110 protein-coding genes, 1 tRNA gene and 6 pseudogenes (2 of these 117 running past the window's edge) are annotated in these 110217 nt (G+C 64.0%); 77 read left to right on the top strand and 40 right to left on the bottom strand.

Going from position 1 to position 110217, the window contains the following annotated elements; genetic code table 11:
• The 3 genes from AC07OX_RS05425 to AC07OX_RS05415 form a co-directional block, all read left to right on the top strand.
• Positions 1–220: the 3' portion of a MerR family transcriptional regulator gene (locus AC07OX_RS05425; protein WP_354345139.1), read on the top strand. Its footprint begins 239 nt before the window's first position; 220 of the gene's 459 nt are visible here — the last part of the coding sequence; its start codon lies beyond the left edge, outside the window; it ends in the stop codon at positions 218–220.
• 26 nt (positions 221–246) lie between these two features.
• A tRNA-Pro gene (locus tag AC07OX_RS05420) sits at positions 247–323 on the top strand.
• A gap of 194 nt (positions 324–517) precedes the next feature.
• A complete protein-coding gene (locus tag AC07OX_RS05415) occupies positions 518–1768 on the top strand; it encodes a tyrosine-type recombinase/integrase (protein ID WP_495260177.1) in 1251 nt (416 codons plus the stop codon).
• A gap of 80 nt (positions 1769–1848) precedes the next feature.
• Here AC07OX_RS05415 and AC07OX_RS05410 read toward each other — a convergent pair whose 3' ends face one another.
• Entirely contained in the window at positions 1849–2187 is a 339-nt protein-coding gene (locus tag AC07OX_RS05410) for a helix-turn-helix transcriptional regulator (RefSeq protein WP_495260176.1), read from the bottom strand.
• Between the two features lie 262 nt (positions 2188–2449).
• On the opposite strand from AC07OX_RS05410, the pseudogene AC07OX_RS05405 reads away from it, so the two are divergent.
• The 4 genes and pseudogenes from AC07OX_RS05405 to AC07OX_RS05390 all read left to right on the top strand — a co-directional run.
• Positions 2450–2587 (top strand): annotated as a pseudogene (locus tag AC07OX_RS05405) (helix-turn-helix domain-containing protein); the annotation flags it as partial.
• A 156-nt stretch (positions 2588–2743) separates the two neighbouring features.
• Complete coding sequence (locus AC07OX_RS05400) at positions 2744–3082, top strand: hypothetical protein (RefSeq protein WP_495260175.1); 339 nt, start codon at positions 2744–2746, stop codon at positions 3080–3082.
• Between the two features lie 114 nt (positions 3083–3196).
• Positions 3197–3634 carry an Hsp20/alpha crystallin family protein gene (locus AC07OX_RS05395; RefSeq protein ID WP_495260174.1) on the top strand — a complete coding sequence of 146 codons (438 nt, stop codon included), beginning with the start codon at positions 3197–3199 and terminating at the stop codon, positions 3632–3634.
• Between the two features lie 23 nt (positions 3635–3657).
• Positions 3658–4065 (top strand): Hsp20/alpha crystallin family protein, encoded by a 408-nt coding sequence (locus AC07OX_RS05390; protein ID WP_495260173.1) that lies wholly within the window; start codon positions 3658–3660, stop codon positions 4063–4065.
• A gap of 89 nt (positions 4066–4154) precedes the next feature.
• Here the strand turns inward: AC07OX_RS05390 and AC07OX_RS05385 are convergent, their stop codons facing one another.
• Positions 4155–5078: a LysR family transcriptional regulator gene (locus AC07OX_RS05385; RefSeq protein ID WP_495260172.1), complete on the bottom strand. Its 924-nt coding sequence runs from the start codon at positions 5076–5078 to the stop codon at positions 4155–4157.
• A 115-nt stretch (positions 5079–5193) separates the two neighbouring features.
• Between AC07OX_RS05385 and AC07OX_RS05380 the strand changes: the two genes are divergently transcribed.
• From AC07OX_RS05380 to AC07OX_RS05345, 8 genes and pseudogenes are all read left to right on the top strand, one after another.
• On the top strand, positions 5194–5979 hold the full coding sequence (locus tag AC07OX_RS05380) for a 3-oxoacyl-ACP reductase family protein (RefSeq protein ID WP_492699149.1): 786 nt from the start codon (positions 5194–5196) through the stop codon (positions 5977–5979).
• Positions 5980–6011: 32 nt separating this feature from the next.
• Positions 6012–6611 (top strand): NADPH-dependent F420 reductase, encoded by a 600-nt coding sequence (locus tag AC07OX_RS05375; RefSeq protein ID WP_495260171.1) that lies wholly within the window; start codon positions 6012–6014, stop codon positions 6609–6611.
• Positions 6612–6675: 64 nt separating this feature from the next.
• Positions 6676–6999 (top strand): ArsR/SmtB family transcription factor, encoded by a 324-nt coding sequence (locus AC07OX_RS05370; RefSeq protein WP_495260170.1) that lies wholly within the window; start codon positions 6676–6678, stop codon positions 6997–6999.
• Between the two features lie 11 nt (positions 7000–7010).
• A complete protein-coding gene (locus AC07OX_RS05365; RefSeq protein ID WP_495260169.1) occupies positions 7011–7490 on the top strand; it encodes an ArsI/CadI family heavy metal resistance metalloenzyme in 480 nt (159 codons plus the stop codon).
• A 10-nt stretch (positions 7491–7500) separates the two neighbouring features.
• A complete protein-coding gene (gene arsN2 / locus AC07OX_RS05360; RefSeq protein ID WP_495260168.1) occupies positions 7501–8004 on the top strand; it encodes an arsenic resistance N-acetyltransferase ArsN2 in 504 nt (167 codons plus the stop codon).
• The gene (locus AC07OX_RS05355; RefSeq protein WP_447741455.1) at positions 7997–8506 is read left to right on the top strand and encodes an arsenate reductase ArsC; all 510 of its coding nucleotides are present in this window, start codon (positions 7997–7999) and stop codon (positions 8504–8506) included. Before arsN2 ends, AC07OX_RS05355 begins: the two co-directional genes overlap by 8 nt.
• Positions 8503–8991 carry an arsenate reductase ArsC gene (locus tag AC07OX_RS05350; protein ID WP_495260167.1) on the top strand — a complete coding sequence of 163 codons (489 nt, stop codon included), beginning with the start codon at positions 8503–8505 and terminating at the stop codon, positions 8989–8991. The genes AC07OX_RS05355 and AC07OX_RS05350 overlap by 4 nt, the downstream gene beginning before the upstream one ends.
• A 4-nt stretch (positions 8992–8995) precedes the next feature.
• A pseudogene (locus AC07OX_RS05345) lies at positions 8996–9379 on the top strand (arsenic resistance protein); the annotation flags it as partial.
• Positions 9380–10130: 751 nt separating this feature from the next.
• Here AC07OX_RS05345 and AC07OX_RS05340 read toward each other — a convergent pair.
• From AC07OX_RS05340 to AC07OX_RS05290, 11 genes are all read right to left on the bottom strand, one after another.
• Positions 10131–11213, bottom strand: a complete 1083-nt coding sequence (locus AC07OX_RS05340) for an amidohydrolase family protein (RefSeq protein ID WP_495260166.1) — start codon at positions 11211–11213, stop codon at positions 10131–10133.
• Between the two features lie 4 nt (positions 11214–11217).
• Positions 11218–11928 (bottom strand): ABC transporter ATP-binding protein, encoded by a 711-nt coding sequence (locus tag AC07OX_RS05335; protein WP_495260165.1) that lies wholly within the window; start codon positions 11926–11928, stop codon positions 11218–11220.
• Positions 11915–12697 (bottom strand): ABC transporter ATP-binding protein, encoded by a 783-nt coding sequence (locus AC07OX_RS05330; RefSeq protein WP_495260164.1) that lies wholly within the window; start codon positions 12695–12697, stop codon positions 11915–11917. The genes AC07OX_RS05335 and AC07OX_RS05330 overlap by 14 nt, the downstream gene beginning before the upstream one ends.
• Complete coding sequence (locus tag AC07OX_RS05325) at positions 12694–13692, bottom strand: branched-chain amino acid ABC transporter permease (protein WP_495260163.1); 999 nt, start codon at positions 13690–13692, stop codon at positions 12694–12696. Before AC07OX_RS05325 ends, AC07OX_RS05330 begins: the two co-directional genes overlap by 4 nt.
• A 1-nt stretch (position 13693) precedes the next feature.
• A complete protein-coding gene (locus AC07OX_RS05320; protein ID WP_495260162.1) occupies positions 13694–14563 on the bottom strand; it encodes a branched-chain amino acid ABC transporter permease in 870 nt (289 codons plus the stop codon).
• Positions 14564–14606: 43 nt separating this feature from the next.
• Positions 14607–15779, bottom strand: a complete 1173-nt coding sequence (locus AC07OX_RS05315) for an ABC transporter substrate-binding protein (protein ID WP_495260161.1) — start codon at positions 15777–15779, stop codon at positions 14607–14609.
• Between the two features lie 281 nt (positions 15780–16060).
• A complete protein-coding gene (locus AC07OX_RS05310) occupies positions 16061–16972 on the bottom strand; it encodes a LysR family transcriptional regulator (protein WP_495260160.1) in 912 nt (303 codons plus the stop codon).
• 64 nt (positions 16973–17036) lie between these two features.
• Positions 17037–18443: an MmgE/PrpD family protein gene (locus AC07OX_RS05305; protein WP_495260159.1), complete on the bottom strand. Its 1407-nt coding sequence runs from the start codon at positions 18441–18443 to the stop codon at positions 17037–17039.
• Positions 18444–18490: 47 nt separating this feature from the next.
• Positions 18491–18802: a DUF4387 domain-containing protein gene (locus AC07OX_RS05300; protein WP_495260158.1), complete on the bottom strand. Its 312-nt coding sequence runs from the start codon at positions 18800–18802 to the stop codon at positions 18491–18493.
• Positions 18799–20193 carry an acyclic terpene utilization AtuA family protein gene (locus tag AC07OX_RS05295; RefSeq protein ID WP_495260157.1) on the bottom strand — a complete coding sequence of 465 codons (1395 nt, stop codon included), beginning with the start codon at positions 20191–20193 and terminating at the stop codon, positions 18799–18801. The genes AC07OX_RS05300 and AC07OX_RS05295 overlap by 4 nt, the downstream gene beginning before the upstream one ends.
• Complete coding sequence (locus AC07OX_RS05290) at positions 20193–21554, bottom strand: LLM class flavin-dependent oxidoreductase (RefSeq protein WP_495260156.1); 1362 nt, start codon at positions 21552–21554, stop codon at positions 20193–20195. The genes AC07OX_RS05295 and AC07OX_RS05290 overlap by 1 nt, the downstream gene beginning before the upstream one ends.
• Before the next feature lie 258 nt (positions 21555–21812).
• Here AC07OX_RS05290 and ribB point away from each other — a divergent pair, with 258 nt between their 5' ends.
• The 5 genes from ribB to AC07OX_RS05265 all read left to right on the top strand — a co-directional run bounded on the left by ribB (position 21813) and on the right by AC07OX_RS05265 (position 27223).
• Positions 21813–22490, top strand: a complete 678-nt coding sequence (gene ribB / locus AC07OX_RS05285) for a 3,4-dihydroxy-2-butanone-4-phosphate synthase (RefSeq protein WP_495260155.1) — start codon at positions 21813–21815, stop codon at positions 22488–22490.
• Entirely contained in the window at positions 22487–23560 is a 1074-nt protein-coding gene (locus AC07OX_RS05280) for a flavin reductase (RefSeq protein ID WP_495260154.1), read from the top strand. Before ribB ends, AC07OX_RS05280 begins: the two co-directional genes overlap by 4 nt.
• Before the next feature lie 183 nt (positions 23561–23743).
• Entirely contained in the window at positions 23744–25219 is a 1476-nt protein-coding gene (locus tag AC07OX_RS05275) for an aldehyde dehydrogenase (RefSeq protein ID WP_495260153.1), read from the top strand.
• Between the two features lie 28 nt (positions 25220–25247).
• Entirely contained in the window at positions 25248–26276 is a 1029-nt protein-coding gene (locus AC07OX_RS05270; RefSeq protein WP_495260152.1) for a Bug family tripartite tricarboxylate transporter substrate binding protein, read from the top strand.
• 53 nt (positions 26277–26329) lie between these two features.
• A complete protein-coding gene (locus AC07OX_RS05265; protein ID WP_495260151.1) occupies positions 26330–27223 on the top strand; it encodes an NAD(P)-dependent oxidoreductase in 894 nt (297 codons plus the stop codon).
• A gap of 15 nt (positions 27224–27238) precedes the next feature.
• Here the strand turns inward: AC07OX_RS05265 and AC07OX_RS05260 are convergent, their stop codons facing one another.
• On the bottom strand, positions 27239–28159 hold the full coding sequence (locus tag AC07OX_RS05260) for a LysR substrate-binding domain-containing protein (RefSeq protein ID WP_495260150.1): 921 nt from the start codon (positions 28157–28159) through the stop codon (positions 27239–27241).
• Positions 28160–28462: 303 nt separating this feature from the next.
• Here AC07OX_RS05260 and AC07OX_RS05255 point away from each other — a divergent pair, with 303 nt between their 5' ends.
• On the top strand, positions 28463–28624 hold the full coding sequence (locus AC07OX_RS05255; protein WP_495260149.1) for a hypothetical protein: 162 nt from the start codon (positions 28463–28465) through the stop codon (positions 28622–28624).
• A gap of 158 nt (positions 28625–28782) precedes the next feature.
• Here AC07OX_RS05255 and AC07OX_RS05250 read toward each other — a convergent pair whose 3' ends face one another.
• Entirely contained in the window at positions 28783–30021 is a 1239-nt protein-coding gene (locus AC07OX_RS05250) for a hypothetical protein (RefSeq protein ID WP_495260148.1), read from the bottom strand.
• A 264-nt stretch (positions 30022–30285) separates the two neighbouring features.
• On the opposite strand from AC07OX_RS05250, the gene AC07OX_RS05245 reads away from it, so the two are divergent.
• Positions 30286–32187, top strand: a complete 1902-nt coding sequence (locus AC07OX_RS05245) for a hypothetical protein (protein WP_495260147.1) — start codon at positions 30286–30288, stop codon at positions 32185–32187.
• Positions 32188–32424: 237 nt separating this feature from the next.
• Here the strand turns inward: AC07OX_RS05245 and AC07OX_RS05240 are convergent, their stop codons facing one another.
• Positions 32425–33237 (bottom strand): NYN domain-containing protein, encoded by an 813-nt coding sequence (locus AC07OX_RS05240; RefSeq protein WP_495260146.1) that lies wholly within the window; start codon positions 33235–33237, stop codon positions 32425–32427.
• A 544-nt stretch (positions 33238–33781) separates the two neighbouring features.
• Between AC07OX_RS05240 and AC07OX_RS05235 the strand changes: the two genes are divergently transcribed.
• Positions 33782–34609 carry a DUF932 domain-containing protein gene (locus AC07OX_RS05235; protein WP_495260145.1) on the top strand — a complete coding sequence of 276 codons (828 nt, stop codon included), beginning with the start codon at positions 33782–33784 and terminating at the stop codon, positions 34607–34609.
• Positions 34610–34687: 78 nt separating this feature from the next.
• Positions 34688–36697 carry a ParB/RepB/Spo0J family partition protein gene (locus tag AC07OX_RS05230; RefSeq protein WP_495260144.1) on the top strand — a complete coding sequence of 670 codons (2010 nt, stop codon included), beginning with the start codon at positions 34688–34690 and terminating at the stop codon, positions 36695–36697.
• Between the two features lie 105 nt (positions 36698–36802).
• Here AC07OX_RS05230 and AC07OX_RS05225 read toward each other — a convergent pair whose 3' ends face one another.
• Positions 36803–37099 (bottom strand): hypothetical protein, encoded by a 297-nt coding sequence (locus AC07OX_RS05225; protein WP_495260143.1) that lies wholly within the window; start codon positions 37097–37099, stop codon positions 36803–36805.
• A gap of 306 nt (positions 37100–37405) precedes the next feature.
• On the opposite strand from AC07OX_RS05225, the gene AC07OX_RS05220 reads away from it, so the two are divergent.
• Positions 37406–37714 (top strand): DUF736 domain-containing protein, encoded by a 309-nt coding sequence (locus AC07OX_RS05220; protein WP_495260142.1) that lies wholly within the window; start codon positions 37406–37408, stop codon positions 37712–37714.
• 64 nt (positions 37715–37778) lie between these two features.
• Here the strand turns inward: AC07OX_RS05220 and AC07OX_RS05215 are convergent, their stop codons facing one another.
• A complete protein-coding gene (locus tag AC07OX_RS05215; RefSeq protein ID WP_495260141.1) occupies positions 37779–38498 on the bottom strand; it encodes a hypothetical protein in 720 nt (239 codons plus the stop codon).
• A gap of 604 nt (positions 38499–39102) precedes the next feature.
• On the opposite strand from AC07OX_RS05215, the gene AC07OX_RS05210 reads away from it, so the two are divergent.
• Complete coding sequence (locus AC07OX_RS05210) at positions 39103–39444, top strand: DUF2958 domain-containing protein (RefSeq protein ID WP_495260140.1); 342 nt, start codon at positions 39103–39105, stop codon at positions 39442–39444.
• 31 nt (positions 39445–39475) lie between these two features.
• Here AC07OX_RS05210 and AC07OX_RS05205 read toward each other — a convergent pair whose 3' ends face one another.
• Positions 39476–39766 (bottom strand): helix-turn-helix domain-containing protein, encoded by a 291-nt coding sequence (locus AC07OX_RS05205; RefSeq protein ID WP_495260139.1) that lies wholly within the window; start codon positions 39764–39766, stop codon positions 39476–39478.
• A 234-nt stretch (positions 39767–40000) separates the two neighbouring features.
• Between AC07OX_RS05205 and AC07OX_RS05200 the strand changes: the two genes are divergently transcribed.
• The 15 genes and pseudogenes from AC07OX_RS05200 (at position 40001) to AC07OX_RS05130 (ending at position 51822) form a co-directional block, all read left to right on the top strand.
• On the top strand, positions 40001–40342 hold the full coding sequence (locus AC07OX_RS05200) for a DUF2958 domain-containing protein (RefSeq protein WP_495260138.1): 342 nt from the start codon (positions 40001–40003) through the stop codon (positions 40340–40342).
• Between the two features lie 125 nt (positions 40343–40467).
• Positions 40468–40680, top strand: coding sequence for a transcriptional regulator domain-containing protein (locus AC07OX_RS05195; protein ID WP_495260137.1), 213 nt, complete (start codon positions 40468–40470; stop codon positions 40678–40680).
• Positions 40681–40723: 43 nt separating this feature from the next.
• Positions 40724–41266 carry a DUF2285 domain-containing protein gene (locus tag AC07OX_RS05190; protein WP_495260407.1) on the top strand — a complete coding sequence of 181 codons (543 nt, stop codon included), beginning with the start codon at positions 40724–40726 and terminating at the stop codon, positions 41264–41266.
• A 92-nt stretch (positions 41267–41358) separates the two neighbouring features.
• Complete coding sequence (locus tag AC07OX_RS05185; protein WP_495260136.1) at positions 41359–41655, top strand: helix-turn-helix transcriptional regulator; 297 nt, start codon at positions 41359–41361, stop codon at positions 41653–41655.
• Between the two features lie 29 nt (positions 41656–41684).
• A pseudogene (locus AC07OX_RS05180) lies at positions 41685–42509 on the top strand (replication initiator protein A); the annotation flags it as partial.
• A 200-nt stretch (positions 42510–42709) separates the two neighbouring features.
• Positions 42710–43468, top strand: a complete 759-nt coding sequence (gene parA / locus AC07OX_RS05175; RefSeq protein ID WP_495260135.1) for a ParA family partition ATPase — start codon at positions 42710–42712, stop codon at positions 43466–43468.
• Positions 43465–43728 carry a chromosome partitioning protein ParB gene (locus tag AC07OX_RS05170; RefSeq protein ID WP_495260134.1) on the top strand — a complete coding sequence of 88 codons (264 nt, stop codon included), beginning with the start codon at positions 43465–43467 and terminating at the stop codon, positions 43726–43728. The genes parA and AC07OX_RS05170 overlap by 4 nt, the downstream gene beginning before the upstream one ends.
• Entirely contained in the window at positions 43725–44255 is a 531-nt protein-coding gene (locus tag AC07OX_RS05165; RefSeq protein ID WP_495260133.1) for a DUF2840 domain-containing protein, read from the top strand. Before AC07OX_RS05170 ends, AC07OX_RS05165 begins: the two co-directional genes overlap by 4 nt.
• 23 nt (positions 44256–44278) lie before the next feature.
• Entirely contained in the window at positions 44279–44785 is a 507-nt protein-coding gene (locus tag AC07OX_RS05160) for a S26 family signal peptidase (protein WP_495260132.1), read from the top strand.
• Between the two features lie 387 nt (positions 44786–45172).
• The gene (locus AC07OX_RS05155; protein ID WP_495260131.1) at positions 45173–47119 is read left to right on the top strand and encodes a DUF3363 domain-containing protein; all 1947 of its coding nucleotides are present in this window, start codon (positions 45173–45175) and stop codon (positions 47117–47119) included.
• A 594-nt stretch (positions 47120–47713) separates the two neighbouring features.
• A complete protein-coding gene (locus AC07OX_RS05150) occupies positions 47714–48664 on the top strand; it encodes a Bug family tripartite tricarboxylate transporter substrate binding protein (protein ID WP_495260130.1) in 951 nt (316 codons plus the stop codon).
• A gap of 34 nt (positions 48665–48698) precedes the next feature.
• Positions 48699–50000: a porin gene (locus AC07OX_RS05145; RefSeq protein ID WP_495260129.1), complete on the top strand. Its 1302-nt coding sequence runs from the start codon at positions 48699–48701 to the stop codon at positions 49998–50000.
• Positions 50001–50023: 23 nt separating this feature from the next.
• Entirely contained in the window at positions 50024–50941 is a 918-nt protein-coding gene (locus tag AC07OX_RS05140) for an amidohydrolase family protein (RefSeq protein ID WP_495260128.1), read from the top strand.
• Positions 50942–51277: 336 nt separating this feature from the next.
• A pseudogene (locus AC07OX_RS05135) lies at positions 51278–51361 on the top strand (hypothetical protein); the annotation flags it as partial.
• Between the two features lie 245 nt (positions 51362–51606).
• On the top strand, positions 51607–51822 hold the full coding sequence (locus AC07OX_RS05130) for a hypothetical protein (RefSeq protein ID WP_495260127.1): 216 nt from the start codon (positions 51607–51609) through the stop codon (positions 51820–51822).
• Positions 51823–51839: 17 nt separating this feature from the next.
• On the opposite strand, the gene ligK is transcribed toward AC07OX_RS05130, so the two are convergent.
• The 3 genes from ligK to AC07OX_RS05115 are packed head-to-tail and all read right to left on the bottom strand — an operon-like array spanning position 51840 to position 54258.
• On the bottom strand, positions 51840–52523 hold the full coding sequence (gene ligK, locus AC07OX_RS05125; RefSeq protein ID WP_495260126.1) for a 4-carboxy-4-hydroxy-2-oxoadipate aldolase/oxaloacetate decarboxylase: 684 nt from the start codon (positions 52521–52523) through the stop codon (positions 51840–51842).
• 2 nt (positions 52524–52525) lie between these two features.
• Complete coding sequence (locus AC07OX_RS05120; protein WP_495260125.1) at positions 52526–53554, bottom strand: amidohydrolase family protein; 1029 nt, start codon at positions 53552–53554, stop codon at positions 52526–52528.
• Positions 53551–54258, bottom strand: coding sequence for a substrate-binding domain-containing protein (locus AC07OX_RS05115; RefSeq protein WP_495260124.1), 708 nt, complete (start codon positions 54256–54258; stop codon positions 53551–53553). Before AC07OX_RS05115 ends, AC07OX_RS05120 begins: the two co-directional genes overlap by 4 nt.
• A gap of 104 nt (positions 54259–54362) precedes the next feature.
• Between AC07OX_RS05115 and AC07OX_RS05110 the strand changes: the two genes are divergently transcribed.
• On the top strand, positions 54363–55271 hold the full coding sequence (locus AC07OX_RS05110) for a LysR substrate-binding domain-containing protein (RefSeq protein WP_495260123.1): 909 nt from the start codon (positions 54363–54365) through the stop codon (positions 55269–55271).
• 312 nt (positions 55272–55583) lie between these two features.
• Here the strand turns inward: AC07OX_RS05110 and AC07OX_RS05105 are convergent, their stop codons facing one another.
• Positions 55584–56522 (bottom strand): LysR family transcriptional regulator, encoded by a 939-nt coding sequence (locus AC07OX_RS05105; protein ID WP_495260122.1) that lies wholly within the window; start codon positions 56520–56522, stop codon positions 55584–55586.
• Between the two features lie 131 nt (positions 56523–56653).
• Between AC07OX_RS05105 and AC07OX_RS05100 the strand changes: the two genes are divergently transcribed.
• From AC07OX_RS05100 to AC07OX_RS05075, 6 genes are all read left to right on the top strand, one after another.
• A complete protein-coding gene (locus AC07OX_RS05100; protein WP_495260121.1) occupies positions 56654–57646 on the top strand; it encodes an SMP-30/gluconolactonase/LRE family protein in 993 nt (330 codons plus the stop codon).
• Between the two features lie 32 nt (positions 57647–57678).
• The gene (locus AC07OX_RS05095) at positions 57679–58668 is read left to right on the top strand and encodes a TRAP transporter substrate-binding protein (RefSeq protein WP_495260120.1); all 990 of its coding nucleotides are present in this window, start codon (positions 57679–57681) and stop codon (positions 58666–58668) included.
• Positions 58669–58688: 20 nt separating this feature from the next.
• On the top strand, positions 58689–59219 hold the full coding sequence (locus tag AC07OX_RS05090; RefSeq protein WP_495260119.1) for a TRAP transporter small permease: 531 nt from the start codon (positions 58689–58691) through the stop codon (positions 59217–59219).
• Positions 59213–60487 carry a TRAP transporter large permease gene (locus tag AC07OX_RS05085; protein WP_495260118.1) on the top strand — a complete coding sequence of 425 codons (1275 nt, stop codon included), beginning with the start codon at positions 59213–59215 and terminating at the stop codon, positions 60485–60487. The genes AC07OX_RS05090 and AC07OX_RS05085 overlap by 7 nt, the downstream gene beginning before the upstream one ends.
• 72 nt (positions 60488–60559) lie before the next feature.
• Entirely contained in the window at positions 60560–61504 is a 945-nt protein-coding gene (locus AC07OX_RS05080; protein ID WP_495260117.1) for a hydroxymethylglutaryl-CoA lyase-like TIM-barrel protein, read from the top strand.
• A gap of 273 nt (positions 61505–61777) precedes the next feature.
• Positions 61778–62719: a hydroxymethylglutaryl-CoA lyase gene (locus AC07OX_RS05075; protein WP_495260116.1), complete on the top strand. Its 942-nt coding sequence runs from the start codon at positions 61778–61780 to the stop codon at positions 62717–62719.
• Positions 62720–62845: 126 nt separating this feature from the next.
• On the opposite strand, the gene AC07OX_RS05070 is transcribed toward AC07OX_RS05075, so the two are convergent.
• Positions 62846–63286 (bottom strand): helix-turn-helix domain-containing protein, encoded by a 441-nt coding sequence (locus tag AC07OX_RS05070; RefSeq protein ID WP_495260115.1) that lies wholly within the window; start codon positions 63284–63286, stop codon positions 62846–62848.
• A gap of 81 nt (positions 63287–63367) precedes the next feature.
• Positions 63368–64135, bottom strand: a complete 768-nt coding sequence (locus AC07OX_RS05065; RefSeq protein ID WP_495260114.1) for an amidohydrolase family protein — start codon at positions 64133–64135, stop codon at positions 63368–63370.
• Positions 64136–64700: 565 nt separating this feature from the next.
• Here AC07OX_RS05065 and AC07OX_RS05060 point away from each other — a divergent pair.
• From AC07OX_RS05060 to AC07OX_RS05035, 6 genes and pseudogenes are all read left to right on the top strand, one after another.
• Positions 64701–65660 (top strand): Bug family tripartite tricarboxylate transporter substrate binding protein, encoded by a 960-nt coding sequence (locus AC07OX_RS05060; RefSeq protein ID WP_495260113.1) that lies wholly within the window; start codon positions 64701–64703, stop codon positions 65658–65660.
• A gap of 57 nt (positions 65661–65717) precedes the next feature.
• Positions 65718–66020, top strand: coding sequence for a hypothetical protein (locus tag AC07OX_RS05055; RefSeq protein WP_495260112.1), 303 nt, complete (start codon positions 65718–65720; stop codon positions 66018–66020).
• Positions 66017–67246, top strand: coding sequence for a CaiB/BaiF CoA transferase family protein (locus AC07OX_RS05050; RefSeq protein ID WP_495260111.1), 1230 nt, complete (start codon positions 66017–66019; stop codon positions 67244–67246). Before AC07OX_RS05055 ends, AC07OX_RS05050 begins: the two co-directional genes overlap by 4 nt.
• A gap of 9 nt (positions 67247–67255) precedes the next feature.
• The gene (locus AC07OX_RS05045) at positions 67256–68032 is read left to right on the top strand and encodes a hydroxypyruvate isomerase family protein (RefSeq protein WP_495260110.1); all 777 of its coding nucleotides are present in this window, start codon (positions 67256–67258) and stop codon (positions 68030–68032) included.
• Positions 68033–68486: 454 nt separating this feature from the next.
• Complete coding sequence (gene otnK / locus AC07OX_RS05040) at positions 68487–69758, top strand: 3-oxo-tetronate kinase (RefSeq protein WP_495260109.1); 1272 nt, start codon at positions 68487–68489, stop codon at positions 69756–69758.
• A 92-nt stretch (positions 69759–69850) separates the two neighbouring features.
• Positions 69851–70229, top strand: a pseudogene (locus tag AC07OX_RS05035) (hypothetical protein); the annotation flags it as partial.
• Here the strand turns inward: AC07OX_RS05035 and AC07OX_RS05030 are convergent.
• From AC07OX_RS05030 to AC07OX_RS04990, 9 genes are all read right to left on the bottom strand, one after another.
• Positions 70137–71114: a D-2-hydroxyacid dehydrogenase gene (locus AC07OX_RS05030; protein WP_495260108.1), complete on the bottom strand. Its 978-nt coding sequence runs from the start codon at positions 71112–71114 to the stop codon at positions 70137–70139. The pseudogene AC07OX_RS05035 and the gene AC07OX_RS05030 sit on opposite strands and share 93 nt — an antisense overlap.
• Complete coding sequence (locus AC07OX_RS05025; RefSeq protein WP_495260406.1) at positions 71111–72073, bottom strand: Bug family tripartite tricarboxylate transporter substrate binding protein; 963 nt, start codon at positions 72071–72073, stop codon at positions 71111–71113. The genes AC07OX_RS05030 and AC07OX_RS05025 overlap by 4 nt, the downstream gene beginning before the upstream one ends.
• Before the next feature lie 61 nt (positions 72074–72134).
• Positions 72135–73034 (bottom strand): amidohydrolase family protein, encoded by a 900-nt coding sequence (locus AC07OX_RS05020; RefSeq protein WP_495260107.1) that lies wholly within the window; start codon positions 73032–73034, stop codon positions 72135–72137.
• A 15-nt stretch (positions 73035–73049) separates the two neighbouring features.
• A complete protein-coding gene (locus tag AC07OX_RS05015; protein WP_495260106.1) occupies positions 73050–74027 on the bottom strand; it encodes a tripartite tricarboxylate transporter substrate binding protein in 978 nt (325 codons plus the stop codon).
• A gap of 39 nt (positions 74028–74066) precedes the next feature.
• Positions 74067–74855 (bottom strand): class II aldolase/adducin family protein, encoded by a 789-nt coding sequence (locus AC07OX_RS05010; protein WP_495260105.1) that lies wholly within the window; start codon positions 74853–74855, stop codon positions 74067–74069.
• A 29-nt stretch (positions 74856–74884) separates the two neighbouring features.
• Complete coding sequence (gene tcuB, locus AC07OX_RS05005; RefSeq protein WP_495260104.1) at positions 74885–76120, bottom strand: tricarballylate utilization 4Fe-4S protein TcuB; 1236 nt, start codon at positions 76118–76120, stop codon at positions 74885–74887.
• Entirely contained in the window at positions 76104–77531 is a 1428-nt protein-coding gene (gene tcuA / locus AC07OX_RS05000) for an FAD-dependent tricarballylate dehydrogenase TcuA (RefSeq protein ID WP_495260103.1), read from the bottom strand. The genes tcuB and tcuA overlap by 17 nt, the downstream gene beginning before the upstream one ends.
• A gap of 77 nt (positions 77532–77608) precedes the next feature.
• The gene (locus tag AC07OX_RS04995; RefSeq protein WP_495260102.1) at positions 77609–78535 is read right to left on the bottom strand and encodes a LysR family transcriptional regulator; all 927 of its coding nucleotides are present in this window, start codon (positions 78533–78535) and stop codon (positions 77609–77611) included.
• A gap of 369 nt (positions 78536–78904) precedes the next feature.
• Positions 78905–80116, bottom strand: a complete 1212-nt coding sequence (locus tag AC07OX_RS04990) for a citrate/2-methylcitrate synthase (RefSeq protein WP_495260101.1) — start codon at positions 80114–80116, stop codon at positions 78905–78907.
• Between the two features lie 121 nt (positions 80117–80237).
• Between AC07OX_RS04990 and AC07OX_RS04985 the strand changes: the two genes are divergently transcribed.
• The 3 genes from AC07OX_RS04985 (at position 80238) to AC07OX_RS04975 (ending at position 83728) form a co-directional block, all read left to right on the top strand.
• A complete protein-coding gene (locus tag AC07OX_RS04985; protein WP_495260100.1) occupies positions 80238–81701 on the top strand; it encodes a CoA transferase in 1464 nt (487 codons plus the stop codon).
• A gap of 41 nt (positions 81702–81742) precedes the next feature.
• Entirely contained in the window at positions 81743–82663 is a 921-nt protein-coding gene (locus AC07OX_RS04980; protein ID WP_495260099.1) for a LysR family transcriptional regulator, read from the top strand.
• A 183-nt stretch (positions 82664–82846) separates the two neighbouring features.
• Positions 82847–83728 carry a LysR family transcriptional regulator gene (locus AC07OX_RS04975; protein WP_495260098.1) on the top strand — a complete coding sequence of 294 codons (882 nt, stop codon included), beginning with the start codon at positions 82847–82849 and terminating at the stop codon, positions 83726–83728.
• 4 nt (positions 83729–83732) lie between these two features.
• Here the strand turns inward: AC07OX_RS04975 and AC07OX_RS04970 are convergent, their stop codons facing one another.
• The 5 genes from AC07OX_RS04970 to AC07OX_RS04950 all read right to left on the bottom strand — a co-directional run bounded on the left by AC07OX_RS04970 (position 83733) and on the right by AC07OX_RS04950 (position 88683).
• A complete protein-coding gene (locus AC07OX_RS04970; protein WP_495260097.1) occupies positions 83733–84719 on the bottom strand; it encodes a tripartite tricarboxylate transporter substrate binding protein in 987 nt (328 codons plus the stop codon).
• On the bottom strand, positions 84709–85545 hold the full coding sequence (locus AC07OX_RS04965) for an amidohydrolase family protein (RefSeq protein WP_495260096.1): 837 nt from the start codon (positions 85543–85545) through the stop codon (positions 84709–84711). Before AC07OX_RS04965 ends, AC07OX_RS04970 begins: the two co-directional genes overlap by 11 nt.
• A gap of 327 nt (positions 85546–85872) precedes the next feature.
• Positions 85873–86772, bottom strand: a complete 900-nt coding sequence (locus tag AC07OX_RS04960; protein WP_495260095.1) for a LysR substrate-binding domain-containing protein — start codon at positions 86770–86772, stop codon at positions 85873–85875.
• A gap of 3 nt (positions 86773–86775) precedes the next feature.
• On the bottom strand, positions 86776–87759 hold the full coding sequence (locus AC07OX_RS04955) for a tripartite tricarboxylate transporter substrate binding protein (protein ID WP_495260094.1): 984 nt from the start codon (positions 87757–87759) through the stop codon (positions 86776–86778).
• Positions 87760–87798: 39 nt separating this feature from the next.
• Positions 87799–88683, bottom strand: a complete 885-nt coding sequence (locus tag AC07OX_RS04950) for an amidohydrolase family protein (protein ID WP_495260093.1) — start codon at positions 88681–88683, stop codon at positions 87799–87801.
• Positions 88684–88802: 119 nt separating this feature from the next.
• Here AC07OX_RS04950 and AC07OX_RS04945 point away from each other — a divergent pair, with 119 nt between their 5' ends.
• Complete coding sequence (locus AC07OX_RS04945) at positions 88803–89702, top strand: LysR family transcriptional regulator (RefSeq protein ID WP_495260092.1); 900 nt, start codon at positions 88803–88805, stop codon at positions 89700–89702.
• A gap of 253 nt (positions 89703–89955) precedes the next feature.
• Here the strand turns inward: AC07OX_RS04945 and AC07OX_RS04940 are convergent, their stop codons facing one another.
• A complete protein-coding gene (locus tag AC07OX_RS04940) occupies positions 89956–90105 on the bottom strand; it encodes a hypothetical protein (protein WP_495260091.1) in 150 nt (49 codons plus the stop codon).
• Between the two features lie 640 nt (positions 90106–90745).
• Here AC07OX_RS04940 and AC07OX_RS04935 point away from each other — a divergent pair.
• From AC07OX_RS04935 to trbL, 19 genes and pseudogenes are all read left to right on the top strand, one after another.
• A complete protein-coding gene (locus AC07OX_RS04935) occupies positions 90746–92077 on the top strand; it encodes an alpha-hydroxy acid oxidase (RefSeq protein ID WP_495260090.1) in 1332 nt (443 codons plus the stop codon).
• 20 nt (positions 92078–92097) lie between these two features.
• The gene (locus AC07OX_RS04930) at positions 92098–93081 is read left to right on the top strand and encodes a Bug family tripartite tricarboxylate transporter substrate binding protein (protein WP_495260089.1); all 984 of its coding nucleotides are present in this window, start codon (positions 92098–92100) and stop codon (positions 93079–93081) included.
• Between the two features lie 73 nt (positions 93082–93154).
• Positions 93155–93946 (top strand): type 2 periplasmic-binding domain-containing protein, encoded by a 792-nt coding sequence (locus AC07OX_RS04925; protein WP_495260088.1) that lies wholly within the window; start codon positions 93155–93157, stop codon positions 93944–93946.
• 549 nt (positions 93947–94495) lie between these two features.
• A complete protein-coding gene (gene leuD, locus AC07OX_RS04920) occupies positions 94496–95101 on the top strand; it encodes a 3-isopropylmalate dehydratase small subunit (protein ID WP_495260087.1) in 606 nt (201 codons plus the stop codon).
• A 20-nt stretch (positions 95102–95121) separates the two neighbouring features.
• Positions 95122–96243, top strand: coding sequence for a 3-isopropylmalate dehydrogenase (gene leuB, locus AC07OX_RS04915; protein WP_495260086.1), 1122 nt, complete (start codon positions 95122–95124; stop codon positions 96241–96243).
• Between the two features lie 20 nt (positions 96244–96263).
• Positions 96264–97670 carry a 3-isopropylmalate dehydratase large subunit gene (leuC, locus tag AC07OX_RS04910; RefSeq protein WP_495260085.1) on the top strand — a complete coding sequence of 469 codons (1407 nt, stop codon included), beginning with the start codon at positions 96264–96266 and terminating at the stop codon, positions 97668–97670.
• Positions 97671–97748: 78 nt separating this feature from the next.
• Positions 97749–98684 (top strand): Bug family tripartite tricarboxylate transporter substrate binding protein, encoded by a 936-nt coding sequence (locus AC07OX_RS04905; RefSeq protein WP_495260405.1) that lies wholly within the window; start codon positions 97749–97751, stop codon positions 98682–98684.
• Between the two features lie 40 nt (positions 98685–98724).
• A complete protein-coding gene (locus AC07OX_RS04900) occupies positions 98725–99657 on the top strand; it encodes a dihydrodipicolinate synthase family protein (protein WP_495260084.1) in 933 nt (310 codons plus the stop codon).
• 2 nt (positions 99658–99659) lie between these two features.
• The gene (locus AC07OX_RS04895; RefSeq protein WP_495260083.1) at positions 99660–101096 is read left to right on the top strand and encodes an aldehyde dehydrogenase family protein; all 1437 of its coding nucleotides are present in this window, start codon (positions 99660–99662) and stop codon (positions 101094–101096) included.
• Positions 101097–101276: 180 nt separating this feature from the next.
• Positions 101277–102164, top strand: a complete 888-nt coding sequence (locus AC07OX_RS04890) for a LysR family transcriptional regulator (protein WP_495260082.1) — start codon at positions 101277–101279, stop codon at positions 102162–102164.
• Between the two features lie 264 nt (positions 102165–102428).
• Positions 102429–104429, top strand: a complete 2001-nt coding sequence (locus AC07OX_RS04885) for a conjugal transfer protein TraG (RefSeq protein WP_495260081.1) — start codon at positions 102429–102431, stop codon at positions 104427–104429.
• A complete protein-coding gene (locus tag AC07OX_RS04880; RefSeq protein WP_495260080.1) occupies positions 104426–104896 on the top strand; it encodes a CopG family transcriptional regulator in 471 nt (156 codons plus the stop codon). Before AC07OX_RS04885 ends, AC07OX_RS04880 begins: the two co-directional genes overlap by 4 nt.
• On the top strand, positions 104880–105938 hold the full coding sequence (trbB, locus tag AC07OX_RS04875) for a P-type conjugative transfer ATPase TrbB (RefSeq protein ID WP_495260079.1): 1059 nt from the start codon (positions 104880–104882) through the stop codon (positions 105936–105938). Before AC07OX_RS04880 ends, trbB begins: the two co-directional genes overlap by 17 nt.
• Positions 105935–106267 carry a TrbC/VirB2 family type IV secretion system protein gene (locus tag AC07OX_RS04870; protein ID WP_495260078.1) on the top strand — a complete coding sequence of 111 codons (333 nt, stop codon included), beginning with the start codon at positions 105935–105937 and terminating at the stop codon, positions 106265–106267. Before trbB ends, AC07OX_RS04870 begins: the two co-directional genes overlap by 4 nt.
• Positions 106264–106572: a VirB3 family type IV secretion system protein gene (locus AC07OX_RS04865; protein WP_495260077.1), complete on the top strand. Its 309-nt coding sequence runs from the start codon at positions 106264–106266 to the stop codon at positions 106570–106572. The genes AC07OX_RS04870 and AC07OX_RS04865 overlap by 4 nt, the downstream gene beginning before the upstream one ends.
• 18 nt (positions 106573–106590) lie before the next feature.
• Positions 106591–109071 (top strand): conjugal transfer protein TrbE, encoded by a 2481-nt coding sequence (gene trbE / locus AC07OX_RS04860; protein WP_495260076.1) that lies wholly within the window; start codon positions 106591–106593, stop codon positions 109069–109071.
• 11 nt (positions 109072–109082) lie between these two features.
• A complete protein-coding gene (gene trbJ / locus AC07OX_RS04855) occupies positions 109083–109811 on the top strand; it encodes a P-type conjugative transfer protein TrbJ (RefSeq protein ID WP_495260075.1) in 729 nt (242 codons plus the stop codon).
• A 9-nt stretch (positions 109812–109820) separates the two neighbouring features.
• A pseudogene (locus AC07OX_RS04850) lies at positions 109821–110078 on the top strand (EexN family lipoprotein); the annotation flags it as partial.
• 86 nt (positions 110079–110164) lie between these two features.
• Positions 110165–110217 carry the 5' end (the start) of a P-type conjugative transfer protein TrbL gene (gene trbL, locus AC07OX_RS04845; protein ID WP_495260074.1) on the top strand. The gene runs 1324 nt beyond the window's last position, so the window shows 53 of its 1377 coding nt (coding positions 1–53); its start codon is at positions 110165–110167; its stop codon lies beyond the right edge, outside the window.

Genomic DNA, 110217 nt, shown 5'->3' with positions numbered 1-110217 from the left:
GCTGCAGGAACTCACGCAGGGCGAGCGCGACCGCCGCAAGGCGGGCGAAGTACCGCTCGAAGGCCTGGAGGCCATCGAGATCGGCCAGGAGGAATTCGACGCCGCCGTGCACGAGGAACCGAGGCCCTCGGCGGCCGCGCAGACCGTCGATCTGTCGCAGTTGTTGCACCTTCGCCGCGAACTCTTTGAAATTCGTGAGCTCCTGACTGTCGGACACTGAATTTAGCCCGCTATAATCGAGAGCTTCGGTGTGTGGCGCAGCCTGGTAGCGCACTTGCATGGGGTGCAAGGGGTCGAAGGTTCGAATCCTTTCACACCGACCAATAAAACGTCCAAGGGCGTCCGGTTTCATCCACCGGACGCCCTTTTTCATTGGAGAACTGGGCGAATCGCGTCCGGAGGCATACACTGAAATCTGGTGACTGCCAGCGCCAAGGGGGGGTACAAAAGGGGGTACAAACCTCCTGAACCCCCAGGGATGGCAGTTTTGTACCCCCACCCCCCGGGAGGTAGCCCTATGCCATTGACCGATGCCGAGTGCCGGAATGCCAGCTGTCCGCCCGAGCGGAAGCAGGCGCGCTATGCCGATTCAGGTGGCCTCTACCTGGAAGTCTCTGCATCGGGCTCCCGCCGCTGGTTCTGGAAATTCAAGATCGAAGGGGTTGAGAAGAAATTCGCCCTTGGTCCCTATCCCAGCGTGAGCCTCGCTGCGGCACGCAAGGCGCGTGATGCGGCCAAGGCGCAGAAAGCGGCCGGGATCAACCCCATTCAGGCGAGGCAGGTCGTCAAGCTCAAGGCGGCCGTGAACACCGGCGACACCTTTCGGGAGACCGCGCTCGAGTGGTTCGACAAGCACCATACGCGCTGGAGCGGCCACTACGCCACGCGCGAGAAGCGCAACCTGGAAAAGGATCTGTTCCCGTACTTCGCTGCTCGTCGCATCAGCGAAATCGAGGCCATCGAGTTGTTGGCGGCCCTGCGCCGTGTCGAGGAGCGTGGCGCTCTCGACGTGGCTGGCCGCGTGCTTATGACGGCACGCGCGGTGTGGCGCTACGCGGTCGCCACCGCGCGGGCGCCGCGCGACATCACGGCGGATCTCAAGGGGGCGCTCACGCCCCATAAGAAGCGGCACTTCGCGGCGATCACCGATCCGGCCCAGTTGGGGACGCTGATACGCGTCATCCGGGGCTACCAAGGCGGAGCCATCGTGCGTACGGCGCTTCAATTGGCGCCCATGCTTTTTCAACGCCCCAACGAACTTCGAGGGGCGGCCTGGTCCGAGATCGATCTTGATGGGGCGCTCTGGACCGTGCCCGCGGCGCGGATGAAGCGGCGCATCGAAGGCAAGGAGCACGGCGATCCGCACTTGGTGCCTCTGCCCAGACAGGCCGTGGAGCTGCTGCATAAGCTGCACCCCATTACGGGTCACGGTGCGCTTGTCTTCCCGGGCGAGCGCAGCCATGAGAGGTCTATTTCGGACAACACCCTGCGCGCAGCCCTTCTGACCTTGGGTTACGGGCCGACTGTGCAGACAGTTCATGGCTTCCGGGCGACAGCTCGGACCTTGCTGGCTGAAGTGTTGGAAATTGATCCTCTGGTGATCGAGGCCCAGTTGGCGCATGCCGTCAAGGACGCGAACGGGCGCGCCTACAACCGTACCCAGTACCTCAAGCAGCGCACTGCGATGCTTCAGCGGTGGGCGGATTATCTGGACACGCTGGCTACCAGGTCGAGCTCTTCGCCGGTTGAGTTGAAGGCGGCCGCATGAGGGGCTCGTGTCGGGCCATAGCACGGCATTCGGATCTGCTGTAAACGCGCCTCCCGAGCGTGTCGGTCCGGACCATCAGATCAACTCGTGTGCCCGTTCATCCGATCCGCGATCCATGATTGCACGGCGCTCTCCGGCCACGCCGCAGTGCGTTGCCCGGCTTTCACCGACCGTGGAAAGGTGCCCTTGCGCATCTGCTCGTAGATCGCCGACCTGCACAGGCCTGTGAGGCGCGCGACTTCAGGAAGCCTCACAAGTCTGTCTGGTGCGCACTTCATGGTGTGCGCCACAGGCATCGTTGAGTCGGCGCGGAGGAGGGCGAGCGCTTCTTGCAGCAGATGAGCCGCCTGCAGGGTTCGTTGAGCAGCACGGTCAGCGGCGGTTTGCGCGCTCGATTCGACGTAGGTCTGGGCTCGCATGTGGCGTTGCCTTTCGGTTTTCCGCAGTGCGTCCATTGCAGTTGCGGGACATCCATAGGTTGCCAGGTAGGTCTGCTAAGCCCAACCTGCTACAGCGATGCGAGGCGCAGCGCCTGCTCCCCAGCGAAGTCCCCAGGAGCGGCGCTCAGCGCAGGTTCCAGGTAAGGGGCTTTGGCTGATGCGGAACGACCCTGGACTGCCGGAGATAGCAAGCGTGTTGGTTGGGTCAGAGATCGGCGGAATCCAACAGAACGGGAACGCGAAGCGCCGGTTCAGCGCTATCAGGTTGGCGGCACATCGCGCAAAGCTGGGACTATCTGCTGCGATCTATGGGCAACTGGTTGGGGTCCCTGGACAGACGATCTACCACTGGGAACAAGGCAAGGCGCGTCCGCGGGCAACCGGGGCGCCGATTCCGCACATGCAGGGGTAAACATGATGGAACTGGGGCTGGGCGGACGGGCCTGAGTTAGGTAGCGGAACCTCTTGAAATCGAAAGCCGTGACACCTATCTTCTCTCCCGTCGGAAATTGGTCGACCGAAAAGGAGGTATGAAATGACCATGAACTTGCTCAAGCAAATCGCCGGCTCCCGCCTGCCTGTCTCGTTCTATCGCGCTGAGGACATCGACCAGGTCAGGGTGCTCCGGGCCGCAGGGCTCGTGATCGCCCTGGTGCCGTCGCCTTCGGACCCGATCTCCCTGTCGGGTTCCCCCTCAGCGGCCCAGGTGCTGGCCATCACTGCAAAGGGGCGCGAGGAACTCGCGAAATTCAGCTACCCCGAAACGCGACCTCCACGCTGGCGATTGCGCATGCCGCGGATCAAGACCGCCGGGCACGCCCCCTCGCTCGGGCCTCCTACCTCCATTCATCGCGACACGGCCAGACCGCACTAGGTCGCCGCGCCGGGACCGGAGGTAGCCGTCTCGGCCCCCGAATGTGCTTTTCTTTTCTTCAGGGCACTGGGGGATGCCCCGGTGCTCCGTTGGACCATCACGGAGGTTTTCGCCATGTATCGTTCACTTTTTCCTCGCGACATCTTCGCCGAGGTGGATCGCCTGCAGCGCGATGTGCAGCAGGCCTTCGATCTGTCGCCCACCATTCGCGGCTTTGCGCGCAATGGTTTTCCTGCCCTGAACGTGGGCAGTACCTCGCAAGCCCTGGAGATCTATGCCTTCGCACCAGGCGTGGATCCTTCCTTGCTCGAAGTCAATCTGGAGCGCGGGCTGCTGACGATTTCCGGCCAGCGCAAGAGCACTTTGCCCGCAGCAGGAGACAAGGCGACGGTGCATATCAATGAGCGCTTCGAGGGAGCGTTTCGCCGGGTGATGACGCTGCCCGACGACGCGGACCCCGACGCCGTCGAGGCGAAGTTGCGCGATGGCCTTCTGCACATCACGGTGCAACGTCGGGCATCTGCGCAGCCGCGCCGAATCAGCATCCAGTAACGAAGGCACGAAAGGAGACCACCATGAGCAACAACATCCAGACCTCGCGCCAGGTCGCACCGGACGGGATTGCGCAGAAGGAGCACTCCCGTTACAGCGATGCTGCGCTGACGCCGCCCGTTGATGTGATCGAGGATGAAAGCGGGATCACGCTCTATGCTGATTTGCCCGGCGTCAGCCGGGACAAGCTGAATCTGCATGTGGAAGCCGCGACCCTGACAATTGAAGCGGAGTCCGCACTGGCGGTGCCGGACGGTCTGAAGACCAGCCACACCGAAGTGGACCTCGGTCGATTCCGCCGCGTTTTCACCCTCAGCAAGGAGTTGGACACGCAGAACGTGACGGCTGAACTCGTGCAGGGCGTACTGAAACTGCGAATTCCCAAGGCGGCACACGCTCAGCCACGGCGCATCGACATCCAAGTGGCCTAGGCACGCGACCTAGCGGGCGGCAAGGGGCTGGCCCTTGCCGCTCAACTGCTCGAAGCGAGAGTGCACGTGGGCAGGGGATGCGAGCTGGTTCAGACTGCCGAGAAGCGCTCGGCCAGCCTCTCCCGCTCAAAGGCCTCGACCACGAAATCGACGAAGGCGCGCGTCTTGGCCGGCAGCAGCCGCCCTCCGGCGAAGTAGAGCGAGATGGGCCCGCCGTCGGCATACCAGCGCGGCAGCACGCGCATCAGCGCGCCGCTTTCTAGATGTGGCAGCGCATGCGGCATCGCAACCAGTGCGACGCCCAGGCCGAGCAGCGCAGCACGACACAGCGCGTCTGGGTCACTGAGCACGATGCGCGGTTGCAGCTCGACAGGAGCCTGCGCGCCGGCACGGTCCCGCATCATGCGGTCGCGCAGCCGGCCGCTGTGTACCGAGCGCATCACGATGCCGTCGAGTGCTGCGAGATCGGCCGGCTCGCGTGGTGCCTTGCGCCCCGCCATGTAGGTCGGCGATGCCACCGCGACGATGTGCGCACGTGCCAATTCACGCGCCACGACGCCGGGCGTGAGTTCGGTACCGCCGCCAATGGCCGCGTCGTAGCCCTCCGCGATCAGGTCCACGTGCCGGTTGTCGAAATGCCAGTCGGGGCGCACGGCCGGGTGGCGCTGCATGAATGCCGGCAGCAGCGGCACCACATAGTCCACGCCGAAGCCTGGCGCCATGCTCACCTTGAGGACGCCGGCCGGCTGCCCGGCCTCGGTCGAGACGCCCGCAATGGCTGTCTGGATGTCCTCCAATCCGCCCGACACCGACTGCAAGAACCGCTCGCCCGCCTCGGTGAGGGTGAGGCGCCGCGTGCTGCGCTGAAACAGCCGCACGCCGAGGTTGGCCTCAAGCCTCGCCACGTTGCGGCTCACGGCTGCGGGCGTCAGACCCAGCCGGCGCGCCGCCTCGGAGAAGCTGCCCGACTCGGCGCTGCGAACGAAGGATTCGAGATTGGCGAGTGTTTCCATGGCTTCTTATTTTCAAGCATTGCTTGAAAAAGATTCCAACCATTACTGGCTACCGAGAAATGAGTCCCGGGCCGACCATTGCGCCATGTCCAACCCCTTCCACCAAGGAAACACCATGACCTCCTCGTCTTCTTCTTCCGTCTCTTCTCTTTCCACCGCCACGCTGCCGCTGTCCGGCAAGGTGGCTCTCGTGACCGGCGCCTCGCGCGGCATGGGCGCCGGCATCGCCCGCCGGCTGGCCGCCGACGGTGCAGCGGTCGCCATCACCTATGTCGCCTCACCCGAACCGGCGCAAGCCGTGGTCGCCGCCATCGAAGCCGCGGGCGGCAAAGCGCTTGCCATCGCCGCCGATGCCAGCCGGCCCGACGAAGTGCGTGCCGCGGTGGCGCAGGCCGTCGCTACCTTCGGGCGCCTGGACATCCTCGTGAACAACGCCGCCATCGCCATCGGCAAGCCCGTGCAGGACATCGGCCTTGACGACTTCGACCGCATGGTGGACGTCAACCTCAAGGGCCTGTTCGTTGCCACGCAGGAAGCGCTCAAGCACATGAGCGAGGGCGGCCGGGTGGTGAACATCGGCAGCATCAACAGCCAGTACGTGCCTTACGCCGGCGGGGCTCTCTACGTGATGACCAAGGCCGCCGTGGCCGGTCTGACCAAGGCGCTGGCTCGCGACCTCGGCCCGCGTGGCATCACGGTCAACAACGTGATGCCCGGCCCGACCGATACCGACATGAATCCCGCGACCAGCGACTTCGCGCAGCAGGCGCGCACCTACATCGCGCTGGGCCGCTATGCACACGTGGACGAGATCGCCAACGCGGTGGCCTGGCTCGCCAGCCCCGCGGCGAGCTTCGTGACCGGCGCGAGCATCGCGGTTGACGGCGGCTATTCGGCCTGACCCCATCGTTCATCCACACAAGGAGCTTCACCATGAAGATCGGATTCATCGGCGCCGGCAGCATCGGCCTCGCGCTCGCCAAGCAGTTCTCCAACGCCGGCCACGACATCGTGCTGTCGAACAGCCGAGGCCCCGAATCGCTCGCCGACCCGGTACGCAGCACCGGCGGCAAGACCCGCGCCGGCACGCGCGCCGAAGCGGCGCGGGCCGACATGCTCGTTCTCTCGGTGCCCTGGCAGCACTTGGGCAGCGCCACTGCCGGCCTGCCCGCACTGGACGGCCGCATCGTGATCGACACCATGAACCCGGTCGAGATGCCAGGCTTTCGCCTCGCTGAACTCGGCGGCCGCACGTCGAGCCAGGTGGTGGCCGACCACGTGCCGGGTGCGCGCGTGGTGAAGATCGCAAACACGCTACCGCCGCCCCTGCTCGCGGCCGATCCGCGCACGAACGGCGGGCGCCGTGTGCTCTTCATGTCGGGCGACGACACGCAGGCCAAAACGGAGGTGGCGCGGCTCTTCGAATCGCTGGGCTTTGCGGTGGTGGATTTGGGTGAGCTCGCTACGGGCGGCGCGATGCAGCAGTTCCCGGGCGGGCCGCTGCCAGCGTTGAACCTCGTCAAACAAGGGTAGCCAGGCTTCTCGCATATGAGGGAAGAGGGCTTGATTAATTTCAATATTCAATTATTATTGAAATATGGAAGAAAAAGCCGTCATTCAGGCCTTGGCCGCGCTGGCCCAGCCCGTTCGCCTTCAGGTTTTTCGGGCGCTTGTCGTTGCTGGTCCTGCTGGACTCACACCAGGCGTACTGGCGGAGCAGCTTGGCGTGCTGCCGACAAGTCTCTCGTTCCATCTCAAGGAGCTGGCGCATGCCAACCTGGTCAGCCAGGAGCGTGACGGCCGAAACCTGATCTATCGCGCGGTGTTCGAGCAGATGAATGCGCTGCTCGGCTACCTCACGGAGAACTGCTGTCAGGGCGAGGCTTGCCTCGTCGACGGCGCCACTGCCTGCGACTGCTGAAGGAGAAACCCATGAAGCGCTTCCACGTCCACCTGCACGTCGACGACCTCGCCAAGAGCATCGACTTCTATTCAAACCTGTTCGCATCGCCGCCAGCACGCGTCGAGGCCGACTATGCGAAATGGATGCTCGACGATCCGCGCGTCAACTTTGCGATCTCCACGGTCGGGCATGGCAAGGGCATCGACCATCTCGGCATTCAGGCTGACGATGACGCGGAACTGGCTGAGCTGAAAGCGCGCGGTCAGGCAGCCGACCAGACCCTGCTCGACGAGGGTGAGACCGTGTGCTGCTACGCGCGCAGCGAAAAGCACTGGGTCACCGATCCGCAGGGGATCGCATGGGAGCATTTCCAGACCTTGGACGGCGCCGTGCCGGTCTATGGCCAATCCAAGTCCACAGCCAAGGCCGAATCCGCTTGCTGCGCGCCTGGTGCGGCCCGGGGCATCCCGGTCAACGTGTCGGTCAGAGCCACGGGCGCCTGCTGCTGAGGGCTGCGCCATGCCCAAAGCACCTTCCGATTCGCTGGTCAGATCGCTGTTCGTCCGTGCAGAGGCCGCGTCTCTCGCGCCGGTGCAGTCCCTTCTTCGGGATGCCGGCCTTCCCGAAACCGATCTTCGAGAAGAGCACATGGAGGCCTTCTTCGTGAGCCGCGCGGGAGACGAAGGGATTCTTGCCTGTGTCGGTCTGGAACGGTTTGGCGACACCGCCTTGCTTCGTTCTCTTGCGGTTCGCGCTGATGCGCGCGGCCATGGCGTGGGCGATCAGGCCCTAAAGACCATGGAAGCCTTCGCCGCGTCGAAGGGTGTGAATCGCCTCTGCATCCTCACCACCACGGCAGAACCTTTCTTCGAAGCCCGAGGCTTCGAGCGATGCGACCGCACGGCGCTGCCGGCTTCCGTGCAGGCCAGCAGCGAATTCAAGAGCCTGTGCCCGGCCTCGGCCGTGTGCATGTTCAAAGAGATCAAGCCCACTTCCTCTACCGAGAAACATCGTCATGGCTGACAAGACCTACAACGTGCTGTTCATCTGCACTGGAAACTCTGCGCGCTCCATCCTGGCCGAGGGCCTGCTGAACCATCTGGGCGAAGGGCGATTCAAGGCCTACTCAGCTGGTAGCCATCCCACGGGCAAGGTCAACGCCTATGCGTTGCTCACGCTGGAAAAGATGCACCTTCCTAGCACTGGCTATCGTAGTAAGAACTGGGACGAGTTCGCGAAGTCGGATGCACCGGCGATGGATTTCGTTCTGACCGTCTGCGACAAGGCCGCGGGCGAAGTGTGCCCAGTGTGGCCTGGCCAACCGATGACGGCGCATTGGGGCGTAGCCGACCCTGCGGCCTTTGAGGTGTCGGACGAGGCCACCGAGCGTCAGTTCATGGACACGGCCCTCACGCTGAAGCGCCGCATTGAACTGATGCTGGCGTTGCCTCTGGCTCGGCTCGACTCGATGGCCATCCAGCGCGAGATCCGCGACATCGGCAAGGTTCAGAAGGCTGCGCAATGACGCTCAACGTACTCATCCTCTGCACCCACAATTCAGCCCGCAGCGTGCTGGCCGAGGGCATGCTCAACCACTGGGCCCTGAGGCTCGGCAAGGACGTGAAGGCGTTCAGCGCCGGCAGCGCGCCCAGCGGAAAGATCAACCCGTTCGCCATCGACGTGCTGCAGGCCGCCGGCGTGAACACCGAGGGCTTTCGCAGCAAGAGCTGGGACGAGTTCTCGACGCCACCCATGCACGTCGTGATCACGGTGTGCGACAGCGCGGCGCAGGAAACCTGCCCGTACTGGCCTGGCACGCGTGTCAAAGTGCATTGGGGATATCCGGACCCGTCGAATACCGAGGGTGGCGATGCCGCCAAACGGCAGGCCTTCGAGCTCACGCGCCAGGCGATTTCCTATCGCATGCTGCAGCTGCTCGCCCTCGAAAACCCGGAAACGATGAGCGACGCCGAGCTGCAAGAGCGGCTGACGCGCATCTCTGCGAACTGACATCATGAGCGCTGTCATTGAAAGTCCGCGCGTCCGCGCGGCCCCCATGAGCGTGTTCGAGCGCTACCTGACGGTGTGGGTGTTCCTCTGCATCGTCGTTGGTATTGCGCTGGGGCAACTGTTTCCGGCCGCATTCCAGGCGGTGGGCCGTCTCGAAGTCGCCCAGGTCAACATCCCCGTGGGCGTGCTGATCTGGGTGATGATCATCCCGATGCTGTTGCGCGTCGACTTCGCAGCCCTCGCGCAGGTGAAGAACCATTGGCGCGGCATCGGCGTGACGCTGTTCATCAACTGGGCGGTGAAGCCGTTCTCCATGGCCTTCCTCGCCTGGCTCTTCGTGCGCCATGTGTTCGCCGGCTCGCTGCCGGCCGACCAGATCGACAGCTACGCAACACCGCAGCAAGACCGAATCTCGCAACTTCTGGCGCGAAACGGTGAACTGCAACTTCGGTCCCCCGGTGATACAGCTCGACAGCCGGCGCACGACCGAGATCTGGAGCGATGGTCTGGCGGAGTACCGGTGGCAGATCACGGCCGACGTCCCGCACTTCTGGCATCCGGGTCAAGGCTCTGCGAAGACCTGAATACACCGCAGGTGTTCATGTCGTCCATGCCCTCCGCCCGGTTAGCATGCGGCGGGCGCCACCTTTCTGCTTCTTGACCAAGCTTCCTGCTTGGCTACGGCTTGGGCATGGGCGCGGTGAGCACTACGCACATTGCCCCGCGCTTCGATTCAGATATCTCCGATTGGGAACTGCGTCGCAACAGTGTGCTGGCCGTGCACGAGTACGTGTCGGGAAACCTGATCTACGCCAACGCCCATAAGTTCGTGCCTCACACCTTCCATCTGGTGCAAAGGAGTCGATGGTGCTCGCCGCCGACTTGACCAACGGGGCGATTCGGCAGACGGGTGGCCTCGGCGGGTAGAGCCAGTCGGGGTGGCCGCGGAGACGGTGGACAGGGTGAACGGGAAGAAAAAGTGCGCGCGGGTTTAAGGGCTGAGCTCGGGTCCGTTCACGGCACTCTCTAGGCCATACCGGCGTCGATCAGCGCCCCCGATCGGACGATGAGCCGGTGAAATGCATTGCCCAGAGCGCACAGCCGGCGCAGCGGACGCGCGAATGCCGATTTTCCGAGCATCATGGCGCTGTTCCCGAACGTGAAGCTTCCGGCCTTTCGGTCGCGATCTGGTAGAGCTGAACGGCGTTGTCGTGGAAGAGCATTTGTTTCTGGGCCGTGCTCGCACCGGCCGCGACGCGCTTCAGCGCATTCCACACGACCCCGTACCCGGCAGAACTGCGATCGACCGGGAAGTTGCTTTCGAACAGGCAGCGCTGCGCGCCGAACAGCTCGAGCACGGGGTGCATCAGCGGCTTCCACGCCTCGGCCAGCGCTTGCGAGGAGGGCGGCGCGGGGCGATAGGCGAAGTCGAAGCCGAACACGGCCGTGCCCACGCCGCCGAGCTTCATCGACACGTTGGGGCATTCGGCCAAGCGCCGCAGCCAGGGGAGCGCCTCCTGCAGCGCGGCACCGGGGCGGCCTTCGTAGCGCGCCACGCCGAGCAGGCCGCCCAGGTGGTCGACGATCAGCGGGATGTGGGGGAACGCCACTGCGAGGTCGAGCACGTCTTCGAGCTGCGGGTGGTAGATCCACGCATCGAAGCTCAAGCCGTGCCGCGCCAGGCAGGCGTAGCCCGCGCGAAACGCCGGGTCGGCGTACAGCCGCGGCATCGGGCGCGGCAGCACGCCGTGCCGGAACTCGGCGTCGTACGCGCCGCTGTTGCGGATGCCGCGAAAGCGCCCTTCGCCCGCAGCCACCTGCGCGGCCAGCACGTCGTCGACCGCGTCGCCCAGGCGAAGGTCGGCAAAGCCCACGATGGCGGCGGCCACCCGCGTGGCCTGCTGGCGCCGGTTGACCTCGCGCGTGGCCGCCAGCACGGCCGTGGTCTCGCCGACCGGGCGCAGTGCCTGCGGGCCTTCGCCGGTGTACTGCCAGCCGCATTGCACGTACACCGTCGCGCGGATGTCGTGGCCGCGCGCATCGGCCAGCAGGTCCTCGGGCATGTAGCCGCCCCAATGCTCCGAGAAGTGATGGTGCGCATCGATCATCGCCAGGCCGGGATCGAGCGCCTCTTCGCGGCTCGCCGCGAGCCAGGCGGGGTCGGCCTGCCGGTGCGCGATCTGCCGCAGCCCGGTGTTGTGGTTGTCGTCGTCGGTCGGCATCGCGTCAGACCCCCAGGTAGGCTTTGCGGACATACGGGTCGTCGAGCAGCTCCGCGCCCTTGCCTGACTTCACGACCTCGCCGCGTTCCAGCGCGTAGGCGTTGTGAGCGAGCCGCAGGGCCAGCCGCGCGTTCTGCTCGACCAGGATGATCGACATGCCACCGGCGTTGAGCTTGCGGATCGCCTCCGCGATCTCGGCCACCACCTTGGGCGCGATGCCCAGCGACGGCTCGTCCAGCATCAGCAGCTTCGGCCGCGCCATCAACGCGCGCCCGATGGCCACCATCTGCTGTTCGCCGCCCGACAGCGAGCCCGCGAGCTGGTTGCGCCGCTCGTGCACGCGTGGAAACAGCGCGTAGATCTGCGTCAGCGATTCCAGCCGCTCGGCGGCCGACTTGATGGTGTGCGCGCCGACCAGCAGGTTCTCCAGCACGGTCATGCGGCCGAACAGCCGCCGGCCTTCCGGCGACAGCGCGATGCCGCGCTGCACGCGCTGCTCGGGCGACAGCCGGTGGACCTCCTCGCCGTCGAGACGGATCGAGCCGCTGCTCATTGGCACGCTGCCGGCAATGGCCTTGAGCGTGCTGCTCTTGCCGGCGCCGTTGGAGCCGATCAGCGCGACCAGCTCGCCCTTGTTCACGCGGAAGCCGACCGAACGGACCGCCTCCAGCAGACGGTAGTGAACGCCGAGCTTTTCGACTTCAAGCATGGGCATAGTCAGGGGCTCCCAGGTAGGCTTCGACGACGGCGGGGTTGGTGCGGATTTCTTCGGGGCTGCCTTCGGCGATCTTCTCGCCGTGGACCAGCACCACGATGCGCTCGCAGATTTCCATCACGATCGCCATGTGGTGTTCCACCAGCAGCAGCGTGAGGCCGTGCTCCTTCTGCAGCTTGCGCAGCAGCCGCGTGAGCTCGTTGCATTCTTCGTGATTCAGGCCAGCTGCGGGTTCGTCCATGAGCAGCATCGTCGGCTGCGTCGCCAGGCCGATCGCGATGCCGAGCTTCTTCTGCAGGCCGTAGGCCAGCGTGCCGGCGGGCACGTCGCGCCATGCCTGCATGTTCACGATCTCCAGGATGCGGTCGACCTCCGCGTCGACCGCGTGCGGCGCGAGCAGCCCGTGCGTGCGCCGCATCAGGCGCTGCGGCGCCGAGCCCTCGATGCGCGAGAGCAGCGAATGCTCGATGTTCGTCGCCACGGTCTCTTCCGCGAAGGTGGTGGTCGACTGGAACGTGCGCGCCAGCCCCGCTGCGACGATGAGGCTCGGCCGCAGCCCGGTGACGTCGCGGCCGTTCAGCCGCACGCGGCCGTGTGTCGGCGCCAGCGTGCCGCTGATGGTGTTGAATGCGGTGGTCTTGCCCGCGCCGTTCGGGCCGATGAGCCCGACGATCTCGCCGGGGCGCACCTTGAACGACAGGTCCTTCACCGCCGCGAGCCCGCCGAAGTGCTTCGAGAGGCCCTGAACTTCCAGCAGGAATCCGCTCATGGCTTCGCCCTCCGTGCCGTCGCCATGGCCACGATGCCGGCGATGCCGCCGGGCAGAAAGCGCAGGATCAGGATGAGCGCCGCGCCGTAGAAAATGTGCTGCGTCTGCACCGCGCCGCGAAAGAACTCGGGCAGTGGCGTGAGCACCAGCGCACCGACCATCGGGCCGTACAGCGACTTGCGCCCGCCGATCACGAGCATCGTGATGAACGCCACCGAGGCGCCGGTCGCGAACGACTCGGGCGAGATGAAGCCGATGTAGCGTGCGGTCAGCACGCCGCCCAGGCTGGCAAGCACGCTGCCGCCGATGTAGGCCACGATCTGCATGCGCAGCACGCTCAACCCCGTCGATTCGGCCAGTGCGGGGTTGGCCGCCACGGCCGTCATCGCGCGGCCCAGCGGCCGGCTGAACAGCCAGACCATGAAGCCCACCGACGCGATCGCCAGCAACAGCGCTAACGCATAGAAGCGCTCCCGCGAGTCCAAGACAAACCCCCCGAGGCTCAGCGGCGGGATGCCGGCGATGCCGTTGGCGCCGCCGGTGATCGACACCGCGTCCAGCAGCACCAGCCGCACCAGCTCGGCAAAGGCAAAGGTCACGAGCACGAAGTAGACCCCGCGAAGCCGCAGGATCACCCATCCCAGCAGGCCCGCCACCACAGCGCCCACTAGTAACGAGAGGGCAGCCGCGGTGATCGTTCCCAGGCCGAACATCGACGAAAACAGCACCGAGCCGTAGGCGCCCAGCGCCACCGGTGCCGAGTGCCCGAACGACAACTGCCCGCTGCGGTCGATGAGCGAGAGCCCGTTGACGATCACGATGTTGATGCACGAGAGGATGGCCAGGTGCAGCACGAACTGTCCCGCAGCCCAGGGCCATGCCGCGGCCAGCACCGCGGCCACGGCGCCGACCACGGCCAGCTTGCGGCCGTGAGGTAGCTTCCAGGCTGGCGAGGTGCGCGGGGCGGGCGCCCCCGCTGTCAATTGGGTCGTCATGTCAGGCTTCTCCTCGGCCGATCAGGCCCCGCGGGAATGCCAGCATTCCCACCATCACCAACAAGAAAATCAGCATGTCCGCAGTGCTCGTGCTCAGGAACAGCGTCGAATAGCTTTCGAGCAGGCCGAGGCACAGGCCCGCGAGCGCGGCGCCGGGAATGCTGCCCAGGCCGCCGAGGATCACCACCATGAAGGCCTTCAGCAGCGGCGTCTGTCCCATGAAGGGCGACACCGAGAACAGCGGCGCCATCAGCGCCCCGCCGATGGCCGCCAGCCCCACGCCGATGCCGAAGCCCAGCGGGTAGTACAGGCGCGCACGCACGCCCTGGATGGCGGCGGTCTCCGAGTCCTCGACCACCGCGCGCAGGCCACGGCCCGCGCGCGAATGGCGCAGGAACGCGTATAGCAGCAACAGCACCAGCACCGCGAACCCGACCACGTACACGCGCGAGTTCGCCACCGTCACGCCCAGGATGGTGGTGGCGCCCGATGCGATCGACGGCAGCGATACCGGGTCCGGGCCGAAGGCCATCAGGGCGACGTTCTGCAGGATCAGCGCCAGCCCGATGGTCACGATCATTCCGTTCAGCTCGTCCTTGCGGAACGGCTTCAGGATGAACCACTCCAGCAGGCTGCCGACCACGATCGCGGCTACGAAGCTCAAAGCCACGGCTGCCAGGAACGGCAGCGCGAGCTTCGTCGTGAAGAAGTAGGCGGCGAACGCGCCCAGCATGTAGAACTCGCCGTGCGCGAAGTTCACCATGCGCATCACGCCGAACACCAGCGTGAAGCCAACGGCCATGAGCAGGTAGAGCAGCCCGACGATCAGGCCGTTGACCGTCGCCTGCCCGATCAATAGATTCCAGTCCATACCGATCCTTGCGTTGGTTGCGATGCGTGCGTCGTGGCGGCGCTCAGTTGCAGCCTTCGGTGACCGTGCAGCGCGCGCGGATCACCTCGACGCCGTTCTTGATCTCCGCGACATAGAAGGGCACGGCGAGCTGGTGGTCGACACCGTAGTTCGCCTTGCCAGTCCAGCCGAGCTTGCCGAGCACGCCCGCGTAGTCGTTGATCTTCTCGAGCTCGACGCGCACCTTGGCGCTGTCGGTCACCGTGCCGGCGCGGCGCATGGCCTCGAACAGCATGCCCGTGAAGTCGTAGTACGAGGGGCTGAAGCCGTTCGGCGCGCTCTTGTACTTGGCCTTGTAGGCGTCGATGTAGGTGCTGGTCGACTTCAGGTTCGCGTCGATCACCGCGTGCACCATCATTCCTTCTGCAGCCTCCTTGCCTGCCACGGTCAAGAGTTCCGCCGTGGCCGGGCCGCCGGTGCGCACGATGCGTCCCTTGAAGCCCAGTTCACGCGCCTGCTTCGTGATGAGGCCGGCGGTGCCCGGCGCATTGCCGTCGAGTTCGATGGTGTCGATGCCGCGCGCGAGCATGCGCGTGAGCAGCGGCACGAAGTCGACGCGGTCTCGCTCGAAGAATTCCTTGGCCGTCAGTTCGGCGTTGTTCTTCTTGTAGGCTGCTTCCAGGTCGCGTGCGATGACCTGGCCCGACTCGTCGTTGGGGAACAGGCCGCCGGCCTTCTTCACGCCGAGGTTCTTCACCATCCACGCGATCTGCGGCTCGGAGAACTCGTAGGTCGTGACGACCGGTCGGAAGCTGAAGGGCTTGTCGGCCCCCATCGCCTTGTTGGTGAAACCCAGCGTCGAGGTGAGGACCTGGTTCTTCTCCGTGATGGGTTGCACCGCCAGTGTGGGCGCGGAGCCCGTGGGGCCGATGATGAATTTCACCTTGTCCTCAAACACCAGCCGGTTGGCGACCGTGACCGCTTCGCCGGCCTGGTACTTATCGTCGTAGGCCACTACTTCGACGCGGTACTTCTTGCCGCCGACCTCCAGGCCGCCCGCTGTGTTGACCTTGTCGGCCGCGAGTTCCGCGGCGTTCTTCATGGCCTGGCCCCATGCAGCGCCGGGGCCCGACAGCGTCACCAGCGCACCGATCTTCAGCGTTTCCTGGGCTGCGGCCTGCAGCGTCACGGCTGCGAACAGCATCATGCCGAGGGCATTGCGAGTCACTCGATTCATCTTGTCTCCTGTTGAAATGATGTCGCCCGATCGAAGGATTTCGACGACGTTTCGCGCGGTGGAAACATCGCGCCGTGAAGGTCGGCGGGGCATGCGCAATTTTCTGGCGGGGGGTGCTTCGAAGGACAATGACGAATGCGTATGCACTTATTGCAGCGGTGAATAAACGGCCTTCGAAACCGCAGACGCACGCAAGCGCGGTCACGCATTCACGTGACCGTGCTGTAGGTCGCAGGAGAAAGCGCGCGCCCGCAATACGGCGCGACTGCTAGCAGCAGTTGCTAGATGAGCGGTTCGAACTCGCGATGCAGGTGGTCGCGAAAGCTCTGCACCGCCGTCGTGAGTGCCGTGCGGCGTGCCACGATGCTGCCGTAGCTTCGCACCGCGCGGAAGTCTTCGATCTGCACGATCGCGCGCGACTCCCTGGCATTGATCTGCGCCATGGAGCGCGGCAGGAAGGTCACGCAGCTGCCCGTGTCGATCATGCCCATCAGCGTCGGCAGCGTGGATGCGGTCGAGGCCTCGAGCACCGCACCGAAGCGCGCGAACTCGCCGGTCAGCCGTTCGCGCAGGCTGGTGTAGCGCTCGAGAAAGATCAGGCGGTAGGGCAGGATCATTTCCACGACCACGTGCTTTTCCCTGGCCAGCGGATGCTTCGCGGGAACGACCAGCACCACGTCTTCCTCGGCCAGCGGCTGGAACAGCAGATGGTCGTAGTCGCCGTCGACCGCCGTCACGCCGATGTCCGCGGTGCCGTCGCCGATGCTCTTGAGAAGCATCTCGAAGGGCATGTCACGCAGCACCAGCTGCACGTCGGGAAAACGCTCGCTGTACGAATGCATGATGCGCGGCATGAAGGTCGCCGAGATCATCGGTGTGGCTGCGATCACCACGCGGTTGCGCGCCGCCTCCGAGCGGTCGCGGAACTGGTGCAGCACCGCGTACAGGCCCGAGAGGGCTTCTTCGGCGGCGGCGCGCAGCAGGTCGCCGTCGGCCGTGGCCTCGACGCTGCGCGTGGTGCGCTCGATGAGCTTCACGCGCAGCACGTTTTCCAGCCGCTTCACGCGGCTGGACACCGAAGGCTGCGACACGCACAGCCGCTCGGCCGCGCGGCTGAAGCTGCCTTCCTCGAGCACCACGAGGAAGGTCTCCAGTTCAGGCAGGTGAAAACGCAGTTGCGGGTGTCGTTTCAATGGGGAGTTCTCGCGGCGCGCCGGTCGGGGGGCGTCAGCTTATACCAGGCATGCCGGCACCGCATCAGCCGCGCAGTGCCGCGGCAATGGTGCGCACCGGCGTGTCCGGCGTGGCCGACAGCAGCACGTCGAGGATGCCGGCCACCCGCGTGCGGTCGAGGTCGATGCCCGCGGTGCCGCGGAACTTGGCGACGATGTCCTCGCGTGACAACGCGCGCTCGCCGCTGCCCAGGTTCACCGGCACGCGGCGGCTCAGCACCTTGCCCGAGGCGAGGTGCACCGTGACGGCGCCCGAGAAGTACTTCGGGAACTGCGAGTCTTTCTCCTCGATGCATTCGACGCGCTGCGCCATCGCGAGGGTGGCGGGGTCGCGCAGGCTCTCGTCGCTCAGCTCGCCCAGGCCGAATTCACCGCGCAGCAGGCAGGCGGACACGACGAAGTGCGCGCTGAACTTCGCCTCGTAGTCGGAGCGCGGCAAGGCTTTCGCCGCAGCGGGCTCGGCCACGATCGGCATCGTGGCTGCGGGCAGTTCGCACGTGACCTTCAGCACCTGAGCGGGGTCGCCGATCTGCGCGTGCAGCTGCAGCGCGGCTTCAGCGCATCCGTGGATGAAATGGCACACGGGGTAGGGCTTGATGGCCGTGTCCAGAATGGTCCAGCGGCTGCCGAGCCCTTCGGCGATCGAATCGAGGTCGACCTCGCCCGCATGCGCCTGCATGTGCGTTTCGAAGAAGCCGAAACGGCCTTCGTACGGTCGCTGCGGCGAGGCGAAGCCATGGCGCACCATGTATGCCGCCGTGATGCCGGCCAGCGCGCCCCAGCCGGGGTGCATGCGCTTGGTCCAGGCGCCGTCTTCCAGGAACACCTGCACGCCCGAGGCCGTGCTGGCGGCGATGCCCTGCGCATCGATCAACTGCTTCGCATCGAGTTCGAGCAGCTTGCCGGCCACGACAGCGGCGCTGAAGTGGGACAGCAGGCCCGTCGCATGGAAGCCTGCATGGTGAAAGCCACCGTTGACCGACTGGCCGAGTCGGATACAGGTTTCCATGCCGGCCACGTAGGCCGCGATGAGTTCGCCCCAGCGTGCGCCGACCGCCTCGCCGACCGCGAGCGCCGCCGGCAGGCAGGCCACCGTGGGATGCACGATGCTGGCCGGGTGCGTGTCGTCGAAGTCCAGCCCGTGCATGAGGAAGCCGTTGGCCATGGCCGCGTCGCGCGGGGCCAGTCGGCGCGTGCTGCCGATGACGGTGCCGTCGCCCACGCCACCGGCCGCGGCAATGCCTGCCAGGCCGGGCGCCGAGAACGGGAACTGGTGCGAGGCGAAGGCCAGGCCGATGCCGTCGACGATGTGGTGAACCGACTTGGTCCACACGGCCTCGGGCAGGGTGTGCTCGTTCAGGCCGGCGGCAAAGGCGGCCAGCGCCGACGCGATGTTGCCCTGGGGAACGCGGAGGGAAGAAGTTGTTTTCATGCGTGTTGGAAATTGTGATCGCGCGCCTGGTCGTCTGCGTGCCAGGTTTACATCGGAATGTCGATGTCGAGCAGCGGCGCATGCTGCTGCGCACCGTACACGTCGGTATCGCCGACGGCGCCCGACGGAATCCGGCGGGGAAGGGTGGCTTTCCACGCCAGCGCGGGCGGGTACTCGGTGAACAGCACCGCATCAGGGGCCACGCCGTACAGGCCTGCGATCAGCGCCGGCGTGATCACGCCCGAGGCGCGCACGCGCTCGAACAGCGCCGGGTCGTCAAACATGATGTCCAGCGTGATGTGGAACGGGCCTGCGTTCTTGCTCTTGCAGGCCTTGGCAATGTCTTTGAGGCGGGTCATTCGGCTCCTCGCACGTCTTCGTACTCGATCGGGAACATGCACAGCGGATCGTCGATCTCGACCACGTGCTGCAGCATGAATTCGTAGATGGCGCCGCGTTCGATGTCCGACGGCGAGAAGGGGAAGGCCATGTTGCCCTCGCGACACATGCGCCCGGGAAAGTCCGAGTGCAGCAGCGTGACGCGCGCCAGCGACAGCGCCGCGTTGGCGATGTCCTGCGTCTTCGCGACGACCTCGGCGATCAGCGCCAGTTCCACTGGCTGCGCATCGCGCGACGGCTCCCAGCTGCCCATGACGCCGTCGCGGCCGTACACGCGCAGCACGAGCTGGTAGTCGGCGGGCGCAATGCCCAGTGCGCTCACCTTGGTGGCGGTGGAGCCGCGCACGAATTCCAGGAAGCTGTCGATCTGCCCGATCAGCCCCGGGTCGCGCGTGGCGGCCATGGCCATCGCGCTGAAGCCCACGCGCCGCGCGCCTTCGAGCTTGATGGAATACGGCGCGGGCTTCCACGCCATGCCGCTGACGCGCACCACGCGGTCAGTCAGCGCTTCGATCTGGCAGTCGCTCGAATCGACGATGCCGCCGGGTTCGTAGCGGATCACCGGGCTGGCGTTCTCGTGCAGCGCCTGCACCGCCACCGACATCGGCGTGCAGCGCAGCTCCGGGTTGAGCGGCTCGGCCTCGATGAAGTCTTCACCGACGGTGACCAGCAGGCAGTCGTGCTTCTTCGGAATGGCCGCGTTGCAGGCGCATTCGAGCATCTTGCCGGCATACCAGGCCGGTGCCGCGGGCAGGCCGTGGTGCATGGCGAGTGCGACCCACGGCGCCGGGTCGGTGCCGCGCCCGCCGAGGATCACCTGCGCGCCGGCGGCCAACGCCGCGCGGTAGGGCTCGGGGCCCATCATGCCGACGATGCGCTCGGCGCCTTCGATGTCCTCGGGCCGCAGCGCGGGCGCATGGCCGAGCGCGCGCACCTTGCCGGCTTCGAGCTGTTCGAGCAGGAAGTCCTTGTCTTGCTCCGCATGGATCAGCGCCATCTTGAAGCTGAGGCCGTGCTCGCGCGCCACCTCGCGGATGATGTCGGCGCAGGCCTGCAGGTGCGGCTCGCCGCCCGCGCCGCCGCAGGTGCCGACCATCATCGGGATGCCGTTGCGGATGGCGCCGCGCAGCAGCAGCGACAGGTCGCGCTTCATCGCCATGCGCGAGTTGAGCGTCTTGCCCGAGCCCAGGTAGTGCGGGCCGGGGTCGGAGCTGCCGCCGTCGACGCCGATCATGTGCGGCTTGCGCGCCAGCGCGGCCTCCAGCGAGCTCTCGGGAAAGCCGTAGCCGAGGATGCCGCTGGCCGACATCATGCGCACGGTCTTCGGCTGCGTTGCGTGGTTCGCCGCCATCAGGCCACCTTGCGCCAGTCGCCGGCGCCGGGGCGCACGATGCCGAGGTTCTCGCGCAGCGTCGTGCCGGCGTACTCCTTGCGGAACAGGCCGCGCTTCTGCAGTTCCGGCACGACCAGGCGCACGATGTCTTCGTAGGTCCCCGGCACTTCGGTGGCAGACAGCACGAAGCCGTCGCAGGCGCTTTCGAACCATTCCTGCATCTGATCGGCCACCTGGGCACCGGTGCCGACGAAGCAGGGACCGTCGTTGAGCGTGCCGCGCCCCGAGGACTCGACGAAGTCGCGCACCGACGGGTTCTTCTTGCCGCTGACCTGCACCACCTTGTCGCGCAGGCTCTGCCACGACACGGCGGCCAGTTCGGCGTCGGTGAAGGGCTCGTCGTAGGGGCGGCCCGAGAAGTCGATGTTGAGCGTCTCGCCGATCATGGTCAAGCCGTCGATGGGGCGCGACAGGCTGGCGATGAGGTCGCGCTTTTCGCGCGCCGCGCTTTCCGTCTCGGCCACGATGATCTTGAGTTCGGGTGCGATGCGCACCAGCGAAGGGTCGCGGCCGGCACTCGCGATGCCGTCCTTGAGCGCCTTGTACTGCTTGCGGCCGTTCTCCAGCGTCGGGTACTTGGCGAACACCAGTTCGGCCCAGCGCGACGCGAACGCCATGCCGCGCCCGCTCTGGCCGGCCTGCAGGATCACCGGATGGCCCTGCTGCGAACGCGGCACCGACAGCGGGCCGCGCGACTTGAAGAAGCGGCCTTCGTGGTCGAGGCGGCGCACCTTGTCGGGGTCGGCGAACACGCCGCTGGCCTTGTCCCACTGAATGGCGCCGTCCTGCCAGGTGTCCCAGTGGCCCATGACCACTTCCATGAACTCGTCGGCGCGGTCGTAGCGCAGGTCGTGCTCCAGGTGTTCGGAGGCGCCGAAGTTGGCGGCCTCGGAGTCGTTCATCGAGGTGACCACGTTCCACGCGACGCGGCCCTTGGTCATGAGGTCGAGCGTGGCGAACAGCCGCGCCACATGGAACGGCTCGTAGTAGGTGGTGGAGTAGGTGGCGCCCAGGCCCAGCTTCGACGTCGCCATGGCCATGGCCATGAGCACCGAGGTGGGCTCGAGCTTGATCGCCCGCACGCCGTGCGCCACTGTCTCGCGGTGGCTGTTGCCGTAGATGTCGGGCATGGCGAGCCGGTCGTCGAAGAAGGCCATGTCGAACTTGCCTTCTTCGAGGGTGCGGGCAATGCGCTGGTAGTACTCCGGCGACATGCAATCCGTCATGCTCGACGGGTTGCGCCAGGAGCCGGCGTAGTTGGAGCAGTTCTGGGCCTGCATGAATGCAATGAGCGTCATCTGACGTGCGGTGGTGTTCATCGAGCTGCTTTCCTTTGAGCGATGGTTCGTGCCTTTTCGAGCGCGAATCGAGTATTTGTCCGGCCTCTCCGAGCGTCAATTTCTGCGCTCTGATGAACCTATAGGCGGGGCGAATAATTCGAATCGCAGGGCCGCGGCGCACTCATTTCCAGCGCGTATAGATCCATTGATCCTGGCGATTTGTGGTGCACCAACCCCGTTCCTACACTGCCCGCCATGCAGTCGAAAACGGAGTTGCTCATGCAGGAAACATGTGTTTTGAAACGGCCCCTCGGCGCGGACCGGGCCGCCGGATTCGACGCCGTCGAGTCGGCCATCACCGCCATCGGCCGGGGCGAGTTCGTCGTGGTCGTGGACGACGAATCGCGCGAGAACGAGGGCGATCTCATCATTGCGGCGGACGCCGTCACGCCGCAGGCCATCGCATGGATGGTGCGCCACACCAGCGGCCTGCTGTGCGTGGCGCTGCCCGGCCTGCTGCTGGACGACCTGCAGCTGCCGCTGATGGTCGAGAAAAACGGCGAGTCGCACCAGACCGCGTTCACCGTAAGCGTCGACCTGAAGCACGGCATCCGCACCGGCATCTCCGCATCGGACCGTGCGGCCACGTTGCGTGCGCTGTCCGACCCGGCCGCCGAGCCCGGCGACTTCGTGCGGCCCGGCCACGTGTTCCCGCTGCGCGCACGCCCCGGCGGCGTGCTCGAACGGCCCGGCCACACCGAGGCTGCGCACGACCTCGTGCGCCTGGCCGGCCGCCGACCCGGCGGCGTGCTGTGCGAACTGGTCGCCGCCGACGGCGAGATGGCCCGCCGGCCCGAGTTGCTCGGCTTTGCGCGCACGCACGGCCTTCGCATCATCACCATCGCCCAACTCATCGACTACCGCCGCGCGCGTCGTGACGTCGCGGCCCTGTGCCACCGGGAGACCCTTCCATGAACTTCGACAGCAGACAACTCCGGCAGGTGCTCGGCGCCTTCCCCACGGGCGTGACCGTCGTGACCACCATCGACAGCGCCGGCAAACCGTACGGCGTGACGGCCAACTCGTTCAGTTCGGTGTCGCTCGACCCGCCACTGATCCTGTGGAGCCAATCGATGACCTCGAGCAGCCACCCGGCCTTTCGCGACGCGGAGCGCTTCGTCGTCAACATCATGGCGGACGACCAGGTGCACGTGGCCAACCAGTTCGCGAAGTCCGGCGACGACAAGTTCTGCGGCATCGCGGTGCACCCGGGCCTGGGCGGCGTGCCCGTCATCGACGGCAGCGCGGCGCACCTGGAATGCGTCAAGGTGGCGGCCTATCCGGGCGGCGACCACATCGTGTTCATCGGCCGCGTCGAGCACATCGAGCGCGCCCCGCGCGACTCGCTGGCCTTCGGCGATGGGCGCTACAAGGTCACCTTCGCGCACGACCTCGGCGGCCACGTCAGCGGTCCGGAGGGCGCGGCGAGCCTGCCTGCGCTGGAGGCGGTGCGCATGGCCAACGCGGCGCTGCCGCAGATCTGCGAGGAGATCGGGCAGCGCACGCTCGGGCTCGCCGTGTGGGGCAGCCACGGCCCGACCATCGTGCGCTGGGAGCCGTCGCGCCAGCCGGTCAGTCCTTCGCTGCAGACCGGGGTGGTGGTGAGCCTCACGCAGTCGGCCACCGGCCGTGCCTTCGCCGCCTTCATGGACCCGGGCGTGACCGCGTCGGCGGTGGCCCGCGAGCTGGAAACGCGGGCGATGTCCGGCGAGCCCGACGACGGCCGCCTGGCCACGCGCATCGCCGAGGCGCGGGCGCACGGCATCGCGCGCTCGGTCGGCGAGGCGCCGTCGCTGCGTCACCAGGTCATCGTGAACGCGTTCAGCGCGCCGGTGTTCGACGCCAGCGGCCAGATGGTGCTGGCGCTGTCCACCACCTGCCGTGCCGACTTGCTCGCGCCGGACTGGGACGGCCCCGTGCCCACGGCACTGCTGCAGGCCGCGCGCAAGCTGTCGGCCCGGCTGGGGCACGTACCGCCGGGCTGAGCGCCGCGGCGTGCTGTCGCCTTGGTGGCACCAGTGCGCCGAATACGTGAAAGACGTTTTTCATATTGGACCGCGGCCACGCGGTCCCCCTAGAGTTCCGCCCACAACAATGTGGGCATGCAGCCACCCGGGCGGCGCCGAGGGGCCGGCCCGACACCGAGACAACCCGAAGGAGACTTCCTCATGAAGAAACACCGCCTCTACATCGACGGTCGGTATGTTGAACCGACGAGCGGGCGTTCGCTGCCCAGCGTCAACCCCTACACCGGCCAGGTGTGGGCCGAGATCCCCGACGCCGGCGTGGCCGATGTGGAAGCCGCCGTGGCCGCCGCCGGGCGTGCATTCCGCGAGACCTGGCGCAAGACCTCCGGCGTGGCACGTGCCGCGATGATGCTGAAGCTGGCCGGGCTCATCGAGTCGCACGCGCAGCGCATGTCGGTCATCGAGAGCACCGACAACGGCAAAATCGTGCGCGAGACCGAGCCGCAGATGAAGTGGGTAGGGCGCCAGCTGCGCTTCTTCGCGGGCTACGCCGACAAGCTCTTCGGCCAGCACATCCCGCTCGACCAGCGCGACACGCTCGACTACCTGGTGCACGAGCCTTACGGTGTGGTCGCGCTCATCACCGCCTGGAACTCGCCGCTCGCGCTGCTGGCCAACAAGCTCGCGCCGGCGCTGGCCGCGGGCAACTGCGTGGTGGTGAAGCCTTCGGAGCACGCCTCGGTCTCGACGCTGGAGTTCGCGGCGCTGGTGGAGGAGGCGGGCTTTCCGCCCGGCGTTTTCAACGTGATCACGGGCGGCGCAGAGGCCGGCCGCGCGCTCGTCGACGCACCGGGCGTGGCGCGCGTGAGCTTCACCGGAAGCCCCGGCGTGGGCCGCGAGATCGCGGCCGCCGCGGGCCGCCGGCTGGTGCCGGTCACGCTCGAGCTCGGTGGCAAATCGCCGAACATCATCTTCGACGACGCCGACGTGCCCAAGGCCATCGTCGGTGCGCTGGCGGGCATCTTCGGCGCCACGGGCCAGACCTGCGTGGCCGGCTCGCGCCTGCTGGTGCAGCGCGGCGTGTACGACCAGGTGGTGCGAGGCGTGTCGGAGCGCGCGGCAAAGATCCGCATGGGCGACCCCACGCAGCCCGACACCGAGATGGGCACCGTGGCCAACGAGCCGCAGTTCCGCCGCATCCTGCAGGCGATCGAAGGTGCGAAGGACTCCGGCGCCCGGCTGGTGACCGGCGGCGGCCGCGCCGTCGGGGGCAACCTCGACGCCGGCTACTTCGTGCAGCCGACCGTGTTCGCCGACGTGAACAACCGCAGCGAACTGGCGCAGGAAGAAATCTTCGGCCCGGTGCTCGCCATCATTCCCTTCGACACGGAGGAAGAGGCCATCGCCATGGCCAATGACAGCCGCTACGGGCTGGCCGCCGGCATCTGGTCGAGCAACATCTCGCGCGTCATGCGTGTGAGCCGCGAACTGCAGGCCGGCTCGGTCTGGGTAAACACCTACCGCGCGGTGGCGGCGCAGGCGCCGTTCGGGGGCTTCAAGGAGTCGGGCATCGGCCGCGAGCGCGGCGAGGCCGGGCTGCATGAGTACCTGACCACCCGCAACGTGATGATCGACTTCTCGGACGCCGAGCGCGATCCTTTCGCCATCAAGGCCTGACCTCGCGCGCACCAGGAGACACCTCACCATGTCCAAGATTTCATCGAGCCTGCCGGCGCAGGCCAGCTTCCGGCGCCGCACCGTGCTGATGGCGGGCGCCGCGACGGCGGCAGCCAGCCTCACGGGCCTCACCGGCCTGAACCCCGCGCACGCGCAAGCCTACCCGTCGCGCATCATCAAGCTCGTCGTGCCGTTCCCGCCTGGCGGGTCGGTTGATGCTGTGGCGCGCGCGCTGGCGCCGCAGCTGCAGCGCCAGATGGGCCAGGCCATCGTGATCGAGAACCGCCCCGGCGCCAACAGCGTGCTCGGCGCGCAAGAGGTCAAGCGGGCGCCGGCCGACGGCTACACGATCCTGCTCAACGCTTCGCTGCAGGTGGTGAACCCGCTCATCATGAGCACGGCCACCTACGACCCCGAGAAAGACTTCAAGCCGATCACCTACCTCGGCGCCTTGCCGCAACTGGTGATCGTGTCGGCCGACAGCCCGTACCGCACGCTGCAGGACCTCCTGGCCGATGCGCACCAGCGGCCGGGCCGGGTGCAGTGGGCCACCGCGGCCTACGGCGCGGCGGGGCACCTGGCGGCCGAGCTGCTCAAGGTCAGGGCGAAGGCCGACATGCCGATCATTCCGTACAAGGGAGGCGGCCCGGCGCTCAACGACCTGATGGGCATGCACGTCGCGGCCATGATCGAACCCATGGCCTCGGCCTACCCGTTGGTCAAGGGCGGGCGCCTGCGCGCGCTGGCCATCACCACGCCCAAGCGGCTGCCGCTTCTTCCCGACCTGCCCACGGTGGCCGAGAGCGGCTTCCCCGGCTTCGACATGCCGAGCTGGTACGGCCTGTGGGTGCCGGCCGGCACGCCGCAGGACATCGTCGAGCGGCTCAACGCCGAGATCAGGACGGCCATGCAGTCGCCCGCGGTCTCGTCGAAGCTCGCGGCCATTTCCTTCCAGCCCGTGCTGTCGTCGCCGGCGGAGTTCGCGTCGTTCATTGCGCGTGAACTGGCACTGGACAAGGACATCGTGGCCGCCGCAAAGATCAAGCTGGACCAGTGAGTGATGCAGATCGCCGGCACCCCCCACTCATTCAAACAGAAAGAAGCTTTCCAATGACCCCAATCAAGACCATCGGATTCATCGGCCTCGGCGTGATGGGCGAGCACATGTGCGCCAACCTCGTGCGCAAGTCGGGCCTGCCCGTGCGCATCTTCGACCGTTCGCCCGAAGCCATCGCGCGCGTGGCTGACAAGGGCGGCATCGCCGAAGCCTCGGTCGAGGCGGTGGGTGCGGCGTCCGACGTCGTGTTCCTGTCGCTGCCCTCGATCGACCAGGTTGAGCCCGTGTGCGAGAACCTGATGCGCGCCTCGCCCGCGCCGAAGATGATCGTCGACATGAGCACGAGCGACGTAGCGCGCACGCGCGCGCTGGCCGAAAAGCTCGCTGCGGCCGGCATTGCCTTCGTCGATGCACCGGTGGCGCGCACGCGTGAAGCGGCGGTGCAGGGCACGCTGTTCATCACCGTGGGCGGCGCCCCGTCCGACGTGGACGCCGTGCGCCCATTCCTGGCCTGCATGGGCAGCGACGTGCTGCATTGCGGCGTGGTGGGCTGCGGGCAGATCGTGAAGATCCTCAACAACATCACGGTGCTGATGACGGTGAACGCGCTGTCCGAAGTGCTGACCATCGGCCGCCGCGCAGGCGTCGACGGCAAGGCGCTCTTCGACGCGCTCTCGCAGGGCTCGGCCGACAGCTTCGTGCTGCGCAACCACGGCATGAAGTCGCTGGTGCCCGATACCTTCCCCGAGAAGGTGTTCCCGGTCGACTACGCCATCAAGGACGCCGCGCTGGCGCTGTCGCTCGCGCGCGCGGGCGGGTTCGAGCCGCACATCGCCAGCTACGCGCACGAGATGCTGTGCAAGACGCGCGATGCGGGCTTTGCACCCAACTACCACCCGGCTGTGGTGCAACTGATCGACGGCCGCGTGGCCGTGCCGCAGGGCTGAGCGAGACTGGGCGCTTCAGGCGGAGGCGTCGCCCGCCGTCTCGGTGCCGAGCGCCTTGACGAGCGCCGGCACGATCTGCCGCGTGACGGCGAGCGTCAGCTCCGAGGCGTGGCGCTCGCTCCAGATGACTTCGAGCCGGATGCGGCCGACGGCGGCAGGCACGTCCCGAAAGCGCACACCGGGGTAGCTGCTCTCGCAGTACGAGCGCGGCACCAGCGCCACGCCGAAGCCCGCGCTCACCATCTGCATGATGGTCAGCGGGCTGCGCGCGTAGTGCTTCACGTTGGGGCTGAACCCGGCGGCCGAGCAGGCGCCGACGATGGCGTCGAACACGGTCGGCGCGTGGGTGCGGGGCAGCGCCACCATCGGCGCATCCGCGAGGTCGGCCAGTGTGAACTGCGGGTTGTCGGCGTGCGGATGGTCCAGCGGCAGCACCACGGCAAACGACTCGGTGAAGACCTGCTGGCGGCTCACGTTCATGCGCTCGGGCTTGACGTGTGCGATGCCGATGTCGAGCGCGCCCTGCGACACGGCCCGGACCTGGTCGTCCGACTGCATGTCGGTCACCAGCACCTCGACGTTGGGAAACGCTGAGCGCATCAGTTCGGTGAACGTCGGCATTACGCTGAAGAGTGCGGAAGTCGCCACGCCGAGGCGGATGCTGCCGGCGTTGGTCTGGCTGGCTCGCACGGCCGAGTTCACGGCGGAGCGAAACTGGTCGAGCAGCAGCCGGCTTTCGCGCAGGAAGACCGTGCCGGCATCGGTCAGCCGCACGTCGCGGCGATTGCGCACCAGCAGCACCACGCCCATTTCTTCTTCGAGCGACTTGATCTGCTGCGACAGCGGCGGCTGCGAGATGTGCAGCTTCTCGGCCGCCCGGCTGAAGTTGAGCTCTTCGGCCACCATCACGAAGTAGCGAAGTTGCTTGAGGTCCATTGTGGCGTCCGGCGATCGAAAGGGGCGGGCCGCCATGTTACTTCCGTAGGGTGCCGCTTGAAGGCGGTCTGGTCTCGATGCACGTGGGAAACCGTTGCATGTCTCGTGAGGCGAGCGAAAAAAGCGCATGAACGCTCTTGACGAGCCAGTCACCTCCGGCCGCGCCGTCGCGCCGTTTGCAGAGTTCGTACTCGAACTCGTACCACCAAGCTTCCTGATCGGCGATGGGGCAGCCGACGCTCACGATGGGGCTGGTGGGCTTCCACATGGGCGCATGTTGCTGTTTTCGATGTTTAGCTCAAAGTGGACATCGATAGCTTCGATGTCTATGTCGGTGATCGCCGCGAATCAGACACTCGAGACGGCAACTCGGGCGCTCCGGCCGAGCAAGCCGGGCGCGTCATCGTTCCCTATCCGGCCGGCGGCAATTCCGACCCCATCGGCCGCTTCATCGCCGACACCTGAATGGCCGATCGCAATGCGGCCTTGGTGGCCTCCGCGCCCTGGCCCGTGAGGGGGGTCATCTCGATCGGAAGGTGCGCAAGGATTCGGCGGTTTTCGGCCATGTTGGGTTCTGATCGTTTCCGCGAAGGTGTGTGATGTGGGGGTGGAGGGGATGGAATTCATTCCGGCCACCAAGGCGGCCGCTCCGGCTGAGCCGCTTCGACACGCAACGCGTCGGCCAGTTCATGCACGGGGTCCCTGAGGCTGCTTCGCACGAGTGCGATCCATGTACGCAATGCGTCATCCTCAGGCTGATCGCTGGCGATCCCCTCCAGGCACGACAGCACATCCAGGGCACTGTGATAGGCCGCCAGGGATTGGCCGACCGCGACGGCGCGAGGCAGTTGATTCGCCCGCGCCTCCCGGCGCTGCGCATGCACCTGCTCTGCGGCCATCGCGATGTTGTGTGCCCGGGCTGCTTCCCGCTCCTGTTTTCGTCGGATAGCGGCTTCTTCGGCCAGCAACTTGGACCTGAGTGCTTCGGCTTCCGGGAATGCGATCAGGGCGCGCGTGATCTCCGGGAGTTGTTGCTCCAGCTGTTCGCGGCTGCCTGTCCACTGGCGGGCGATGACGTGCCAGTCTCTCTCCAGCTTCAGCTTGTAGCCATTGAGGGCCTTGTACTCATCTCGATGAAAGAGGAAATCCTGGCTCTTGGGGTGAGCAATCTTCTCAACCTGTTCGGAGAAGTTCAGCTTGATGGCGCCGCCCGCGCGCCGGATCTCAACCGTGTTCGATGCGTCTCCCCGGCCAGCGATGACCTGACAGCCTCCGGCGATCAGTCCACGGATGAGCGCTTCATGGAAACGGAGAATCCAGTCAATTTGGGTGAGGGTCGCGGTGATGCGCAGGCAGCCGCTGCCAGAGGTGTACCGGCCCGAGGTCATCCTGTGGCTCGACATGGCGCCGAAGAAGGGCCTGCGCAGCCGCCTGGCTTCTTCCGCCTCCACCGCCAACGTCGCCTCTTCGCGCTGGATGGACTGGAAGAAGCGAGCGGTCTTCGCCACCAGTGGGTGGCAGTGGTCGAGCGAGGGCGGTACATCGATGGGCTGCAGCTCAACGGCGTCCCTGGCCCGGGAAAACGCTTGCTGGACCTGCTGGATCCTCGTGGCGTCGGAGGAACGGGCCGCCGTGGTGTCTTTCTCCGGCAAGTGGACTTCGTGATCGACGTCGGAAGGCGCCAGTGGGGTCTGCATACAGATCTTGCCGGCCGCGAGACGGGTCCAATAGCCGACGGGCGGAACAGGGATGTCGTATCGGCGGCAGAGCTTGGAGAGTCCGACATCGGACAGGCCGAGATTTGGCCCCAGATGGCGAAGCGGTGTCTGCCAGACCAACGCATACAGTTCAGATCGTTTCACGTACATCTCCACCGTCAGATAAAAGGAAGGCTCAGGTCAAGCGCGGCTTGGGTATCTTGAAGTGCTATGCGCCGTGTTCCGCAACAACCTTCATGGCTCCTCCTTCCAAAAGGGATCCTCTGGGCTCGATTAAGAAACTGCGCGTAACCACTGCCGAAAATCCGGGAGGAGGCGGACATTGAGTCCAGGCTCCGCTGCAACTACCCGGCCGCACAGCCCGCGACCGATTCAACTTCGAGGAATTTCGTTTTCAGGTCAGCCTCTATGCAGATACTAAAATTTGTGCGTTCCCTCTTCCCGGCTGCGCCCCATGCGGCCTCTGAGAGCGTCGTCGACGCGTCGCCGGAATCGGTTGGTTCCAGCACCGCGCACGCTCCCCCGGTATCGAGCCTGCCGGGCGTGGATAGTCCAGCTGCGTACTGGCCGGCATCTCTCACGCACCTCGCCCTCGCGCACGACAAGCCGGGAGCCGAGTACGTCACGATCGGTGAGATCTCAGACGCACCCATCGGAGGGTTCGCAGGGTACAAGAAGGTCAGCGCCGCGCTTGTTCCCCTTTCCATGCTGACAGAGGTCCTGCAATCCACCGCGCCCACGGGGCACGAGGTCCAATCGCATGGCCCTTTGCCAATCGTGGGCGATGAAGGGCCGGCGCATCGCGGCGGATTCTGGATCGAGGGAATCGAACGCGAGACCCGATTTGAACCCTTGGTCAACAACTGGCACGGTAGTGACACAGAGGTCGTCATTCCCGACAACAGCCTGTTGATGGTGTTCGGACTTGTGCCTCGGCAGACTGGAGAGTCGGAGTTGTCGTGGGATGATCCTCACGGCCCCGTGTACGACGTGGTGCGTGTGTCTGCGGTATGGGACCATCAACGACCGAAGGAGGAGCGCCCGGGCGCTTTCGTCGAGATCCGGCGTGACTATTTGCTCGAGTATTGCCGCATCAAGCAGGCCGCCGTCGTCGCCTTCTACTATGAGCAACGATGGTCCGACGGCGACGCATTGTTCGACCGTGTGATGGCAGGCCGGGATAACGAAGACTTTCATCTGCCGGGCCGACTGCTCAATCTCCAAGTTCATCGTGATGACGTGGATGGTCGTGGTCGCCAGTTCGCGCAGGTCTGGGGTCGAGGAGTCATCCTGGCTCGAGGTGAGCGCCGCGTGATCGCAGTCGACAAGCCGGCACTGATCTGGCCCGACTACACCGGACCGATGACGATGCAGCGCGCGGGCCGTGAGCACCTGATGGCTTACGTGAGTGACCACGTGCTGCGCGACTACGAGGGCCGCCCGGAATTCCAAATCCATCCGCCATCCGGCGGCGTTTCCTACCGAGGCCAATGGTCGGTAGGCTACTGCCATCGCATAGGTAGAAGTCATATTGCGGTAGAACTCAAGAAACTCTACGAAGGCAGTCCACCTGCCGTCATTGAGCACTGGCACCGATTTTCGGTGCCGCAGGCGACGGCCTACGGCGATCGGGACAGCAGTGGCGGAAGGAACATCGCGGTTCGCGCGCAGGAGCTTGTGGAGGCACATCTCGCGATGACGCGCACGCTGACTCAGCTAGCCGAGCGCCTCGGTCTCAGCTTCCTTCAATCCGAAATCGGCGGCTACGACAGTGCAGACGTCGCGTATCGCGGGTGGTGGCTCATCGAGGGACTCTCGTCGCTTGCCCAAGTGGTGCCATTGAGCATCACGCTCGACGCCTTCCTCGATCGCGCAGTCGATTTGGTGATTCTGTGGGAATCAGTTCAGCAATCGCCGCTGCGAAACATGGTCCTCAAGATGGGCGTCGACAGAAAACAACTGGTCGAACTCAAGAGCATGAAGTTGCTCGGCGCTCTCTGCCAGCTGGCGACTCTCTGCAAGGGCGCCGGCCACCGATGGCCCGAGGATTCCATACACATCGTCGCTGAGTGGAACAAGGATGTACGCATTCCGGCACTACGGCGGTTGTTCGCAGTGAATCAACTCCGGCAGAAGGCTGCGCATCGGACAGGAACTGGCTTTGCCGCCTCACTCGCGACTGATCTGGATGCATTTGGCATCCAAGCTGCGGCGCATGTCGCCGGTTGGGGAGCGGCCGTGGACCGTCTCTACGACGGCTTGATCGAGGACTTCAACGTCATCTCGGCCTTGCTGGCTCCGGGTGAGTGATCACGGGCGCCTGCCATCGCGACGCTCATTGTGGACATCGAACGACCCGGGTGTTGGGACCGGTCTCATTCTGGTCATCCAATGCGGGTTCTTCGGCAGTGCCACTTCGGCGCGCAAAGCATTCTGCGATGCCCATGCACGGGGTCGTCGAGGCCGCTTCGTAGGACGGTGATCTAGGTATGAAGCATTTCCTTTTCGGACTTTTCGCTGACGATACCCGCAGGCGCGCAAGCACTCTCATGCGCGCGGCGCGTCGGTTTCCGCCGCGCCTTCGGCTTTGGGCAGCAGGCTCACCGACCAGTGGCCACCTTGCTCCTGTTGAGAAGCGAGCAGGTCGTAGGTCTTGACCATGTTCAACAGTCCCGAGTGGCCGTAGGTCTGGGGCGAGAAGGCCGGGTCGGTGCGCTTGAGGTACTGGCCCAGGACGCCCAGGCCGACCTTGCCTTCGGACGTGTCGCTGGCGAGCAGCGATACGGCTTCGACGAGGAAGCGTGGCCGGCGCTTCGGCGCCGGCTTGGGCGGTTCCTGCTTAGGCGACTCGGCCTTTGCAGGCTCCGCTTTCGCGGTGGCCTTCGGCGCGGCCTCGACGACCGCTTCCGCTGGTGGCTCGGGACGCGTCCATTCGAAGAATTGGTCGCTGGCATTGCGCAGCGCGTCAGGCGTCTTGGGTTCGCCGACGATGCAGACGGTGGCGCCGCGCTCGCGCAGCTTCCGACACAGGTAGGCGAAGTCGGAATCGCTGGTGACCAGGCAGAAGGTGTCGGCCCGCTGGTCGAAGAGCGCTTCCAGCGCATCGAGCGCCAGGGCGATGTCTGCGGTGTTCTTGCCGGCGGCGTACTGGTACTGCAGGCAGGGTGTGAAGGCCAGGCGCACCAAGGCGTCCTGCCATTTGTTGGCCAGCGTGCTCTGGTTGCCGTAGCCACGGCGCAGCACGACGCGGCCGAACTGCGCCACCATGCGCAGCGCATGTTCGAGGATGTCGGGCGGCACGTTGTCGCAGTCGACCAAGACGGCGACGCGTGTCTCTGTTGTCGTTGGGGTGGTGCTCATCCGGGGTTCCGTGTTGCTGGGTTGAACGGCTCACAACGGTAGCCGATTCCGGGCGTCTCCGGCCTCGCGGACATGGCCGGCCGCGCTGTCGTGCTGCGCATCGAGCCACTTTCGGTGTCTCGCCCCATCCGGGCTTCCATCGTTCCCTCGCTCCGCTCGGCTGACGCCTCCGGCCCGGTTCGTTGATCCGGGCCTGCGCGCTTCGCTTGCGTGGGGTCGGCGCAGAAGGCGGCCGTTGCCTGTCCAGCCATCTTTCCTGACCTCATCACCTTGTGCGCGACCGTAGCCCGCGGCCGGGTGCCGTCAAGGCGCGCCAGGCCGTGTCCTCGGCTGCGCCTGCGGGCCGCACCTACCTGGCGCTTGTCTCCTTGACGGCGCCCCTCCGCGCGCTCCTGACCGTCGCGGGCGATGAACTCAGGAAAGACGGTGGCAACGAGGCCAACCGGGTTCTTCGTGCCGACCCCACCGGAAGACCCGAAGAGGGCTCCGAATCTAGGAATCCGGTGGGGGTTGTTCAACAGCCAACCTTTTCAGGAGAAATGCCATGCAACTCGCTTCCCGTTTCGCGAACAACTCGCCGGTGCTGCGCTCGGAACATCCCTTGTCGAATGACCAGATCAGAACCGTGGCCCCGTCCATCTTTGCAGATGCCCCGCACGGCAGCCGATCGGAGCGCTACAGCTACATCCCCACGGCCACCGTGCTGACCGAACTGAGAGGGGAGGGCTTTGAGCCCTTCATGGTGTGCCAGACCCGCGTGCGGCAGGAAGGGCGGCGCGATTTCACCAAGCACATGATCCGGCTGCGCCACGCCAGCCAGATCAACGGCCGCGAGGCCAACGAAATCATCCTGCTGAATTCCCATGATGGCAGCAGTAGCTACCAGATGCTGGCGGGCATGTTCCGCTTCGTCTGCCAGAACGGACTGGTGTGCGGAGATACCGTGGCCGATGTGCGCGTGCCCCACAAGGGCGATGTGGCGGGCCATGTGATCGAGGGCGCGTATGCCGTGCTGGAAGGCTTCGGGCAAGCCCAAGCCTCGCGCGAATCCATGCAGGCGGTCACGCTGGACGCCGGGGAGTCGGAGGTGTTCGCCCGCGCCGCGCTGACCCTCAAGTACGACGACCCGGACAAGCCCGCGCCGATCACGGAAACGCAAATCCTGATGCCGCGCCGCACCGGCGACGACCGCCGCGACCTGTGGAGCGTGTTCAACCGCACCCAAGAAAACCTCATCAAGGGCGGCCTGCACGCCCGCGCCGCCAACGGTCGCCGCCAGAGCACGCGGCCCGTGCAAGGCATCGACCAGAACCTGCGCCTGAACCGCGCCCTGTGGCTGCTGGCTGATGGCATGCGCCAACTCAAAGCCTGAACCCCAAGCCCGGAGGGGCGCGCAGCCTCTCCATTCGTTCCCCGATCTTTTTCCATCTTTCCCGATAGGAGCTACATCATGAACACCGCTACCTTTGAAGAAACCAACGCCGTCGCAGCCTCGCAGGAACTGCTGCTGATCCCGCTGTCCAAGCTGCGGCCTTCGAGCCGCAACGTGCGCAAGAGTGGCGGCACGTCGATTCCCGAACTGGCCGCGAGCATCGCCCGCGTCGGCCTGCTGCAAAACCTCACCGTGGTGGCCGCGCCCGATGGCGATCACTACGACGTGGTGGCCGGGCGACGGCGTCTGGCCGCGTTGACGCTGCTGGTCAAGCGCCGCAAGCTGGCGAAGGACCACGAGGTGCATTGCCTGCTCGTGCTCGACGACGCGGCTCGCACCGTCAGCCTGACGGAGAACGTGCAGCGCGAGGCCATGTCGCCCATCGAGGAACTGTTCGCCTGGAAGGACCTCGTGGCCGAAGGCCGGCCCGTGGAAGACATCGCCGCCGATTTCGGAGTCACGCCCTTGGTGGTGCAGCGGCGCTTGAAGCTTGCCAACGTCTCGCCCCGGCTGTTGGCGGATTTCGGGGCGCAGGCCGTGACGCTGGAGCAGTTGATGGCGCTGGCCATCACCGACGACCATGTGGCACAAGAGGCGGCGTTCTACGAATCGCCGCAGTGGCAGCGCAGCCCGGAGGCGCTGCGCTGCCACCTGACCAGCGAAGAGATCGATGCCAGCCGCGATGCGGTGGCCCGCTTCGTCGGGCTGGAGGCCTACGAGCAGGCAGGCGGCGGTGTTCGCCGCGACCTGTTCGCGGACGAACAGGACGGCGTCTTCCTGACGGACGGCGCACTGTTGGAAGCGCTGGCGCGGGACAGGCTCGCACCGGTGGCCGAGCAGGTACGGGCCGAAGGCTGGGCATGGGTGGATGTCGCCCTGCGCGCCAAGTCGTCCGACCTGTACCAGTTCCTGCGGGCTCGTCGCGTGCGCCATGAACCCACCAAGACCGAGGCCAAGCGCATCGCCAAGCTGGAAGCCCGGCAATCGACGTTGCAGGCGCGGCTGGACGACGAGAGCGAGGACATGACCGATGAGCAGGCGCAGGCGCTGAACAACGAAATGGACAAACTCGGCAACGAACTGGACGCCATCGAACGCCAGTTGCTCGAATACCCGGCCGACGTGGTGGCGATGGCCGGTGCCGTGGTGTTGCTCGACCCCATGGGCGGCGTGGTGGTGCATCGTGGCCTGCTGCGCGAGGAACAGGCCAAGGCATTGCGAGAGCAGGCGCGGCAGGGGGACGGCGCGGCGGGCAGCGACCCGGATGCGGGTGCCGATGAACCCGCCAATCCCGGCATCTCGGAGAAGCTGGCGAAGCGCCTCAGTGCGCACCGTACGGCGGCATTGCAGGCCGAGGTGGCGCGGCACCCGCACGTCGCGCTGGTGGCCGTGGTGCATCGCCTCGCGTTGCGCGTGATCGTGGACAGCTATGGGGCGGGCGGTTCGCCTGTCGACATCACCGCCACACCACAGGATGGACTCGGGCTGCATGCGCCGGACATGGCGCAGTCGCCCGCTGCCATCGGCATGGGGAAGGTCCGGCAGGCTTGGGCCGAACGCCTGCCCGATGACCCGGATGCGCTGTTCACCGAACTGCTGGCCTTCCCGCAGCAGGAACTGTTGTCGCTGCTGGCGGTGTGCGTGGCCTCCACGGTCAGCGTGCTGGCCTCGCATGAAGAGGAAGTCCCCGCCGTTGCGCTCGCGCAGGCGGTGAACCTCGACATGCACGACTGGTGGACGCCGACCGCTGCAGGCTACTTCGAGCATGTCTCGAAGGCCAAGGTGCTGGAAGCGATGCTGGCGTTCGCGCCCGATCAGGTCAACCGGCTGGGCAAGCTCAAGAAGGCCGACATGGCGAACGAGGCCGAACGGCTTGCGGTGGGAACGGGTTGGCTCCCCATGATGTTCCGAGGGCCGGAGGCGACTGCCGAAACGCAGGCCGCGCCGGAGGACAAGATTGAGACCGGTGCCGAATCCAACGGCGGTGTTGAGGCAGAAGACCACGAGGATATGCACGCTGTCGCGTGAGCATGGAGCCCCAGCCTGCGGGTCGGGGCTCCTTGAATCGGCGCGACGCGCGCGGCAGGTGTGCCGCGCGCGTTTTCACATCCAGCGGCTGCGCCGCCGACATCATCAAAGAGTGACCCCCGCCGCAGGGCGGGCGCGGGGCTGCGACAGGCCTTGCTGTGCTGGGTTCCGAAATGTGGCGCCGTCCCCGACGCTGGCGGGCAGGCCACCGTGAACAACGGAGGTTTCCACCGAAGGCCGTTCGCGATGCTCTCCGATTTCCACGCCACCAATGCCGATCCTGCGTGCCAGCGCGATGCGGCGGAGCGTTTTCCCTTGCGGTCGCTGTTCAGCCAGCTTGGCGTTCGGCAGCGGCCGAATCCATGCCGGGACACTGTCGCCTAGGGCGGTTGCCTGGCTCATGCGTCCCTTGCGAGAACAGGTCCACGCCCACGGCCTTGTATGTGCCGTGAATCCTGGCGCGGGCACGGCGGCGCTGCTCTGCGTTTCGCTTCGCCTCGGGCTCCATCGCCGCAACCGTCCGGCCCGACAAATTTCCCCTCTGCTGCGCAGATTCCTCGCGAGGCAAATTTCTCGTTCCTTCCGGTCCTTCGCTGCGCTGCGGCCCCTGCGCTTCGCTACGGGATGCGGCGCGCCCGGACCCGCGCCGATCGGATCACGCCAAGGCCGCGATGGGCGCGGACCTGGAAACCTCGAAAGGACTTCATCATGAGCACCATTGGCAACTTCACCGCTTCGGGCAACGGCTACACCGGCACGGTTCGCACCCTGACCTTGAACGTCAAGGTCAAGATCGCCACCAGCGAGAAGGCGAGCGAGAACGCCCCGGACTACCGCGTCATCGCGGGCAACGGGCTGGAGATCGGCGCGGCGTGGAAGAAGATCAGCAAGGCGGACCGGCCCTACCTGTCGGTGACGCTGGACGACCCGTCGTTCCCGGCGACCATCTATGCCCGCCTGGTCGAAGGCGAGGACGGCGCGCACAACCTGATCTGGTCGCGCAGCAAGGGCGACTGAGCGTCGCCCTCGGCACCCCGCTGCGGCGGGGTGTTCGACTTGTTTTGCCAGCGCTTTCTGCCAGCTATACCTCGGAACACGGCTCCGTGGTGCACTGAAGATTTCGATCTTTCACGCTGAACTCCAGAGATCGAAATTGTGTTGGGCAGCACAGTGCATCGTTCGGCCCGTGCATCATGAGCTCAACTGCGACTTTCCCATCGTGTATGGAGATGCTGCGGAAATGAAGCCGATCGCCCAAGACATAGGCCTTTCCGAATTGCTTTGCTATTCCTCTGTCGTTGAAGACAGTGACGAGGTAGTAGTAGATGCCGCTACCCCCGTCGGTCGTCTGCAGAATGGCAATCGCATCATTGCTCCCGTCACCATCAAGATCTCCGAATGCATGGTCCGTCAAGTGGACAGCAATTGCTTTTTCGTGATGTCCCTGTTCAAGATCAGGGATGAACTCCCGCTTTCCATCCTGCAAGGTGATGGAGTCGGTCTCGACCCTGTACGTGAGATTTTTCAGCGTCTCCATCGAAAATGGAGGATAGCTCGTGGTAGCGACCGCAGCATTGCTCGTCCTTGGAAAAGCGACGTATGCCCAAGCGGCGATGGCAGCGAGTGCGATCGTCCAGGCTGAGAACACGATGAACATGATGATCCGAAAGGCCTGTTGTTTCGTGAAGTCCGGGAAAATCTTCTTCGCGACAACGTCACGCGCGATGTAGAGAAATGCTCCGATAGCAATTCCAGCCGGTGCGGCGACTTGTGCGACAGACTTTAGAGATTCCAGGTTCATGATTGCTTGCGATGGCCGGCGAGGATTGAGTAGAAAAGAGAGGGTCCGCCATCGAGCTTACCGCCCGCTCCGACTTGGACCATCGAATGAGAAAACTACTTTCTCCTTTTGGAGACGGCTGACGCGATAGCCCATCCTCATTGAGCGCCGAAGCCTACATTTGCGCTTTGTCGTAAAGACGATTTCGTGACATCGCGCATCGATGGGCTTGCTGAGATGTGTCAAACAGGGTTTGCGGCTCTACGGGTGTCAGCAGATCCGCTTCCGAGGTTTTCCGCTTCCGTGCGTCTCCGGCGGTGCCGGACCGCGCTGTCGATGCTGCGCATCGAGCCGCCCATGGCATCTCGCCCCGTCCGCGCTTCCATCCCTGACGCCTTCGCACCTGCGGTGCTGCGCGCAGCGCTTGCGATGCGGGTGCATGGGGGGGATGAGGGCTGGCTTGCTGTTCCCTTCATCGTCGCACGCCGGTCTCGCCGTCAAGGTCTGCGCGTGCCTTGCACGCTGGCGGCCTGGCGGCCGTCTCTCGAACCCTGACGGCTGCGCTGCGCCGTGCCGCTTCCGGTCTCGGGCAATTCCGCCCGGCATCCTTCCAAGGAGAAAGACCATGACGAAGCTCATCACCGACGAACAACGCGTGCAGTTGCTGGCCAACGGCCGGATGTCCCAGGCGATCGAGGATTTCGATCCTCCGCCGGTCGTCAAGCTGTTCACGCCCCACGCGGGCGCGACCTGGTTGCTCACCGAACTCGATTCAGAAGAAATCGCATTCGGACTCTGCGATCTCGGGCAAGGCTCTCCCGAGCTCGGCTATGTGAGCCTGTCGGAGCTGGAGGGCTTGCGCGGGAACTGGGGCCTGCCTATCGAGCGCGATCTCCATTTCATGGCCGACAAGTCGCTAAGCGGCTATGCGCGCGAAGCGCGGCTGGCAGGGCGCATCTTGGCGTAGGGGGCACAGGCGCGGCCAAACGGCCGCGCTTTCATTCTGTTTGCGAGCCTTGGATTTCGGCCAACTCACGTCGTACACGTTCGAAGAGCTTGTCTCTGGCCTTGTCGTTGTCACTGTAGGCCAGCGTCAGCAGCGTGAGTGGATGTACGTCCATGGCCTCGCACAGGTCGTGCACCTTGCTAAGGGTGGGACTCTTCAGGCCGCGCTCGAGCGAACTCAGGTACGTGCGGCTCGACACATCAGAAAACGCTTCCTGACTCAAGCCACGAGCTTTCCGGACAGCCTTGAGAGCCGCGGGGAAAGAGTGTGTGGTGGAGGTCATTCAGTCGTTCGTCGGAGAACGGCGATGACAACCTATCGACCTCTATAGGGCTACAATCTATAGTGTTCAAAATGGCCTTCTCTCAAAGGCATTGGCTTTGTGTCGGCGCAGAGGGCGTTGCCGAATGGCTTCCGCAGCGTGGCATCGTGCAAGCTTTGAGTCGCATGAAGTCACCAATTTGACTAACAAATCCTCGTCCATCGTTCTAGCATTCCAAGGTCTCTTCTCGAAGCCATGGTATTTCTCACTGAACAGCAGCGTGACCAGATGCTGATCAACGGCACGGCGCGCGCCCGTGGCCAGACCATCGACCCCTATCCCGTCGTCAAGCTGTACACGCTGGACGCCCCTGCCTGCTGGTTGCTCACCGAGCTCGATGCCGATGGCGATCGCGCCTATGGGCTGACCGATGCCGGCACGGGCTTCCCCGAGCTCGGGCACGTGAGCCTGTCGGCGCTTGAGGGCGTGCGTGGCCCCACGGGCCTGCGCATCGTGGCCGATCCGCACTTCAAGGCGCGGCAGCCGCTGTCCGCCTACGCGGTGGACGCGCAGCGCGATGGGTCGATCAACGACTGACCTTCAGTGGCGGATGAGCTCACGGGATCGTCGCCGCCCGCGCGACAGCGCATCGCCGCGAAAGCCAGCCATGCCCGCGGTGCCTGTGGCAGCGTACTCCCAAGCAAGAAGAAGGGAGTTCTGCCATGACCGACCGCCGGGCCGAAGACCTGCCGAGCGCGCCCTGGGGCGTGTCGGCGGCCTACCTCTACACGCTGGACCTCGACGGCCCCGCGCTCGCGTGGGAGTACCTGCGCCGCCATCCGCAGTACCGCGCGGACTGGACGCGGCGGCGCGGCGCATCGTTCGAGCGGTGGGGATTGCGACAGCGCCGAGGACCCGCGTCTCGATGCGCGTGAAGCGCAGCCACTCTGGATCGCCACCTCTGACGAGTTGCTGCACGTGCGCGCTTCGCACGCGCACAACGCACCTGCCCGGCAAACCTTCGACCTCTGGCGCGTGCCTGGCCGCAAGCGCCTGGCGCTCGGCGGCGCTGGCTTGACGCTGCTGGCCGAGGTGTCCGCGCAGCGCCTGCGCGTGTCACTGGCCGACGACCTCGTCGACGGTGCGGCCTACGCCTGCACCGTTCCGCTCAGTCCCGGCCTGCGCGGCCAGCTCGATGCATTCGACGCGCAGGCTCAGGTTCTTCAGGGCCATGTGCCCGCCGAGGTGTCCACGCGGGCTGTCACCCGGGCCGCGCTGCTGCATCTTCGCGCCCTGCAGGCGCTCGATGGCGCGCAGGCCGGCGCCGTTCACCGCGACATTGCCCAGGCCCTGTTCGGCCTCGAGGCTGTGGCGCTGCGCTGGCAGGCCGATGGCGAACTTCGCGCCCAGGTCCGGCACCTGCTGCGGCGTGCCAAGGGGTACATGGGCGGTGGCTATCTGGCCCTCGCGGGCATACCGCGCACTGCAGCCGAGCCCCCTGGAGACGAACCGATGCGCTGAATCTCTCCCTGCGCGAAAAGGCCCTTACTCCCGAGACTGCCTCCATCGGGCTGCGAATGGTTCGCGGCCCCGCGACAACGATGGAGGCCCTCATGGCAAGTGCCGGTTCCCTGTACCCCAACCGCGCGGCGGCGGCTGCGCCGCGGCCCGTTGCGGTGCCCGCTGCGCCCGCCAACCCCGAGTTCCTGACCACCGACGAGGCCGGTGCCTTCCTGCGCCTGTCGCCGCGCACGCTGGAGAAGCAGCGCGTGCTGGGGGGCGGCCCGCGGTTTCGGAAGTTCGGCGCGCGCGTGGTCTACGCGGTCGAGGATTTGCGCACCTGGGCGAACAGTCGGGCCTATGAAATGACATCCGATCCCGGCTGCGCGCAGCGCGACGCCGTCCGCTGATCGGCAAGCAGGGCAGGGGAGCGCCACTCATGTCGAAGCGCCCGAGCGAACGCGAACAGCTGTCGCTGTTCCGCGCGCTGCCGGGCGGCGACATGGCGCTGCGCGATGCGCAGGATCTGATGGCCTATCCGTTCTTCTCGCTGGCCAAGTCGCCGCGCACCGTGCCGATCCGCTTCGAGGCCGGCGGCGTGTCGCTCACAGTCGAGGGCGTGCCTGAGCATGGCATCGCAACGATTTGGGATGCCGACGTGCTGATCTGGGCCGCGAGCCAGATCGTCCAGGCCAAGAAGGAGGGCATCGCGCCTTCGCGCCTGATGGTGGCCACGCCGTACGAGATCCTGCGTTTCGCGCAGCGCGGCACCGGCCGCAGCGACTACCTGGCGCTGCGCGCCGCGCTGGACCGCCTGCAGTCCACCACGGTGGCCACCACGCTGCGCCAGCGCGAGCGCCCGAACGGCGCCATGCGCGTGCACCGCTTCTCCTGGATCAACGAGTGGAAGGAGTACATCCGGCCCGATGGCCGCTCCGACGGCATCGAACTGATCCTGGCCGACTGGTTCTTCTCCGGCGTGATGGATGAGGCGCTGGTCCTCACGCTCGACCCCACGTACTTCCGGCTTTCCGGGGGCATCGAGCGCTGGCTGTATCGGCTGGTGCGCAAGCACGGCGGCAGGCAGCCGACAGGCTGGCGCTTTGAAATGCGCCACCTGCACCTGAAGTCCGGGAGCCTGCAGCGCCATTCCGACTTCGCTCTGCAGGTGCGCCAACTGGCGCGGCGCCAGGCGCTACCGGGCTACCGGCTGTCCATCGAGCGCAGCGGCGGCATTGTGTGGCTGGCCTTCCGGCCCGACCCGGTCAACCGTTCCCAGAGCGACTTATCCACAGCTTCTGTTGAAGAACCTGTGGATGGCGTGGGGACGGACTCGGTGGATCGCCCGCACGACCCTCGGTGGATCACCCGCAGAAGTATCGGTGGATCGCCCGCACCGATCAGCCGGGAGGCCACGCCCAGCAACGGTTTCGGGCCTCCCTAAACATCTAAAGGGATACATAAATGGAAGTCACGCGCGCGCGAGACGAAGCTGCCCAAAAAATGGGCGTCGCTTCTGACGAAGCAGTCCAAGCAGGCCAGACAGCCGAAAACCGCTTGCCAGGCGGTGAGCCCCGGCCCGGCAAGGTGATCGCGCTGCTGAACCAGAAGGGCGGCGCAGGCAAGACGACGCTGGCCACACACCTAGCCGGCGAGCTGGCCCTGCAAGGAAGCCGCGTCACGCTGCTCGATGCCGACCCGCAGGGCTCGGCCCTCGACTGGGCGCAACGGCGGCTTCAGAGCCGTCAGACGCGCCTGTACGGCGTCTTCGGGCTGGCGCGGGACTCGCTGCACCAGGAGGCGCCGCAGATCGCCTTGCAGGCCGATTACGTCGTGATCGACGGGCCACCCCGTGTCGCGGCCCTCGCGCGTTCCGCGCTGCTGGCCGCCGACCTGGTGCTGATCCCCGTGCAGCCCAGCGCCTACGACGTGTGGGCCAGCCATGAGATGGTGCAACTCATCGCCGAGGCGCGGGTGTTTCGGCCCCAGCTTCGCGCGGCTTTCGTGATCAACCGGCGCGTGGTTGGCACCGTGATCGGCCGCGAGGCGCGTGCGGCACTGGCCGATCAGCCGTTCACTGCGCTGCATGCCGAAGTCTCGCAGCGCATCGTGTTCGCCGACAGCGTCGCCGCGGGGCGGCTCGCCTGCGAGGCGGCGCCGAAGTGTGCAGCCGCGCGTGAGATCGCTGCCCTGGCGCAGGCCGTGCGGGAGATGCTGCGATGACGGTGCGGGCGCCATCCGCTGCGCCGAAGCGCATGCTGATCGGCCGCAAGCCGGATGCCGATCCGGCATCGGCCTGGGTAAGGCGCGCCGACGAACCGCCGGCTGTGGCCAAAGCGTCGATTTACACCGCGCGTCTGACCATTGATGTGACGCCCGCGCTGCGTGGACGCATCAAGATCGTGGCGTTCCGGCGCAGCACCACGGCAGCGGACATGCTGCGCGAGCTGCTGGAGCGCGAGTACCCGGAGGGCACGCCATGACGGCGCTGGCTTCGCATTCGACGCCGGCCGCCATGCCGACCTGGCCCCAGGCCGCGCTGCCGCAGCGGCCCACGCACATGCGAGTTTCGCTCGCGTTCGTCGAACATCGCGTGAATGTCTGGCTGCGCTTCGGCCGGCCCGTGCGAGAGACCCTCCTCGACCGTTGGCGGCGCGTCGCGACCTTCGAGCCGGACGCGGTCTGCTGCCGGGTCAAGTGGATCGGCAACGACCATGGCACGGCGCTCTGGCAACTGATGCTGTTGCAGGCGCCCATGCCGTTCGATGGCGCGCAGCGCGTTGCTGGCGTGCATCCGGGCGCGCGCATTCTGCTGCGCGCCGATGGCGAGACGCAGGTCAAGGCCGTGCTCGCGGTGGTCGACGCCATCGAGGCGTTGGGCATCGACCCGTGCGCGGTGGCCGTCGCGTACTGGCGCATGGTCGGCAACCGGCTGGCTGCACGCCAGCCGCTGCCGGCCTACACCAGCGAACGACATGCAGCGCATCTGGCGCGCGGGGCGCTGCGATGACGCCGCGCCTGATATTTGTCTGTATGGGCATCGGCTTGGCGGCGCTGTGCGCGCCCGCCGTCATTCCGATGGCCGCGCGCGATCACGTGTTGGTGGTCTACAACCCGAGCGACAGCGTGCCGCGCGGTTGGTACCGCATCGGCCGCACGGAGAGCGCAGCCTCGCTGCATGTCGGCAGCATCGTGCTGGCACGGCTTCCCGCTGGCGTGGCCGCCTTCGCGGCCCAGCGCGGCTACCTGCCCAGCGGTGTGCTGATTCTCAAGCGCGTTGGCGCCCTCGCGCCGCAATCAGTGTGTGTTCGGGAGCAGCTTGTGCACATCGATGGCACCGTTGTGGCGAGCGTGCGAATACATGACGGTGCGCATCGCCCGCTGCAAGCCTGGTCGCAATGCCGTCCCCTCGCAGTGGGGGAGCTGTTCCTGCTCAGCGCCACGAACCCGGCGTCGTTCGACAGCCGATATTTCGGGCCCGTTTCCGCATCCGCCGTGCTCGGCGTCGCGCGGCCCATGTGGACATGGAGTGCGTCATGAATTTCGCGGCATCCCTTGGCCGGACGTGCCGCCGACCTGCAGCCGGACGTGCGTCCGTGCTGCACCCCTTCGTTCAGGGAGCCCGATGCCAGTGTGCAGCGCGAGCTGCACCGCCGCTGCCCCACGGGCAGCGTTGCGCACTCCGTGCGCGGCTGGCGGCAGGGCGGAGCCGGGAGCGGATGCGGGAGGCGAAATCGCCGGGGTGCAGGGAGGGCCAGATAAAGGGGGCAGCACGCCGCCACCCGCAAAGCCCGTCTGCACGTGGGGTGGGCGCGGCACGGCACCTGCTGGTGTCCGTGCTGCGCCAGTGCGCAATGCCGCACCACTGGGGCATCGCGTGCGTGCCGCTTCCGATCCTTTGCGCCCCAAGGCGCTGGAGTGCCCGCCATGGTCACGCGTAAGGAGTTGGATGGCGACCGCTTTCGCGTCCGGCCTGCGGCCCCGAAGTCCCGCGCAGGACCGCGCCCGGAGCGCTTCGTGTCCCAGGTTCTCAAGGAAGTTTCGAAAGCAGGCGCCAAGACGTCGGGCAAGTGGGCAGGGCGGCCCGCATCGACTTTCGGCCGGGGCCGCGTCGCGGCCGGCATGGCCGGCGGTCGCCTGGACGCGCGTGCCCGGCGCGTCGTCACCAAGGCCCGCTTCGTGGTGCTCAGGAAAGCCGGCGCGAACTCGGTGTCGACCCACCTCCGCTACATCGAGCGCGACGGGGTGACGCGCGAGGGGCAGCGCGGCCAGGCCTATGGGCCCGACACCGATACCGCCGACCTCCAGGCCTTCGAAGAGCGGGGCAGGGGAGATCGCCACCAGTTCCGCTTTATCGTCTCGGCCGAGGATGCGGTCGACCTGGAAGACCTGAGCGGCTTCGCCCGGCAATTGATGCAGCGCATGGCGGTCGATCTGGAAACCCCGCTGGACTGGGTGGCCGTCGATCACTGGGACACCGACAACCCGCACACCCACATCGTCCTGAACGGCCGGACCGCCGGCAAGGAAGACCTGGTGATCGCACCGGATTACATGGCGCATGGGATGCGCATGCGAGCGAGCGAGATCGCCACCGAATGGCTGGGCCCGCGCACCGAGACCGAGATCCGGCAAGGCTTGCAGCGCGAGGTCGCGCTGCAGCGGCTCACCGGCCTGGACCGGGCCTTGTTGCGCCAGGCCGTGGCGAATACTGTTGACCTGACCGGCCGGCCCGAGGATCGGCAGCGCCAGAACCTGCTGCGGGCGCGGTTGCAGCGGCTCGAGGCCATGGCGCTGGCCGAGCGGGTTGACGCCAACCGCTGGCGGCTGGCGCCGGGCATGGCGCGCACATTGACCGCCATGGGCGAGCGCGAGGAGGCGCTGGACATCATGCGCCGGGCGCTCAAGGGCCCGCAGCGTGAATGTGTGCTGGATGGCGTGTCGACCACATCCGTCATCGGCCGCATCGCGGGCAAGGGCCTGGCCGACGAACTGCACGACCGGGGCTACCTGGTGGTCGACGGCATCGATGGCCGGGCGCACTACCTGAAGCTACCGGCTGGCGCCGATCTGTCGGCGCTGCCGGTGGACGGCATCGTGGAGGCGAAAGCGCCGGCACGGGAGCGGGCCGTGGACCGCACCATCGCGGCAGTCGCCAAGGGCGGCATCTACAAGACCGCCGATCATCTGGCCCGACTGGCGCAGGCGGCAGACCGCGATCCGCAGGCTACGGTCGATGTCCACGTGCGCCGGCTCGAGGCGCTGCGCCGCAGCGGTGTCGCGGCGCGCGTGGCTGATGGCGTCTGGCAGGTGCCGCCGGACCTGGTGCAGAGGGCCCAGCAGCATGATGCGCAGAGAGGCACGGGGCCGACCATTGAATTGCGCTCACACCTTCCCATCAACCAACAGGTGCGCGCCATCGGTGCGACTTGGCTGGACAGGCAATTGATTGGGGAGGGCCGTGGGCTGGCAGCGCAGGGCTTTGGTGTGCAGGTACGCGATGCGATGCACGGCCGCGCAGACTTCCTGATGGAGCAGGGTTTGGCTGAGCGCCGGGGCACGCAGGTACTGTTCGCGCGCAACCTGCTATCCACCTTGCGTGACCGCGAACTGGCGACTGTGGGGAAGTCTCTGCAAGACCAGACCGGAAAGACTTATCGGCCGATGCAGGAGGGCGGGCGCGTGAGTGGCGTCTACCGCCAAAGCACCCAACTCACCAGCGGTCGGTTCGCCATGATCGACGACGGCATGGGTTTCAGCTTGGTGCCGTGGCGGCCCGCGGTCGAGCAACGCTTGGGTAAGCAGGTGAGTGCAGTCGTGCGCGGAACGTCGGTGACCTGGCAGATCGGCCGGCAGTCCGGAATATCCTTCTAGCTCAGCAGGCCGGCGCACTATGCATCTACCGGGTCCATCTGCTGGGACTAGTGCACCGCGCCAACGGCCGAGGACGAGCAAGGACGCCCCTGAGATGCTCGTTCTCCGTGACAGCCTGAAGGCTTACGCTGTCCGCGCTGAAGTAGAACTGAGTCACCGTGCCGACTGAACCGTGAGTCAGGGGGGCAGCCGACGCTGTGATGGTCGGCTATGGATATTGAGCAGCACCTGGATCAGCCGGTGTCGGCTATCGTGCGCGGCGGCGGGTCGGTGACTTGGCAATTGAGGCGGCAGCGGGATATGTCCATTGGAGCCGCATGCACGAAATTTGAGGCGCGAACTCTCGCCGGTATTGATCGTTCATGCGCCGACATCCTTGAACAGCAGTCAAGGTTCAGGAGCAGGCGGACGGTAGTGCTCGAGCGCTTAATCCCTGCATCTCGCCTTGTACGCCTCCTTCAGCGTGAGTTATCGAACTTCGGCATATCAAGAAGTGCCGCAGCGACATTGCCGAAGGAACCACTGTAGCCGACAGTGCGGACATTCGAATTTCACATCCAGGAGACAAACATGACATCAAGGATCCGTCGGCTCATGCTGCTGGCAGCCTTTGGCTCGATCCTCCCGACCATAAGCGCGTTTGCGCAGAACTGGCCCACGCAGCCGATACGCATCGTGGTGCCCTTCGGAGCGGGCGGCGTTGCCGACCTCACGGCGCGTGTGGTGGCCCAGCGCATGAGCCAGTCGCTCGGCCAGGCCGTGATCATCGACAACCGCCCCGGCGCCGGGGGCGTGGTGGCATCGGACGTCGTGGCCAAGGCAACACCGGACGGCTACACCCTGCTGCTGATGTCCAACGCCAGTGCGGTCAGCGCGAACCTTTTCAAGACGCTGCCTTTCAATGTCTTGAAGGACTTTGCTCCGATCTCGACACTGGGAACATTCGAACTGGGCCTGCTCACACGCAGCGATGCACGATTTCGCAATGCGGCCGAACTGCTGGCTTTCGCCCGCACGAATCCGGGCAAGCTCAACATCGGAAGTATCAACGTGGGCAGCACCCAGCACCTGGCAGCGGAGCTGCTCAAGATCCGCGCCAATGTCGACCTGCAGGTGGTGCCCTTCAACGGTTCGCCAGCGGTACTCACCGCCCTCCGCGGCGGTCAGATCGATGCTGCGGTAGAGATCCTGGCGCCTGTGATGGCGCAGGTCACGTCCGGCTCGCTGCGCGTGCTCGCGGTCACTGGCGAGCGACGTTCGCAGGCGCTGCCGGACGTGCCGACGATGATCGAAAGCGGAATCAGCGGCTATGCCGTGACTTCGTGGAACGCACTTGCCGCTCCAGCGCGCACGCCCGCGCCGGTTGTCGCGCGGCTAAGCCGCGAGGTCAATGCAGCGCTCGCCGATGCAGAAGTTGTCAAGAAGCTGCGAGCGTTGTACGTGACGCCCGGCGCGAGTTCGTCCGAGCAGGCGCGCGAACTGCTGGCAAATGAAACCACGCGCTGGGGTGAGGTCATCACACGTGCCGGCATCGCCAAGCAATAAATCGCATACCTGACTCAGTCACCTCGAAAATCTCATGAAAAAGTCCACGCTTCTGACGGGCATGCTGTCTTTCGCCACCGCAGCAACCGCTCAGTCATCCGTCACGCTTTTTGGTGTCCTGGACGCAGGCGTCAGCCACTACAGCTCCAGGAGCGATTTTTACAACAACACCAATCGTCCGGTTCTGCCTTCCGCCCTCGGGCCGGCAATAACGCGAAGCCAGACGGCTTTGTCCAACAGCGGGATTTCGAACAGCCGGCTGGGATTCCGGGGCACCGAGGACCTGGGTGGTGGTTTGTCATCCGGCTTCTGGCTCGAAGGCGCCGTGGTGAACGATTCGGGTCTTGGCGGCGGCCCTGGTGGCGCATTCGCCTTCAACCGGCGATCGACCGTGAGTTTCTCGGGACCCTTCGGTGAGATACGTCTGGGCCGTGACTACACACCGACCTTCTGGAACGATACGATTTTCAGTCCCTTCACCACGGTTGGCGTCGGTGCCAACGTCGTGTCGACCGTGGGTGCCAACCTTCAGACGGTCAAGGGACCCGGATCGACGCTGGCCGCGTCGGACAACTACCTGCGCACCAACAACAGCATCGGGTACTTCCTGCCTCCGACGCTCGGCGGCGTTTATGGCCAGTTCCAATATGCCCTGCACGAAAACACCCGCCAGAGCAACTTGCCCGACAGCCCGAGCACGAAAGGGCGGTCCGTCGCAGGCCGGATTGGCTACGCTTCGGGTCCGTTGGACGTGGCGCTGGCGTATGCGGAAAGTACCGCTGCCGACGGCGCGGTCTTGAATGCCGCGGGCCTTTCCACGGGGGTCCATCTCAACGAGAAGATCAAGACGATGAGTCTTGGTGCGTCGTACAACTTCGATGTTCTCAAGATCTTCGGCGAGCTTTCGCAGGTGAAGGACCGGAGCAGATCGACATCGACCGCTCCCGTCTTCGGGCTGCCCACCGCTCGCGAAAACGACAAGTACACCGGTGGGCTCTTCGGGGTGACGGTGCCTGTTGGCGCAGGTCTTATCAAGGCGTCGTACTCGCGCGTCAAGTTCGACAACGATCCGGGTTCGCTGGCCACGTCGTTCACACCCCGTCGAGACGCTTCGGTCAACAAACTCGCCATCGGGTACGAGTACAACCTCTCCAAGCGAACAGCCCTCTACGCAACAGCGGCACGTATCCGCGTGAAGAATGGTCAGAACAATCCGGCCATCATGGGGGCTATCACGGGAGGCTCCGTGGCCTACCTCTCCACAGGGGCAGGGATTTCGGGCTACGCACCGAGCAGGTCAACCGGGTATGACTTCGGGATCAGACATGCTTTCTAAAGAAATCGCTGGAGAGGTACACCATGACTGCGTTCGCTAAGTCTCCCGGCTGGCTGGATTGGTACTCCGGTCCGACAAAGCCCAAGTTCAAGCTACCGCCCGGCAGCGTTGACGCCCACTGCCACGTGTTTGGCCCGGGGGCGCAGTTCCCCTATGCGCCGGAGCGCAAGTACACGCCCTGCGATGCGTCGAAGGAACAGCTGTTCACCCTGCGCGATCACTTGGGGTTCGAGCGCAATGTGATCGTGCAGGCTACATGCCACGGCGCGGACAATCGCGCGCTGGTGGATGCACTCCATGCCTCCGGCGGGCGCGCCAGGGGCGTGGCCACTGTCAAGCGCGACGTGAGCGACGAGGAACTCCAGGCGCTGCACACCGCCGGCGTTCGCGCCGTGCGATTCAACTTCGTCAAGCGATTGGTGGACTTCACGCCGAAGGACGAATTGATGGAGATTGCGGCTCGAATTCACCAGCTGGGCTGGCACGTGGTGATCTATTTCGAGGCGGTGGACCTGCCTGAGTTGTGGGACTTCTTCACCAGCCTGCCGACCACGGTGGTGGTCGACCACTTGGGACGTCCCGACGTGAGCAAACCGGTCGACGGTCCCGAATTCAAGCTATTTATCAGGTTCATGAGCGAGCATGCCAACGTGTGGGCTAAGGTGAGTTGCCCAGAACGTCTGTCCGTCACTGGACCGGCAGCCCGCGACGGCGAACATGCCGCTTATCGCGATGTGGTGCCGTTCGCGCGCCGCATCGTCGAGTTGTTCCCCGATCGCGTCCTGTGGGGCACCGACTGGCCGCATCCGAACCTGAAAGACCATATGCCTGACGACGGTCTGCTGGTGGATTTCATTCCGCACATCGCGCCGACGGCCGAACTGCAGAGGAAGCTGCTGGTCGACAACCCCACGCGCCTCTATTGGCCCCAAGTGAACTAGCCTTGGCCGAGGCTTTCAGGTTCTCGACCGCAAGGAAGATCGCTATCTGTGCAACGAACGGCTGCCTGTTGCTTGGGCAGGTTCGCGATCCGGCACTTGCAGTTCGCGCAGCTTCTTGATGGCTTCAGCATCTGCGTAGCTGCGTCACGTGGGTGGATACTGGCTGCATCATCGGCTTGGGCGGTGCGCGACGCTGCGGGTCTACAGCCCACAACCGTAGGCTCTCAGGCTTTGAGTAGCGTGGAGTTGAGCATTCACGCTGCATCCCGATTTTGGATAGCGACCATGGAAATTGGGTAACTGCGCTACTTCGTCAAGGTATGCGAGCTCGGCAGCATGGGCCGGGCAGCGCTCGAACTGGAGTTGGCGACTGCGGCCCTAAGCCGGCAGATCAGTCGGCTTGGGGGCGAGCTTTCCACGTAGCAGTGCGACGCTGGGGTGCGACCCTGCTGCTGAGCGAGCGGATCTACGTGATCGGTGCCGCCGGTCCGCCGGGCCTGCCGGCTGGGCCACGAGTACGCCTAGCGAGGCTCGGGACGCTGCCACTGATCCTGCTGAGCGGCACGCTTCACAAGAAATGACGGCCCGTGACCAGGCGCAGCGTTTCGCTTGAACGCCGCAGTGCCTACGGTCCTCACGCCACGAGGATACCTCCCCTGATCGACATGCTGCACAAGACCCTTGCTGACGGCGCCCTGAAGCTCCGGCTGATCGCCTTCGGCCGTTGGTCACCCAGGTCTTCGCTGTGGGACCGCTCAGATGTCATAGTGACGCCGCACAGCGCCGATTTCTCTGGCGGCAACGAAGCGATGGTGGCCGAGATGTTCCTGAGCAAACTTGTGGCGCCGCCGATTGCTCTACCTGCAACGCCCGACCCCTAGACCCCTAGCAGCGGCACTCAGTCGATGTACTTGAGGCCGGCCTTCTCTAGCGGCTCTCGCATGTTGTACATGTCCAGGCCCAGCACACCCGCGGCCAGCCTGGCGCGTTTCTCGCCCTCCAGCGCTTCGCGAGCTGCAGCCGCTTCGGCGGTCTTTGCGGCTCGTTCCGCGGGAACCACGGTCACGCCATCGTCATCCGCAACGATCACGTCACCGGGATTGACGAGTGCGCCTGCGCAAACGACCGGAATGTTGACCGAGCCGAGCGTGGCCTTGATGGTCCCCTTGGCGCTGATCGCCTTGCTCCAAACCGGGAAGCCCATTTCCTTCAGCGTCTTGATGTCGCGACAACCCGCGTCGATGACCAGCGCGACCGCGCCGCGCGCCATGAACGAGGTCGCGAGCAGATCACCGAAATAGCCGTCGGAGCAGTCAGCGGTGACCGCGGCCACGACGATGTCTCCAGGCTGGATCTGTTCGGCAACCACATGCATCATCCAGTTGTCTCCGGGATGCAGCAGCACTGTTACGGCCGAGCCGGCGACCTGCGCGCCAGGATATATGGGCCGCAAATAGGGCTTCATGAGTCCGACCCTGCCCATGGCTTCGTGCGAAGTGGCCGACCCGACGCGCCCCAGCGTATCGATGGCACCACGGTCGGCGCGAACGATATGGCGTTTGACGATTCCCAGTGTGGTCATGTTCAGAGTCCTTTCGCCTTCAACAGGGCATCGAGCCGCGGGAACAGTCGCCGCGCGTTGCCCTCGTAGATCAGATGCCTGTCTTCGTCGCTCAGGATCTTCGAGGCCTCGATATAGCGTCTGGTGTCGTCGTAGTAGTGGCCCGTCTCCGGATCGATACCGCGGACGGCGCCGATCATTTCGGAGGCGAACAGTACGTTCTTCACCGGGATGACGGTGTTGAGCAGGTCGATGCCGGGCTGGTGATACACGCAGGTGTCGAAGTAGATGTTGTTCAGCAGGTGTTCGGACAGGAGTGGCTTCTTCAACTCCTGGGCGAGGCCGCGGAAGCGCCCCCAGTGATACGGAACAGCGCCGCCGCCATGCGGAATCAGAAAGCGAAGTGTCGGGAAATCCTTGAACAGGTCGGAGGTCAGGCACTGCATGAAAGCAGTCGTATCCGCGTTCAGGTAGTGTGCGCCGGTGGTGTGAAAGCACGGGTTGCAGCTGGTGCTGACATGAATCATCGCCGGCATGTCGTACTCGACCATCTTCTCGTAGATGGGGTACCAATACTTGTCCGAGAGTGGCGGCGAGGTCCAGTGACCACCGGAAGGATCAGGATTCAAGTTGATGCCAACGTTGCCATACTCCTTGACGCACCTATCGAGCTCCGGAATGCACGTTTTGGGATCCACGCCAGGCGACTGCGGCAGCATGGCGACCGGGACGAAGCTGTCTGGGAACAGCGTGCTGACGCGAAAGCAGAGTTCGTTGCAGATGGCCGCCCAGGTCGACGACACATTGAAGTCGCCGATGTGATGGGCCATGAAGCTCGCGCGCGGCGAGAACAAGGTGATGTCGCTGCCCCGCTCTTTCATAAGGCGCAGCTGATTGTTCTCGATGGACTCGCGCAGTTCGTCGTCGCTGATTTTCAGGTCCGACGCCATCGGCATCAATGACGGATCCTTGATACCCGCAATCTGCTTGTTGCGCCATGCCTCTAGCGACTTGGGAGCGGTGGTGTAGTGGCCGTGGCAATCGATGATCATGATGTTCCTCTTGTGATATTGGTCGGCTCCAAGCCGTGACGGCGCTTCACTTCAGCGGCGGCACTTGAACCCATGAAGTCGAGCAAGCGGTGTACTTCCTCGCCGTGCGACGACGCGGAGCAAAGGCCCCCGGAAAAAGTGGTCGTGACCTGGATGGCGCGGGGCAATCGGCCGACAACGTCGATGCCATCGACATGCATCAGTTCGCTCAACTGTTGGAAGCCGAGTGCCACTTCGCCACGTGCGACCAGTTCGCCCACCGGAACGCCCGGCGGCGCCTGCACGATGCGTGGCGCAATCTCTGAGGCGATCCCCCAGCGCTCGAAAAGTCTTGTCAGCGCCACGCCGCTCGGCCCAGTGGAATAGCCGATCGTTCTGGCCTCTAGTACCGCGCGGCGCACGGCATCCTCGGAAGCAATATCCGGCCTCGGCGAGCCAGCTCGCACGGCGATGGCGACGTCCGAATGGACAAGATCAACCTTGCTGCCTCTGACCACTTGCCCCGACGCGACGAGTTTGTCGATCGCATTGGAGGCCAGGAAGACGACGTCGAATGGCTCGCCAGCCTCGACCCGGCGGGCTGCGTCGAGACCGCCCACTGATTCGATTTCCACAGCGCAGCCTGAACGATGCCCATACGCCTCGGCCAGGTCGCCAAGTACCAGGCGAGTGGCCATGGACGAAATTCCCTTGATCAATCTCATGCGCAATTCTGCTTCGCGCCGCATCGCGCAGGAAGCCGCCGCGCGTACTTTCAGTTAGAGCAATCTGCTATACCTCAGCGCCTGTTGTCGCTACACTGCGATTCATGGACCTTCGCCAACTGGACTACTTTGTTCGTGTGGCTGAGCTGGGCAGCTTTACTCGCGCGTCCCTCGCACTGGACATTGCCCAGCCCGCACTCAGCCGTCAGGTCCGGTTGCTCGAGGTGGAACTGCGCCAGACCCTGCTGACCCGCAACGGAAGGGGTGCCGTGCCTACCGAGGCCGGCCGGCTACTGCTCGAGCACGGGCGAGGCATTCTTCATCAGGTCGAGCGTGCACGCGAGGAACTGGGGCGCGTGCGCGGCGCCCTCGCCGGGCAGGTTGTAATCGGCCTGCCGCCCAGCGTAGCGAAGGTACTGACTGTTCCGCTCATACGCGAAGTTCGAAAGCGCATGCCTGAGGCATCGCTGTCTGTCAGGGAGAGCCTGTCGGTGGCGCTGTATGAGTCGCTCGTGACGGGGCAGCTTGATATCGCACTGCTGTACAACGCGGGCGCGACGCCGGAAGTGGAGCTCACTCCTTTGCTCGAAGAGCAGCTCTTCGTCGTACAGCGCAGGAGCGGAAAGGCGGTGCCCTTGGCGAAAGCGAGGGCGATTCCGCTGCGCGAAGTGGCCGGTCTGCCGCTCGTGATCCCAAGCCGGCCCAATGCAATCCGGATGCTCGTGGAAAACGAGATGGCCTCCCTGGGCTGCCGACCGCAGGTGGCTTTGGAGATTGATGGGGTTGCAGCGATTCTCGATTTGGTCGAAGACGGTGCGGGCAGTGCGATCTTGCCGCTCAACGCCGTCGCCACCGCCGCGCGCCCGCAGGCTTTCGTGACAAGGCCAATCAGTGTTCCCCGTCTGCATAGCAAGTTGGTGATGGCGACGAGCTCGCGGCGCACAGCGACGCTCACGCAAAAGGCGATGTCGCCATTAATCCAGCAAATAGCATTGCAGCTCCTGATCACTTAGCTCGGAAAATCCATGTAGAGGCGCTCCTCTAGATAGGGAAACTGGGTGGCTCATAGATCCTGATCTGCGACGAGCGAGTGAAATACGCATGCCCGCGCTGCTGCTGCGGCATGCACTTTGTGGTGTCAAAGCGGCCACAGGTGATCTTGCTGAGCAAAGCGGCGCTGGCCTAGTTGAGCACCTTGAAGTACCAGAACGGCCATCAATGGTGCCGCGGCCAAAGATGATCAGATGATCGGCCATTTGCCGATGTGCACAAGCACACGGTAAGAGATACAGCCCGATGTCGATATTGCTCGACCAAAGACGTTCTCAGCGAGAAGGCTTGGAGCTGATCGTCCGACACTTGTCCGTCGGGCCTTCGGCAGAAGAAAGAAGTCGATTGACAAAGAATCGCGCTGCGCTTGTCAACGTCTCCCTATCCCGCAAGATGACGCAGACCATCGGGCTCGCCCATGGATCAGTCAATGGAACGAACTTCAGGTCATAGAGCTCCTTGTAAAGAGGCTCCAAGAAGGAGGGCACAACACCGACTCCCATGCCCGCGCTGATCATGCGGCACACACTCTCGAACCCTCTCACCCGAATCCGCGTGCGCTTCACATGTGAAGCTTGGCGTGCGGCGTAATCGAGCATTTGGGACACCGCGCTGCTGGCGCTCTGTTCGACCTGATCGTATTGGAGCGTCTCCTGAAAGGCGACCTGCTCTAGCGAGGAGAGGGGGTGGTTGCCGGGCGCTGCCACTCCCAGTTGGTACCTCCGGTACGGCAGGAACTGGAGCGCATCATTCCGGAAGAAATCGGGACCTACGCCGACGTCCGCCTTACCCTCCGCCACCTCCTGGAGGATTCGTGGGGTCTCCTGTTCCTCCAAATCGATCTTGATCTGTGGATTGTCTCGTAGGAAGGCCTCAATTTCAGCGGTCAAACCGGCAGAGAGGGCCGAGGCACTTGCACGAACGCGTATATGGCCGCGCACGCCTTCTCGGTACTCTCCCATCTCTTCGTGCAGGCGGTCTAGAGCCTGCAGCACCATGCGAGCGTGATAGACCAAGGCTTCGCCGGCGGGAGTCGCACGAACGCCGTGGGAGCCGCGCTCCACGAGCAGCACACCCAAGCTTGCCTCAAGCTCAGCGAGCCGTTTGCTAACCGCCGAGGGAACGATGCTTTCCCTGGAGGCAGCCTTGGCGATGCTGCCTTCCTCAATGACCGAAACGAAGATCCGCGCAGACGTGGAGTCGATATGGCGCATGGGCATCACCTTTGGTGAGGGGGTAGGCCTGGAAAGGTCACTTGGAGGAAGGAGGAGGAGGCTTCGATGATACGGCCCGAGCTTCCATCCCCCTGCGGGGGGCGAAGAACAGAATCTAGGAGACAAGAGACATGCCCAAGTCATTCCAGTTGGCGCTGGACCAAGTCAGTTTCATCGGACGCGACCTGCTGCGCCCCGAATGCGTGCTCACCACGAGCGACGGCCGCCGCTATTGTTCCGACTGGCGCGGCGGCGTTGTGCGCATCGATCCGAATGGCGAGCAGACATCCATTGCATGCGTGGCACGTCGAGAGGACACGGACTTTATGCCCAACGGCATCGCCTTGCTTCGGGATCGCAGCCTGCTGGTTGCCAACTTGGGGATCGAAGGCGGTGTTTGGCGACTCCACGAAGACGGCACACGTTCGCCGTGGTTGCTTGAAATTGCGGGTGAACGCCTCCCGGCGGTCAACTTCGTCTGGCTCGACGACGCAGAAAGAGTGTGGATCACTGTCATGTACCGGTCGCATCCAGGCGCCGGCCGCAACCGATTTCGTGCCGACATCGGCGACGGCTTCATCGCGGTCGCCGATTCCGTTGACCGTCCGGAAAGCATGCGAATCGTAGCCAGTGGCCTTCACACACCAAATGAATGCCGCATCTCGCTTGATGGTCAGTGGATGGTGATCAATGAGACCTTCTCGCACCGCGTCGTCAGGTACGCACTCGCCGCGGACGGCAGCCTCTCCGGCAGAGAGGTGTTCGTGCAGTTCGACGAGGATACGTTGCCAGACGGGATCACGCTGGACGCGGACGGCGGTCTCTGGGTCACAGGCATTGCCGCCAACAAGATCATCCGCATTCTGCCCGATGGCGCTTGGCACAAAGTGGCGGAAGACAGTGACCCCGAACACATGGAGCGGATCCGCTCAGCTGTCCGCGACGGATCGTTGGATCGGTCCCTGCTTTACACGAATCCCGCGCGTGTCCTGCCAAACGTCACCAGCATCGCCTTCGGCGGACCGGATCTGCGCACCGCCTTTATCGGTTCCGTCAGCGGCAGCCAACTTGCCGCATTCCGCTCTCCAGTAGCCGGCGCGCCGCCGGTGCACTGGAAGTGGTGAGCGTCCGCCCAGCATTACAAGTAGGAGACATCATGAAGAGAACCATTCTCAAGCTCGTTGCCGCTGCCGTGCTCACGGCTGTGGCCGCTCTGCCAGTCCATGCAGAGCGCCGCATTCGCATCGGAACGATCTCGGCGCACAACAGCCCATGGCACAAGGCGATGTTGCGCTTTGCGGAGGTAGCAGAGAGGGAGTCCAACGGGCAGATCAAGGTGCAGGTGTTCACTGACGGTCAGTTGGGCGACATCCTCCAGATGTATTCGTCAATGCAGTTGGGTACGGTGGAGATGGGATACTTCGGGCTGGCCGCGATCACGCAATTGAGGGGAGCCGAGACGCTCAATGTGCTCTACACGCCCTATCTGTTCAAGAGCGCCGGGCAGGCCGAGCAGATTCTCAACAACGACGAGTTCAAAAAGATCTATTCCGACACGGCCGCGAAAACCGGAGTCCGCGTCGTTGGCGCTTTCGGTCAGCGCTCCGCGCGTGCGGTGCAGACTATCAAAGGCCCGATCTCGAAACCAACCGATCTGAAGGGCATGCGCCTGCGCGTTCCGCCGATCGAGATGCTCAAGGCTACCTTCGAGACGCTCGGCGTTCAGGTGACCCCCATGGGGATGCTTGATATCTATACCGCGCTCTCGCGCGGTACCGTTGAAGGGCAGGACAATGGTTTCGACCTCTCGATGCCACTGAAATTCCACGAAGCCGCGAAGCACTGGTCCGCCACCGATCACGCCTACGAGCTCACAGGATGGTTCATGTCGGAGCGGCTATGGAAGAGCCTCAGCGACGCAGAGCGAGTCGCAATCGTGAAGGCTGCACGGGCCGGCGGAGAAGTGACGACCAGCGAAACTAAGAAGCTCGACGCTGAATCGATCGAGACAATCAAGGCCGCTGGTGGAACCTACACGGTACCGGATCGAGCTGCTTTTCGCGCCGCGCTCAAGGACGCGCATAAGCCCTATGAAGGCAAGCTGTGGCCGGCCGGCCTGGTTGAACAGATCCGCAAGGCGGATTGAGCATGAGGAGCGCGCTCCCCTTGGGTGAAGTTGCTGCGGGACGCCCCAGCGGTATTCGTCGGCTCCTCGCACTGTCCGAAGCCGTCCTCCTGCGAATCAACGCCGCGATGCTGCTGGCAGGCATGATCGCCCTGGTCTTCTTCTGCTTTGCGCAGGCAGCAGACAGATACACGCTTAAGACGAGTTTCGACGCTCATGACCAGCTCGCCAAGGTGGGGCTTGTCTGGGTTGTGTTCACGGGGATGTCTCTGGCGTACGCCGCAGGAGAAAACCTGCGCATCGATCTGTTCGCCAAGCGACTTCCGCCTGTGGTCAGGAGAGTGCGCGATGCGCTTTATGAGACCGCCATCCTCCTGATTTGCGTGCTGTTGCACTGGAAGGGGTGGGCGGTGCTTGAAGTTGCCGGCTTCCAACAAATCATGGGGACTCCTTTCACGAATGCCCTTCCCTATAGCGTGTTGCTGCTTGGTACCTTGACCATCGCCATGACCTGCGTCGTGCGCCTTTCAGAAATGCTCGCGGGAGCACGGAAAATGGATTCGTCATGCTAGGAATCATCATCATCGTGTTCTTGGTGCTGCTCTTGCTGGGCATGGACGTCGCGTTTGCCATGATCGCGGCAAGTGTCGTCGGATTCGCCATGCGTGCAGATCCCTTGGGCGACGCGGCCATGCTGCCGCTCACCATGCTGACGGGCGTGGACAGCGCCGCGCTTCTTTCCATCCCTCTGTTCATTCTGGCCGGAGAGCTCATGAATGCCGGCGGCGTCACTCGGCGCCTCATTGAATGGTCCATGGCATTCGTTGGGCACTTCAAAGGTGCGCTGTCACAAGTGGCGGTGACGACCAATCTGATCATGTCCGGCATCTCGGGGTCTGCGGTGGCCGACGCGACCGCCGTCGGTTCTGCATTGATCCCGGAGATGAAGAAAGAGGGCTACAAGGAGGGCTATCCAGGTGCTGTGATAGCCGCCGCCGCGATGCTGGGCCCGATCATCCCGCCTTCCATTCCGATGGTGATCTACGCGGTGATCGCAAATCACTCGATCATCAAGATATTCATGGGCGGCATCGTTCCCGGCCTTCTTCTCGCAGGTGGGTACATGGTGATCTGCCGCTTTGTTGCGGGGCGACATGGCTACCCGTCGAAGGCCAAGTCCACCTGGCCAGAGCGTCTCAAGGCAACTCGGCTTGCCTCTTGGGCCCTTGCCATGCCGGTCATGGTGATCGGCGGGATTCGGATGGGAGTAGTGACTGACACCGAAGCCGCTGCTGTAGTGACTGTCTATGCAGGCCTCGTCGGCTGGTTCATCTACAAGGAGCTGGGGCGGCGCGAGATCTGGAGGTTGCTGTTGGCGTCCGGAAAGACGTCAGCGACCATTCTTTTCCTGCTTGCGGCAGCAGGCCCGTTCAGTTGGCTGATGGCCGAGGGGCGTCTTGCGGATGGCGTGCGGGGTTTGGTATTTGCGCTGTCCTCTGACCCGCTCGTAGTGGTGCTGATGATCAATGTGCTGCTGCTTCTGGTTGGGAAGATTCTCGAGCCGCTGCCAGCAATGATCCTGTTTGTTCCCACGCTTCTTCCGATTGCAGCCGAACTCCATCTTGACCCGACCCACTTCGCCATCATGGTAGTGGTTAACCTAATGATCGGTTTGCAAACCCCGCCCATCGGGCTACTGCTCTTCGTCACATCGGCTGTCGGGCGCGAACCTATGGGGGCCATCATCAGGCAGATCGTGCCTTTCGTGTTGTGGTCTTTAGTCGTTCTCGGCTTGATCATCCTCTTTCCTGCAACTGCCACGTGGCTGCCAAATCTCTGATCAGAGCCATCTGCAGGCGTCGTGGCCGCCGCTTCGGGTCAAAGGTGTCTTCCGTCAACGAATCTTCGAGCAATGGAACGAGTTGATCTGCAGTCAAGACAGGGCGCATCAGTTTCTTCTCGGCGCGTGGGCGTTCGCGAGGTTGGGCTGCGGGACGGCGTGCAGGCTTGCGGCACGGTGCTGCCCACCACATTCAAGTGTGATTGGATCTTGCTCGCCTACGCAGCCGGACTGCGCCAGATGGAGGTCGGTACCTATCGGGCATCTGAACTTGCGCCACCAATGGCTGATTCGTCGGAGGTGGTTGCCTTTGCATCGACGCTTTCAGAGTTCAACGTGTCCGTGTTCGCGCATGATCTGAAGAGCAGTCAGCGCGCCATGCTCGACGGCGCGACCACAGTGATAGTGCCCCTTTCCGCGAGCGAGAGGTACTGCGTCGCAAGCACGGGGCGGTCAGTCAATGAAATGCTCGGTAATTTGAAGCGAATTTGTGCGCTACGCGATGAAATCGATCCGAATGCTCACATCGAAGCAGGTATCAGTGCTGCTTTCGGATGCGCACTTGAGGGGGATATCGAGCATGCAAGAGTGCTTGACCTGGTCGCAGCGGCGATTGAGGCAGGGGCCGACGCCATTACGCTCGCCGATACCTTCGCCCGCGCGAATCCACACGCGGTTAGCGTTCTGTGCACCCGTGTGCGCGCTGTTGCATCAGGAACGCTGCTCACAGCACACCTGCACGGCTCCTCGTCACTCGCCAATGTCGCTGCAGCGGTCGCGGCCGGGGTTGACAGACTCGACGCAACATTGGGGGGAATAGGTGGAAACGCTTTCGTCATCGGATCAGATGGCAATGTTTCCGTCGAGTGTGTCGCATCGCTTCTGGAGGATTTGGGCATTGAAAGCGGCGTTGATTTGAGGACGTTGGCCGAGTTGCGCGAGTTCGCAAATAGACACCCGGACGCCAAACAGATGTTCGACGCAATACGCGAGGTGGGTCACCTACGTGGTACCTGAAAACCAATGGCCGAACTCAGTATGGCGAACTGCACCACTTACACCTGAGATGGGTATCGGCCTTGGTGCACCGCTCGTCGGGATCGGCTGCCACGCCGCCCGGGCCCTCGGTAGATCGAGTTCAGACAACGGCGTTTGGTCGGAAAGAGGCTGCCTTGGGATGCAGTTCCTCAATACTTTCATCGTCGCGGCAGTGACTTGGATAACGACCGACTTCCTCAAAGCATAGTACAGATCAGTCCCGTCTGATACCTCAACCAACCAGGAGTAAGCATGCCCACAGAACACGTTAATGTTTGCGAAGTCAGCCCGCGCGACGGGCTCCAAATGGCTCAGCAGATCATGCCGACAGAAACCAAGAAGCGCTGGATACGGCAGCTCGCTTCATCAGGCTTGAAGGAAGTAGAAGTTGGCAGTTTTGTGAATCCGAAACTCGTCCCTCAGATGGCCGACACTGCGGAGATTGTCCGGGACGCGCTAAACATCGATGGTTTGACTGTCTGCACGTTGGCTGCGAATCTCAAAGGTGCGATAGCTGCTCACGAAGCGGGCGCCCATGTTCTTTGCATTCCAGTGTCGGCGAGCGAAACGCATAGCCGGGCTAATGTCAATAAGAGCACAGACGCTCAAGTGGAGGCCGTCCGTAGCATCGTAGACTGGGTGCGCGCGCAGTCACGACCCATGCGCATTGATGCGGCCGTTGCGACGGCTTTCGGTTGCTCCATGGAGGGCGACGTCTCCGGTGCTCGAGTAGTCGAGGTTGCTGCTGCGCTGCAGGCCACTGGTGTCGATGAGATAACTTTGTCGGATACCGTCGGCTACGCCCACCCTGCCCAGATCAGGGCGTTGGTTCGTGGTGTGCAGGATCGGGTCGGCGCGACGCTTACCAAGCTGCATCTGCATGACACGATGGGGCTCGGACTCGCTAACGTTCTCGCGGGCCTTGATGAAGGGATCAGAAGCTTCGACGCATGTCTCGCCGGGCTCGGCGGGTGTCCTTTCGCGCCGAATGCGTCTGGCAATGTCGTGACGGAAGACCTCATCTTCCTTCTTGAAAGCATGGGTTACACCACGGGCGTTCAACTCCCGAGGCTGATTGGAGCACGGCAGCTTCTAGCCGAAAGTTTGCCCGATGAGATCTTGCGAAGCGGAGTGGCAGCCGCCGGCATCCCGAAGACGTTCAAGCCGTCAACGAGTCCAGCATTGCCGGGTTGAAGGTCCACAGCGCACCGAATATGAGTATTCGAATCCGCGTCGTGCATCTCGAAGGTAAGTGGCCGGCTACTGCAGAAGCTCGCGCGGACCCGAGTTCTGCCGTCTCATTCTTGCTGCGGTCTGGCTCTATCGCGTCGCTAGGTGCTCCGTAATCTCGCGTGCGCCGAGGTCTCGCACTGCCGCAAGGCTTTCGAGCTGCGCCGCCCGCGGTCGTGCCTTGCCTTGCTCCCAGTGATAAATCGTTTGCCCGGACACGCCAACCAACTGCCCATAGATCGCAGCGGACAGCCCAAGCTTTGCGCGATGCGCCGCCAACCTGGGTGCGCTGAATCGGCGCTTCCTGTCTCCAGTCGCTTCATTGACCGAATCAGGCGCTGTGCCCCGAAGTGCCGCGCCCCTCGAAACATGACGCAACTCCTTCTCAAGCGCATTCACTTGGCGGCGCAGCTCAGCAATCGACGCGCGATAAGCGACTGATGCCTTCTTGAGCGTTTCGATCTCGGCGCGTACTTCTTTGCGAGCCACACGGGAGATTTCAGTTTTGAGGATCGAGGCGATGTTTGGCATGGACGCATTGTGCCGTGCCATTGCAGGGGTGGGGGCGGTCTGAATTCAGAGGCAACCGCCAGGGGCCTCGAGTTTCAGTGGTCAAGATCGATACAGACGCTGTGGGTTGTCCACGAGCACCTGCCGGCACTCATGGTGCGACAGCCAGCGTGCGAGCAGGTTCATGAGGACGGCGTCATCCGGCTTTTGGCGCATGGTTACATGGGGCCAGTCGGTGCCCCACACCAGCTGGTCCAGTGACTCGTCGGCGAGCTGTCGCACAAACGCGTCGAGGTCTTCGTAGGCGTCGGAGTCAGGCGACGCGATGTAGGGGGCAGAGAGTTTCATCCACACCCGACCGCTGCCCAGCAGCCGGTGAGTAGCTCCTGCAACGTCAGTAGTCAGTTCCGGCTCCACGTTAAGAAACGCGAAGTGGTCGATGACCACGGGGATGGGCAAGGCGAGGAGCCTGTCGGCCAAGTCTAGAAGTTCCTTTGGATGTGCATGTAGCTGAAGGTGCCAGCCGAACGGCGCGATCTTTGCTGCCACGTCTTCCAGCATCGCCGCAGTGTTAGCACCTTTTTGCACGAGGTTGAAGCGCACGCCGACGACGCCATGGTCGTCGAGTGTTCGCAACTCGGCTTCGTTGACATCAGGGCCAACGACAGCGACACCTCGCGCGGTGCCTTCGAGACTGCGGAGACCCGTCAGGAGTACACGATGGTCACGGCCGTAGCTAGACGGCTGAACGATGACGTTCCGGTCAATGCCAAGCCGGCCTTTCAGCTTGCCATAGTCCTCAGGGCTGGCGAGTCCATGCTGGAGCACCGGTCCCGGCGCGAACGGCAGCGCCGGGTCGAAGAAATGCATGTGGCAATCGCAGGCGCCCGAGGGCACTTCAAAGGCCGGTGCGTTCTCTCCCGTGGAATGCGGCGCGGCGCCCCCGCGTTGCTTCCGTCTCGCTGCTCCAAGGGGCTGCACATTCATTTGAGATTCTTCGCGTTGTGCCAGACCAAGGCATCGCACAGCGCCGTATTCTTGAGCAACATTTCCTCGCTCACGCGGGAGGAACTTGCGCGCTAGTTGATCGTTGCTGGGGGGCAGACTTCGCTGTCCGGATTGCACGTCGGCTTACTTGTGGGTATCACCGAGGCGAACGATGAATCGTAGTAGAGACGCACGACCGGATTCGCGGTGTTGACGAACTTTGTTTGATCTCTCCGGTTCAACATGCAGTTGGCTTTGCCATCAATGGCGGTTCCATGCACGCCTGTTCGATCAAGGCCGATGCCAGTTGGGATGCTGGACCCATCTATTTTCGAGAGGGGAGGGCGCTGGAATGCTCATTTGCGAGCAGCCGAGTTGGCCCACTACCATGCCCATCCCTTCCTTTCGGAATGGTGCAAGCGCCCAACTTGAAAAAGGAGACTAATCGATGATCCGCCGAATGCTTGGCGTGGCGCTGCTGCTCGCCACGTCTGTCCTTTCCCATGCACAGACTTATCCAACAATGCCGATCAGGCTTGTATCGCCATTTCCACCTGGTGGCGGAACGGACCTCATTGCGCGTACGATCGCGGCGAAGCTCACGGAGACCAAGCAGTGGACTGTGGTGGTCGACAACCGACCGGGAGCTAACGGAACAATCGGCGTAGCCGAGGTCAGTCGGGCAAACCCGGCTGGTTACGATCTTGTCATCGGCCAAAAAGACAATCTGATTCTGGCCCCTTGGTTGCAGAAGGTTCCCTTCGACACGGTGAAGGACTTCCGTCCCGTGGCCTACATCGGCGGATCGCCAGTGGTGTTCTTGAGCGCGGCGAACGGGAAGTACCAAAGTTTCGCCGACGTTATTGCCGCGGTGAGGGCTAAGCCCGACTCGCTGACGATGGGGAGTTCAGGCTCTGGAAGCGTTGCCCATATCACGACGGAGTTGATGCGGAAACGAGCCAGCATTCATTTCCAGCACGTTCCCTACAAAGGATCCACTCCGGCGCTCACCGACTTGCTAGGCGGACAGATCGATCTGGTTGGTTCATCTATCGCCTCGGCAAGTTCGCTGATACAGGCCGGTAAGCTCAAGCCTCTGGCGGTCAGCAGCGCGACACGCAGTCCGTCGCTTCCGAATGTCCCGACGCTCGCAGAACTGGGCGTGCGAAATGTAGACGTTCAGATCTGGTACGGCCTCTTGGGGCCTGCCGGTCTGGGTCCGGAGGTGGTCACCCAACTCAACGCCGAAGTCAATCAGATTGTCCGGCGCCCTGAAGTTGCAAAGTTGCTTCGCGAACAGGGCCTGGAGCCGAAGCCGGCGTCGCCCGAAGATTTCGCGCGCATGGTGCAGTCCGACTACGTGGCCTGGAAAGGAATCATCGCCGAGACCGGCGTCAAGATCGACTGAGGCAGGCCAGCCTCTTGGCGCGGTCGCAGGTGATGTTCCGCAAGCACTGGAGATTGAATGTTCAACACGCTAAGCGCAGCAGCGGGCCGACGGGTCAGGATGATCGAGGTCGGCACCCCCGACGGCCTGCGAATCGAGATATCCATCGTGCCTGCAGTTCAAAAGACAGGACCCATAAACAAGATGATCGAAGGCGGGGTCGGCGTCGAGCTAAACAAAGTCGTCGACGTCGCACTGAATATCGAGGGGTGTTCGGGCGAGCACTTTGTCGGACATGGAATGCGCGCGGATCCTCGTTTGCGTGTGCATGCCGTCAACGATGTGGCGACTGCCGATGGACAAGAGAGAGCGCGACTATGACCAATATTGCAAGACCTCCGCTTGATGGCATCAGGGTGGTCGATCTGACCCGAATCCTTTCCGGTCCTTTCTGTACCATGATGCTCGGAGATATGGGGGCGGATGTCGTCAAAGTCGAGGGGCCGAATGATGGCGACCCGATTCGCGGCATTGGCGAGATGCGCGATGGAGTTAGCTGGTACTTTGCAGCTTTCAACAGAAACAAGCGATCCATCGTGCTGGATCTTCGCAGCGAGGAAGGGCTGAAAACGCTGGCAGCCCTCTTGGCGAAGGCCGACGTCTTGGTCGAGAACTTCAAGCCGGGCGTTCTGGAGCGAATGGGATTCAGCGACGAAAGGCTGCGCTCGATCAATCCAAATCTCATCGTGGCGAGCATCAACGGCTATGGATCGACAGGGCCCTACGCCGACCGGCCGGCATTCGATTTCGTCACGCAGGCCATGAGCGGGTTCATGAGTGTGAACGGCGATCCTGATGGGCGGGCGATGCGAAGCGGTCCGCCGATCACTGACCTCGTGGCAGGCTTGTATTGTGCCTTCGGCGTGGTGAACGCCCTTCGTGCCCGCGAACTCAATGGAGCTGGCCAGAGAGTGGAAGCATCAATGATGGGCGGCATCATGAGCATGTTCGCCTTTCTTGCTGCTGATCATCTCGCGACGGGCCGGATACCCCAAAGGCAGGGCAACGACCACCCCATTAGTTCACCGTACGGCATATTTTCTGCAGCAGACGGCGACTTGGCAATTGCGCCGAGCACGGACGCAGTGCTGCGCAAGTTTCTGGCGGAGATCAATCTCTCGCATCTTCTTAGTCAGCCCGACTTTGCGACGAATGCCTTGCGGGTGAAGAACCGACGCGCTATCCATGCGTTGGTCGATGAGCAACTGAAAAAGCAGTCGCAAGCCTTCTGGCTTCAGACGCTCAACGATGCCGGCGTGCCGTGCGGCATCGTTCAGGATCTGGATCAAGCCTTCACCGACCCGCAGACGGTGCACCAGGAGTGGGTGATCGACGTGCCACATCCGGGCCATGGAAACGTGCGGATGCTGGGGTTTGCGACAAAGCTGTCAGAAACGCCTGCGAGCGTACGGCGCGCTGCGCCAGAACATGGCGCGCACACCAAAGAAGTGCTCAATGAATGGGGTGTCGCACAGGCGCTTCGCACTAGCGCTCTATCCAACCAAAACCCCAAGCCGAGATCGTCTCTAGAGGTCGGATCTTCTTAAAGAAAAAGCATGTTACGTTTCTCCGCCAACCTTTCGACAATGTTCCAGGAGTTGCCCTTCCTTGAGAGACTTCCTGCAGCGCGTGCCGTGGGCTTTCAAGCAGTGGAGGTGTGGTTTCCGTACGAAGTGGAGGCCGAGCGATTCGCTGATGAGCTAGCTTTGAACAAGCTCGTATGTGTTGGCATCAATTCGCCGGCCGGTGATGCTGCGGCGGGTGACTGGGGGTTGGCTGTTGAGCCGAACCGCGTCGGCGAGTTCGAGACCAGCGTCGAAGAGGCTATGAAGTACGCGCGAACGATCGGATGCCGGAACGTGCACGTCATGGCGGGGCAACCGCGATCGGATATTCAAGCAGAAGTCGCCTGGGACACCTATCGGGCCAACCTGCGGCGAGCGATTGACATCGCAGGGAGCTACGGTTGCCGGCCGATGATCGAGCCGCTCAACGCGCTCGACCGTCCGCGTTATCTGCTGCAGCGTCAGGACCAGGCGATTGCGCTGATCGATGAACTGGGGCGCGACCGTCTTGGACTCATGCTGGACCTATTCCATCTTCAACGCGGCGAGGGCAATCTGATCGAGCGCATGCGTCGAAGCCTACCGTACGCCGCCCATGTTCAGATCGCGGATGTCCCTGGGCGGCACGAGCCAGGGACGGGCGAGATCCGCTTCGAAAAGGTCTTTGAGGAGCTCCAATCGCAGTGGTCCGGATGGATCGGATGCGAGTACCTTCCGTCTGCGGGAACCGTCGAGGGGATGGGTTGGATGCGCGGGCTGTCAACCTAAGCATTGCCGTGCGAAAAGTCGATTCCGCGCCGGCCAGGGTGTTCGTTGTCATGGTCGAGGAAGGTAGCGTCGGCCGAGTGGCAGCGCTGGAGAACATCGTGCCGTCGCCCGTGAGCAAACGCTTGGGTGAGCTTGAGGGATGCTAGGTGGAGCTGGTCGAGCGTGGCCAGCGCGGTCTATCGCATGATGGTGAGGAGATGGGCACTGGAGTGGTTCCCAGGTTCCTTAAATCTGTCCGCGGCAAGAAGGGTTGACGCTTGGTCCCTCCATCAGACGAGCGGGACCATTCCGTCATTTTCATCGTCGCGTACGACTTCAACTCATTGCCTTCTAGTGCACGCGCATTCGCGGACCATCTGTGCAAGGCCCTAGATGTGCCGCTAGCAGCGTCGTCATGAGATTCCGACGGGTTGGGCAGTTGCGGCTTCACATTTCATTATGAGCGTATTTGACAATGACTCATCAAAAAATCAGGCTTGGCTGCATTGCCGACGATTTCACCGGCGCGACGGATCTTGCAAGTAATCTTGTGCGAAGCGGTATGCGGGTAATTCAGACCATAGGAGTTCCGATCTCGCCGCTTGACGATGGAATCGATGCTGTCGTCATCAGCCTCAAATCGCGGACCGTTGCTGCGAAGGACGCCGTCGGCCAATCATTGGCAGCTCTGCACTGGCTCAAGGCGCACGACGCGAGGCAGATCTACTTCAAGTACTGCTCGACGTTCGATTCGACTTCGCTCGGAAACATCGGACCTGTCACCGATGCACTCATGACGGCGCTCGATAGCGACTTCACGATTGCGTGTCCGGCTTTCCCAGAAACTGGTCGAACAGTCTTCAAGGGCTATCTGTTTGTCGGGGATGAATTGCTCCAGGAGTCTGGTATGAGGAACCATCCGCTCACACCAATGACAGATTCGAACCTCGTTCGAGTACTGCAATCCCAGACGACGCGGCGAGTGGGGCTAATTGACCTTGCGACGGTCCGCGCCGGAGCGGACGCGGTCAGACATCGGATCGAGGCGCTGCGCAAGGATGCAGTTTCCATTGCGGTGGTCGATGCGACGGACAATGCCGATCTGATAACTCTCGGGCGATCTTTGGCGTCGATGCCGCTCGTCACCGCAGGTTCCGGAGTGGCGATTGGCCTGCCGCAAAATTTCAGCATTTTTCCTGGAGACCCGGCTGCGAAGCTTCCCGAAGTCACCGGGCTGCGTGCCATCGTCTCAGGAAGTTGCTCAGTCGCGACCAATGCTCAGGTTGCGGATTTCATAGGGCGTGGGGGTGCGTCGTTTGCCATCGACCCGCTCAGGCTGGCAGATGGCGAAGATCTCGTTAGTCAGGTCCTGACCCAGGCTTCAGGCAGCCTTCGACATGGCACCTTTTTGGTGTACGCGACTGCCGAACCCGCTGCAGTTCGTCAGGTCCAGGCCCGGCTGGGAACTGAGAATGCGGGCCAGATTGTCGAAGATGCTTTGGCGAAGATTGCGCGCGGGCTGGTCGAGCAGGGTGTCCGTCAACTGGTCGTCGCAGGCGGCGAGACGTCCGGCGCATGCGTACAGGCGCTCGGGATCCAACGGTTGAGAATCGGTCCTCAGATTTCGCCTGGCGTACCGTGGTGCCACGCTTCAACGGTGTCGGACGCAGACATCCACATCGCCTTGAAGTCGGGCAACTTCGGAGGCGCTGACTTCTTCACTTCAGCTTTCGCAATGCTTAGCTAAAAGCGTGTTCGCGGCTCGCAGTATGCGAGCGCTATAGAAGAGTTCCGTGGCAGTGCGTACGAGCTCTGGCTGACCAGCCACCTGTGGCATGCGAACTTTTTATCCACGCCCACAAAGGCGACGACGTGGGCGAGTGCACGAGGCGCTGCGTCGCATAACGGTCACGCCACACGTCGCACAGAACAAGTCGAGCCTCCGCTCGGCGGCGGCCGACGAGATCGCTCAGAGCGAGGGTTATGCGATCTTGCAGCGCAAGCGAAAGCTCATCGAGCAAGGCTTCGCTGGGTCAAGTTCGTCGGTCCCATCCGACAGGTGATGGTGCGCGGTGTCAAGAAGGCCGACCAACTGTTCGTGCTGACGATGGCCGCCGACTACCGATCAGGGCACTCTGTTGATCAAGGGGCGTCCCTTAATCCAGCGGCTAAGGTTTTGCAGAAACACGGCCGAGATGCGTGCTTCGTTGCCGTCTGAATGCCCGGCCGTGTGCGGCGTGACAATCACGTTCCGCAGTTCCCACAACGGTGATGCAACAGGAAGGGGTTCATGCACGAATACGTCCAGGTACGCGCCAGCAAGCCTTCCGCAGCGCAACGCTTCGGTCAGCGCCGTCTCGTCGACGACCTCGCCTCGTGCGACATTGACGAGCCGTGCGCCTTCAGGCAGCAATGCAAGCGCCGATGCATCCACAAGGCGTTGAGTGCGGTCGCTCAACGGGCAAGCTAATATTAGCCAGTCGGCATTTGGAAGTACCGTGCGCAGCGCCTCGTAGCTCACACTGAACTGAGCAGGTGGCGCCTCAACATTGCTGCCGCGCACAGCCACAATACGCAGACCCAACATGGCGAGCAGCTCGCCGATTCCGTTGCCGATTGCACCCCAGCCAACCACCACGGCGGTCTGGCCTGAAAGATCGCGTGGCAAGCCGCTGTCCACGAGGGGGGACCACTTGTGGGCTCGCTGAGCCTCGAGCAGTTGCGGAAACTGCCGCGCCAGCATCAGCACTCCGGCCAGCGCGCTCTGTACCACCACCCCCGCATTGGCGCCTGATGAGGTCGTCACCTCCACACCGCGTGCGCGCAGCTCGCCGTACACCGGCCGGTCCGCACCCGACGAGTGCGCGTGCACCCAGCGCAGCGACGGCGCGTTGCGCAAGGCATCGTGAAACTGCTGCGTGTGGGGCAGCACCTGGTGCTTGGTCGAGAGGCCGGTGACGTCGCGCGAGACGAAGGCGATGTCGGCATCGTCTCCTTCATTGACCACCACATGTGCCCGGCCGCCGAGTGCGTCGGCCAGGCCGATGCCGGCCTGCTGCACGGCCGCGGGCGTCATCAGGAGACGCAGCGGCGGCGAACTCATTCGGCCGTGGCGCCCGACTCGCGCACGATCAGCTTCCACTTCTCATACTCCTGCCGCGTGAACTTGCCGAACTGCTCGGGCGTGCCGCCCACCGGGTCGGCACCTTCGCGGATCATCTGCGCCTCGAGCGAGGGCAGTGCGTTGTTCACCGACTTGTTGAGCAGCGCGATCACCGGCGCCGGCGTGCCCTTGGGCGCGAAGAAGCCGAACCACGAGCCCGCCGAGAAACCGGCGAAGCCTTTCTCGGCCACCGTCGGCACATCGGGCAACGAACGCGAGCGCTTCAGGCTGCTCACCGCGATGGCGCGCAGCTTGCCCGCGCGGATGTGCGAGATCACCGAGGGAATGGTCGCGAACATGAACTGCACGCGGCCTGCCAGCAGGTCGTTCAGCGCATTGGCGCCCTTGTAGGGAATGTGCAGCGTCTCGGCGCCGATGCGTTGGCTGAGCATGTAGCTCGACAGGTGCGACGAGGTGCCGACGCCGGTCGAGCCGTAGTTCAGCTTGTTGGGGTTGGCCTTGGCGTAGGCGATGAACTCTTCCATCGTCTTGGCGGGCACCTCGGGGTTCACCACCAGCACGTTGGGCACGTCGGCGATTTGCACCACTGGCACGAGGTCGGTGAGTGGGTCGTATGGCAGGTTCTTGTAGAGCGTCTGGTTCACGGCCATCGGGCCGACCGAGTTGACGATGAGCGTGTAGCCGTCGGCCGGCGCGCGCACCACGAACTCGGTGCCGATGTTGCCGCCACCGCCGGGCTTGTTGTCGATGACGAAAGGCTGACCGAGCTTCTCCGACAGCTGCTGCGTGACGGCGCGCGCGAGGATGTCGGTGGTGCCGCCCGCGGTGAAGGCGACGATCACGCGCACGGGCTTGTTGGGGTACGCGGACTGCGCCTCGGCGTGGGGCGCGGCGCCACCAAGGCCTGTGGCCAGCAGCACAGCGGAAGCCGTGGCCATGAGCTTTTGCAGTAGGAAGGAGGGCTTGTCTCGGTTCATTTTTTCTCCTTTTTTCAGGGCTCTACACGGGCAGGGGAAAGTCGTACAGCGCCGCCGGGTTGTCGACCAGCACGCGACGCCGCAGCGCCTCGTCGGGCAGCCAGCGCGCCAGCAGGTTCACGAGGGCGCCGTCGTCCGGCACCTGCTGCGCTTCGAAGTAGTTGATGTGCGGCCAGTCGGTGCCCCACACCACGCGCTCGGCGTTGGCCTGCAGCAGCGAGGTGGCGAAGGAGTCGATGTCGGCGTAGGGCGGGCCCATGCCGGTGTTGCGGTCGGCGCCCGAGATCTTGGTCCAGGCCTTGCCTTCGGCGAGCAGGCGGCACAGCGTGCGAAAGCCCGGGTCATCGATGCCGCGCGATGCCGCCATGCGGCCCATGTGGTCGATCACGAGCGGCACGCCGAGGCGCAGCAGGCGCGGCGCCAGCTCGACGAGGTCGGGCGCGTGGATCCAGATCTGCGCGTGCCAGCCGCGCTCCGCGAGACGCGGTGCCAGCGCTTCGAGCACTTCGATGCCCACGCCGTTGCGGTACACGGCGTGGCCGTCACGCTTGAAGAGGTTGAAGCGCACGCCGCGGATGCCCGCCGCGTGCCAGCGGTCGAGCTCCGCATCGGTGGTGTCCGCCTGCGGCACGGCGATGCCGCGCAGGCGGTCGGGGTACTGCGACAACGCGGCGAGCACGGCGCCGTTGTGGGTGCCGCTCGCGCTGCCTGTCACCAGCACGCCGCGCGACAAACCCAGCCGGTCGATGTGCGCGATGAAGGCTTCGCCCGGGTACTCGCCCGGTGTGTAGCTGCGGTCGTCGGCCAGCGGAAAGCGGTCGTAGGGGCCAAAGACATGCGCGTGGCTGTCGCACGCGCCGGGCGGCAGCGCGAACGACACCGGGGTGAATGCATCGCGGGGAGGCAGGCAGGAGCGGGTCATGGTGCGCGCGTCCTCTCAATCGACCTTGAACTTGCCGCTTTTCGCGAGCAGCCGGGCGTTCGCGTCTTCCTTCTTCAGCGTCGCGAGCCATTCGTCGGGCGACGAGGGCTGGCCGGGGCTGCCGACGGAGATGAGGCGGCGCTTGACCGTCTCGTCGGCCAGCGCCTTGCGCAGCGCGGCGTTGAGCGCGTTGACCACGTCGGGCGGCGTGCCGGTGGGCGCGAGCAGGCCGGTCGCGGTGGTGGCGTCGAAATCCTTCAGGCCGGCCTCGCGTAGCGTGGGCACGTTCGGCAATGCAGGGTCGCGGTCCTTCGACATCACGGCCACCGCTCGCAGCATGCCCGACTGGATGTGCGCGGCGGAGCTTGTGAGCTGGTCCACCACAAGATCGATCTGCCCGCCCAGCAGGTCCGTGAGCGCCGGGGCTGAGCCCTTGTACGGCACGGTGTTGAGACTCAGCTTGCCGGCCTGTTCGAGCTGCAGCAGCGCGATGTGGTTGGTGGTGCCGGGGCCCGCATGGCCGGCCGTGACCTGACCCGGCTTGCCCCGCGCGGCCGAGAGCACGGCTTCGATGTCCTGGTACGGGCCTTGCGCGCGCACCGCGATCACCAGCGGCGTGGTGGCGGCGAGGCCGATGGGGGCGAAATTGTCGAGCGCGTAAGTCGTCTTCGTCATCAGCGGCAGCACCACGAGCGCGTTCGGCGTGCTGACCAATAGCGTGTAGCCGTCGGGCTGCGCACGCGCCACGTACGACGCGCCGATGGCGCCACCCGCCCCGGCGCGGTTTTCCACGATCACCGACTGGCCGAGGATCTGGCCCATGGCCGGTGCTAAGGTGCGCGCGACGACGTCGAGGTTGCCGCCGGGTGCGAACGGCACGACGAGCATGATCGGCTTCTGCGGAAATTTCTGCGCGAGCGCGGGTAGCGAGGGCAGGGCGAAAGCCGCCGCTGCGAGCGCCGACAGCACGGCGGGGAGGTGTCTTCTATGCATGGGGCGTTGTCTCTGTTGTTCTGTGGTGTGTGCGTGGCGTCAGTCGCGAAAGCCCGGGTCCATGCGGTCGAGCTTGCGCAGCAGCGCCGGCCATTCCATGAGCCCGTAGGGCCGGCGGGTGCCGGGCTGGTAGTTGTTCCAGGTCTCTTCGAGGATGTGCGGCGGCACGGCCTGGAGCGGCGTGTTGCACGACATCGCACCGATCTGCGCACGGCAGGCCAGCTCGAGCCGGTGCATCCAGTTGAAGGCCTCGCCCACGCTGCGGCCCACCACGAGCGCACCGTGGTTGCGGAAGACCACGGCCTCGCTCTGGCCCAGGTCGGCGAGCAGCGAGGCCTGCTCCTCGGTGTTGAGCACCACGCCCTGGTAGTCGTGGTAACCGATCTTCAAAAAGCGCATGGCGGTCTGCGTGAGCGGCAGCAGGCCGCATTCGAGCGAGGACACGGCCATCGACGCCCAGCTGTGCGTGTGGATCACGCAGGCCACGTCGGGCCGCGCGGCATGCACGGCGCTGTGGATCACGTAGCCGGCCTTGTTGATGCCATAGGCCAGCTCGCCGAAGTCGGGCGACGAGAGGATGCGGCCGTCGGCGTCGACCTTGATGAGGCTCGACGCGGTGATCTCCTCGTACATCATCCCGTAGGGGTTGATGAGGAACGCGCCGGGTTCGCCGGGCACGTGCGAGGAGATGTGGTTGGCCATCATGTCCGACATGCCGTACAGGTCGACGAGGCGGTAGCAGGCAGCCAGGTCGATGCGGGCCTGCCATTCGGCCGCGGTGCATTGGTCCTTCATGGATGGGATCTGGAGCACGCCAGGGGTCGTCATCGCGGGGTTCCTTTCTGTGTCGGTTGCATTCAGTCGGCACCCAGCCGCAGCCGGCTGGGCAGGCGCTTCTCGATGGCGAACTTCAGGAGCGCCGCGCAGCGGAAGATGCCGTGCGCGAACTTGCCGTAGGGCAGCGTGAGAAAGAGCGCCATCACCACGCCCAGGTGCACCGCCAGCAGCAGTGCCATGAAGCGGGTGTCGCGCCATGCGAGCAGGGCCAGGCCCGTGAGGCTCGTGAGCAGCAGCAACGCGATGAAGCCGCGGTCCATCGGCCGCTGCGCCACGTCGCCGTGCGCGGCATGGCGCCGCAGGTTGAGCCACAACAGGCCGACAGGGCCGATCACGAGGCCGATGCCGCCCGTGGTGCCCAGCAGCACGGGCGCACTCGTGAGCGCATAGGGCGCGTGCAGGTCGAACAGGTAGTGGTAGAGCGTTGCCACGCAGGTGGAGGCGAAGCACAGCATGAAGCCGTAGAAGGTGAAGTGATGGAAGCGCCGGCGCCAGAGCGTGAAGCGGTCGTCGGCGTTGTTGCAGCCTTCGCCATGGCCGCCATCGAGGTACTTCAGGCGCAGCGCGTCGTGCGCGGCTTCGGCGCTCGCTGCGCGGCGCACACCCGGCAGGTCGGGGGCGTTGCCCGGGTCGTTCGCGGGCGAGACCTCGCGCCAGAAGCGGCGCGTACCCATGGCCAGCGCGAACATCACGAACAGGAACACCGCGCCGAACACCAGTGCCAGGAAGTTGTGCGGAAAGATCGCGTAGAAGTTGCCCGCGAGCGGCGCGTGCACGAGCGAACCCGACATCGCCACGGCCAGCACGAGGAAGAGCGCGAGCCCGCCCGCCAGTGCCAATGCGACGGTGAGCCCGGCCCGCTTGTAGAGCGCGCCCATCGCGGGCGGCCAGGCGTAGTCGTGGTAGGTCTGCAGGCGCACCTGCGCCATCGCCTGTGGCACGTTCACGGCGAACTCGTGCGGCGGTGCGTACTGGCAGGCATGCAGGCAGGCGCCGCAGTTGTGGCACAGGTTGGCGAGGTAGTGCGTGTCGGCCTTGCCGAATTCGAGCCGGCGCGTCATGGCGGGAAACACGGCGCAGAAGCCCTCGCAGTAGCGGCAGGCGTTGCAGATCTGCAGGATGCGCGCGACCTCGCCCTCGCTCGCGGTCAACGGCAGGGCGGGCTGGATCGGGATCACGCGCTGCGATGGCGGGGCGCTGCCGATGCCATCGGCATCCGCACGGGCGCGTGCGACGAGGTCAGTGAGCTGCTGCAAGGGCGGTCTCCGGGGATTTCTTCGAAATGTTCTTGGCGGCCTTCGCTGCCTGCGTGCCGGCGATGCGGCCGAAGGCCGTGCCGATGCTCATGCCCACGCCGGCCGTGTAGCCCTTGCCCAGCACGTTGCCGGCCATCATTTCGCCGGCCACGAAGAGGTTGGGACTCGGGCGTCCACCGAAGCGCACGGCGGCGGTCTCGTCCACCTTCAGGCCGAGGTACGTGAAGGTGATGCCGGGGCGCAGCGGATACGCATGGAAGGGCGTTGTGTCGATCGGGCGCGCCCAGTGCGTCTTGGCGGGCGCGAGGCCTTCGGTGTGGCAGTCGTCCAGCGCGGTGTGATCGAAGCGGCCGACGCGGCAGGCGGCGTTGTAGTCCTGCACGGTGCGCACGAAGGTGGCTTCGTCCAGGCCGATCTTCTGCGCGAGTTCGCCGAGCGTGCCGGCCTGCGTGCCGGGGAACACCGGCGGCATGAAGCGACCGATCGCCTGCTGGTCGATGACCGACCACGCGATCTGCCCCGGCTGCTGCGCCACGAGCCGGCCCCAGATCGCATAGCGCTTGGGCCAGAAGTCTTCGCCCTCGTCGTAGAAGCGCCGCGCGTCGCGGTTGACCACCACGCCGAGCGACACGCAATCGATGCGCGTGCAGATGCCGCCGTCGTACAGCGGTGCGCGCGCATCGATGGCCACCATGTGGCCCTGCGACGGGTCGCCGATGCTGTCGGCGCCCGCGGCGATCATGTGCCTGAGCAGCACGCCCTGGTTGAAGCGCGTGCCGCGGATGAGGAAGTTGTCGGCCGGCCATTCGCCGCGTTCGTTTTGCCCCCACGCTTCGCGCAGCCAGTCGCGGTTCGATTCGAAACCGCCCGAGGCCAGCACGCAGCTCCTGGCCGCGACGCGCTCGCCGGCCTCGGTGCGCACGGCCACGAAGCGCTCGCCGTCGAGCTCGACCGAGGCCACGGGCGTGTCGTAGCGGATCTGCACCCCGAGCGCTTCGGCGCTGCGGTAGTAGGCGTTGACGAGCGCCTTGCCCCCGCCCATGAAGAAGGCGTTGGTGCGCGCCACGTGCAGCGCGCCCGACAGCGGCGGCTGGAAGCGCACGCCGTGGCGGCGCATCCAGTCGCGGCAGTTCGACGAGGCGCGGATCACGAGGCGCGCCAGGTGCTCGTTGGTGAGGCCGCCGGTCACCTTCAGCAGGTCTTGCCAGTACTCCTCTTCAGGGTAGGCCTCGACCAGCACGTCCTGCGGCGCGTCGTGCATGCAGCGCAGGTTGCGGGTGTGCTGCGAATTGCCGCCGCGCCATTCTTTGGGCGAGGCCTCCAGCAGCAGCACCGAAGCGCCGGCTTCGCGCGCCATCAGCGCGGCGCACAGCGCGGCATTGCCGCCACCGACAACCAGTACATCGATCACTCGTGGGTCTCCTTGGAATGCAGGAGACTGTATGTGGTCAGCCTTTTGGACGAAAGGTCGAAGGCGGCAAGACGTGTTCAGTTCTTGAGAAGACTTGCGCCCGCCCAGCGCCCCGTACTTGCCAGCTCTCGAACCGTTTCAGCCACAATGATGCGCGTGGCTAACGCAACCGGTGACAGCTCGTCGTCAGAGAGGCTCACCAGAAGATTGCGCCGACCGACATGAGCGTCAGAGATTTCGGTCAGTACGAGGTTCTCAGGGTCATGACGCGCCGTAGCGGCGCCAGGTTGGATGGTCGCTCCATAGCCGGCCCGCACGGCATCCATCAATAGCGCGAGTCCATCTACCTCGGCCACGATGTGGGGCTGTACATGTACGCGCGCGAATGCGCCCATGAGTGTGGCGCGTAGACCGTGATTGACACTTGGAAGGATAAGGGGCAGTTCTTTCAGCTGCGATAGACGGGTCCGTTTGCCGCGGGGTCCACCAGCGAGCGTGGGTGCAGCAATCACAAACAGCTTCTCGTCGAGCAAAGGTGTGACGCTCCAGCGGCGAGGCGTATCGGTCTGGAAAAGTATCGCCATGTCCAGTTGGCGAGCCTGCAGCATTGTCGTCAGATGGCCAGAGAGCGCTTCAACCAAGTGCAGGCTCACTTCTGGGTAACGTTCGTGCATCGCTCGAATCAGGGGTACGCCGAGCACCGCGGCTGTGGTGGGTGCCAAACCCACACTGACGTGGCCGGAGAGTCGACCTTGCTGTGCTGCGCGAACTGCATCTTCTGCGTGGCGCAAAACGAGTTGAGCTTGGTGCAAGAAGGCCACTCCGGCGGCGGTCGGCACAACACCGGCCGGACTACGCTGCAATAGGCGTGTGCTCAGCTCACTTTCGAGCCGGCTGATTTGCTGACTGAGCGCAGAGGTCACCACGCTCAACTCAACCGCCGCACGGCCCATGCTGCGAAGCTCGCAGATCTTGACGAAATATCGAAGCTGTCTCAGTTCCATGTTCCGAAGATGACGGTTTGGAGAAATCGTTGTGATTAGAGGATAGCCATTCCTGGGCGAGATTTGTTTGGGAGCGCGTTGGAACTCTCCCACGTATTCGCGCTCAGGTAGCCCATCAGCCTCTACGATGTTCGACGCAACGCGCACGACGGTTCACTTGCGTAGCAACGCCCCGCCATTGGTCAACCCTCGTGACAACCGCCCGGGCCGCACTCCGCCGAAGCTTGCCGCCTGACGACGCAGTTGCCGTACCGCATCCGATGACGGCTCAGCGCAGATCAACGCGCTGCAGTCCCTAGAGGCATCCGTCAACTGCGCAAAAGAGCGCTTAGCGACGACAGCTAGTCAGCCCTGCGTGGTTCGGGTATCTCAGTTGTCTTGAGGCATTGGACCTGTATAGGTTGCTCGAGGCCTTATCAGTTCGGCGCAGTCGCGCTGTTCAAGCGCATGTGCGATCCAACCCACCGTGCGCCCCAAAGCGAAAAGTCCGAATGCAGTACCGGGCGCGAGATGCAGATGGCGCCGAAGCGCAACCAACGCTACGTCGAGCGTGGGTTCTAGTCCCGTCAGGTCGTGCGCGGAATCCACGATCCGCCGCCATGTGGCGTTGCGGGGAGGCAATTGAGCCAGGAGAGCATGCGCGCGGACGTCGCCGCGTGGATAGAGTGGATGGCCGAACCCGGGCAACGCTTCGCCACGAGCGAGACGCAGCCGTATCTGCGGACGAGGATCGCGGTGACCCTCTAGTTCATCGAACAGTGCCTCGACCCGCGAGGTAATACCGCCGTGCCCGGCACCGGCCAGCGCAGCCAATCCCGCGATGATCGCGAGTCGTACGGTAGCCTGCGCAGAGCTGACGCAGCGCACGGTGAAACTGGATGCGTTCAACTCGTGGTCCGCGGACAGTATCAAGGCCATTCGCAGCAGCCTGGCGCCGTCATCATCCAGCTTCCATGCTCGCGCGCATTGCTGGTGTATCGGCAAGGCTGCGGGTTGGCGCCCCAGCATGCTCGCTGCGAGGAGGCGCAGCAAGGCGCCGCAGCCCTGCGCCATGACTGCGGGTGCTTGTTCCCAGGCTCCTGCGTCAAGGCCTTCGCTCGCGACCGTGAAAAGTGGGAGCAAACGCTGCTCGATCGATCGCGCTGCGTGATGCGCCAGAACGGCTCGCCAAAGCGGACCCGGCTTCGGCGCTTCCGGGCCAAAGGCTTGCCTTACGTCACCAGGCCATAGCAATGCCGCGACCTCTTCAAGCGTGGCCTCTGCCGCGAGCTCCACTGCCGGGATGCCTCGGTAGTACAGACAGCCCTGGGAAATGAGTGTGATCCCGGATTCCAGCACAGGTACGCCCCAGTTCAGGGCTGCTCGAGCCACTTCCTTGGGTTTGCGACCGCGTTTGCGCTCACCTGCCAACCGCTCAACATCGGAATGAAGGTACCTGCTCTTGCGATCGGAGGGCAGTTCGGGTGCATGTGCCCGCAAGAGGCCGCGGCTGACGTATGCGTACAGGGTTGCGCGCGTGATTCCCAAGCGAGCCGAGGCCTCGGCGGCGTCCAGGAAGGACGGAGTTGTGTTTGCGTTCATCGTGAATGGCAGCGATGGAAGTCGATGTTGATCAAATCAATCAATATTGACAACAAGGAGGGCACGGAAGGATGATGCCTCGATCCGGTAACCAAGTCATCAATCATCCAGGGAAGCAGCAATGCAGCGAGACGAATCCGAGAAGGAGCAGAAGCCCTTGACCCCGAGGGAAGGTCATATCCAGGAAGGATTTGGCTTGGAAGGCACGGGAATGCTGCGAGAGATTTGGGCGGCACTGGGGCAGCCTGCCGAGCTGTTGGCGCACTTGCGCGCAGTCGGAGAGGGCGACTTGGCGTCGGTCTATGCCGTGACGGACCTGGCCGCGGCCAGTGTCGGCGCAGCCGCATTGTCGATGGCGTCGCTGATCGCGCGCCGTCACGGCCGTGTTCCAGCGGTGCAGGTCGACCGCGTGCTTGCCTCTCGTTGGTTCAGGCAATCTATTCAGCCTCAGGGGTGGTCGCTCCCCCCCACGTGGGACGCCATCGCGGGCGACTACGAAGCACGCGATGGTTGGATCAAGCTGCACACCAATGCGCCTCTGCATCGTTCGGCGGCGCTACGTGCGCTCGCACTGAATTCGAACGACGGCAGCATGCGCCGCGAGACGGTTGCGGCAGCGGTGCGCACCATGAATGCGGGCGATCTGGAAACAGAAGTCATTGCGCAGGGCGGATGCGCCGCAGAGATGCGCAGTGCGCAAGCGTGGGCAACTCACGCTCAGGGACGAGCGGTGAGCCTTGAACCGTTGCTGGCGATCCAAGAATCGGGAGCCGGAGCAATGCCGGCGGATTGGCCCCTTGATATGGAGCAACCGTTGCGTGGCATACGCGTGCTGGATCTGACTCGCATCCTTGCTGGTCCCGTGGCAACTCGATTTCTGGCCGGCTATGGTGCTCACGTCCTCCGCATCGATCCTATCGACTGGGAAGAACCCGTTGTCGCACCCGAGGTCACGCTGGGAAAAAAGCGCGCACGCCTGGATCTGCGCAGCAGCGGCGGTCTTGCGACCTTTGAACGCCTGCTTTCGGAAGCCGACGTACTGGTGCACGGCTACCGCGGTGACGCGCTTGAAAAGCTCGGACTCGGGGCGCACCGAAGACGTGAATTGAATCCCTGCCTGGTCGACGTTAGTCTGGATGCGTACGGCTGGACCGGACCTTGGCGAGTCCGTCGCGGTTTCGACAGCCTTGTTCAGATGAGCTCAGGCATCGCCGAAGCGGGCATGCGAGCCCAGAACAGATTAGAGCCAACGCCGTTGCCCGTGCAGGCCCTGGACCATGCAACAGGATACCTGCTGGCCGCTGCAGTGCTAACTGGGCTCACGCGCAGGGTCGACCATGGGGGCGGCAGCAGCATAAGAGCGTCGCTGGCGCGTACAGCGGCTATGTTCACGCAACACAGTGCTCCACGCCTGCGTGAGACCACGGCCTTGCGCAATGAGCGGGCGAGTGACTACTCTGATGAGATCGAGCAAACGCCGTGGGGGCCGGCTCGGCGCCTACTGCCACCGTACACGATCGTGGGGGCGCCGGTGCGCTGGGCGTTGCCTGCCGGAAATCTGGGAGACAGCAGCCCCGCTTGGTAGAGGCAGTTGATTGGCGTTCTCGGTTCGCCAGGGAGAAAGTCATGAACCTGTTGAGCAAGCATTTCGATTTCTTCTCCCTGAACGTTTTCATCTCGGTTGCTGAAGAACGAAGTCTCGCCCGTGCGGCAGAGCGAAATCATATTGCGCTGTCGGCAGTTAGTAAGCGCATCTCGGATCTCGAAGATTCGCTCAAGGTCACCTTGCTACGGCGCCACAGCAAGGGAGTGGATCTGACTGCCTCTGGCCACGCGCTTTTGAGGCATGCACGAGGGCTGCAACGCGGCCTGTATGCGATGGAGTCCGAGCTTATGGCCCACGCGAAGGGGGCGAGAGGTCACATCCGGATCTACGCCAACATCTCTGCAATATCGGAGTTCCTCCCACAAGATCTTGCCGACTTCTCCAAGGTCCACCCACACGTCAAATTTGACCTGCAGGAAAGAATCAGCCCTGCGATCGTCCGTGCAGTCCTGGACAACGAAACGGACATCGGAATCTTCGGTGGAAACATTGCTGCTGCGGGTCTGGAACTGCACGCCTACCGTACAGATCATCTCTGTGTTGCGTTGCCGCCAGGTCATCGACTCGAGAAGGCCCTCGGGCTCAAGTTTTCGGACTTGGTCGAGGAAGACTGGGTTGGGATGCGCGAAGGGAGTTCCATCGACAGCTTGTGCGTCGCGGAGGCCTCCAGGCTGAACGTACCGTTCCATCCCAAAGTGCGTGTAGCGGGATTGGATGCGGTACTCAGAATGGTGCAAGCAGCATTGGGTATCAGCATCATTCCAAAAGAAATGGCCAGCGATGTCCTCCAGGCGGGGAGGGTTCATCTGATTGAGTTGCAGGATTCATGGGCAGTGCGAACCCTGCAGATCGGAGTCAGAGATATGGAAAAATTGACTGAAGGCTCTCGACTTCTTGTCGAGCACTTGATCGCCAGCAGCAAGCGCGAAGCCAAGCACTAGACAAACGCCGATGATGACGTGCGGGCGTAGGTTGCGCAGCACCAAAAGTGAGCTGATGCGGTCTGGATAGACGGGGTTTGTCTACCAGACCGGCAGCAGTTCATTGCATCATGGACACATGCTGAATTGACCTCTCGGTCAGCTCAATTGGGCGCTGAGGCCACGCTTACTACAATCCAATCCATGGACACACGGCAGATGCGCTGCATCGTTGCGATCTCGGAGGCCGGAAGCCTGACACGCGCGGCAGAGCGACTCGGGCTTGCGCAGCCAGCGTTGACCCAGACGCTCAATCGTGTGGAGCAAGAGATCGGCGCCAAGCTGTTCAAACGCGGCCGGAGTGGCGCATTGCTAACCGAAGTTGGCTTGGCGGTAGTCGGCGACGTGCGAGCGGCTCTTGCACATGGCGACGCTGCAGTCGAGCGAGCCCGTGCCATGGGGGCCGGGCGCGCGGGACGTCTGACGATCGGTTTCGTTACGCATGCCGTCTACGATGTGTTGCCACGCGCTCTTCGCAGGCTGCGCGCGGAGCACCCGCAACTCGACGTGCTACTGCGCGAGATGAGCAACGCCGAGCAGGTTGATGCATTGGAGGGCGGGCGCATCGACATCGCCCTATTGCACCCTCCAGTGGCCGTGAGTGCTCGGATCCGCGAACTGCGCGTCGGTGCAGAGCCCATGCTGGCGGCATTGCCGTCGGACTACGAACTGGCGGCCGACGGCTGCGTGTCGATGGCCGAGATATCCAAGCAGGGCTTGGTGTGGTTTCCCGAGCAGGATATTCCAACCTTGCGTACACAGATGCTCGGTGCGCTTCGTAGCGCCGGCCACGACACGCGCGTCGTGCAAGATGCGAGCCGCACCCTCACGGTGCTGGCCTGCGTAGCTGCCGGGTTAGGGTGGTCCCTTCTTCCGCGCTCGGTACGCGCGTTGCGGCATGAGGGTGTCCGCTACGCCGAGGTGCGTGACGGGGCCGGCCTGCCGTCTTTTGAACTTGCTGCCATGTGGTTGGCGCGCTCGCGCCCGACCTTTGCAGACATGTTTGCGGCGCTGCTGCGGCCTTGAGGTGCTAGTCAAGTTGAATCTTGTTGTCCTTCGCCAGTTTGCTCCATTTGCTCAGTTCGGCGCGGCGAAAGGCGTCGAGCTCGGCAGGGCCGGACCCGACGACTTCGGCACCCATGGCTTCCAGGCGAGTACGGACGTCGGGCTCCTTTAGCACCGCGGCGAGCTCCTTCGACAGGCGCTCGACAGCGAGAGCCGGCGTGGCGGCCGGCACAAATACCCCATTCCATTCGTAGACCTCATAGCCCGGCAAGCCCGATTCGGCCACGGTCGGCACCTGCGGCAGCACAGGCGAGCGCGTCTTGCCGGTTACAGCCACCGCGCGCAGTTTTCCGCTCTGGATATAAGGCAGGCTGGAGGCTAGGCTGGCGAAGAATACCGGCACCTGGCCGGCCATCACGTCAGTGAGTGCGGGACCGCCGCCTTTGTAGGCCACGTGGTTAATCTTTACACCAGCCATTGAGGAGAACAGTTCCGCGGCGAGGTGCTGCGCAGATCCGTTCCCTGACGAGGCGTAGTCGATCCCCCCAGGCTTGGCCTTGGCCTGCACCATCAAATCCTTAATGCTGTTGATCGATGTTGCTGGATTCACCACCAGGACATTGGGCACCTTGACAAGCAGCGATACGCTGGCGAAGTCGCGCAGCGTGTCAAACGGCATCTTGCTGCGCAGGGCAGGGTTCTGTGCGTGGTTGGAGGCGTCGAACAATACGGTGTACCCATCTGCCGGGCTCTTTGCGACGACATCACCGCCGATCGCGCCGCCGGCTCCAGCTCGATTGTCGATAACGACGGGCTGACCAAGCCGCGTCGACAGCTTGGGGGCGATGACGCGCGCAACGGCGTCGACCGTCCCGCCAGGTGGATATGTCACGACCAGTTTGACAGGTTTGGCGGGCCAAGTCTGAGCCTGAGCACCCAGCGCCGCCAGCAACATTGCGGCGCTCGCGGCGAAATGTGCGAATCGTTGCTGGCGCGGTGTCTTATTGCGCATAAATGTCTCCAGATGAAAAGTGAAATAGTTGAGCCGGTGTGTCGATCAGGATGCGGCGTCGCTCTGCGGCATCCGGCACCCACCGGGCCAGCGCGTCGAGGGATGCTGCGTAGTTGGCGACATCGCGGTGTTGCGTGTGAGGCCAGTCGCTGCCCCATACGAGGCGAGCAGCGCCAAAGCTGTGAAGCAGGGCTTGTGCGGCTTCGAAGGCCGAAGAATCCTGTGCGTCGGGCCAATTTCGATAGGCTGCGGAGAGCTTCACCCAAGTGCTATTGCCGTGCGCACAATTCAATAGCCAGTCGAGGCCCTCATTGCCTACCGGAGTTGGCCGGCCGAAATGGTCCACTACCAGCTTGCAGCCGGCATCTAGCACAGCCTGCCCGGCGTGCGCCAGTTCGGACAGTTCGCAATGCAACTCCACGTGCCAGTCGAACGCTCGAATGCGCCCAAACAGCCGCTGCCATGCGCCGCGCGTGTAGTCGCGAGTCGGCATACCGATCAGGTTGAGCCTGATGCCGACGATGCCACCATTGGCTAGCGCAAGCAGTTCGTCGTCATTGGTATCCGCTTCGATCACTGCAACCCCGCGCAAGCGCTGTGGTTGCGCGCGTATCGCTTCGAGCATGAAGCCGTTGTTGGTACCGAGAAAGCTCGGCTGAACAAGTATTCCGTGCGACACGTCGTGGGCGTCGAGCAATGCCAGGTACTCGGCTAACGTCGCGTCATAGTCGGGTGCATGCCGGCGCCGCGATGCCAGCTGCAGACTGCGCACGAACACGTGTGCGTGACTATCGATGGCGGTGATGCTCGGTGGACTGGTTTCCATGGCTAAGCGAAAGGCATTGCGTTCAAGCAATCGTCGGGAGGTCTATTTCGGAACCGCGGACGGCTGGCGGGCAGTATCGTCAAGCGGCAAGAGCGGTGTAAGTCCGACTTTCGTTGTTTTTCGATAAGCTTGGCTTATGGATGGCGAGGGTGGCCAGCGCCCGCTCGCGCGCGCCATGTCTCGATGCACCGTATCCCCGCGCATTCGAAAGTGCTGAAGGCAGGCTTTCGCCCCGACGAACTGCCGTGCTGCCGAGCTGCCGAGCTGCGGAGCCTAGTACCCGCACATCGACCTTTTGTCGGGCTGCGTAGTGCCCGCGTCAACGATTCAAGATACGGGTCTTGCCGTGGCTGAGAGGGATTCAAGCAACCAGCTCCGGAACACCCTCAAGGCGCGTGACGTGGGGCGAGAGGTGGGACTAACCAAGTAGTAGCCACCCGCAAGAACGTGCACATGGTCGAAAGGCGCGATGAGCGCGCCCGACAAAAGGTAGTGCTCGACCAGCACTTTGACACCCAAGGCCACGCCTGCACCCTGGACGGCCGCCTCGAACGCCATGGCGGAGTTCTCGAACTTGTGTCCACTGTGGCCGTCGACATGTCCCATGCCGGCACCATGAAGCCAGTCGTTCCAGCCCGAGGGGCGGGACAGCGAGTGGAGCAACTTCAACGTGGAAAGATTGGCCTGATGACCCGGCAGGCGCTCAAGCAATGCGGGGCTCATGACCGGGATGAGTTCGATCGGCGTCAGAAAATCGGCTTGTACGCCTCTTTCCTCGACGATGCCGGAGTAGATCGCCGCATCGACGTCTTGGTGGTCGAAGTTCACGCGTGCCGATGATGCAGACAGGTGCACATCGATGTCGCTGTGCAACGCCTGAAACTCCGACAGCATGGGGATCAGCCAGCACTGCGAGAATGTGCTGAAGGCTTGGATTGACAACACCTCCTGCCTGCGGCGACGACTGGCTTGCGCGGTTGCGATCGCCAGGTCGTCCAGAGCTCGGCTGATGGCTGGATATAGGCGTGCGCCAGCCGCCGTCAACTCGATGGTCTGTGCGTGCCGCAAAAAGAGCTCTTGGCCAAGGTACTGCTCCAGCACGCGAACCTGCCGGCTGATGGCCGCTTGGGTCACGCTGAGTTCGTCGCCCGCGGCGGTGAAGCTCAGGAGCCGTGCTGCGGCCTCAAAAGACCGCAGAGGATTCAGCGGCGCGAGGACGCGTTTCACGCGTCATTCCGCTTTCGCGCCCGACTTCGCGACGACATCTTCCCACTTTGCGAGATCCGCCTTTAGGAAGCGTGCGAAATCAGCAGGTGTCCGCTGCCGGACATCGAGGCCCAATCCACGCATCTGCTCGAGCAATTCCGGCTTTGTCAGCGCAGCGTTAAGCGCCTTCTCAAGTTTCCCGACGACATCGAATGGCATTTTGGCGGGCCCCGCGAGTCCGTACCAAGTCACCGCTTCGTAACCCGGGATGCCGCTCTCTGCCACGGTGGGCAAATCACTCATGAGGCCAGCGCGCTTGCTGCCAGTCGTCGCTAGGAAACGCAGTCGCCTGTCCTGCCGCTGTGGCTGCAGTGTCGTGACGCTGCTGATCAGGACCTGCACGTTGCCGGCCAGAAGATCGGTTACGGCGGGCGGTGTTCCCTTGTAAGGAATCATCATCATCTTCGTGCCCGCCATGGTGTTGAGCATTTCGGTCGCCAAGCGCGTGGGACTTGAACTCGAGGCGAAGTTGAGCTTCCCGGGATTAGCCTTGGTGTAGGCAATGAGTTCCTCGACCGATCGAACTGGAACACTGCTGTTGACTGCCACCACATTCGCTGCTTCTCCGATCATTCCAATAGGCGTGAAATCCTTGTCGGGCCGCAGTTTGAAGCTGTCATACATGGCTGGATTTATGGTCATACCGCTCTGAGCGAGCAACAGCGTGTAGCCGTCCGGGGTGGAGCGCGCAACGGTGTCCATCGCGATGTTGGCGTCAGCGCCCGGCTTGTTGTCCACGACCACTGGTTGCCCAAGAGTGACGTTCAATTCGCGTGCGATCAGGCGCGCCAGAATGTCCGATGGCCCACCTGCAACAAATCCAACGATCAGGCGAATGGGGCGGTTCGGGTATTCGCGGGACTGCGCAGTGACCGTACCGGGGAGCATTGCCGCCAAGGCCCCAAGAAGTAGAAGCGTCTGTCGAATGCGCGCGAAATTGCGAACCATGTTTATGTCTCCAAAGCCTTTTCAGCTAATTCATTCCATTCAGGCGCCCAGCAGCTTCCCTTCAAAGCCGTAGAGCCGGCTCGGGTTGTCGACCAGCACAGCGTTGCGTTGGGCTTCATGAGGAACCCAATCCGCGAGTTGATCCAGCAGATCCCCATCATTGGGCATGGTTCTGCCATGCATATTCACGTGCGGCCAATCGGAACCCCAGACAAGCCGGTGAGGTGCGTGCGCTACCAGCGCACGGGCGATGGGTGTGACCTCGCGGTAGGGCGGCTCCGTTCCTGTGCAACGCATAGGGCCGGACAGCTTCACCCAGACACGGCCGCTGTCCAGCATCTTCAGCAGGACCTTGAGCGCAGGCTGGTTGATTCCGTCTGCAGCTGGTATGGACGCGAAGTGATCCAGCACGAGGATGTTCGGCAGGTCCAGCAGACGCGGTGCGAAATCCATGAAGTCGCTTGAGTGCGGATAAAACTGAATGTGCCATCCCAAATCGGCGACCTTGTGTGCAACGCTCTTCGAAAACGCTGGCATGACGCCACCATGTGCAGGGCTGGCGAAGCGGGCTCCGCGCACACCGAGCGAATCCAGCATGGACAAGTCGTGGCGGGAAACGTCCTCAGGTAGGAGCGCCACACCCCGGAGCCTGCGGCTGTGCGCTCTCAGGGTGTCCGCCATGAACCGGAAGTCCGGCCCGTACCCGCCACCACTTACGAACACCCCTCGCTCCAGGCCTACTGCAGCCTGGAGTTCGAAGTAGTCCTCCGGTGACGACCGCTCGGCGACGTACTTGCTCTTCGGATGGAAGGCGTAGCGGTCTGCCGGTCCGAACGCATGGAAATGCGAATCGATTGCCCCGGCCGGAAGCTTGAATTTCGGGCGCCGAGGGTTGCGATCGGGTGCTGGCGTGAGATATGGCACTGGAGTCATCTCTGCTTCGGATGGAGAACAGCGCGATCCTAGAGGTCCAGTTTCAGAATAAAAAGCGATATAAATTTATAATTTCCCACAACTTTTTTTTATGATATCCAGGCGGCAAGATGATCACCATCAAGCAGATGGAAGCTATCTACTGGGTCGATAAGCTCGGTAGCTTCGAAGCCGCCGGACGCAAGCTTTGCACTTCGCAGGCCGCCATTTCAAAGCGTGTTCAGGAGGTCGAGGAAGCGTTCAGCTTGCAACTGTTCGACCGATCCCGGCGAAGCGCGCGGCTGACGGACAAGGGGCGGGACGTCCTCGCGAGGAGCACAGAGATCTTGCGAATGCATACCGCGCTTGTCGAATCGATGGCGCTAGACCGACCAGTAGCCGGGAGACTTCAACTCGGAGTCACGGAGCTTGTTGCTCTGACTTGGTTACCCAGTTTCATCGCCAAGCTGAGAAGGTCGCATCCGCATGTCACTGTGCTTCCACGCGTGGATTCCAGTGACCACTTGAAGCGCCAGTTGGCGGCCGCACTGGTCGACATGATTGTGGTCCCAGGTGTTGCCTCGCCCAGGAGCACCGATGGTTTCATTCAGAAGTACGTGGGTGAATCGGAGCAGATTTGGATGGTGCATCCAACGTTGCTCAAGGCCCGCAAGGCTGTGCCCCTGTCTACTTTGGCTGGCATGACCGTCTTAACGCTCAATGAGCAGTCCTACATTGGCGACCTGATCCTGCAATGGATGGCTAGCCATGGCGTAGTGCCTAAGGAACACCTTTCAAGCAACAGCAACTCGGCGTTGAGTGGCATGGTTCTGGCTGGGTTGGGCATCGCGAACCTGCCCCTCCATTTCCTGCCGCTATCACGCAACCGGCAACTGAGCGTGATCGACACCCTGCCCTCGCTTCCGACCGTGGCCTACCGCGTGATGTACAGGGACGATGGCCCTACGGCTTTCCACGAAAAGATCGCCCGCGTTGTCGCGGAATGCTGCGATTTCTCCGCGCGAGCGTGACAGCGGCATCAGGAAGCCGACGATGGGTCGCACGAATCGTGCGGAGCCTTCCCTCTGGCTAGGCGTGGCGCGGCGGCTGCAGCGTTCTCCGCTGAAGAGCCCCGGTTGGCAAATGACGCATTCCACAGATTGAGCTGAAATTTAATAATTCACGCATTGCGATTGCGATTGCGATTGCGATTGCGATTGCGATGGTCGGGGGATATCCCTTCAAGCAGATTTTCAATCGAAATTTGTGGTTTCGTGAATCCATTCAGGCGTCATCATGGGCAAGCCGCGTGTTGCGGGTGATCAATAATTGGCGAGTCACAGGAAATTGAAGCGCTTTGTCATTGCCTCGGAACTGCGCTGCGGCTCCTGCTGGTCGAAAATTCTGATCGGCAAACTGTTGGATGAACTTCACGGTACGTCCTTTGTGGACATTGTGGTGGACAATTGAGATTGTCATGTCATTCTGCGGGTGACTCGCCTTTCCGGTTATTTCATTTCTATCGAGACGTGAATATTAAGGAAATCCTAAAGGTATTTCTCCTTATTCAGTTTTGACGCCCAGCGCCTTGAAGAGTTCTTCATACCGCTGAATACACTGATAGAAAACAACAGAGCGGCACAGTTTCGTCCTGAGCAGCCTGTATTTCCTGGACTTAGCCGTGCTCATGCTGCCGGCGGCACTCGGGTGCTGGCTGTGGCGAGAAGTTCATAGCGCGCTCTAGGTGAGTGGCGAAAACTCGGCATCCGTATGGCAAGCGCTCGTAGCCCCACGGGAGGCGGCGGGACCTAGCCAGCTTAAGCTTCTTTGCCGAACGCCACAAAGAAATTCCACGAGCCACGACTGTATGGCGACTCCCAGTCCATGCGAACACTTCAGCTTTCCGATATCAAGAAGTGGAGCGGCGTGGTGCAAGACTCCAGAATCGAGAAGATAGTTTCGGACGGTACATATCCGATCCGCCAGACGTCTGGAAGACCCCAATAAATTGTTGGGGTAGGCCGTAAAAATGTTGCTTTCGCGATCCGTGCAGCCACGCCAAAATTCCGTTCCCGTGCTCATCCTCATTGCAGATGGCATGTGTCGCAACTGCATCATGGATCGCAAAGAATTCTGTTCTCATCCTTTTTCAAACCCGATCGCAAAACGGCCGCCGATTGCGGCAATTCAGCCTGAGCTCAATCCACTGGATGCAGCCAAGAAACACAAGGCCAGGTTGCGAAAATATCTGTCGCTGGCCGATTTCGAAGTGGCTGCCCAAAAATATCTGCCGCACCCGCTGTATGCCTATGTTTCCGGCGGCGTCGAAGACAATCACTCGCGCGAAGAAAATCTAAGGGCTTTTCAATTCCATGAATTCCAGCCTCGGGTGCTGAAAGATGTCTCCGGGCGCAGTACCGCCACCACGCTGTTCGGCCGGGAGTATGCGGCGCCTTTCGGCATCGGGCCCATGGGGATCGCGGCGCTCATCGCGTACGACGGCGACTGTGTGATGGCCAGTGCGGCCGCGCAAGCCGGCCTGCCCATGGTGCTCAGCGGCGCATCGCTCACGCCCATGGAAGCGGTGGCCGAGGCCGGCCGCGGCAACGCCTGGTTCCAGGTCTACCTGCCTGGCGACGTCGAACTGATCCGGGGTACGGCCGCACGCGCCCAGAAGGCGGGCTATGAGACGCTTGTGCTGACTGCCGACACCGCTGCGCGGGCCAATCGCGAGAACAACATCCGCGCCGGCTTCTCGACACCGCTGCGGCCCAGTGCCAAGTTGGCTTACCAGGGCCTCACCCACCCCCGCTGGCTCGTCGGCAACCTGCTGCGAACCTTGCTGCGCCAGGGCATCCCGTGCTTCGAGAACACCGAGAAGGGCCGCGGCGTGCCGGTGATTTCCTCTCAGGCCGCCCGGCAGTTCAATCGCGACTCGCTCAACTGGGAACACGTCAAGGCCATGCGCGCGGCTTGGCGTGGAAATCTAGTGATCAAGGGGGTCCTGCACCCCGGCGACGCACGCACGGCAGCCCAGCTTGGAGTCGACGGCATCGTCGTGTCCAACCACGGAGGGAGGCAGCTCGATGGTGCCGTCGCGCCGTTGAAGGTTCTGACGGCCGTGGCCGAAGCCGCCGGCGCGATGAAGGTGATATACGACGGCGGCGTCCGCCGTGGCGGCGATGTGCTCAAGGCGCTGGCCCTGGGAGCTGACTTCGTTTTCGTCGCCCGACCGTTCATGTACGCAGCCGCCGTTGGCGGAGAAGCTGGCGTCGGCCACTGCATTGGGCTCCTTAAGGAGGAGGTGCGGCGGAACATGGCGTCGCTCGGCGTATGCGACATCGACTCGGTCGACGCTTCGATCCTTCACGCGGACCAAGGCCCGGCCTTCTTCGCACTCAGTTGATCAATCCCTGGAGACACCGCATGCATCTGGATCGCCGCCATTTCCTGACCACGTTCGCAGCCGCCAGTGCCTGCACCTTTGCCGGCCGTACCATGGCGGCGCGTTATCCCGACCATCCGGTCCGGATCATCGCGCCCTATGCGGCAGGCGGTACGACCGACTTCATCACCCGTCTCTTCGCCCAGAACTTGCGGGATGTACTGGGCCAGAGCTTCATCGTCGACAACCGGCCCGGCGCGGGCGGCAACATCGGTAGCAACATGGTCGTGAAGGCAGCACCGGACGGCTACACGCTGCTGGCGGGCTCGCTGTCGACCTTCGCCCTCAACGCCGCCGTCTACCGCAGCATCGGCTACGACCCGCTGACCGACCTCGTTCCCGCCGCGATGACTACCCTGGTCCCCGGTGCCATCGTGGTGTCGCCGTCGCTGGGGGTGCGTGATCTCAAGGGCCTGGTGGCCCTGCTGAAGGCCAGTCCGGGCAAGTTCAACTACGGTTCGGCGGGCAATGGAACGTCCAGCCACATCGCACTGGCGCTGTTCCTCGAGCAGACGGGCACGCAGGCCACGCATGTGCCCTACAAGGGGGTTTCGCAAGCTGTTGTCGACTTGCTTGCGGGCAACATCGGCATCCTCTTCACTTCGCCGACCACCGTGCTGGAGCACATCAAGTCGGGCAAGGTTGTGGCCTTGGCCTCCGTGTCGCCCAGCCGGCTGAAGGCGTTGCCCAGCGTACCCACGGTGGCGGAGGCCGGCTTCTCGAAGTTCGACGCCTATTCCTGGAACTGCCTGTTCGTGCCTAAGGGCACGCCAAGTTCCGTGACCGACACTCTCTGCGCGGCCGTCAACAAGATCATGGCCAAACACGAGGTGATCGCGAAGCTGGAGGAGCAGGGGATGCTGCCTGTGGCGAAGCAGACGCCTGAGAGCACCCTGGCCTTCACCCAGGCGGAGTTCCGCCGCTGGGTGCCCTTCGTCAAGAAGATGCACATCTCGGTCGATTGACCGGCTTCCCGTTCCTTGCGCTTGCAGATGCTGCGCCTCTTCTTTCGCTTCACTACTTTTGGGCAAGACCGACATGAACGCACACGTCACCTCTCACATATCGTCGGAAGTGGCCGACCGCTCCCCGCTCGACTGGCCGGAAGCGATCGCCTCCGGCCGTAGCGACCTGGCACCCGATGGAACGCTGCGTGTTGGGGTCTACCGGGGCAGTCCATCCTCCTATCTCCAGGGCGCCGAGGGCGAACTCGACCGGGGCGTGGGCTTCCTGCTGGGACGTTCGGTCGCCGACGCCCTGGGGGTCGTGTTCCGGCCGATCGTGTTCCCCAAGAATGCCGACGTGCTGGCGGCCGTGGAGGCTGCTGAGGTCGACTTGGTCTTCACCAACGCCACGCCTGCGCGCGCCCGCTTCATCGAATTCACCGATGCGCTGGTGGACGTTGAAAAGAGCATCCTGGTGCCGGGTAGCTCGCCACACGTTGAACTGGCCGCCTTGGAAGGGCTGCCGCTGCGCATTGGCATCAACGTCGGTAGTTCCACGGGCGCCGAGCTCAAACCGAAATACCCCTCAGCCGAGTTGGTTCCGATTGCGACCCTGGACGAGGCGGCCCGCTTGCTGAGCGCAGGGCAACTCGATGGGTTTGCCACGAACAAGGCCATCCTGTTTGAACTGGCCGACCAGGTGCCCGGAGCGCGGGTTCTGCCCGGCGCGTGGGGACACGAGCACTTCGCCCTTGGCACGCCGCGAGGGCGCATGGCCGGTCGGGAATTCCTGCATCGTTTTGCCAGGCTCGCCGAAGACAACGGGCGTTTGCGCGAGGCAGTTGCGGTATCGCGCCTGCGCGGTACTGCGACGCCACAGACCTGACTCTCCATTCCTTCGAATACCGCCGCCTTTAACCGGTGCCGGCGCCATGAGGTCCTGGCGATCCAGGCCTACAGCACCTTCTCCCAATGCAGACTTTCTGCCCGGGCACTGATCCCGCCTCGCCAGTAGCCTCGCTCGGCCTTTACCGCCCAGAAAGCCCTTGACGACCTCGAGCTTGAACGTCGCTTTGTATCTTCCCATGAAACCCCTTGAAGTCGTACGACTTCTAAGGGGCAGTTCAAGGCAGGAAGGGCTCATCTATTGAGCTGCAGGATCTTTGGGCAGTGCGAACCTGCAGATCGGAGTTGGAGACATGGAAAAGTTGACTGAGGACTCTCGACTTCTTGTCGATCACTTGATTGCTGGCAGCAAGCGCGAAGCGGTGCACTAGAACTGACGTAGCAGGTGCAGCGTTCTCCGCCGAAGAACCCTGGTTGCCAAATGACGCATTCCGCGGATTGAGCGCGACTTTGATAATTCACGCATAGCGATTGCGACGGTCGGAGGATATCCCTCCAGGCAGTTTCTCAATCGAAACTTGCGGTTATCGTGAAACCATTCAGGCGTCATCATGGACAGGCCGCGTGTTTGCGGATGATCAATATCGACACAGATCTGATCATCCCGAAGCAATACCTTAAGAACGTCACTCGAAAGGGTCTCGGGGAAGGTCTTTTCCGCGAGTTGAGGTATCTGGATGATCGCACTCTAGATCCTCTCTTCATTCTGAATAGGCCTGAATTTTCGCAGGCGTCGATACTGATCGCGGGAGACAACTTTGGCTGCGGTTCATCGAGAGAGCATGCGCAATGGGCTCTACTCGACTGGGGCATCTCGTGCATCGTCTCCAGTTCGTTCGCCGACATCTTCTACTCGAACTGCATCAACAACGGAATGCTGCCGGCTCGCGTGTCACCGGCGGACCTCGATTTGCTGTTCTCACTCTCGGACGACGAGACGCCCCTCGAACTGTCCGTTGACCTCGACGTGCGCCGCATTGGCTTGCCTGATGGCAAGGAGGTCCCTTTCAACATTGGCGACGGAGACCGCCAGATCCTCTTAGAGGGGCGCGATCCGATCGCGAGATCCCTCGCTCTGGTCGCTGACATCTCCGAGTTCAAAGAACGGCGTTCTGCAACTCACCCTTGGCTTTGACAACCCAACACATCGACACTATGAAGTCTTTCAAGATCCTGGTCGTCCCCGGCGACGGCATCGGCCCCGAGGTAACGCGCGAGGCCGTGAAGATCGCGTCTTGGATAAGCAGTTCCGGTCTGCTGCAATTTGAGTTCGAGAACGACATCGCTGGAGGCGCGGCCATCGACGCATTCGGCGTCCCGGTGCGACCCGAAACCGTGACACGAGCGCGTCAGGCCGACGCTGTGCTCTTCGGATCCGTCGGCGGGCCGAAGTGGGACGGCAAGGTGCCTTTCGAAAATCGCCCAGAGCTCGGCGTGCTGACGTTCCGCCGTGAACTGGAGCTCTTTGCAAATCTGCGTCCTGCCAAATGCTTTCCTGCTTTGGCGGGATCTTCAACCTTGCGCCAAGAGGTCATAGAAGGCCTGGACATGATGATCGTGCGCGAGTTGACGGGGGGCGTCTACTTCAACGATCCCAAATTCATCGAAAGTCTGCCAGACGGTCAGGTCGCCGCGACGGATACGCAGCGCTATACGACGTCCGAGATTCAGCGCATCGGGCGCGTAGCGTTTGAGCTCGCCCGCACCCGACGGAACAAGGTCACGTCCGTCGAAAAGCGAAACGTGATGAAGTCGGGTGTTCTTTGGCATCAGGTGATGACCCAACTTCAGGCGGATGAATATCCTGACGTCGGACTGGAGCACCATCTCGCCGACGCGTGCGGTATGCAACTGGTCCGAGCACCCAAGCAGTACGACGTCCTGGTCATGGACAACCTCTTCGGCGATCTTCTTTCGGACGTCGCGGCAATGCTCACAGGTTCTATTGGCATGCTGCCTTCTGCCGCGCTGGGAGCACCGGATACGGTGACTGGCAAACGGAAAGCGCTGTATGAGCCGATTCATGGATCGGCGCCGGACATCGCTGGCAAGGATCTCGCCAATCCAATTGCCGCTATCGGATCTCTATCGATGGCCTTGCGGCACACCTTTGAAAGGCCGGATATCGCAGGCAGACTTGACGTCGCCGTTGGAAACGTCCTCGCATCGGGCATCCGCACCGGCGACATTCGATCGGCGACGTCGCAGGTTGTTGGAACGGCTGGAATGGGCGATGCCGTGCTGCGCGCGTTCCAGAAGGAATGCGAGTCGCTTTGAGCCATTCATGAGGCAGATCGATGAATTCCGCTCGTACTTTGTATGACAAGCTTTGGGACTCTCATGTGGTCACGAAGCTTCCGGATGGCTCCAGCCTTCTGTTTGTTGATCGGCATCTGATTCATGAGGTGACGTCTCCACAAGCCTTCGAAGGCCTGAGATCCGCGCACCGCGTCGTGTCATCTCCGGAGCGCACGCTCGCAGTCGTCGATCACAACGTGCCTACTACCCGGCGTGATCTCGGTCTCAAGGATGCCGAGAGCGCGAGGCAGATCAAGTTGCTGAGAGGAAATACCACGGAGTTCGGCGTCGAGTATTTCGATGAGACCGACAGCCGGCAAGGCATCGTTCACGTTATTGGTCCGGAACAAGGCTTCACCCTGCCGGGCGCGTTGCTCGTCTGCGGGGACAGCCATACGGCGACGCACGGAGCATTTGGTGCGCTGGCGATCGGAATCGGCACGAGCGAAGTCGAGCATGTGCTTGCCACGCAGACTCTGATTCAGAAGAAGGCGCTCAATATGCGTGTTTGTGTGAGCGGCATGTTGCCTGAGTATGTGACGGCAAAGGACCTAATTCTTTCCGTCATCGGACGGATCGGAACGAGTGGCGCGACCGGACATGTCATCGAGTATTCTGGTGAAGCTGTCTGCGCAATGGACATGGAAGCCCGAATGACGCTGTGCAATATGTCCATCGAGGCAGGTGCGCGGGCAGGTCTCATCGCCCCTGATGAAACAACCTTCGCCTATGTGCGTGGCCGGCCGAAGGCGCCTCAAGGCGCAAAGTGGGAGGCCGCGCTTGCTCACTGGAGAACGCTCACGACCGATGTTGACGCGACATTCGATCTCGAGGTGCACATTGATGCACGCTCGATAGCACCCGTTGTGACTTGGGGTACATCGCCCGAAGACGTTGTCGGGATCGATGGCTGCATACCCGATCCGGAGGAACTGGATTCGGATGAATTGGCTGAAAGCAAGCGGCGTGCACTGGAGTACATGGGCCTGCGCGCGGGGCAGCGCATGACGGAAATTGCGATCGATCGCGTGTTCATCGGCTCTTGCACGAATGGCCGCATCAGCGACCTGCGCGCGGCAGCACATGTCGTGCGTGGGCATCGTGTCGCCGCTGGGCTGCAGGCCATGGTGGTGCCGGGCTCGATGCAGGTCAAACGCGAGGCCGAGACCGAAGGTCTCGACAAGGTCTTCGAGGCCGCAGGCTTCGAATGGCGCGAACCGGGTTGCTCAATGTGCCTCGCCATGAACGAAGACAGGCTTGAACCTGGCGAGCGCTGTGCCTCCACGTCCAACAGGAACTTTGTGGGCCGCCAGGGCTACAAGGGCCGGACCCATCTCATGTCGCCAGGTATGGCTGCGGCAGCGGCCATTGCGGGGCATCTTGTCGACATTCGAACTTGGAAGTAGCTAGGGCCGCTACTTTTCGAAAAAACACTGAAGGAGACAATCTTGAAACGACGTCATTTTCTTGGATGCGGCTCCGGAATGCTTTTCGCCGCGACCACTCTGTTCGCCGCTGAGAAGTTTCCGCAAAGGCCCATAACCTTGGTCGTGCCCGGGGCACCCGGGGGCACGACGGATTTCTCTGGCCGTCTCATCGCAGACGCCTTGGGTCGTGCGTTCGGACAGCCTGTTGTCGTCGACAACAAGGCGGGGGCCAACGGCAGCATCGCCAACATTGCAGTCGCGCGCGCCAAACCGGATGGGTACACACTGCTGGTTGCCTACAGTGGCTATCAAGTGGGGAGTCCTCACTTGTTCAAGAAATCCGGGTGGGATCCGATCAAGGATTTCGCGCCCGTGGCCATGTTGACGCGGGCACCACAGCTCATTGCAGTGCGCCAGGGCTTGCCAGTTAACAGCCTGAAGGAACTGATCCAATACGCCAAGGCGAATCCTGGCAAGCTGAACTTCGGCTCTGCAGGCAGTGGATCGATTCAGCACATTGCGGGGGAGTTGCTCAAGCAGATGACCGGGACCTCCATGACGCACGTCCCCTACAAAGGTGCTGCCCCTGCGGTGCAAGACCTGCTCGGCGGCTCTGTGGATCTGGTCATTACGGCTCCTGCCACTCTTATCAGCCAGATCCAGGCGGGCAAGTTGAAGGGGCTGGCGGTGGCGAGTTCGAAACGCCTCGCGTCGCTGCCCAATGTGCCAACCGCCGCTGAAGCCGGATTGAATGGCTATGAGATGGACTCCTGGTTCGCGCTGTACGCGCCGGCGGGAACACCGCCCGAGATCATTCGTCAAATCAACGACGAGGTGAACAAGATCTTGCAAATGCCGGAGATTCGCAGGAGGGCCGAGGAGGCCGGCACGACCGTAGACATCATGACGCCGAAGCGACTGGCCGACTTCACCGGCAGCGAACTGGAAAGCTGGGGGAAGGTGATCAAGGATGCCGGCATCACTGCCGAATGATCCGCCCAATCGACTACTTCAACCCTTTCTGGATCATCGAATGAAGCCTTCGCGCATCCATCCTCGCTATCGAGGTGTGTTCCCTGTCGTGCCCACAACTTTTTCACAGTCCGGAGAACTGGACCTCGTCAGTCAAAAGCGCTGCGTGGACTTCATGATTGACGCAGGTTCCACAGGTCTGTGCATTCTGGCGAACTTCTCGGAGCAATTCGTGCTGTCCGATGACGACCGCGAGGTGCTCACCCGTACGATCCTGGAGCACGTGGCCGGCCGCGTGCCAGTGATCGTGACCACTACCCATTTTGGGACCCAGGTCTGCGCCGAACGCAGCCGCCGCGCCCAGGCCATGGGCGCATCCATGGTCATGGTGATGCCGCCTTATCACGGCGCGACCCTCCGCGTGAGCGAGGACAAGATCTATGAGTTCTACGCCCGTCTCTCAGACGCGATCTCGATTCCCATCATGATCCAAGATGCGCCGATGGCGGGTACGCCGCTTTCACCTGCGTTCCTGGCGCGCATGGCGCGGGAGATCGAGCAGGTCGCCTACTTCAAGATCGAGACGGCCGGCGCGGCGACCAAGCTGCGCGAACTGATCCGCCTCGGCGGCGACGACATCGAGGGGCCCTGGGACGGTGAAGAGGCCATCACCTTGCTGGCCGACCTGGATGCTGGTTGTACCGGGGCGATGACCGGCGGCGCCTTTCCCGATGGAATCCGCACCATCGTCGACGCCTATGCGAGTGGCAACCGCGAAGCGGCCGTGACCGCGTATGCCAAATGGTTGCCGCTCATCAACTACGAGAACCGGCAAGGGGGGATTCTCACCGCGAAGGCCTTGATGAAGGAAGGCGGCGTTATCTCCTGTGACGCGCCACGCCATCCTTTCCCGGTCATGCTGCCTGCCGTGCGCGACGGACTGCTGGATGCTGCAAAGCGACTTGATCCGCTGGTACTGCATTGGGGTAAATGACCATGGCTGAATACGCCAACTACATTGACGGCGAATGGGTGCCAGGGGTGAGCTGGCAGTCCAACATCAACCCGTCCGACACTACTGACATCATCGGCCAGTACGCCCAGGCTGATGCGGCGCAGGCCGCGGCCGCGGTTGACGCGGCGCGCCGAGCCTTTCCGGCGTGGGCCGCGGGCACGTCGCAGCAGCGCTTCGACTTGTTGGATGCAGTCGGAAACGAGATCCTGGCGCGCAGGGACGAGATCGGCCGCCTGCTCTCGCGTGAGGAAGGGAAGACCCTCCCCGAAGGCATTGGCGAAACGGTACGCGCCGCCATGATTTTCAAGTTCTTCGCTGGCGAGGCCCTGCGCTGTGGTGGCGAAGCGTTGCCATCGGTTCGCCCGGGCGTGGGCGTGGAGATCCTGCGCCAGCCGTTGGGCGTGGTGGGGCTCATTGCGCCATGGAATTTCCCCATCGCCATCCCGGCCTGGAAGATAGCGCCTGCGCTGGCCTACGGGAACTGCGTGGTGTTCAAGCCCGCTGAACTGGTGCCCGGGTGCGGCTGGGTGCTGGCTGATGTCCTCCATCGCGCTGGCGTACCCAAGGGTGTGTTCAATTTGGTGATGGGACCCGGCAGCCAGGTTGGAAATACCTTTGTGAACGATGAGCGCGTTGACGCGGTAAGTTTCACCGGGTCAGTGGCCACGGGCCGCCGGATCATCGCCAGTTGCGCTGCGCGCGGCGCCAAGGTGCAAGCCGAAATGGGCGGTAAGAACCCGCTGATCGTTCTGGACGATGCCGACTTGGGCGTGGCGGTCAATTCCGCAGTCCAAAGCGCCTACTTCTCTACAGGCCAGCGCTGCACGGCATCCAGTCGCATCATCGTGACCCAGGGCATCCATGATCGATTTGTCGCGGCTGTGGCAGATCGTATCGCTGCGCTGAACGTAGGCCATGCCTTGCAGCAGGGAATCGAGATCGGACCGGTGGTGGACGAACGCCAGTTGGCAAGTAACCTGCACTATGTGAGCGTCGCCGCCCAGGAAGGCGGCAAGGTCATAGGGGGCGAACGCCTGGAGCGCGCCACTCCGGGCTTCTATCAGCGCCCCGCGCTGGTGGTGGATTCGTTGCCGTCGATGACGATCAACCGGGAAGAGGTGTTCGGCCCCGTGGCGAGCGTCATCCGGGTCAAGGACTACGACGAGGCGCTGGCGCTGGCCAATGACACCGAATTCGGCCTTTCCGCGGGCATCTGCACCTCCTCGTTGAAATACGCCACGCACTTTAAGCAGCAGGCCCAAGCGGGCATGGTGATGGTCAACCTCCCCACCGCAGGGGTGGACTACCACGTGCCCTTCGGCGGGCGCAAGGGGTCGAGCTACGGGCCGCGAGAGCAGGGGAGCCACGCTCGAGAGTTCTACACCGGCGTCAAGACAGCCTATGTCTTCGCAGGATAGCTGGGCGTTGTGCCATCGCGAACTATCCGAAGCCGCGGTGGTCGTTTGTGAATTAGCGGACAGCGCGACTGATATTGCTTCGGCGATTAAAAAGGTTTGTGGCCTGTAGGCAGAGCCTTTCTAGCGTCGACAGTTCTGAGGACTTAAATACCGCGACCTGGCTCAGTTTTTGTGTGATCCATGATTGAACTGCGCCACCTTCGCTACTTCATCGCCGTTGCCGAAGAGCTCAACTTTCGGAAGGCAGCCGAGCGCGTCCACATCGACCAGACCCCGCTGTCGCGCGCCATTCGGGATCTGGAGGAGCGGTTGGGCGTAACGCTCTTCGTTCGTGCACCTCGTAAGCTGCAGCTCACGCCCGCGGGCGCTAAGCTGCTCGAGCATGCGCGCAAGCTCTTCATTCGGCTGGAGCGCACCAAGCGCGTCGTGCGAGAAACCGATGCCCGCCACCGCGAGCCCCTGCACATCGGCGTGGACGACAGCACTGTGCAGCCGAAGCTAGCCGAATGCCTGACCCGCTGGCGGGGGCTTGTCCCCGATATTCCGGTGGAGCTAACGGAGATGCGCACGAACGAACTCCTGGCCGCGCTGCGCAGCGAGGAGGTGGATGCAGCCTTTTCCTTCGGTCTGCCGAATGATGAAGCCATTGCCCGGCAGCCGGTCTGGATGAGCCCTATCGTGGCGTTGCTTCCATTGACACACGAACTTGCGTGCCGTGAGGCGGTTTCCTTGGCCGAGCTGTTGTCTTTTCCCGCCATCGCCTGCAATGCGGCTTACCACCCAGGACTGTGCCAGCAGATGGGAGCAATTTTTCGGCAGTATTCCGTGACTCCGACAATCGTCGGGGAAGCTCGCACATTGACCGGCTACCTGACCCGTGTGGCGGCGGGCCAGGGGGTCGGCGTGGCTGACGCCGATCACATGCGAGCACTGCGGCGAACGGACGTCGTGGTGGTGCCGCTCGCCGAGCCGGTGCACTTCACAACCTATGTGTTGCACAAGCACCAGCGCAACGGCTTGACCGAATCACTGCAACGATTCCTTACCCACGTCACAGTTGTGAACTGAGCGTTACGTGCCCGTTTTTCCTGGCGCACGGCCTCGCCCCAACGGCCATGGACCCGCCGCGCTGCCGCTGGAATGCTCCCCGCCGAGACAGCCTGAAGGCTCGTGCACCCAGCAGAAGAAGGAGTAGCAGCCAAGCCCCACGCCAGCGTACGCCACGCCACCCCTCCATGGGTGTGTTGCGCGGCGGCTTTATTCCAGACTCATGCCTGTGTGCCGCAGTGGCACGCATGTGCTGGAACACATACGCCTGGGAGGTGGCGCCCTATGCCGACAGCAGCGACCGGCATCCTGTTCGGACAGATTTTCGTGGTGCTCGGCGTCGCGCTGGGCGGGATGTGGGGCGCCACGCAGTGGACGGCGCAAGAGCTGGGTTACCAGCCAAGGCTCGGACCCCGGTGGTTCGAGGTTTCCGGCGTGCCGGTCTACGAGCCATGGAAGCTGTTCGAGTGGTGGTACCTCTACGACGCCTATGCGCCCCAGGTGTTCGAGCGCGGCGGGGCCATTGCCGCATCGAGCGGGATGTCGGCCACGGGCGCAGCCATTGCGATGGCGGTATGGCGCGCGCGGATGGCCAGGCGCGTCACGACCTACGGATCCGCCCGTTGGGCTGTGTGTGAGGAGATCGCCAAGGCCGGTCTGGCGAAGCCGGCAGGCGTGTTCCTCGGCAAGAGGCCCGATAAGGAGGGCATCTATTTGCGCCACGAAGGCCCGGAGCATGTGATGGCCTTCGCACCGACGCGCTCCGGCAAGGGCGTCGGCTTGGTCGTTCCCACTCTGCTCACCTGGACTGGCTCGGCCGTGATCCATGACATCAAGGGCGAGAACTGGTCGCTCACCGCCGGCTGGCGCTCACGCTTCTCGCACTGCCTGCTGTTCAACCCGACCGACGCGCGCTCCGCCGCCTACAACCCACTGCTGGAAGTCCGTCGCGGTATCCACGAAGTGCGCGACGTGCAGAACATCGCGGACATCCTGGTCGATCCCGAAGGCGCACTGGAACGCCGCAACCACTGGGAGAAGACTTCGCATGCGCTGCTGGTCGGCGCGATCCTGCACGTGCTCTATGCTGGCGAGGACAAGACGCTGCGCGGCGTCGCCAACTTTCTGTCCGATCCTGCGTGCCCCTTCGAGGTCACGCTGCACCGGATGATGACGACGCGGCACCTGGGCGAGGAAGTCCATCCGGTCGTGGCCTCGGCCGCCCGCGAGGTGCTCAACAAGAGCGAGAACGAGCGCTCGGGCGTGCTGTCCACGGCCATGTCTTTCCTGGGGCTGTACCGCGACCCGACGGTGGCCGAAGTCACCTCGCGTTGCGACTGGCGCATCGCCGACCTGATCTCGGCGCAGCATCCCGTGTCGCTGTACTTGGTTGTGCCGCCCTCGGACATCAGTCGCACCAAACCGCTGATCCGCCTGATTCTCAACCAGGTCGGCCGGCGTCTGACCGAATCGCTCGACGGCTCGGACGGCATCGCGCGCTGCCACCAGCTGCTGCTGATGCTCGACGAATTCCCGGCCTTGGGCCGGCTGGACTTCTTCGAGTCGGCGTTGGCCTTCATGGCAGGCTACGGCTTGCGCGCCTTCCTGATCGCACAGTCCCTGAATCAGATCGACAAGGCCTACGGCCTGAACCACTCGATCCTCGACAACTGCCACGTGCGCATCGCCTTCGCCACCAACGATGAGCGCACGGCCAAGCGGATCTCGGAAGCGCTGGGCACCGCCACCGAGCTGCGCGCACAACGCAATTACGCGGGGCACCGCCTGTCGCCGTGGTTGGGCCACCTGATGGTCTCGCGCCAAGAGACGGCCCGGCCGCTGCTGACGCCGGGCGAGGTGATGCAGTTGCCGCCGGATGACGCGGTGGTGATGGTCTCGGGCCACCCGCCGATCAAGGCCAGGAAGCTGCGCTACTACCAGGACCGCAACTTCACGCGGCGCGTGCTGGCGCCGCCCGTGCTGGCTTCAGGCCTCTACGCGGACAGGCCGATGGTGCGGCCCGACGACTGGAGCGGGCTGGTTCCGCTAGTCGCGCCTGAGCCTTCGTCGACCGACGTCGCGGGTGGCTTCGCCGACGAAGGCGACCACCAACTCAAGCCCGAACTGGAGGTTGTGCGCGACACGCCGGCGCTGCCGGAGGACGACGGCTTGTTGGTGCTCGATGATGAGGACGACGTTCCCCTGCGTCCGCGGGACGTGGACCGTCAGCTCACGCGTACCGCGCGCCTCGCGGCGCTGGACCCTGACGACGGGATTGCGCTATGAGCCGCGCCCGCCTGAACATCTTCATCGAGCCGGAGCATGCCAAACGACTGGATCAGCTGGCCGTGCACAAGGGCGTCTCGAAGTCTGCCGTGATCGCGGCGGCGCTGGCGTCGTTCCTGTCACCCGACGGGGGTGACCAGCGCGAGGCGGCGATCGCCAAGCGCCTGGACCGACTCTCGCGCCAGTTCGAGCGGCTGGAGCGCGACCAGAACGTGCTGATCGAGACGCTCGCGCTGTACGTGCGCTACTTCCTCACGGTCTCGCTGCCCGTGCCCGAAGGGCAGCAGGAAGCCGCCCGCGCGCAGGGGCGTGCCCGCTTTGCCCAGTTCATCGAGCAGCTCGGGCGCCACCTGCAGCGCGGGCGCAGCCTGGTGCGGGAAGTCCATGAAGAGATCGAGCCCGAAGCAGTGCCAATGCAGGCCGGTCGGGGGGAATCGGAGGAGGCCGCTGATGGTCCCGCCGCCTGACTCTTCTTCCGTCGCGTTGACCGGCGCCGCCGCGGACAGCGCGCTGGCCCGGCGAATCCGCATGCTGCGCACGGCCATGGGACCGGAGATCGCGGCGGCCCTCGCGGATCCGGAAGTGGTGGAGGTGATGCTCAACCCGGATGGCTCGCTGTGGGTGGATCGGCTCGGCACCGGTCGCGAGCCGACCGGCTCGGCGCTGCCGCCGCCCATGGCCGAACGCATCATCCGCCTCGTCGCCGCGCATGTGCGTGCCGAGGTGCATCCCGGCGCGCCGATCCTTTCGGCCGAGCTGCCCGAGACCGGCGAGCGCTTCCTGGGCGTGCTGCCGCCGGTGGTGCGCGCGCCCTCGTTCGCGATCCGCAAGCGGGCGCTGCGCATCATGAGCCTGGCGCAGTACGTGGCCGACGGGATCCTGACCGAGGATCAGGCGGCGTTCCTGCGGCAGGCGGTGCGCGAGCGCCTGAACATCGTCGTGGCCGGCGGCACCAGCACCGGCAAGACCACCCTGGCCAACGCGCTGCTCGACGAGATCGCCCAGACGCACGACCGTGTGCTGATCCTCGAGGACACGGTGGAGCTGCAATGCCGCTCGCACGACCATGTGAGCATGCGTACCGAGCCGGGTGTGACCACCATGGCCGACCTGGTGCGCGCCACATTGCGGCTGCGCCCCGACCGCATCGTGGTTGGCGAGGTGCGCGGCGCCGAAGCATTGGACCTGCTCAAGGCCTGGGGTACCGGACATCCGGGCGGGATCGCCACCGTGCATGCCGGCTCCGCGCAGGGCGCCCTCACGCGGCTGGAGCAACTGGTGCAGGAAGTCTCCGTGACCGTGCCGCGCGCCCTGATTGCGGAGGCGGTCCACGTCATCGTCTTCATTGCCGGGCGCGGGCGCACCCGGCGGGTGCGCGAGATCGCGCGCGTCATCGGCCACGACAGCCACGGCTACCAGCTCGATGCCTCGGCGGTGCCTGGCTTCCCCTTGCTCTCTTCATCCTTCTCTGCCCCCTCAACCCCATCGTCTCCTGGAGAACCGTCATGACGATTTCACGCAGTCCCGCAAAGCCGCTTCTGCACACGGCTGCTGCGGCAGCGCTCTTGCTGGCCGTCGCGTTGCCCGCACAGGCGGCCGGCTCCAACATGCCCTGGGAGGCGCCACTGCAGTCGATTCTCGACTCGATCCAGGGGCCCGTCGCCAAGATCGTCGCGGTGATCATCATCATCGCCACTGGCCTGACGCTGGCCTTCGGCGACACCTCGGGGGGTTTTCGCAAGCTGATCCAGATCGTGTTCGGGCTGTCGATCGCGTTCGCCGCGTCCAGCTTCTTCCTGACCTTCTTCAGCTTCTCGGGCGGGGCGGTGCTGGCATGAGTGCGCCAAACGCCTTCTCGGCGAGCGCTTCGCCGGGCACGGCCCCGGGTGTTCTGCCCGGCTTCGAGATCCCGCTGCACCGCTCCCTCACCGAGCCGATCCTGATGGGCGGGGCGCCGCGCACCGTGGCGATCGCCAACGGCACGCTGGCCGCCGCCGTGGGCCTGGGGCTGCAACTGTGGCTGCCCGGTGTCGCCCTGTGGATGGTGGGTCATGCATTGGCCGTCTGGGGCGCTCGACTGGATCCGCAGTTCATGCAGGTCTTCGCGCGGCACATCAAGCAGCGGCCGCTGCTGGACGCATAGGCGCAGAGGGGAGACGCCATGCTGAACCTCGCCGAATACCGCAAGCGCCCTGCGCTGCTGGCCGACTGGCTGCCCTGGGCCGGCCTGGTCGCGCCCGGGGTTGTGCTCAACAAGGATGGCGCGTTCCAGCGCACGGCGCGGTTCCGCGGGCCGGACCTGGACAGCGCCACGCAGGGCGAGCTCGTCGCCACCTCGGCACGCCTGAACAACGCGCTGCGCCGGCTCGGCTCGGGCTGGGCGCTGTTCGTTCAGGCCGAGCGGCGCGAGGCGGCCGGCTATCCGGAGTCGTCGTTTCCGGAGCCGCTGTCCTGGCTGGTCGATGAGGAACGCCGCGCCGCCTTCGAGGAAGACGCCAGCCACTTCGAGAGCCGCTACCACCTGACGCTGCTGTACCTGCCGCCCGAGGAGTCGAAAGCGCGCGCGGCGGGCCTGCTCTACGAGAACGCCCGGACGCAAGGCGAGGAAGGGCAGGGTGGGTCGAACGGGACGGACTGGAAGGGCCGGCTGGAAGCCTTTGCCTCCGAGACCGAACGCTTCCTCGGTCTGCTCGAAGGCGTGATGCCTGAGATCGCCTGGCTCGACGATGCGCAGACCTTGACCCACCTGCACGGCTGTATCTCCACGCGCCGGCATGCGGTCGCGGTGCCCGAGGTGGCGATGCATCTCGATGCGCTGCTGGCCGACGAGCCGCTGACGGGCGGGCTGGCGCCGATGCTCGGCAGCCGGCATCTTCGCGTGCTGTCGGTGCGCGGCTTCCCGACCTCGACCTGGCCGGGCCTGCTCGACGACCTGAACCGCCTGGGCTTTGCCTACCGCTGGAGCACCCGCTTCCTCTGTCTGGACAAGGCCGAGGCCGAGAGGGAGCTCGGGCGTCTGCGTCGCCAGTGGTTTGCCAAGCGCAAGAACATCGTCGCACTGTTGCGCGAGACGATCTTCCAGCAGGAGAGTCCGCTGGTCGACTCCGACGCCTCGAACAAGGCGGCCGATGCCGATGCCGCGCTGCAGGAACTGGGCAGCGACCAGGTGGCCTTCGGCTACGTGACGGCTACAGTGACCGTGCTCGATGCCGATGCAGCGGCGGCCGACGAGAAGCTGCGTGCGATCGAGCGGGCCATCCAGGGGCGCGGCTTCGTGACGATCCCCGAGACCCTCAACGCGGTCGATGCCTGGCTCTCGTCGGTCCCGGGCCACGCGTACGCGAACGTGCGCCAACCCATCGTCTCGACCTTGAACCTCGCGCACATGATGCCGGTGTCGGCGGTGTGGGCCGGGCCCGAGCGCAATGCGCATCTCGACGGCCCGCCGCTGATCGTCACGCGCACCGATGGCGCGACGCCGTTCCGGCTAGTCACGCACATCGGCGACGTCGGCCACACGCTGGTGGTGGGGCCGACCGGCATGGGCAAGTCGGTGCTGCTGGCCACGCTGGCGCTGCAGTTCCGACGCTATGCCGGCTCGCGCATCCTGGCCTTCGACATGGGGCGCTCGATGCGCGCCACGATCCTCGGACTGGGTGGCGAACACTACGACCTCGGCTCGGACGGTGCCATCGCCTTCCAGCCGCTGACGCGCATTGATCAGGACGGGTACCGCGCCTGGGCGGCGGAGTGGGTGGAAGGTCGGCTTCGGCAGGAGGGCCTCGAGATCGGACCGGCCGAGCGGGAGATGGTGTGGTCCGCGCTGGCCAGCCTCGCCACCGCACCGCCCGAGCAACGCACGATGACGGGCCTGGCGGTGCTGCTGCAGTCCAATGCCCTGCGTCAGGCGCTGGCGCCGTATGTGCTCGGCGGCGCGCACGGGCGGCTGCTGGATGCGGACCAGGACCGGTTGGGGGCGTCCTCCATCCAGTGTTTCGAGATGGAGGAGCTGATGCACAGCAAGGCGGCCGTGCTGGCCGTGCTGAGCTACCTGTTCGCGCGCTTCGACGAACGCTTCGACGGCGCGCCGACCCTCCTGATCCTCGACGAGGCCTGGCTGTTCCTGGACGACCCGGTGTTCGCCGCGCGCATCCGACAGTGGCTCAAGACGCTGCGCAAGAAGAACGTCTCGGTGATCTTCGCGACGCAGAGCCTGGCCGACATCCAGAACTCCAGCATCGCGCCGGCGATCGTGGAGAGTTGCGCCAGCCGGATCTTCCTGCCCAACCCACAGGCCACGGAGCCGCAAATCCGGGTGATCTACGAGGGCTTCGGACTCAACCGCCGGCAGATCGACATCGTCGCCGCGGCGCAGCCCAAGCGCGACTATTACTACCAGTCCCGCCTGGGCAACCGGGTCTTCGAGCTCGGGCTCGGGCCGGTGGCGTTGGCCTTCGCGGGTGCTTCCTCGCCAGAGGACCAGCGGGCCATCGGCGAGATGTTCGCCGCCGTGCCCTGCACGGACTTCGCCGGTGCCTGGCTGCGCCGGCAGGGCCTTGCTTGGGCCGCCGATCTCATCCCTTCGTTTCCATCCCCTCTGCCATCCGCATCTGCATCGACATCCCATTCCTCAACCCAGTAGGAGAAATCGCCATGAAGAAGAGTTTGATCGCCGTTGCCGCCGCCGCACTGATCGGCGCCATGCCCGCCGCACACGCGCAGTGGGTCGTGGTCGACCCCACGAACCTCGCGCAGAACCTCATGACGGCGGCCAATACGCTGGAGCAGATCAACAACCAGATCAAGCAGCTGCAGAACCAGTCCGAGATGCTCAGGAACCAGGCGAGGAACCTCGCGGGCCTCGACTTCAGCGCGCTGTCCGAACTCAAGTCGACCCTGTCGGCGACGAACCGGCTGATCCAGCAGGCGCAGGGGCTCGCCTTCAACGTCTCGCGCATGGAGGACGAGTTCAAGCGGCTGTATCCCGAGTCCTTCTCGCCGGGGATGTCCGGCGCCCAGATGGCTGGCGATGTGCGGCAGCGCTGGCGCAATTCGCTGGAAGCCCTGCGCACCGCCACGAAGGTTCAATCGCAGGCGCAGGAGAACCTGGCCTCCGACGAGCGGACGCTCACGGATCTCGTGAGCCGCAGCCAGTCGGCCACGGGCGCCTTGCAGGCTGCGCAGGCGACCAATCAACTGCTCGCGCTGCAGTCGCGCCAGGCGATGCAAGCGCAGCAACTGCAGATCACGCAGGACCGCGCTGCGGCGCTGGAACAGGCGCGGCAGGTCGCGGTGCAGGAGCGTGCGCGCGAGGTGCGTCGGCGCTTCATGGGGAGCGGCACGCCGTACACGCCCTACAGCGTGAACTTCTACGGCAACTGAGGGGCATCCATGAAGACCCTTCTCTTCGTCATCGCCGCCGTGGTCGCGGTGCTCGCCGGCTGCGGCAAGTCCGAGCCTTCGCGGTCCGCGATCGAGTCTGTCGAATCCCTGGTCGCGAATCCCGAGCGCCTCAGGGAACTGCGAGCGCTGTGCAAGGCCGACCATGCCAGGGTCGGCGACGCGCAGTGCAATGCGGTGGCCGAGGCCACGCGTCGGCGCTTCTTCGGCAGCGGCGGTCCGAAGTACACACCGCCCGCGTCGTCGCCGGGTGGCTTCTGGCAGGAGGATGCGTCCAAGGCGCTGGGGCCGGCATCGCCTGCACCCTCTGCACTGCCCACGCCGAAGGACTAGCCGTGGACGACGTGGCTGTCATCGATCGCTTCCTCGATGTCTTTTCGCGCTACAT

It is taken from the genome of Variovorax sp. GW821-FHT09D07, assembly GCF_059416345.1.
This window is presented reverse-complemented; position numbering and strand designations above follow the sequence as displayed.

What these genes read in the sequence shown, in the direction of transcription:
- AC07OX_RS05415 (WP_495260177.1), top strand. Translation starts at nt 518, where the DNA reads ATGCCATTGACCGATGCCGAGTGCCGGAATGCCAGCTGTCCGCCCGAG.
- AC07OX_RS05410 (WP_495260176.1), bottom strand. Translation starts at nt 2,187, where the DNA reads ATGCGAGCCCAGACCTACGTCGAATCGAGCGCGCAAACCGCCGCTGAC.
- AC07OX_RS05400 (WP_495260175.1), top strand. Translation starts at nt 2,744, where the DNA reads ATGACCATGAACTTGCTCAAGCAAATCGCCGGCTCCCGCCTGCCTGTC.
- AC07OX_RS05395 (WP_495260174.1), top strand. Translation starts at nt 3,197, where the DNA reads ATGTATCGTTCACTTTTTCCTCGCGACATCTTCGCCGAGGTGGATCGC.
- AC07OX_RS05390 (WP_495260173.1), top strand. Translation starts at nt 3,658, where the DNA reads ATGAGCAACAACATCCAGACCTCGCGCCAGGTCGCACCGGACGGGATT.
- AC07OX_RS05385 (WP_495260172.1), bottom strand. Translation starts at nt 5,078, where the DNA reads ATGGAAACACTCGCCAATCTCGAATCCTTCGTTCGCAGCGCCGAGTCG.
- AC07OX_RS05380 (WP_492699149.1), top strand. Translation starts at nt 5,194, where the DNA reads ATGACCTCCTCGTCTTCTTCTTCCGTCTCTTCTCTTTCCACCGCCACG.
- AC07OX_RS05375 (WP_495260171.1), top strand. Translation starts at nt 6,012, where the DNA reads ATGAAGATCGGATTCATCGGCGCCGGCAGCATCGGCCTCGCGCTCGCC.
- AC07OX_RS05370 (WP_495260170.1), top strand. Translation starts at nt 6,676, where the DNA reads ATGGAAGAAAAAGCCGTCATTCAGGCCTTGGCCGCGCTGGCCCAGCCC.
- AC07OX_RS05365 (WP_495260169.1), top strand. Translation starts at nt 7,011, where the DNA reads ATGAAGCGCTTCCACGTCCACCTGCACGTCGACGACCTCGCCAAGAGC.
- arsN2 (WP_495260168.1), top strand. Translation starts at nt 7,501, where the DNA reads ATGCCCAAAGCACCTTCCGATTCGCTGGTCAGATCGCTGTTCGTCCGT.
- AC07OX_RS05355 (WP_447741455.1), top strand. Translation starts at nt 7,997, where the DNA reads ATGGCTGACAAGACCTACAACGTGCTGTTCATCTGCACTGGAAACTCT.
- AC07OX_RS05350 (WP_495260167.1), top strand. Translation starts at nt 8,503, where the DNA reads ATGACGCTCAACGTACTCATCCTCTGCACCCACAATTCAGCCCGCAGC.
- AC07OX_RS05340 (WP_495260166.1), bottom strand. Translation starts at nt 11,213, where the DNA reads ATGCCGACCGACGACGACAACCACAACACCGGGCTGCGGCAGATCGCG.
- AC07OX_RS05335 (WP_495260165.1), bottom strand. Translation starts at nt 11,928, where the DNA reads ATGCCCATGCTTGAAGTCGAAAAGCTCGGCGTTCACTACCGTCTGCTG.
- AC07OX_RS05330 (WP_495260164.1), bottom strand. Translation starts at nt 12,697, where the DNA reads ATGAGCGGATTCCTGCTGGAAGTTCAGGGCCTCTCGAAGCACTTCGGC.
- AC07OX_RS05325 (WP_495260163.1), bottom strand. Translation starts at nt 13,692, where the DNA reads ATGACGACCCAATTGACAGCGGGGGCGCCCGCCCCGCGCACCTCGCCA.
- AC07OX_RS05320 (WP_495260162.1), bottom strand. Translation starts at nt 14,563, where the DNA reads ATGGACTGGAATCTATTGATCGGGCAGGCGACGGTCAACGGCCTGATC.
- AC07OX_RS05315 (WP_495260161.1), bottom strand. Translation starts at nt 15,779, where the DNA reads ATGAATCGAGTGACTCGCAATGCCCTCGGCATGATGCTGTTCGCAGCC.
- AC07OX_RS05305 (WP_495260159.1), bottom strand. Translation starts at nt 18,443, where the DNA reads ATGAAAACAACTTCTTCCCTCCGCGTTCCCCAGGGCAACATCGCGTCG.
- AC07OX_RS05300 (WP_495260158.1), bottom strand. Translation starts at nt 18,802, where the DNA reads ATGACCCGCCTCAAAGACATTGCCAAGGCCTGCAAGAGCAAGAACGCA.
- AC07OX_RS05295 (WP_495260157.1), bottom strand. Translation starts at nt 20,193, where the DNA reads ATGGCGGCGAACCACGCAACGCAGCCGAAGACCGTGCGCATGATGTCG.
- AC07OX_RS05290 (WP_495260156.1), bottom strand. Translation starts at nt 21,554, where the DNA reads ATGAACACCACCGCACGTCAGATGACGCTCATTGCATTCATGCAGGCC.
- AC07OX_RS05280 (WP_495260154.1), top strand. Translation starts at nt 22,487, where the DNA reads ATGAACTTCGACAGCAGACAACTCCGGCAGGTGCTCGGCGCCTTCCCC.
- AC07OX_RS05275 (WP_495260153.1), top strand. Translation starts at nt 23,744, where the DNA reads ATGAAGAAACACCGCCTCTACATCGACGGTCGGTATGTTGAACCGACG.
- AC07OX_RS05270 (WP_495260152.1), top strand. Translation starts at nt 25,248, where the DNA reads ATGTCCAAGATTTCATCGAGCCTGCCGGCGCAGGCCAGCTTCCGGCGC.
- AC07OX_RS05265 (WP_495260151.1), top strand. Translation starts at nt 26,330, where the DNA reads ATGACCCCAATCAAGACCATCGGATTCATCGGCCTCGGCGTGATGGGC.
- AC07OX_RS05260 (WP_495260150.1), bottom strand. Translation starts at nt 28,159, where the DNA reads ATGGACCTCAAGCAACTTCGCTACTTCGTGATGGTGGCCGAAGAGCTC.
- AC07OX_RS05245 (WP_495260147.1), top strand. Translation starts at nt 30,286, where the DNA reads ATGCAGATACTAAAATTTGTGCGTTCCCTCTTCCCGGCTGCGCCCCAT.
- AC07OX_RS05240 (WP_495260146.1), bottom strand. Translation starts at nt 33,237, where the DNA reads ATGAGCACCACCCCAACGACAACAGAGACACGCGTCGCCGTCTTGGTC.
- AC07OX_RS05235 (WP_495260145.1), top strand. Translation starts at nt 33,782, where the DNA reads ATGCAACTCGCTTCCCGTTTCGCGAACAACTCGCCGGTGCTGCGCTCG.
- AC07OX_RS05230 (WP_495260144.1), top strand. Translation starts at nt 34,688, where the DNA reads ATGAACACCGCTACCTTTGAAGAAACCAACGCCGTCGCAGCCTCGCAG.
- AC07OX_RS05225 (WP_495260143.1), bottom strand. Translation starts at nt 37,099, where the DNA reads ATGAGCCAGGCAACCGCCCTAGGCGACAGTGTCCCGGCATGGATTCGG.
- AC07OX_RS05220 (WP_495260142.1), top strand. Translation starts at nt 37,406, where the DNA reads ATGAGCACCATTGGCAACTTCACCGCTTCGGGCAACGGCTACACCGGC.
- AC07OX_RS05215 (WP_495260141.1), bottom strand. Translation starts at nt 38,498, where the DNA reads ATGAACCTGGAATCTCTAAAGTCTGTCGCACAAGTCGCCGCACCGGCT.
- AC07OX_RS05210 (WP_495260140.1), top strand. Translation starts at nt 39,103, where the DNA reads ATGACGAAGCTCATCACCGACGAACAACGCGTGCAGTTGCTGGCCAAC.
- AC07OX_RS05205 (WP_495260139.1), bottom strand. Translation starts at nt 39,766, where the DNA reads ATGACCTCCACCACACACTCTTTCCCCGCGGCTCTCAAGGCTGTCCGG.
- AC07OX_RS05200 (WP_495260138.1), top strand. Translation starts at nt 40,001, where the DNA reads ATGGTATTTCTCACTGAACAGCAGCGTGACCAGATGCTGATCAACGGC.
- AC07OX_RS05195 (WP_495260137.1), top strand. Translation starts at nt 40,468, where the DNA reads ATGACCGACCGCCGGGCCGAAGACCTGCCGAGCGCGCCCTGGGGCGTG.
- AC07OX_RS05185 (WP_495260136.1), top strand. Translation starts at nt 41,359, where the DNA reads ATGGCAAGTGCCGGTTCCCTGTACCCCAACCGCGCGGCGGCGGCTGCG.
- parA (WP_495260135.1), top strand. Translation starts at nt 42,710, where the DNA reads ATGGAAGTCACGCGCGCGCGAGACGAAGCTGCCCAAAAAATGGGCGTC.
- AC07OX_RS05170 (WP_495260134.1), top strand. Translation starts at nt 43,465, where the DNA reads ATGACGGTGCGGGCGCCATCCGCTGCGCCGAAGCGCATGCTGATCGGC.
- AC07OX_RS05165 (WP_495260133.1), top strand. Translation starts at nt 43,725, where the DNA reads ATGACGGCGCTGGCTTCGCATTCGACGCCGGCCGCCATGCCGACCTGG.
- AC07OX_RS05160 (WP_495260132.1), top strand. Translation starts at nt 44,279, where the DNA reads ATGGGCATCGGCTTGGCGGCGCTGTGCGCGCCCGCCGTCATTCCGATG.
- AC07OX_RS05155 (WP_495260131.1), top strand. Translation starts at nt 45,173, where the DNA reads ATGGTCACGCGTAAGGAGTTGGATGGCGACCGCTTTCGCGTCCGGCCT.
- AC07OX_RS05150 (WP_495260130.1), top strand. Translation starts at nt 47,714, where the DNA reads ATGCTGCTGGCAGCCTTTGGCTCGATCCTCCCGACCATAAGCGCGTTT.
- AC07OX_RS05145 (WP_495260129.1), top strand. Translation starts at nt 48,699, where the DNA reads ATGAAAAAGTCCACGCTTCTGACGGGCATGCTGTCTTTCGCCACCGCA.
- AC07OX_RS05140 (WP_495260128.1), top strand. Translation starts at nt 50,024, where the DNA reads ATGACTGCGTTCGCTAAGTCTCCCGGCTGGCTGGATTGGTACTCCGGT.
- AC07OX_RS05130 (WP_495260127.1), top strand. Translation starts at nt 51,607, where the DNA reads ATGCTGCACAAGACCCTTGCTGACGGCGCCCTGAAGCTCCGGCTGATC.
- ligK (WP_495260126.1), bottom strand. Translation starts at nt 52,523, where the DNA reads ATGACCACACTGGGAATCGTCAAACGCCATATCGTTCGCGCCGACCGT.
- AC07OX_RS05120 (WP_495260125.1), bottom strand. Translation starts at nt 53,554, where the DNA reads ATGATCATCGATTGCCACGGCCACTACACCACCGCTCCCAAGTCGCTA.
- AC07OX_RS05115 (WP_495260124.1), bottom strand. Translation starts at nt 54,258, where the DNA reads ATGAGATTGATCAAGGGAATTTCGTCCATGGCCACTCGCCTGGTACTT.
- AC07OX_RS05110 (WP_495260123.1), top strand. Translation starts at nt 54,363, where the DNA reads ATGGACCTTCGCCAACTGGACTACTTTGTTCGTGTGGCTGAGCTGGGC.
- AC07OX_RS05105 (WP_495260122.1), bottom strand. Translation starts at nt 56,522, where the DNA reads ATGCGCCATATCGACTCCACGTCTGCGCGGATCTTCGTTTCGGTCATT.
- AC07OX_RS05100 (WP_495260121.1), top strand. Translation starts at nt 56,654, where the DNA reads ATGCCCAAGTCATTCCAGTTGGCGCTGGACCAAGTCAGTTTCATCGGA.
- AC07OX_RS05095 (WP_495260120.1), top strand. Translation starts at nt 57,679, where the DNA reads ATGAAGAGAACCATTCTCAAGCTCGTTGCCGCTGCCGTGCTCACGGCT.
- AC07OX_RS05085 (WP_495260118.1), top strand. Translation starts at nt 59,213, where the DNA reads ATGCTAGGAATCATCATCATCGTGTTCTTGGTGCTGCTCTTGCTGGGC.
- AC07OX_RS05080 (WP_495260117.1), top strand. Translation starts at nt 60,560, where the DNA reads ATGGAACGAGTTGATCTGCAGTCAAGACAGGGCGCATCAGTTTCTTCT.
- AC07OX_RS05075 (WP_495260116.1), top strand. Translation starts at nt 61,778, where the DNA reads ATGCCCACAGAACACGTTAATGTTTGCGAAGTCAGCCCGCGCGACGGG.
- AC07OX_RS05070 (WP_495260115.1), bottom strand. Translation starts at nt 63,286, where the DNA reads ATGCCAAACATCGCCTCGATCCTCAAAACTGAAATCTCCCGTGTGGCT.
- AC07OX_RS05065 (WP_495260114.1), bottom strand. Translation starts at nt 64,135, where the DNA reads ATGCATTTCTTCGACCCGGCGCTGCCGTTCGCGCCGGGACCGGTGCTC.
- AC07OX_RS05060 (WP_495260113.1), top strand. Translation starts at nt 64,701, where the DNA reads ATGATCCGCCGAATGCTTGGCGTGGCGCTGCTGCTCGCCACGTCTGTC.
- AC07OX_RS05055 (WP_495260112.1), top strand. Translation starts at nt 65,718, where the DNA reads ATGTTCAACACGCTAAGCGCAGCAGCGGGCCGACGGGTCAGGATGATC.
- AC07OX_RS05050 (WP_495260111.1), top strand. Translation starts at nt 66,017, where the DNA reads ATGACCAATATTGCAAGACCTCCGCTTGATGGCATCAGGGTGGTCGAT.
- AC07OX_RS05045 (WP_495260110.1), top strand. Translation starts at nt 67,256, where the DNA reads ATGTTACGTTTCTCCGCCAACCTTTCGACAATGTTCCAGGAGTTGCCC.
- otnK (WP_495260109.1), top strand. Translation starts at nt 68,487, where the DNA reads ATGACTCATCAAAAAATCAGGCTTGGCTGCATTGCCGACGATTTCACC.
- AC07OX_RS05030 (WP_495260108.1), bottom strand. Translation starts at nt 71,114, where the DNA reads ATGAGTTCGCCGCCGCTGCGTCTCCTGATGACGCCCGCGGCCGTGCAG.
- AC07OX_RS05025 (WP_495260406.1), bottom strand. Translation starts at nt 72,073, where the DNA reads ATGGCCACGGCTTCCGCTGTGCTGCTGGCCACAGGCCTTGGTGGCGCC.
- AC07OX_RS05020 (WP_495260107.1), bottom strand. Translation starts at nt 73,034, where the DNA reads ATGACCCGCTCCTGCCTGCCTCCCCGCGATGCATTCACCCCGGTGTCG.
- AC07OX_RS05015 (WP_495260106.1), bottom strand. Translation starts at nt 74,027, where the DNA reads ATGCATAGAAGACACCTCCCCGCCGTGCTGTCGGCGCTCGCAGCGGCG.
- AC07OX_RS05010 (WP_495260105.1), bottom strand. Translation starts at nt 74,855, where the DNA reads ATGACGACCCCTGGCGTGCTCCAGATCCCATCCATGAAGGACCAATGC.
- AC07OX_RS04995 (WP_495260102.1), bottom strand. Translation starts at nt 78,535, where the DNA reads ATGGAACTGAGACAGCTTCGATATTTCGTCAAGATCTGCGAGCTTCGC.
- AC07OX_RS04990 (WP_495260101.1), bottom strand. Translation starts at nt 80,116, where the DNA reads ATGAACGCAAACACAACTCCGTCCTTCCTGGACGCCGCCGAGGCCTCG.
- AC07OX_RS04985 (WP_495260100.1), top strand. Translation starts at nt 80,238, where the DNA reads ATGCAGCGAGACGAATCCGAGAAGGAGCAGAAGCCCTTGACCCCGAGG.
- AC07OX_RS04980 (WP_495260099.1), top strand. Translation starts at nt 81,743, where the DNA reads ATGAACCTGTTGAGCAAGCATTTCGATTTCTTCTCCCTGAACGTTTTC.
- AC07OX_RS04975 (WP_495260098.1), top strand. Translation starts at nt 82,847, where the DNA reads ATGGACACACGGCAGATGCGCTGCATCGTTGCGATCTCGGAGGCCGGA.
- AC07OX_RS04970 (WP_495260097.1), bottom strand. Translation starts at nt 84,719, where the DNA reads ATGCGCAATAAGACACCGCGCCAGCAACGATTCGCACATTTCGCCGCG.
- AC07OX_RS04965 (WP_495260096.1), bottom strand. Translation starts at nt 85,545, where the DNA reads ATGGAAACCAGTCCACCGAGCATCACCGCCATCGATAGTCACGCACAC.
- AC07OX_RS04955 (WP_495260094.1), bottom strand. Translation starts at nt 87,759, where the DNA reads ATGGTTCGCAATTTCGCGCGCATTCGACAGACGCTTCTACTTCTTGGG.
- AC07OX_RS04945 (WP_495260092.1), top strand. Translation starts at nt 88,803, where the DNA reads ATGATCACCATCAAGCAGATGGAAGCTATCTACTGGGTCGATAAGCTC.
- AC07OX_RS04930 (WP_495260089.1), top strand. Translation starts at nt 92,098, where the DNA reads ATGCATCTGGATCGCCGCCATTTCCTGACCACGTTCGCAGCCGCCAGT.
- AC07OX_RS04925 (WP_495260088.1), top strand. Translation starts at nt 93,155, where the DNA reads ATGAACGCACACGTCACCTCTCACATATCGTCGGAAGTGGCCGACCGC.
- leuB (WP_495260086.1), top strand. Translation starts at nt 95,122, where the DNA reads ATGAAGTCTTTCAAGATCCTGGTCGTCCCCGGCGACGGCATCGGCCCC.
- leuC (WP_495260085.1), top strand. Translation starts at nt 96,264, where the DNA reads ATGAATTCCGCTCGTACTTTGTATGACAAGCTTTGGGACTCTCATGTG.
- AC07OX_RS04905 (WP_495260405.1), top strand. Translation starts at nt 97,749, where the DNA reads ATGCTTTTCGCCGCGACCACTCTGTTCGCCGCTGAGAAGTTTCCGCAA.
- AC07OX_RS04900 (WP_495260084.1), top strand. Translation starts at nt 98,725, where the DNA reads ATGAAGCCTTCGCGCATCCATCCTCGCTATCGAGGTGTGTTCCCTGTC.
- AC07OX_RS04895 (WP_495260083.1), top strand. Translation starts at nt 99,660, where the DNA reads ATGGCTGAATACGCCAACTACATTGACGGCGAATGGGTGCCAGGGGTG.
- AC07OX_RS04890 (WP_495260082.1), top strand. Translation starts at nt 101,277, where the DNA reads ATGATTGAACTGCGCCACCTTCGCTACTTCATCGCCGTTGCCGAAGAG.
- AC07OX_RS04885 (WP_495260081.1), top strand. Translation starts at nt 102,429, where the DNA reads ATGCCGACAGCAGCGACCGGCATCCTGTTCGGACAGATTTTCGTGGTG.
- AC07OX_RS04880 (WP_495260080.1), top strand. Translation starts at nt 104,426, where the DNA reads ATGAGCCGCGCCCGCCTGAACATCTTCATCGAGCCGGAGCATGCCAAA.
- trbB (WP_495260079.1), top strand. Translation starts at nt 104,880, where the DNA reads ATGGTCCCGCCGCCTGACTCTTCTTCCGTCGCGTTGACCGGCGCCGCC.
- AC07OX_RS04870 (WP_495260078.1), top strand. Translation starts at nt 105,935, where the DNA reads ATGACGATTTCACGCAGTCCCGCAAAGCCGCTTCTGCACACGGCTGCT.
- AC07OX_RS04865 (WP_495260077.1), top strand. Translation starts at nt 106,264, where the DNA reads ATGAGTGCGCCAAACGCCTTCTCGGCGAGCGCTTCGCCGGGCACGGCC.
- trbE (WP_495260076.1), top strand. Translation starts at nt 106,591, where the DNA reads ATGCTGAACCTCGCCGAATACCGCAAGCGCCCTGCGCTGCTGGCCGAC.
- trbJ (WP_495260075.1), top strand. Translation starts at nt 109,083, where the DNA reads ATGAAGAAGAGTTTGATCGCCGTTGCCGCCGCCGCACTGATCGGCGCC.